The organism is Parasphingomonas halimpatiens (assembly GCF_036663795.1).
GTDB lineage: Bacteria > Pseudomonadota > Alphaproteobacteria > Sphingomonadales > Sphingomonadaceae > Sphingomonas.
Genome location: NZ_JAXOJP010000012.1, coordinates 1 through 112,885, shown reverse-complemented (window position 1 = coordinate 112,885; position 112,885 = coordinate 1). Strand labels below are relative to the sequence as shown.

The 112,885-nt window shown below is 66.2% G+C and carries 108 protein-coding genes and 4 pseudogenes (1 of these 112 cut by a window edge); 60 read left to right on the top strand and 52 right to left on the bottom strand.

Features of this window, described 5'->3' with window-relative positions:
• The 9 genes from U1839_RS14120 to acnA form a co-directional block, all read left to right on the top strand.
• Positions 1-266 carry the end of an amidohydrolase family protein gene (locus tag U1839_RS14120; RefSeq protein WP_332804245.1) on the top strand. 1,771 nt of this gene lie to the left of the window's left edge, so only the last 266 of its 2,037 coding nucleotides appear in the window; its start codon lies off the left edge, out of view; its stop codon occupies positions 264-266.
• Between the two features lie 26 nt (positions 267-292).
• Positions 293-1,198 (top strand): LysR family transcriptional regulator, encoded by a 906-nt coding sequence (locus U1839_RS14115; protein WP_332804244.1) that lies wholly within the window; start codon positions 293-295, stop codon positions 1,196-1,198.
• Positions 1,199-1,271: 73 nt separating this feature from the next.
• Positions 1,272-1,775 (top strand): NAD(P)H-dependent oxidoreductase subunit E, encoded by a 504-nt coding sequence (locus tag U1839_RS14110; protein WP_332804243.1) that lies wholly within the window; start codon positions 1,272-1,274, stop codon positions 1,773-1,775.
• Positions 1,772-3,259, top strand: coding sequence for an NADH-ubiquinone oxidoreductase-F iron-sulfur binding region domain-containing protein (locus U1839_RS14105; protein ID WP_332804242.1), 1,488 nt, complete (start codon positions 1,772-1,774; stop codon positions 3,257-3,259). The genes U1839_RS14110 and U1839_RS14105 overlap by 4 nt, the downstream gene beginning before the upstream one ends.
• Positions 3,260-3,263: 4 nt before the next feature.
• Positions 3,264-6,101, top strand: a complete 2,838-nt coding sequence (gene fdhF / locus U1839_RS14100) for a formate dehydrogenase subunit alpha (protein ID WP_332804241.1) — start codon at positions 3,264-3,266, stop codon at positions 6,099-6,101.
• Positions 6,098-6,325, top strand: coding sequence for a formate dehydrogenase subunit delta (locus U1839_RS14095; RefSeq protein WP_332804240.1), 228 nt, complete (start codon positions 6,098-6,100; stop codon positions 6,323-6,325). Before fdhF ends, U1839_RS14095 begins: the two co-directional genes overlap by 4 nt.
• Positions 6,322-7,113 (top strand): formate dehydrogenase accessory sulfurtransferase FdhD, encoded by a 792-nt coding sequence (gene fdhD / locus U1839_RS14090; protein WP_332804239.1) that lies wholly within the window; start codon positions 6,322-6,324, stop codon positions 7,111-7,113. The genes U1839_RS14095 and fdhD overlap by 4 nt, the downstream gene beginning before the upstream one ends.
• Positions 7,110-7,649 carry a molybdenum cofactor guanylyltransferase gene (gene mobA / locus U1839_RS14085; RefSeq protein ID WP_332804238.1) on the top strand — a complete coding sequence of 180 codons (540 nt, stop codon included), beginning with the start codon at positions 7,110-7,112 and terminating at the stop codon, positions 7,647-7,649. The genes fdhD and mobA overlap by 4 nt, the downstream gene beginning before the upstream one ends.
• Positions 7,650-7,793: 144 nt before the next feature.
• Positions 7,794-10,469, top strand: a complete 2,676-nt coding sequence (gene acnA, locus U1839_RS14080; protein ID WP_332804237.1) for an aconitate hydratase AcnA — start codon at positions 7,794-7,796, stop codon at positions 10,467-10,469.
• Between the two features lie 84 nt (positions 10,470-10,553).
• On the opposite strand, the gene U1839_RS14075 is transcribed toward acnA, so the two are convergent.
• The 3 genes from U1839_RS14075 to aceA form a co-directional block, all read right to left on the bottom strand.
• On the bottom strand, positions 10,554-10,955 hold the full coding sequence (locus tag U1839_RS14075; RefSeq protein WP_332804236.1) for a nuclear transport factor 2 family protein: 402 nt from the start codon (positions 10,953-10,955) through the stop codon (positions 10,554-10,556).
• A 117-nt stretch (positions 10,956-11,072) separates the two neighbouring features.
• Positions 11,073-11,231, bottom strand: a complete 159-nt coding sequence (locus tag U1839_RS14070) for a hypothetical protein (RefSeq protein WP_332804235.1) — start codon at positions 11,229-11,231, stop codon at positions 11,073-11,075.
• Positions 11,231-12,508 (bottom strand): isocitrate lyase, encoded by a 1,278-nt coding sequence (aceA, locus tag U1839_RS14065; protein WP_332804234.1) that lies wholly within the window; start codon positions 12,506-12,508, stop codon positions 11,231-11,233. The genes U1839_RS14070 and aceA overlap by 1 nt, the downstream gene beginning before the upstream one ends.
• A 175-nt stretch (positions 12,509-12,683) precedes the next feature.
• On the opposite strand from aceA, the gene U1839_RS14060 reads away from it, so the two are divergent.
• On the top strand, positions 12,684-14,066 hold the full coding sequence (locus U1839_RS14060; protein ID WP_332804264.1) for a helix-turn-helix domain-containing protein: 1,383 nt from the start codon (positions 12,684-12,686) through the stop codon (positions 14,064-14,066).
• Positions 14,063-15,589, top strand: a complete 1,527-nt coding sequence (locus tag U1839_RS14055; RefSeq protein WP_332804233.1) for an ArnT family glycosyltransferase — start codon at positions 14,063-14,065, stop codon at positions 15,587-15,589. Before U1839_RS14060 ends, U1839_RS14055 begins: the two co-directional genes overlap by 4 nt.
• Here U1839_RS14055 and U1839_RS14050 read toward each other — a convergent pair whose 3' ends face one another.
• Genes U1839_RS14050 through U1839_RS14040 form a run of 3 tightly spaced genes read right to left on the bottom strand, consistent with a single transcriptional unit; the run spans position 15,590 to position 17,041 of the window.
• On the bottom strand, positions 15,590-16,540 hold the full coding sequence (locus tag U1839_RS14050; protein WP_332804232.1) for an aldo/keto reductase: 951 nt from the start codon (positions 16,538-16,540) through the stop codon (positions 15,590-15,592). It abuts the gene before it with no gap.
• Positions 16,537-16,749 carry a hypothetical protein gene (locus tag U1839_RS14045; RefSeq protein ID WP_332804231.1) on the bottom strand — a complete coding sequence of 71 codons (213 nt, stop codon included), beginning with the start codon at positions 16,747-16,749 and terminating at the stop codon, positions 16,537-16,539. The genes U1839_RS14050 and U1839_RS14045 overlap by 4 nt, the downstream gene beginning before the upstream one ends.
• 1 nt (position 16,750) lies before the next feature.
• Positions 16,751-17,041: a hypothetical protein gene (locus U1839_RS14040; RefSeq protein WP_332804230.1), complete on the bottom strand. Its 291-nt coding sequence runs from the start codon at positions 17,039-17,041 to the stop codon at positions 16,751-16,753.
• Between the two features lie 142 nt (positions 17,042-17,183).
• Here U1839_RS14040 and U1839_RS14035 point away from each other — a divergent pair, with 142 nt between their 5' ends.
• The 4 genes from U1839_RS14035 to metH all read left to right on the top strand — a co-directional run bounded on the left by U1839_RS14035 (position 17,184) and on the right by metH (position 22,833).
• Positions 17,184-18,143: an ArsR/SmtB family transcription factor gene (locus U1839_RS14035; RefSeq protein WP_332804229.1), complete on the top strand. Its 960-nt coding sequence runs from the start codon at positions 17,184-17,186 to the stop codon at positions 18,141-18,143.
• Positions 18,140-19,081, top strand: a complete 942-nt coding sequence (gene metF / locus U1839_RS14030) for a methylenetetrahydrofolate reductase [NAD(P)H] (protein ID WP_332804228.1) — start codon at positions 18,140-18,142, stop codon at positions 19,079-19,081. Before U1839_RS14035 ends, metF begins: the two co-directional genes overlap by 4 nt.
• Positions 19,078-20,124: a homocysteine S-methyltransferase family protein gene (locus tag U1839_RS14025; RefSeq protein WP_332804227.1), complete on the top strand. Its 1,047-nt coding sequence runs from the start codon at positions 19,078-19,080 to the stop codon at positions 20,122-20,124. The genes metF and U1839_RS14025 overlap by 4 nt, the downstream gene beginning before the upstream one ends.
• Positions 20,125-20,244: 120 nt before the next feature.
• On the top strand, positions 20,245-22,833 hold the full coding sequence (metH, locus tag U1839_RS14020; RefSeq protein WP_332804226.1) for a methionine synthase: 2,589 nt from the start codon (positions 20,245-20,247) through the stop codon (positions 22,831-22,833).
• Positions 22,834-23,311: 478 nt separating this feature from the next.
• Here the strand turns inward: metH and U1839_RS14015 are convergent, their stop codons facing one another.
• Together U1839_RS14015 and U1839_RS14010 are read right to left on the bottom strand one after the other, a co-directional pair.
• Positions 23,312-23,656, bottom strand: coding sequence for a transcriptional regulator (locus U1839_RS14015; RefSeq protein WP_332804225.1), 345 nt, complete (start codon positions 23,654-23,656; stop codon positions 23,312-23,314).
• A complete protein-coding gene (locus U1839_RS14010) occupies positions 23,653-24,102 on the bottom strand; it encodes a hypothetical protein (RefSeq protein ID WP_332804224.1) in 450 nt (149 codons plus the stop codon). Before U1839_RS14010 ends, U1839_RS14015 begins: the two co-directional genes overlap by 4 nt.
• 242 nt (positions 24,103-24,344) lie before the next feature.
• Here U1839_RS14010 and U1839_RS14005 point away from each other — a divergent pair, with 242 nt between their 5' ends.
• Positions 24,345-25,277: a right-handed parallel beta-helix repeat-containing protein gene (locus U1839_RS14005; protein WP_332804223.1), complete on the top strand. Its 933-nt coding sequence runs from the start codon at positions 24,345-24,347 to the stop codon at positions 25,275-25,277.
• Between the two features lie 18 nt (positions 25,278-25,295).
• Here the strand turns inward: U1839_RS14005 and U1839_RS14000 are convergent, their stop codons facing one another.
• Positions 25,296-25,460, bottom strand: a complete 165-nt coding sequence (locus U1839_RS14000) for a hypothetical protein (RefSeq protein ID WP_332804222.1) — start codon at positions 25,458-25,460, stop codon at positions 25,296-25,298.
• Between the two features lie 93 nt (positions 25,461-25,553).
• Complete coding sequence (locus tag U1839_RS13995; protein WP_332804221.1) at positions 25,554-27,185, bottom strand: alkaline phosphatase family protein; 1,632 nt, start codon at positions 27,183-27,185, stop codon at positions 25,554-25,556.
• An 80-nt stretch (positions 27,186-27,265) separates the two neighbouring features.
• On the opposite strand from U1839_RS13995, the gene U1839_RS13990 reads away from it, so the two are divergent.
• The 8 genes from U1839_RS13990 to U1839_RS13955 all read left to right on the top strand — a co-directional run bounded on the left by U1839_RS13990 (position 27,266) and on the right by U1839_RS13955 (position 37,729).
• Positions 27,266-29,326, top strand: coding sequence for a protein-disulfide reductase DsbD family protein (locus tag U1839_RS13990; protein WP_332804220.1), 2,061 nt, complete (start codon positions 27,266-27,268; stop codon positions 29,324-29,326).
• A 133-nt stretch (positions 29,327-29,459) separates the two neighbouring features.
• A complete protein-coding gene (locus U1839_RS13985) occupies positions 29,460-30,566 on the top strand; it encodes an NADH:flavin oxidoreductase/NADH oxidase (RefSeq protein ID WP_332804219.1) in 1,107 nt (368 codons plus the stop codon).
• Between the two features lie 237 nt (positions 30,567-30,803).
• On the top strand, positions 30,804-31,898 hold the full coding sequence (locus tag U1839_RS13980) for a heme-binding protein (protein ID WP_332804218.1): 1,095 nt from the start codon (positions 30,804-30,806) through the stop codon (positions 31,896-31,898).
• 161 nt (positions 31,899-32,059) lie between these two features.
• Positions 32,060-33,610: an FAD-binding oxidoreductase gene (locus U1839_RS13975; protein ID WP_332804217.1), complete on the top strand. Its 1,551-nt coding sequence runs from the start codon at positions 32,060-32,062 to the stop codon at positions 33,608-33,610.
• Positions 33,611-33,743: 133 nt separating this feature from the next.
• Positions 33,744-34,451, top strand: a complete 708-nt coding sequence (locus U1839_RS13970) for a L,D-transpeptidase (RefSeq protein WP_332804216.1) — start codon at positions 33,744-33,746, stop codon at positions 34,449-34,451.
• 148 nt (positions 34,452-34,599) lie between these two features.
• On the top strand, positions 34,600-36,000 hold the full coding sequence (locus tag U1839_RS13965) for a circularly permuted type 2 ATP-grasp protein (protein WP_281125733.1): 1,401 nt from the start codon (positions 34,600-34,602) through the stop codon (positions 35,998-36,000).
• Complete coding sequence (locus U1839_RS13960) at positions 36,000-36,935, top strand: alpha-E domain-containing protein (protein WP_332804215.1); 936 nt, start codon at positions 36,000-36,002, stop codon at positions 36,933-36,935. Before U1839_RS13965 ends, U1839_RS13960 begins: the two co-directional genes overlap by 1 nt.
• Positions 36,935-37,729, top strand: coding sequence for a transglutaminase family protein (locus U1839_RS13955; protein WP_332804214.1), 795 nt, complete (start codon positions 36,935-36,937; stop codon positions 37,727-37,729). The genes U1839_RS13960 and U1839_RS13955 overlap by 1 nt, the downstream gene beginning before the upstream one ends.
• Positions 37,730-37,775: 46 nt before the next feature.
• On the opposite strand, the gene U1839_RS13950 is transcribed toward U1839_RS13955, so the two are convergent.
• Entirely contained in the window at positions 37,776-38,567 is a 792-nt protein-coding gene (locus U1839_RS13950; protein ID WP_332804213.1) for an arginyltransferase, read from the bottom strand.
• 217 nt (positions 38,568-38,784) lie between these two features.
• Complete coding sequence (locus tag U1839_RS13945) at positions 38,785-40,023, bottom strand: threonine ammonia-lyase (protein WP_332804212.1); 1,239 nt, start codon at positions 40,021-40,023, stop codon at positions 38,785-38,787.
• Between the two features lie 55 nt (positions 40,024-40,078).
• On the opposite strand from U1839_RS13945, the gene U1839_RS13940 reads away from it, so the two are divergent.
• From U1839_RS13940 to U1839_RS13930, 3 genes are all read left to right on the top strand, one after another.
• Complete coding sequence (locus U1839_RS13940; RefSeq protein ID WP_332804211.1) at positions 40,079-40,948, top strand: NAD(P)-dependent oxidoreductase; 870 nt, start codon at positions 40,079-40,081, stop codon at positions 40,946-40,948.
• A complete protein-coding gene (locus U1839_RS13935; RefSeq protein ID WP_332804210.1) occupies positions 40,945-42,594 on the top strand; it encodes an amidohydrolase in 1,650 nt (549 codons plus the stop codon). The genes U1839_RS13940 and U1839_RS13935 overlap by 4 nt, the downstream gene beginning before the upstream one ends.
• Positions 42,595-42,656: 62 nt before the next feature.
• On the top strand, positions 42,657-42,965 hold the full coding sequence (locus tag U1839_RS13930; protein WP_332804209.1) for a GIY-YIG nuclease family protein: 309 nt from the start codon (positions 42,657-42,659) through the stop codon (positions 42,963-42,965).
• Between the two features lie 119 nt (positions 42,966-43,084).
• Here U1839_RS13930 and ctrA read toward each other — a convergent pair whose 3' ends face one another.
• Together ctrA and U1839_RS13920 are read right to left on the bottom strand one after the other, a co-directional pair.
• A complete protein-coding gene (ctrA, locus tag U1839_RS13925; RefSeq protein WP_281125644.1) occupies positions 43,085-43,786 on the bottom strand; it encodes a response regulator transcription factor CtrA in 702 nt (233 codons plus the stop codon).
• A 175-nt stretch (positions 43,787-43,961) separates the two neighbouring features.
• Positions 43,962-44,900, bottom strand: a complete 939-nt coding sequence (locus U1839_RS13920) for a LysR family transcriptional regulator (RefSeq protein ID WP_332804208.1) — start codon at positions 44,898-44,900, stop codon at positions 43,962-43,964.
• Positions 44,901-44,975: 75 nt separating this feature from the next.
• On the opposite strand from U1839_RS13920, the gene U1839_RS13915 reads away from it, so the two are divergent.
• Together U1839_RS13915 and wrbA are read left to right on the top strand one after the other, a co-directional pair.
• The gene (locus U1839_RS13915; RefSeq protein ID WP_332804207.1) at positions 44,976-45,674 is read left to right on the top strand and encodes a pirin family protein; all 699 of its coding nucleotides are present in this window, start codon (positions 44,976-44,978) and stop codon (positions 45,672-45,674) included.
• A gap of 114 nt (positions 45,675-45,788) precedes the next feature.
• Entirely contained in the window at positions 45,789-46,391 is a 603-nt protein-coding gene (gene wrbA, locus U1839_RS13910) for an NAD(P)H:quinone oxidoreductase (protein ID WP_332804206.1), read from the top strand.
• On the opposite strand, the gene U1839_RS13905 is transcribed toward wrbA, so the two are convergent.
• Entirely contained in the window at positions 46,381-47,205 is an 825-nt protein-coding gene (locus U1839_RS13905) for a M15 family metallopeptidase (RefSeq protein ID WP_332804205.1), read from the bottom strand. The genes wrbA and U1839_RS13905 overlap by 11 nt on opposite strands.
• A gap of 48 nt (positions 47,206-47,253) precedes the next feature.
• Here U1839_RS13905 and U1839_RS13900 point away from each other — a divergent pair, with 48 nt between their 5' ends.
• From U1839_RS13900 to U1839_RS13885, 4 genes are all read left to right on the top strand, one after another.
• Complete coding sequence (locus U1839_RS13900; protein ID WP_332804263.1) at positions 47,254-47,904, top strand: RluA family pseudouridine synthase; 651 nt, start codon at positions 47,254-47,256, stop codon at positions 47,902-47,904.
• Between the two features lie 12 nt (positions 47,905-47,916).
• The gene (gene arfB, locus U1839_RS13895) at positions 47,917-48,342 is read left to right on the top strand and encodes an alternative ribosome rescue aminoacyl-tRNA hydrolase ArfB (protein ID WP_332804204.1); all 426 of its coding nucleotides are present in this window, start codon (positions 47,917-47,919) and stop codon (positions 48,340-48,342) included.
• Positions 48,342-48,824 (top strand): free L-methionine (R)-S-oxide reductase MsrC, encoded by a 483-nt coding sequence (gene msrC, locus U1839_RS13890; protein WP_332804203.1) that lies wholly within the window; start codon positions 48,342-48,344, stop codon positions 48,822-48,824. Before arfB ends, msrC begins: the two co-directional genes overlap by 1 nt.
• Before the next feature lie 113 nt (positions 48,825-48,937).
• The gene (locus tag U1839_RS13885; RefSeq protein WP_332804202.1) at positions 48,938-49,828 is read left to right on the top strand and encodes an RcnB family protein; all 891 of its coding nucleotides are present in this window, start codon (positions 48,938-48,940) and stop codon (positions 49,826-49,828) included.
• A gap of 60 nt (positions 49,829-49,888) precedes the next feature.
• On the opposite strand, the gene U1839_RS13880 is transcribed toward U1839_RS13885, so the two are convergent.
• Positions 49,889-51,208, bottom strand: a complete 1,320-nt coding sequence (locus tag U1839_RS13880; protein ID WP_332804201.1) for a M20/M25/M40 family metallo-hydrolase — start codon at positions 51,206-51,208, stop codon at positions 49,889-49,891.
• A gap of 230 nt (positions 51,209-51,438) precedes the next feature.
• Between U1839_RS13880 and U1839_RS13875 the strand changes: the two genes are divergently transcribed.
• Both U1839_RS13875 and U1839_RS13870 read left to right on the top strand, forming a co-directional pair.
• On the top strand, positions 51,439-53,730 hold the full coding sequence (locus tag U1839_RS13875) for a TonB-dependent receptor (RefSeq protein WP_332804200.1): 2,292 nt from the start codon (positions 51,439-51,441) through the stop codon (positions 53,728-53,730).
• A gap of 169 nt (positions 53,731-53,899) precedes the next feature.
• A complete protein-coding gene (locus U1839_RS13870) occupies positions 53,900-54,598 on the top strand; it encodes a hypothetical protein (RefSeq protein ID WP_332804199.1) in 699 nt (232 codons plus the stop codon).
• Positions 54,599-54,617: 19 nt separating this feature from the next.
• On the opposite strand, the gene U1839_RS13865 is transcribed toward U1839_RS13870, so the two are convergent.
• Complete coding sequence (locus U1839_RS13865; protein WP_332804198.1) at positions 54,618-55,073, bottom strand: universal stress protein; 456 nt, start codon at positions 55,071-55,073, stop codon at positions 54,618-54,620.
• 126 nt (positions 55,074-55,199) lie between these two features.
• Here U1839_RS13865 and U1839_RS13860 point away from each other — a divergent pair, with 126 nt between their 5' ends.
• Genes U1839_RS13860 through lpdA form a run of 3 tightly spaced genes read left to right on the top strand, consistent with a single transcriptional unit; the run spans position 55,200 to position 58,158 of the window.
• A complete protein-coding gene (locus U1839_RS13860; RefSeq protein ID WP_332804197.1) occupies positions 55,200-56,498 on the top strand; it encodes a pyruvate dehydrogenase complex dihydrolipoamide acetyltransferase in 1,299 nt (432 codons plus the stop codon).
• Between the two features lie 7 nt (positions 56,499-56,505).
• Positions 56,506-56,718 (top strand): hypothetical protein, encoded by a 213-nt coding sequence (locus U1839_RS13855; protein WP_332804196.1) that lies wholly within the window; start codon positions 56,506-56,508, stop codon positions 56,716-56,718.
• 42 nt (positions 56,719-56,760) lie between these two features.
• Positions 56,761-58,158 carry a dihydrolipoyl dehydrogenase gene (gene lpdA / locus U1839_RS13850; RefSeq protein ID WP_332804195.1) on the top strand — a complete coding sequence of 466 codons (1,398 nt, stop codon included), beginning with the start codon at positions 56,761-56,763 and terminating at the stop codon, positions 58,156-58,158.
• 4 nt (positions 58,159-58,162) lie between these two features.
• On the opposite strand, the gene U1839_RS13845 is transcribed toward lpdA, so the two are convergent.
• Entirely contained in the window at positions 58,163-58,621 is a 459-nt protein-coding gene (locus U1839_RS13845) for a GFA family protein (protein WP_332804194.1), read from the bottom strand.
• A 57-nt stretch (positions 58,622-58,678) separates the two neighbouring features.
• Here U1839_RS13845 and U1839_RS13840 point away from each other — a divergent pair, with 57 nt between their 5' ends.
• Positions 58,679-59,164 carry an MAPEG family protein gene (locus U1839_RS13840; protein WP_332804193.1) on the top strand — a complete coding sequence of 162 codons (486 nt, stop codon included), beginning with the start codon at positions 58,679-58,681 and terminating at the stop codon, positions 59,162-59,164.
• 90 nt (positions 59,165-59,254) lie between these two features.
• Here U1839_RS13840 and U1839_RS13835 read toward each other — a convergent pair whose 3' ends face one another.
• Both U1839_RS13835 and U1839_RS13830 read right to left on the bottom strand, forming a co-directional pair.
• Entirely contained in the window at positions 59,255-59,740 is a 486-nt protein-coding gene (locus tag U1839_RS13835; protein WP_332804192.1) for a bactofilin family protein, read from the bottom strand.
• 82 nt (positions 59,741-59,822) lie between these two features.
• On the bottom strand, positions 59,823-60,983 hold the full coding sequence (locus U1839_RS13830; protein WP_332804191.1) for a putative hexosyltransferase: 1,161 nt from the start codon (positions 60,981-60,983) through the stop codon (positions 59,823-59,825).
• A 138-nt stretch (positions 60,984-61,121) separates the two neighbouring features.
• On the opposite strand from U1839_RS13830, the gene U1839_RS13825 reads away from it, so the two are divergent.
• The 3 genes from U1839_RS13825 to U1839_RS13815 all read left to right on the top strand — a co-directional run bounded on the left by U1839_RS13825 (position 61,122) and on the right by U1839_RS13815 (position 66,380).
• Positions 61,122-64,319, top strand: coding sequence for a bifunctional cytochrome P450/NADPH--P450 reductase (locus U1839_RS13825; protein ID WP_332804190.1), 3,198 nt, complete (start codon positions 61,122-61,124; stop codon positions 64,317-64,319).
• Positions 64,320-64,437: 118 nt separating this feature from the next.
• A complete protein-coding gene (locus U1839_RS13820) occupies positions 64,438-66,027 on the top strand; it encodes a WS/DGAT/MGAT family O-acyltransferase (RefSeq protein ID WP_332804189.1) in 1,590 nt (529 codons plus the stop codon).
• Positions 66,027-66,380, top strand: a complete 354-nt coding sequence (locus U1839_RS13815; RefSeq protein WP_332804188.1) for a phasin family protein — start codon at positions 66,027-66,029, stop codon at positions 66,378-66,380. Before U1839_RS13820 ends, U1839_RS13815 begins: the two co-directional genes overlap by 1 nt.
• A gap of 40 nt (positions 66,381-66,420) precedes the next feature.
• Here U1839_RS13815 and U1839_RS13810 read toward each other — a convergent pair whose 3' ends face one another.
• The 7 genes from U1839_RS13810 to U1839_RS13780 form a co-directional block, all read right to left on the bottom strand.
• Complete coding sequence (locus U1839_RS13810; protein WP_332804187.1) at positions 66,421-67,215, bottom strand: esterase/lipase family protein; 795 nt, start codon at positions 67,213-67,215, stop codon at positions 66,421-66,423.
• Positions 67,216-67,264: 49 nt separating this feature from the next.
• Positions 67,265-67,801, bottom strand: a complete 537-nt coding sequence (locus tag U1839_RS13805) for a GNAT family N-acetyltransferase (RefSeq protein ID WP_332804186.1) — start codon at positions 67,799-67,801, stop codon at positions 67,265-67,267.
• Positions 67,798-68,871, bottom strand: coding sequence for an alpha/beta fold hydrolase (locus U1839_RS13800; RefSeq protein WP_332804185.1), 1,074 nt, complete (start codon positions 68,869-68,871; stop codon positions 67,798-67,800). The genes U1839_RS13805 and U1839_RS13800 overlap by 4 nt, the downstream gene beginning before the upstream one ends.
• A complete protein-coding gene (locus U1839_RS13795) occupies positions 68,868-69,230 on the bottom strand; it encodes a poly(R)-hydroxyalkanoic acid synthase subunit PhaE (RefSeq protein WP_332804184.1) in 363 nt (120 codons plus the stop codon). Before U1839_RS13795 ends, U1839_RS13800 begins: the two co-directional genes overlap by 4 nt.
• Before the next feature lie 66 nt (positions 69,231-69,296).
• Positions 69,297-70,763, bottom strand: a complete 1,467-nt coding sequence (locus U1839_RS13790; RefSeq protein ID WP_332804183.1) for an efflux transporter outer membrane subunit — start codon at positions 70,761-70,763, stop codon at positions 69,297-69,299.
• On the bottom strand, positions 70,760-73,930 hold the full coding sequence (locus tag U1839_RS13785) for an efflux RND transporter permease subunit (RefSeq protein WP_332804182.1): 3,171 nt from the start codon (positions 73,928-73,930) through the stop codon (positions 70,760-70,762). The genes U1839_RS13790 and U1839_RS13785 overlap by 4 nt, the downstream gene beginning before the upstream one ends.
• Positions 73,931-73,936: 6 nt before the next feature.
• On the bottom strand, positions 73,937-75,142 hold the full coding sequence (locus U1839_RS13780) for an efflux RND transporter periplasmic adaptor subunit (protein WP_443030620.1): 1,206 nt from the start codon (positions 75,140-75,142) through the stop codon (positions 73,937-73,939).
• Between the two features lie 233 nt (positions 75,143-75,375).
• Here U1839_RS13780 and U1839_RS13775 point away from each other — a divergent pair, with 233 nt between their 5' ends.
• Positions 75,376-76,665 (top strand): N-succinylarginine dihydrolase, encoded by a 1,290-nt coding sequence (locus U1839_RS13775; RefSeq protein ID WP_332804181.1) that lies wholly within the window; start codon positions 75,376-75,378, stop codon positions 76,663-76,665.
• On the opposite strand, the gene U1839_RS13770 is transcribed toward U1839_RS13775, so the two are convergent.
• The 3 genes from U1839_RS13770 to U1839_RS13760 are packed head-to-tail and all read right to left on the bottom strand — an operon-like array spanning position 76,662 to position 77,794.
• Positions 76,662-76,844, bottom strand: a complete 183-nt coding sequence (locus tag U1839_RS13770; protein WP_332804180.1) for a hypothetical protein — start codon at positions 76,842-76,844, stop codon at positions 76,662-76,664. The genes U1839_RS13775 and U1839_RS13770 overlap by 4 nt on opposite strands.
• Before the next feature lie 9 nt (positions 76,845-76,853).
• Positions 76,854-77,303: a YaiI/YqxD family protein gene (locus U1839_RS13765; protein ID WP_332804261.1), complete on the bottom strand. Its 450-nt coding sequence runs from the start codon at positions 77,301-77,303 to the stop codon at positions 76,854-76,856.
• A 14-nt stretch (positions 77,304-77,317) separates the two neighbouring features.
• On the bottom strand, positions 77,318-77,794 hold the full coding sequence (locus U1839_RS13760) for a GreA/GreB family elongation factor (protein ID WP_332804179.1): 477 nt from the start codon (positions 77,792-77,794) through the stop codon (positions 77,318-77,320).
• Positions 77,795-78,076: 282 nt separating this feature from the next.
• Here U1839_RS13760 and U1839_RS13755 point away from each other — a divergent pair, with 282 nt between their 5' ends.
• Positions 78,077-78,877 carry an inositol monophosphatase family protein gene (locus U1839_RS13755; protein WP_332804178.1) on the top strand — a complete coding sequence of 267 codons (801 nt, stop codon included), beginning with the start codon at positions 78,077-78,079 and terminating at the stop codon, positions 78,875-78,877.
• 2 nt (positions 78,878-78,879) lie between these two features.
• Here U1839_RS13755 and kdsA read toward each other — a convergent pair whose 3' ends face one another.
• From kdsA to U1839_RS13700, 11 genes are all read right to left on the bottom strand, one after another.
• Entirely contained in the window at positions 78,880-79,698 is an 819-nt protein-coding gene (gene kdsA, locus U1839_RS13750; RefSeq protein ID WP_332804177.1) for a 3-deoxy-8-phosphooctulonate synthase, read from the bottom strand.
• A 12-nt stretch (positions 79,699-79,710) separates the two neighbouring features.
• Positions 79,711-81,021 (bottom strand): RraA family protein, encoded by a 1,311-nt coding sequence (locus U1839_RS13745; protein ID WP_332804176.1) that lies wholly within the window; start codon positions 81,019-81,021, stop codon positions 79,711-79,713.
• Positions 81,022-81,024: 3 nt separating this feature from the next.
• Positions 81,025-82,017: a KpsF/GutQ family sugar-phosphate isomerase gene (locus tag U1839_RS13740; protein ID WP_332804175.1), complete on the bottom strand. Its 993-nt coding sequence runs from the start codon at positions 82,015-82,017 to the stop codon at positions 81,025-81,027.
• Positions 82,018-82,232: 215 nt separating this feature from the next.
• Positions 82,233-83,159, bottom strand: a complete 927-nt coding sequence (locus tag U1839_RS13735) for a ketopantoate reductase family protein (protein ID WP_332804174.1) — start codon at positions 83,157-83,159, stop codon at positions 82,233-82,235.
• A 23-nt stretch (positions 83,160-83,182) separates the two neighbouring features.
• Positions 83,183-83,683 (bottom strand): aromatic-ring-hydroxylating dioxygenase subunit beta, encoded by a 501-nt coding sequence (locus U1839_RS13730; protein WP_332804173.1) that lies wholly within the window; start codon positions 83,681-83,683, stop codon positions 83,183-83,185.
• Positions 83,680-85,026 carry an aromatic ring-hydroxylating oxygenase subunit alpha gene (locus U1839_RS13725; RefSeq protein WP_332804172.1) on the bottom strand — a complete coding sequence of 449 codons (1,347 nt, stop codon included), beginning with the start codon at positions 85,024-85,026 and terminating at the stop codon, positions 83,680-83,682. The genes U1839_RS13730 and U1839_RS13725 overlap by 4 nt, the downstream gene beginning before the upstream one ends.
• Complete coding sequence (locus tag U1839_RS13720; protein WP_332804171.1) at positions 85,023-86,351, bottom strand: spinster family MFS transporter; 1,329 nt, start codon at positions 86,349-86,351, stop codon at positions 85,023-85,025. The genes U1839_RS13725 and U1839_RS13720 overlap by 4 nt, the downstream gene beginning before the upstream one ends.
• A complete protein-coding gene (locus U1839_RS13715) occupies positions 86,348-87,976 on the bottom strand; it encodes a thiamine pyrophosphate-requiring protein (RefSeq protein WP_332804170.1) in 1,629 nt (542 codons plus the stop codon). The genes U1839_RS13720 and U1839_RS13715 overlap by 4 nt, the downstream gene beginning before the upstream one ends.
• Positions 87,973-88,929, bottom strand: coding sequence for a TauD/TfdA dioxygenase family protein (locus U1839_RS13710; protein ID WP_332804169.1), 957 nt, complete (start codon positions 88,927-88,929; stop codon positions 87,973-87,975). Before U1839_RS13710 ends, U1839_RS13715 begins: the two co-directional genes overlap by 4 nt.
• 82 nt (positions 88,930-89,011) lie before the next feature.
• Entirely contained in the window at positions 89,012-91,462 is a 2,451-nt protein-coding gene (locus U1839_RS13705; protein ID WP_332804168.1) for a TonB-dependent receptor, read from the bottom strand.
• A 158-nt stretch (positions 91,463-91,620) separates the two neighbouring features.
• A complete protein-coding gene (locus U1839_RS13700) occupies positions 91,621-92,388 on the bottom strand; it encodes an IclR family transcriptional regulator (RefSeq protein ID WP_332804167.1) in 768 nt (255 codons plus the stop codon).
• 85 nt (positions 92,389-92,473) lie between these two features.
• Here U1839_RS13700 and U1839_RS13695 point away from each other — a divergent pair, with 85 nt between their 5' ends.
• Both U1839_RS13695 and U1839_RS13690 read left to right on the top strand, forming a co-directional pair.
• On the top strand, positions 92,474-92,878 hold the full coding sequence (locus tag U1839_RS13695; protein WP_332804166.1) for a nuclear transport factor 2 family protein: 405 nt from the start codon (positions 92,474-92,476) through the stop codon (positions 92,876-92,878).
• Entirely contained in the window at positions 92,875-94,281 is a 1,407-nt protein-coding gene (locus U1839_RS13690; protein WP_332804165.1) for a spinster family MFS transporter, read from the top strand. The genes U1839_RS13695 and U1839_RS13690 overlap by 4 nt, the downstream gene beginning before the upstream one ends.
• Here the strand turns inward: U1839_RS13690 and U1839_RS13685 are convergent.
• Genes U1839_RS13685 through U1839_RS13675 form a run of 3 tightly spaced genes read right to left on the bottom strand, consistent with a single transcriptional unit; the run spans position 94,266 to position 96,870 of the window.
• Positions 94,266-94,715, bottom strand: a complete 450-nt coding sequence (locus tag U1839_RS13685; RefSeq protein WP_332804164.1) for a DUF3237 domain-containing protein — start codon at positions 94,713-94,715, stop codon at positions 94,266-94,268. The genes U1839_RS13690 and U1839_RS13685 overlap by 16 nt on opposite strands.
• Entirely contained in the window at positions 94,712-96,391 is a 1,680-nt protein-coding gene (locus U1839_RS13680) for a CocE/NonD family hydrolase (RefSeq protein ID WP_332804163.1), read from the bottom strand. The genes U1839_RS13685 and U1839_RS13680 overlap by 4 nt, the downstream gene beginning before the upstream one ends.
• Positions 96,388-96,870, bottom strand: coding sequence for a DUF3237 family protein (locus U1839_RS13675; RefSeq protein WP_332804162.1), 483 nt, complete (start codon positions 96,868-96,870; stop codon positions 96,388-96,390). The genes U1839_RS13680 and U1839_RS13675 overlap by 4 nt, the downstream gene beginning before the upstream one ends.
• Positions 96,871-96,953: 83 nt before the next feature.
• Here U1839_RS13675 and U1839_RS13670 point away from each other — a divergent pair, with 83 nt between their 5' ends.
• From U1839_RS13670 to U1839_RS13625, 10 genes and pseudogenes are all read left to right on the top strand, one after another.
• Positions 96,954-97,412 carry a MarR family winged helix-turn-helix transcriptional regulator gene (locus U1839_RS13670; RefSeq protein ID WP_332804161.1) on the top strand — a complete coding sequence of 153 codons (459 nt, stop codon included), beginning with the start codon at positions 96,954-96,956 and terminating at the stop codon, positions 97,410-97,412.
• A 27-nt stretch (positions 97,413-97,439) separates the two neighbouring features.
• Positions 97,440-97,757, top strand: coding sequence for a hypothetical protein (locus tag U1839_RS13665; RefSeq protein WP_332804160.1), 318 nt, complete (start codon positions 97,440-97,442; stop codon positions 97,755-97,757).
• Positions 97,758-97,919: a hypothetical protein gene (locus tag U1839_RS13660; protein WP_332804159.1), complete on the top strand. Its 162-nt coding sequence runs from the start codon at positions 97,758-97,760 to the stop codon at positions 97,917-97,919.
• On the top strand, positions 97,909-98,733 hold the full coding sequence (locus U1839_RS13655) for an HTD2 family dehydratase (RefSeq protein ID WP_332804158.1): 825 nt from the start codon (positions 97,909-97,911) through the stop codon (positions 98,731-98,733). Before U1839_RS13660 ends, U1839_RS13655 begins: the two co-directional genes overlap by 11 nt.
• Before the next feature lie 58 nt (positions 98,734-98,791).
• Entirely contained in the window at positions 98,792-100,003 is a 1,212-nt protein-coding gene (locus U1839_RS13650) for an acetyl-CoA C-acetyltransferase (RefSeq protein WP_332804260.1), read from the top strand.
• The gene (locus tag U1839_RS13645) at positions 100,003-101,247 is read left to right on the top strand and encodes a CaiB/BaiF CoA transferase family protein (protein WP_332804157.1); all 1,245 of its coding nucleotides are present in this window, start codon (positions 100,003-100,005) and stop codon (positions 101,245-101,247) included. The genes U1839_RS13650 and U1839_RS13645 overlap by 1 nt, the downstream gene beginning before the upstream one ends.
• A complete protein-coding gene (locus tag U1839_RS13640; RefSeq protein ID WP_332804156.1) occupies positions 101,244-102,902 on the top strand; it encodes an acyl-CoA dehydrogenase family protein in 1,659 nt (552 codons plus the stop codon). The genes U1839_RS13645 and U1839_RS13640 overlap by 4 nt, the downstream gene beginning before the upstream one ends.
• A gap of 2 nt (positions 102,903-102,904) precedes the next feature.
• Complete coding sequence (locus U1839_RS13635) at positions 102,905-103,534, top strand: ankyrin repeat domain-containing protein (protein WP_332804155.1); 630 nt, start codon at positions 102,905-102,907, stop codon at positions 103,532-103,534.
• 396 nt (positions 103,535-103,930) lie between these two features.
• Positions 103,931-104,455 (top strand): annotated as a pseudogene (locus U1839_RS26795) (tyrosine-type recombinase/integrase); the annotation flags it as partial.
• 72 nt (positions 104,456-104,527) lie between these two features.
• The gene (locus U1839_RS13625; protein ID WP_443030622.1) at positions 104,528-105,139 is read left to right on the top strand and encodes a tyrosine-type recombinase/integrase; all 612 of its coding nucleotides are present in this window, start codon (positions 104,528-104,530) and stop codon (positions 105,137-105,139) included.
• On the opposite strand, the gene U1839_RS13620 is transcribed toward U1839_RS13625, so the two are convergent.
• The 4 genes from U1839_RS13620 to U1839_RS13605 form a co-directional block, all read right to left on the bottom strand.
• Positions 105,114-105,308: a helix-turn-helix domain-containing protein gene (locus U1839_RS13620; protein WP_332804154.1), complete on the bottom strand. Its 195-nt coding sequence runs from the start codon at positions 105,306-105,308 to the stop codon at positions 105,114-105,116. The two genes, U1839_RS13625 and U1839_RS13620, sit on opposite strands and share 26 nt — an antisense overlap.
• Entirely contained in the window at positions 105,305-105,520 is a 216-nt protein-coding gene (locus U1839_RS13615; protein WP_332804153.1) for a helix-turn-helix transcriptional regulator, read from the bottom strand. The genes U1839_RS13620 and U1839_RS13615 overlap by 4 nt, the downstream gene beginning before the upstream one ends.
• A 383-nt stretch (positions 105,521-105,903) precedes the next feature.
• Positions 105,904-107,424: a hypothetical protein gene (locus tag U1839_RS13610; RefSeq protein ID WP_332804152.1), complete on the bottom strand. Its 1,521-nt coding sequence runs from the start codon at positions 107,422-107,424 to the stop codon at positions 105,904-105,906.
• Between the two features lie 390 nt (positions 107,425-107,814).
• A complete protein-coding gene (locus tag U1839_RS13605) occupies positions 107,815-108,021 on the bottom strand; it encodes a hypothetical protein (protein ID WP_332804151.1) in 207 nt (68 codons plus the stop codon).
• Between the two features lie 220 nt (positions 108,022-108,241).
• Here U1839_RS13605 and U1839_RS13600 point away from each other — a divergent pair.
• Together U1839_RS13600 and U1839_RS13595 are read left to right on the top strand one after the other, a co-directional pair.
• Positions 108,242-108,580, top strand: a pseudogene (locus U1839_RS13600) (IS110 family transposase); the annotation flags it as partial.
• A gap of 60 nt (positions 108,581-108,640) precedes the next feature.
• Positions 108,641-108,799 (top strand): annotated as a pseudogene (locus U1839_RS13595) (IS256-like element ISSpwi2 family transposase); the annotation flags it as partial.
• Between the two features lie 63 nt (positions 108,800-108,862).
• Here the strand turns inward: U1839_RS13595 and U1839_RS13590 are convergent.
• The gene (locus tag U1839_RS13590) at positions 108,863-109,084 is read right to left on the bottom strand and encodes a conjugal transfer protein TraD (protein ID WP_332804150.1); all 222 of its coding nucleotides are present in this window, start codon (positions 109,082-109,084) and stop codon (positions 108,863-108,865) included.
• Between the two features lie 204 nt (positions 109,085-109,288).
• Between U1839_RS13590 and U1839_RS13585 the strand changes: the two are divergent.
• Positions 109,289-109,758 (top strand): annotated as a pseudogene (locus tag U1839_RS13585) (transposase); the annotation flags it as partial.
• 212 nt (positions 109,759-109,970) lie between these two features.
• Here the strand turns inward: U1839_RS13585 and U1839_RS13580 are convergent.
• From U1839_RS13580 to U1839_RS13570, 3 genes are all read right to left on the bottom strand, one after another.
• Positions 109,971-110,513, bottom strand: coding sequence for a hypothetical protein (locus tag U1839_RS13580; protein WP_332804149.1), 543 nt, complete (start codon positions 110,511-110,513; stop codon positions 109,971-109,973).
• Between the two features lie 840 nt (positions 110,514-111,353).
• A complete protein-coding gene (locus U1839_RS13575; RefSeq protein ID WP_332804148.1) occupies positions 111,354-111,557 on the bottom strand; it encodes a helix-turn-helix transcriptional regulator in 204 nt (67 codons plus the stop codon).
• Positions 111,558-111,821: 264 nt separating this feature from the next.
• Positions 111,822-111,980 carry a YlcI/YnfO family protein gene (locus U1839_RS13570; RefSeq protein ID WP_332804147.1) on the bottom strand — a complete coding sequence of 53 codons (159 nt, stop codon included), beginning with the start codon at positions 111,978-111,980 and terminating at the stop codon, positions 111,822-111,824.
• A 205-nt stretch (positions 111,981-112,185) separates the two neighbouring features.
• On the opposite strand from U1839_RS13570, the gene U1839_RS13565 reads away from it, so the two are divergent.
• The gene (locus U1839_RS13565) at positions 112,186-112,770 is read left to right on the top strand and encodes a hypothetical protein (protein WP_332804146.1); all 585 of its coding nucleotides are present in this window, start codon (positions 112,186-112,188) and stop codon (positions 112,768-112,770) included.
• Positions 112,771-112,885 lie beyond the last annotated feature (115 nt).

Genomic DNA, 112,885 nt, shown 5'->3' with positions numbered 1-112,885 from the left:
ACGAGCTCGAAATCTATCGCGACGCGGGCTTCTCCGCGGCCGAGGCGCTCGCCGCCGCGACGATCGTGCCGGCGCGTCTCGTCGGGCAGGATCACCACACCGGTTCGATCAAGGTCGGCAAGACGGCCGATCTCGTCCTCGTGCAGGGCGATCCGTCGCAGCGCATCGGCGACCTCCGCCAGACGCGGCTCGTGATGCTCGACGGTAAGCTCCTCGACGCCGATGCACTGCGCCGCGCGGCGGGCTTTTCGGGACGGCCGAAATAACGCGTCCGGCGAGAGGCTAGGCAAAGGTGCAACTGCGCCTGCTCGAATATTTCGTCGCACTGGCGCGCGAGGGTCACTTCGCGCGCGCTGCCGAGGCCTGCCATGTCACCCAGCCGACGCTGTCAGCGGGCATCGCCGCGCTCGAGCAGCAACTCGGCAAGCGGCTGGTCGAGCGCGACCGGCGCTATATCGGGCTGACGCCGGAAGGGCGCGCCGCGCTGCCCTGGGCGCAGCAGGCGATCGCGATGATCGACGGCGTCCATCACGCCACCGAAACCGCGCGGGGTCCATTGCACGGCACCTTGCGGCTCGGCGCGATCCCCGCCGCGATGCCGGCGGTGGGGCATTTCGCACGCGCGTTCAGCGCGGCGAATCCGGCGCTGACTCTCTCGGTGCGGTCGCTGACCTCGCGCGAGATCGAGCGCGCGCTCGGTGCCTTCGAACTCGATGCCGGGCTGACCTATCTCGACCATGAGCCGCCCGCGCAGGTCATCGCCGTGCCGCTTTATGCCGAGCGGGCGATGTTCGTCGCGCGCGTCGGCAAGGGCTTTGACTCGCACAGCGCGGTGGGGTGGGACGAGGTGCTGGCGCAGCCACTGTGCCTGCTGCACGAAGGCATGCAGAACCGGCGGATCTTCGACGCCAATCTCGCGGCGCGCGGGCTTGCGGTGCATCCCGTCGCAACGGCGGATTCCTATGTCGCCTTGCTGGCGATGGTCGAGGCCGGCGGCTTCGCGACGATCGTGCCGCAAGGCTATGCCGCGCTGATCCCCGGCGACAGCTGGGCGCGGATCCTGCCCTTTGCCGAGCCCTTTGCGGCGAGCCGGGTCGGGCTCGTCGTGCTCGATCGTCGCCCGTCCAGCCCGCTCGCGCAGGTGGCATTGGCGGCGGCCCATCGCATCGAACTGCCGGGCACTTTCTCCCCACTTTGATAGACATTGTCTATCAAGCATTGCGATTGTCGATTTGACCTTGTTGCGGGCGGCTGGCCTAGCATGACGCCCGATGAGCACGACGACACAAGAACGCGTGCCTTTGCCGGCGGGTGAGGAGCCCGCTTATGCCGAGGCAATCAGCCGCCACCTTTCCGGCGGCGACACACGCGGCGCGTTGCTGCCGTTGCTTCATGCGCTGCAGGAGGAGTTCGGGCATCTCGACGACGCGATGGTCCCGCACGTCGCTGAGGTGCTTAACCTCAGCCGCGCCGATGTGCACGGCGTCATCACCTTCTATCATGATTTTCGCCGCCAGCCGGCCGGGCGCCATGTCGTGCGGCTGTGCCGCGCCGAGAGTTGCCAGGCACGCGGCGGCGCGGCGATCGAGCGCGCGGCGGTCGATCGGCTGGGCGTGGCGATGGGCGCGACGCGCGGCGACGGGCAGGTGAGCCTCGAACCAGTCTATTGTCTGGGCCTGTGCGCCACCGGCCCCAATGCGCTGGTCGATGGTGTGCCGGTGTCGCGCATCGACGGAGCTGCGCTCGACCGCATCGTGACGCAGGTCGGCGCATGACGCGGGTCTATGTCAGCCGCGATATGGCCTCGGTCGCACTCGGCGCCGACGCGGTGGCAGCAACACTGGCGGCGGCGGGTGCGGATGTGGTGCGGACCGGCAGCCACGGCCTGTTTCGCATCGAGCCGCTGGTCGAGGTCGAGACCGCCGAGGGACGGATCGCCTATGGCCCGGTCGCGGCGGACGAGGTCGGCGCGGTGCTGGACGGCAGCCACCCGAACCAGCTCGGCCGCATCGCCGATTTGCCGTTCTTCGCCAGCCAGCAGCGCTTCACCTTCGCGCGCTGCGGCGTGATCGATCCGCTTGATCTCGACGACTACGCTACGCACGGCGGCTGGGTCGGGCTTGACGCCGCGCGCGCGCTGACGCCAGCCGAGGTCGTGGCGCAAGTCAGGGACAGCGGCTTGCGCGGGCGTGGTGGCGCGGGCTTCCCGACCGGAATCAAATGGCAGACCGTGCTCGATGCGGCGGGCGCCGAGAAGTTCATTGTCTGCAATGCCGACGAAGGCGACAGCGGCACCTTTGCCGATCGGCTGTTGATGGAAGGCGACCCCTATTGCCTGATCGAGGGCATGGCGATCGCCGCGCATGCCGTCGGCGCCGGGCATGGTTATATCTATATCCGCTCCGAATATCCCTTTGCGGTTACGACGATGCGCGCGGCGATCGAAGGTGCGGCGACGCGGATCGCGCCCTTCACGCTCGAGGTGCGCGTCGGCGCGGGCGCCTATGTCTGCGGCGAGGAAACCGCCTTGCTCGAATCGATCGAGGGCAAGCGCGGCCAGGTCCGCGCCAAGCCGCCACTGCCGGCGATCGCCGGGCTGTTCGGCCGCCCGACGGTGATCAACAACGCGCTCAGCCTCGCAGCGGTCCCCTTCATTCTCGCCGAGGGCGCTGAAGCCTATGCGGGGGTCGGTTTCGGTCGGTCGCGCGGGACGATCCCGGTCCAACTCGCCGGCAATGTCCGCAATGGTGGGCTGTACGAGATCGGCTTCGGCATCACGCTCGGCGAACTGGTCGAGACGATCGGCGGCGGCACCGAAAGCGGTCGTCCGGTGCGCGCGGTGCAGGTCGGCGGCCCGCTCGGCGCCTATTTCCCGCCATCGATGTTCCACCTGCCGTTCGACTATGAGGCGTTCACCGCGGCCGGCGGGCTGATCGGCCATGCCGGGATCACGGTGTTCGACGACAGCGTCGACATGGCGCACATGGCGCGCTTCGCGATGGAATTCTGCGCGGTCGAGAGCTGTGGCAAATGCACGCCGTGCCGTATCGGTTCGACCCGCGGCGTCGAGACGGTCGACCGCATCATTGCGGGCCAGGACGTTGCGGGGGAAGTCGAGATCCTGCGCGATCTCTGCGAAACGATGAAATATGGCTCGCTCTGCGCCCTGGGCGGTTTCACGCCCTATCCGGTGCTCAGCGCGCTCGATCATTTCCCCGAGGATTTTGGCGGGGCGCCGGTCGCCCTCGCGGCGGAGTAGCGACATGGCGTGGCGCGGCGAGATCGATCTGGGGACGCGACCGGCGACGAGCGAGACGCAGGTCACGCTCAGCATCGACGGGCGGGACATCACCGTTCCCGCAGGAACCTCGCTGATCCGCGCCGCCGCGTTGCTCGGCACCAACATCCCCAAGTTGTGTGCGACCGATAGCCTCGAAGCCTTCGGTTCGTGCCGGCTGTGCCTGGTCGAGATCGACGGCAGGGCGGGTTACCCCGCCTCCTGCACCACCCCGGTCGCACCGGCGATGGTCGTGCGGACCCAGACCGAAAAGCTCAAGAAGCTGCGCCGCGGGGTGATGGAGCTCTACATCTCGGACCATCCGCTCGATTGCCTGACCTGCGCAGCCAATGGCGATTGCGAATTGCAGGACCAGGCTGGCGCGGTCGGGCTGCGCGAGGTGCGCTATGGCGCCGGTGCCAACCATCTCGGCAAGCCCAAGGACACGTCCAACCCCTATTTCGATTTCGATCCGTCGAAATGCATCGTCTGCTCGCGCTGCGTGCGCGCCTGTGACGAGGTGCAGGGCACCTTCGCGCTGACGATCGACGGCATGGGCTTCGCCAGCAAGGTCGCGGCGAGCCAGGCGGAGGATTTTTTCTCCAGCGAATGCGTCTCGTGCGGCGCCTGCGTCCAGGCCTGCCCGACCGCGACATTGGTCGAGAAGAAGGTCGCCGAGATCGGCACGCCCGATCGCGCGATCGTCACCACCTGCGCCTATTGCGGTGTTGGCTGCACCTTCCGCGCCGAGATGCGCGGCGAGGAACTGGTACGGATGGTGCCATGGAAGGAAGGCAAGGCCAATCGCGGTCACAGTTGCGTCAAGGGCCGTTTCGCCTGGGGTTATGCCCAGCACAAGGAACGCATCCTCTCGCCGATGATCCGTGCGTCGATCGACCAGCCATGGCGCGAAGTGAGCTGGGGCGAGGCGATCGCGTACACCGCGTCCGAGTTCCGCCGCATCCAGGACAAGTACGGCAAGCATTCGGTCGGCGGGATCACCTCGAGCCGTTGCACCAATGAGGAGACCTTCCTCGTCCAGAAGCTGGTCCGCGCCGGCTTCGGCAACAACAATGTCGATACCTGCGCGCGCGTCTGCCACTCGCCGACCGGATACGGCCTCAAGACCACCTTTGGCACGTCGGCGGGCACGCAGGATTTCGACAGCGTCGAGCATAGCGATGTCGTGCTGATCATCGGCGCCAACCCGACCGACGGGCACCCGGTGTTCGCCAGCCGGCTGAAGCGCCGCCTGCGTCAGGGCGCCAAGCTGATCGTCGTCGATCCGCGCCGCACCGACATCGTGCGCAGCCCGCATGTCGCCGCCGAACATCATCTCGCGCTGCAGCCCGGCACCAATGTCGCGGTGCTGACCGCGATGGCGCATGTCATCGTCACCGAGGGGCTCGCCGACGAGGCGTTCATTCGCGAGCGCTGCGACTGGTCCGAATATGAGGATTGGGCCGCGTTCGTCGCCGATCCGCGCCACGCGCCCGAGGCGGTCGCGCCGCTGACCGGCGTGCCGGCCGAGACGTTGCGCGAGGCGGCGCGGCTGTTCGCCACCGGCGGCAATGGCGCGATCTATTACGGCCTCGGCGTGACCGAGCACAGCCAGGGCTCGACCACGGTGATGGCGATCGCCAACCTCGCAATGGTCACCGGCAATATCGGCCGACCCGGCGTCGGGGTGAACCCGCTGCGTGGCCAGAACAACGTCCAGGGCGCCTGCGACATGGGCAGCTTCCCGCACGAACTGTCGGGCTATCGCCATGTCTCCGACGATGCCGCACGCGAGATGTTCCGCGACCTGTGGGGCGTGGCGATCGATCACGAGCCCGGCCTGCGTATTCCCAACATGCTCGACGCCGCGGTCGATGGCAGCTTCAAGGGGATCTATATCCAGGGCGAGGACATCCTCCAGTCCGATCCCGACACGCGCCACGTCTCGGCCGGCCTCGCGGCGATGGAATGTGTCGTGGTCCACGACCTGTTCCTCAACGAGACCGCCAACTACGCGCACGTCTTCCTGCCCGGCTCGACCTTTCTCGAAAAGAACGGCACCTTCACCAATGCCGAGCGGCGCATCCAGCGCGTGCGCAAGGTGATGACGCCGTTGAACGGCTATGAGGACTGGGAGATCACCCAGTTGCTCGCCCAGGCGCTCGGCTACGACATGGCCTATGACCATCCGTCGCAGATCATGGACGAGATCGCCGCGCTGACGCCGTCCTTCGCCGGCGTTTCCTTCGCGCGGCTCGACGAGCTCGGCTCGGTGCAATGGCCTTGCAACGCCGAGGCGCCCGCGGGCACGCCGATCATGCATATCGACGGCTTCGTGCGCGGGCGCGGCAAGTTCGTGCGCACCGAATATGTCGCGACCGAGGAGCGCACCGGTCCGCGCTTCCCGCTGCTGCTCACCACCGGGCGCATCCTCAGCCAGTATAATGTCGGCGCGCAGACCCGGCGCACCGAAAACAGCCGCTGGCACGAGGAAGACCGGCTCGAAATCCATCCGCACGATGCCGAGCAGCGCGGCATCGTCGAGGGCGACTGGGTGCGCGTCGCCAGCCGCGCCGGCGACACCTCGCTGCGTGCGCTGGTCACCGATCGCGTCGCGCCGGGGGTGGTCTACACCACCTTCCACCACCCCTCGACCCAGGCCAATGTCGTCACCACCGACAATAGCGACTGGGCGACCAACTGCCCGGAGTACAAGGTCACCGCGGTGCAGGTCGGCAAGTCGAACGGCCCGACCGACTGGCAGGAAGGTTATGACGCGCTCGGCCGGCGGTCGCGGCGGATCGACGCGGTGGCGGCCGAATGAGCCGGACGCTGGACAAGCTGGTCCACATGGCCAATCAGATCGCGGTGGAATTCGGCTATCAGCAACCCGGCGACGCGGTCGAGGCGACCTATGATCACCTCTGGCATTACTGGGATCCGGCGATGCGCGCGTCGATCGTCGCGCATCTCGACCAGGGCGGCGCCGGGCTCGATCCGGTGGCGCGCGAGGCCGTGGCACGGCTGGCGACGCGCGACGCGGCATGAGTGACGGCGCGGTCGGCACGCGCTTCCGCCAGGTTCTTGCTGATGGTGGCGAGCATCGCCTGACCCGCGCGGTCGCGCTCGAGCGGCCCGTCGCGGTCGAGTTCAACGGCATCGGCTATGCGGTGATGATGGCGACGCCCGCCGACCTGATCGATTTCGCTTATGGTTTCGCGCTTGCCGAGCGGCTCGTCGACAGTGCTGCCGAGATCGTCGCGGCGGAAACGCATGATACCGATCGCGGCACCGTGCTGCGCATCACGCTGGTCGCCGCGCGCGGCGAGCGCATTCTCGACCGTGTGCGCCACCGCGTCTCGGAATCGTCCTGCGGCCTGTGCGGGATCGAAAATCTCGCTGCGGCGCTGCGGCCGATACCCGTGGTGACGGCACGAGCGATGGCCCCGCGCGAAGCGATCTTCGCCGCGCTCGCCGCGATGCGCGCGCATCAGCCGCTCAACGCAGCGACCGGCGCGGTGCATGCCGCCATGGCCTGCGACAGCGTGGGGGCGATCCGCCTGGCACGCGAAGATGTCGGGCGGCACAATTCCTTCGACAAGCTGATCGGCGCGATGGCGCGCGCCGGGCAGGGGTGGGACGGGGGCTTCGCTTTGCTGTCGTCGCGCTGCTCCTATGAACTGGTCGAGAAAGCGGCGATCGCCGGCTGCCCGATGCTGGTCACCGTCTCGGCGCCGACCAGCCTTGCCATCGCGCGTGCCGCCGAGGCCGGACTCACGCTCGTCTCGCTGGCGCGCTCCGACGCCTACCTCACCGACGCGGAGCCCGCGACGTGACCCGCGTGCTCGGCGCAGTGCTTGCCGGCGGGCAATCGCGGCGCTTCGGCAGCGACAAGGCGCTTGCCGAACTCGATGACCGTCCGCTCATCGCGCATGCCGCGTCAGCGCTCGAACCTTTTGTCGCCCAGGCCGTCATCTGCGGCCGGGCCTTCGGCGATTATGTGGCGCTGGCGGATAGGCCCGGAACCGGCCTCGGGCCACTCGGCGGCCTCGCGGCGGCGCTGCGCCATGCCGCGGATCACGGCTTCGATGCGGTGCTGTCGATCGGCTGCGACATGCCGCTACTCCCGGCCGACCTCGTCTCAACACTGCTTGCGATCGGCCCACCCGTCGCGGTTCGCGCGCTGCCAATCTGCGGCCTGTGGCGCGCGGAAGACGCCGATCGGCTCGACCGTCATCTCGTTGAGCGCGACGATCGCTCGATGCGCGGCTGGCTGGCGGCTTGTGGCGGTCAGTGGTTCGAGGGCGATATGGCCCTTGCGAATATCAACACGCCGGCGGACCTCGCGGCGCTGATCTTGCGCCGCGACTGACGCCGCCCTTTCACAAGCCCGGTCCCCTTGCTAAGGCCGCCGCGACTCTCGCATTCGCCATCACCTGGCGCGCCCGTACGGCTTGATCGCCGTCTCCCCGCCGCGTCCGGCCCGAGGCCCCATTTGGGAAGGACCCATCGCACCATGACCGCCATTGGACAGGACACGCTAAAGTCTCGCGCGACGCTCACCGCAGGTGGCAAGTCCTACGACTATTTCGCGCTTACCAAGGCGGCCGAGGCCTATGGCGACATTTCGCGGCTGCCCTTCTCGATGAAGGTGCTGCTCGAGAACATGCTGCGCTTCGAGGACGGCGTCACCGTCACCACCGAGGACGTCAAGGCGATCATCGACTGGCAGAACAACCCCGTCGCGCCCGATCGCGAGATCCAGTATCGCCCGGCGCGCGTGCTGATGCAGGATTTCACCGGCGTGCCGTGCGTCGTCGATCTCGCCGCGATGCGCGATGCGATCACCAAGCTCGGCGGCGACGCGGCCAAGATCAATCCGCTGGTCCCGGTTCATCTCGTCATCGATCACTCGGTGATGGTCGACGAATTCGGTACGCCCAAGGCGTTCGCCGACAATGTCGATCTCGAATATCAGCGCAACATGGAGCGCTATGAGTTCCTCAAATGGGGCTCCAAGGCGCTCGACAATTTCTCGGTCGTGCCGCCGGGCACCGGCATCTGCCACCAGGTCAATCTCGAATATATCGGCCAGGCCGTATGGTCGTCCAAGGGGACCGACGGCGCCACGATGGCCTATCCCGACACGCTCGTCGGTACCGACAGCCACACCACGATGGTCAACGGTCTCGGCGTGCTCGGCTGGGGCGTCGGCGGGATCGAGGCCGAGGCCGCGATGCTCGGCCAGCCGGTCTCGATGCTCATCCCCGAGGTCGTTGGTTTCAAGCTGACCGGTGCGCTCAAGGAAGGCATCACCGCCACCGATCTGGTGCTGACCGTCACGCAGATGCTGCGCGCCAAGGGCGTGGTCGGCCGCTTCGTCGAATTCTACGGCCCCGGCCTTGCCGCGATGACGCTCGCCGATCGCGCGACGATCGCCAACATGGCGCCGGAATATGGCGCGACCTGCGGCTTCTTCCCGATCGACGAACGCACGATGGAATATATGCGGCTGACCGGCCGCCCCGACGAAACTGTCGCGCTGACCGAGGCCTATGCCAAGGCGCAGGGTTTCTGGCGTTACGCCGACAGCCCCGATCCCATCTTCACCGACACGCTCGAACTCGACATGAGCAGCGTCGTCGCCAGCCTTGCCGGCCCCAAGCGCCCGCAGGACCGCGTCAGCCTCAACAAGGTCGACGAAGTGTTCAACGGCGACCTGTTCAAGGTCTACAAGAAGGAAGCGCCGGTCCGCGCCGCGGTCGCCGGGCGCGACCATGATCTCGGCGACGGCGACGTCGTCATCGCCGCGATCACCAGCTGCACCAACACCTCGAACCCCTCGGTGCTGGTCGCCGCCGGCCTCGTCGCGCGCAAGGCGCGTGCCTTCGGCCTGACCCCCAAGTCCTGGGTCAAGACCAGCCTTGCACCTGGCTCGCAGGTCGTCACCGACTATCTCGACAAGGCCGGGCTGACCGACGATCTCAACGCGATGGGCTTCAACCTCGTCGGTTATGGCTGCACCACCTGCATCGGCAACAGCGGCCCGCTCGCGCCGGAGCTTTCGGCGGCGATCGCCGATAACGATCTCGTCGCCGCCTCGGTGCTGTCGGGCAACCGCAACTTCGAGGGCCGCGTGTCGCCCGACGTGCGCGCCAACTTCCTCGCCTCGCCGCCGCTGGTCGTCGCCTATGCGCTCAAGGGCACGGTGACCGAGGACATGGTCGAGACGCCGATCGGCCAGGGCAGCGACGGGCAGGACGTCTATCTCAAGGACATCTGGCCGACCAACCAGGAGGTCGCCGAGACGATGGCGGCGAACATCGACGACACGATGTTCCGCAACCGCTACGGCAATGTCTATGCCGGCGACGCGAAATGGCGCGGCATCGAGATCGAAGGCTCGGCCACCTATACCTGGCGCGCCGGCTCGACCTATGTCGCCAACCCGCCCTATTTCGACGGCATGACGATGACCCCGGCGCCGGTGATGGACATCATCGAGGCGCGACCGCTCGCCATTCTCGGCGATTCGATCACCACCGACCACATCAGCCCGGCCGGCAGCATCAAGGCGGATTCACCCGCCGGCGTGTTCCTGCAGGAGCATCAGGTCAGCCGCGCCGACTTCAACTCCTATGGCGCGCGGCGCGGCAACCATGACGTGATGATGCGCGGCACCTTCGCCAACATCCGCATCAAGAACGAGATGGTACCCGGCGTCGAGGGCGGCATGACGCATTATCATGGCGAGGTGATGCCGATCTACGACGCGGCGATGCGCTTCAAGGCGGACGGCGTGCCGCTCGTCATCGTCGCGGGCAAGGAATATGGCACCGGCTCGTCGCGCGACTGGGCGGCCAAGGGCACCAATTTGCTCGGCGTGCGCGCGGTCATCACCGAGAGCTTCGAGCGCATCCACCGCTCGAACCTCGTCGGCATGGGCGTGCTGCCGCTGCAGTTCGCCGAAGGCGTCAGCCGCGAGACGCTGAAGCTCGACGGTTCGGAGAGCTTCACCATCCAGCATGTCGCCGACATCCGCCCGCGTCAGGTCGTCGACGTCATCCTGACCCGCGCCGACGGCGCCACGGAAACCTTCAAGACGCGCTGCCGGATCGATACCGTCAACGAGCTCGAATATTTCCTCAATGGCGGAATCCTCCAATACGTGCTGCGCAAGCTCGCCGCATAGGAAGTTCGATCGGGGAAGGCGTTCGCTGCTGCCGCACGGCTCACGCGGCGCCGGGAGTGGCGCTTTCCCCGACGCCTGTCGCGATCAGCGGCAGGGCTGACCGGGATTGAAGATCGTCACGTCGCGGACGATCTTGCCGTTCCTCACGGTAAGGAAATCCGCCAGCGTCATCGTGCCGCCGGATCCCAACGCCTTGCTGTGCGCGGTGAACAGGACTGCGACACGCTCGCCCTCGACGACCCAGTCGGTCGCCTCGACCGTCAGATCGGGCATCGCCTTGATCAGCGCTTCATGGCCACGCCGCACGGGTTCGGGGCCGATCGACGGCTTGCAGCTGTCCGACGCAATCACCACGGCATCGTCGGCGTAGAGGCTTGCCAGCCCTCCAGCATCGTGGCGATTGATTGCGGCCAGCGTCGCCTCGGCGACGGCGCGCGGGCCGGTATCGACGGCAGCCGCCATCATTGCGAGCGGTAGCAGGATCATCGATCTCTCCTTCGCGTCGCATGCTGCGTCGATCGTGCCGGCCGGTCAACGCCCACGAAAATGCCCGCCGGGATCACTCCCGACGGGCATCCTTTCCTCCCCAGGAAACTCTCCCGTTCAGCCGCCGACCCGGCCGAGCCGGTGATACAGCGCGCTGATCCGCGACATCCGAACATCATCCTCGCCGACCTTGGCGATCAGCGTGGCGAGCGCCTCCTTCATCAAGGCGAAGTCCTCGGTCGAGAAAACCGCACGGGCACGATGGGGTTCGGTCATCACGCAGCCTCCTTGCTGAATTGCGCCGCCTCGGTCGATTCGCCGAGCGCGGTGGTCGAGCTCGCGCCGCCGGCAACCGCCTGGGCGACGAGATCGAAATAGCCCGTGCCGACCTCGCGCTGGTGGCGCGTGGCGGTGTAGCCATTGGCTTCGCTGGCGAACTCGGCCTGCTGCAGCTCGGAATAGGCCGCCATGCCGCGATCCTTGTAGCCGCGCGCCAGCTCGAACATGCCGTGGTTGAGGCTGTGGAAGCCGGCCAGCGTGACGAACTGGAACTTGTAGCCCATCGCGCCGATCTCGCGCTGGAACTTGGCGATCGTCTCCTTGTCGAGCTTGGCCTCCCAGTTGAAGCTGGGCGAGCAGTTATAGGCCAGCATCTTGTTGGGATATTGCTTCTTGATCGCCTCGGCGAAGCGGCGCGCATCGTCGAGATTGGGGTAGGAGGTTTCCCACCACAACAGATCGGCATGCTCGGCGAACGCCAGCCCGCGCTTGATGCAATGGTCGACGCCGGTCCCGTCCTTGAGGCGGAAAAAGCCTTCGGCCGTCCGCTCGCCGGTCAGGAACTCGTGATCGCGCTCGTCGATGTCCGACGTGATCAGCTTGGCGCTCTCCGCATCGGTGCGTGCGCAGATGATCGTCGGCACGCCCGACACATCGGCGGCGAGCCGCGCGGAATCGAGGTTGCGGATATGCGCCTGGGTCGGGATCAGCACCTTGCCGCCGAGATGGCCGCACTTCTTCTCGCTGGCGAGCTGGTCCTCATAATGCACCCCCGCGACGCCGGCGGCGATATAGGCCTTCATGATCTCGAAGCAGTTGAGCGGCCCGCCAAAGCCGGCCTCGGCATCGGCGACGATCGGCGCGAACCAGTCGCGCGAGGCGCCGCCTTCCGAATGCTCGATCTGGTCGGCACGCTGGAGGGCGTTGTTGATCCGCCGCGCCAGGTCCGGGCCGGCATTGGCCGGGTAGAGCGACTGGTCGGGATACATCGCACCGGCGGTGTTGGCATCGGCGGCGACCTGCCAGCCCGACAGATAGATTGCCTTGAGGCCCGCGCGGACCTGCTGCATCGCCTGGTTGCCGCTCATCGCGCCGAGCGCGTTGATGTAATCCTCGCTCTTGAGCAGTTCCCACAGCCGGTTGGCACCGCGCCGGGCCAGCGTGTGCTCGATCGCGACCGATCCGCGCAGCTTCGCCACGTCGGCCGGGGTATAGGGACGGGTGATCCCGTCGAAACGGCCGGTGGGGGCGGGGACCAGATCCTCGAAAGTCATTGTCGCGTCCTTTACACTGCGATGCGTTTGCTGACGCTCGGATCGACGAAATTCCGCGCATGAGCCAGCCTTATCGCCCACAATCCGGGTCGGGCTGTCGGCTCACGATGGCCGGTTGATGCAATGCTGTAACTAATTTACAAGTTTGGGCTAGATCCACGGCACGAGCATGACGATGGCGGAAGGCAAGATACTGGCGGGGCATGCGGTCAGGCGGCTGCGGCGTCAGGCCGGGCTGACCCAGGCGGCGATGGCCGAGATACTGGCGATCTCGCCAAGCTATCTCAACCTCGTCGAACGCAACCAGCGGCCGGTTTCGGCGACCTTGCTGGTGCGCCTCGCCGAGCGCTTCGACTTCGACCCGCGCAGCCTCGCGGCCGGCGAGCCCGGCGGTGGTGCGGCGGCGATCCGGCGGCGCCTCGCCGACCCGATGTTCGCCGACCTCGAAATCGATCGCAACGAGGTCGAGGACTGGCTCGCCGCGGCGCCCGGCGGCGCTGAGGCCTTTGCGCGGGTGTTCGATCGGGCCGGGGCAGGGACGGTGGTCGACGCGGTCGCCGACCCGGTGGCACTGGTGCGGCGCGAGATCGAGCGCTGGCGCGGCCATTTCGCCGATCTCGACGCGGCCGCCGAGGCGCTGGCCGACGAATTGCGGCTCGGCGCGGGCGATTTGTACGGCGCGATCGCCGAGCGGTTGCGCGTCAAGCACAGCCTCGCGATCCGCGTCCTGCCGGTCGACGTCATGCCCGACATGCTGCAACGGCTCGATCTTCACGCGCGGCAACTCCAATTATCCGAGACGCTCGACCCGGCATCGCGCACCTTCGCGGTGGCGACGCAGCTCGCGCTGATCGAGGTGCGCGGCGAGATCGAAGCGTTGGCGCGCGGCGCGGGTTTTGCCGAGCGCGCGACCGAGCGGCTGTTCCGTCGCCATCTCGCCAGCTATTTCGCGGCCGCGCTGATGATGCCCTATGCCCGTTTCCTGCGCGCCTGCGAGAGCACGGGTTACGACATCGAGCTGCTCCAGCGCCGTTTCGGCGCCGGCTTCGAGCAGGTCGCGCATCGCCTGACCACGCTGCAGCGCGTCGGTGCGCGCGGGCTGGCCTTCTTCATGGTGCGGATCGATCGCGCCAGCCAGGCCTCCAAGCGCTTCTCCGGCGCGAGCGGCGCGGCGCTCGCCGAGGCCGAGGGGCGGTGCCCGCTCTGGCGCCTGCACGCGGCGTTCGACCGGCCCGGCAGCCTCGTCGTCCAGCTCGTCGAGCTCGAGGATGGCGCGCGCTGGCTGACCATGGCGCGCACCGTCACCCCGCAGGGGCGGCGCTATGGCGGCGTGCCGGCGGAGTTCGCCGTCGGGCTCGGGGTCGCGGCCGACCAGGCGCGCACGCTCGCCGTGGCGCGCGGGGTCGATCTGGCGGGCGAGGCGATGCCGGTCGGGCTTGGCTGCCGGGCCTGTTTCCGCGGCGAATGCCCACAGCGGTCGGTGGCGCCCGCCGGCCGCGCGCTGACCGTCAGCGATCGCGAGCGGCGGCTGTCGGCCCTGACCTTCGCCGGGGATTGATCGGGCGGCGCGGCCCGCTACAGCGGCGCTCCGGGCCGAGCACAGGGGCGCAGATCATCGACCGCGACATCGCCACGACGACGTTTCTTCGGCTGGGCGATTTCGCCGTGCCACGCTGGGTGATCCTGACGCTGGTCGCGCTCGCCGCGCGGGCGGTGACCTTCGGCAATCCGGTGCTGCATGTCGACGAGCAATTCTATTTTGCCGTCGCCGACGCGATGCGCCACGGCGCGCTGCCCTTCGTCGATGTGTGGGACCGCAAGCCCGTCGGCCTGTTCCTGGTCTATCTGCCCGCTGCGATGCTCGGGCCCGTCATCGGCATCTGGGCCTATCAGGCGCTCGCGCTGCTGTGCGTCGTGCTCACCGCCGTGATGATCGCCCGACTGGCCGAGCGCGCCGGCTGGGGACGCGGCGCGCTGGTCGCGGCGATCCTCTATATCCTGTGGCTGAACGTCGCCGACGGGCAGGGCGGGCAGTCGCCGGTCTTCTACAACCCGCTCGTCGCCGGGGCGATGCTGCTCGTGCTGCCGCGCCCGGGCGAACCCTGTCGCCCGCGTGCGATCGGGCTCGCGGCGATGGCGCTGATCGGCCTGTCGCTGCAGATCAAATATTCGACCGTGTTCGAGGGGATCTGGATCGGCCTGATCCTGTTGTGGCGTGAGTGGCGCGCCGGTCGCGCGCTCGCCGCGGTGCTCGGCTACGGCGTCGCACTCGTGCTCGTCGCGCTCCTGCCGACCCTCGCCGCGGCGGGGGTCTATGCCGCGCTCGGCCAGGAACAGGCGTTTCTCTACGCCAATTTCATCTCGGTGCTGCAACGCCGCCCCGACAGCTGGCAGGAAAGCGGCAGCAATTTCGTCCTGCTCGTGCTCAGCATCCTGCCCTTGATGGCGGCGGCATGGGCCGGGCGCCGGATCGGCGCGCAAGATACCGCACGCAACGAGGTCCGTCGCTTCCTGCATGGCTGGCTGATCGCGGCAATCGTCGGTGTGCTGTTGTTCGGGTCGTACTTCAATCACTACGCCCTGCCGCTGCTGGTCCCGGGCTGCGTCTGCGCGGCCGCGTGGTTCGGGGAGGGCCGGCGCGGTCAACGCATCGGCTGGGCGCTGGCCGCGATCGTCGCTCTGGTCGGCCAGGCGATCGTGATCGACGACATCCACAAGCGTGGCAGTACGGCCGAGCTGCGTGCGCTCGCAGCGACGGTGGGTAGCGGGCCGGGCTGCCTCTACATCTTCTCGGGCGACACGATGCTCTATCCCGCGACCGGCCGATGCAGCGAGACGCCCTATCTCTTCCCCAGCCATCTCGATCGCGAGCGCGAGCAGGGCGCGATCGGCGTCGATCAGGTCGCCGAGGTGCGCCGCATCTTCGCCCGTCGCCCGGCGGTCGTGGTGATGCGCCCGCCCTATAAGGGCGAGCGCTCGGAGATGCGCGCGCTCGCGGTCCGCCTGCTCGCCGAAGGCGGTTACCGCCGGACTGCGACCCGCCCGCTCGGTAGCCAGCGGATCGAAATCTTCACCCGCTGATCAGGCGCCCGCGACGTCGAGCCGCTCGAGCTGCCCGGCATCGAGCACCAGTCCCCTCGCCGGCAGCAGCTCTTCGAGCTGCGCCACACTCGTCGCGCTGGCGATCGGCGCGGTGATCCCCGGCTGTCCGGCGAGCCAGGCGAGCGCGATCTGCGCCAGCGTCGCGCCGGTCTCCTCGGCGATGGCGTCCATTGCCGCCAGCACGCGCGTGCCGCGTTCGTCGAGATACTCGCTGACCCGGCTGCCGCGCACGCTCTTGCCGAAATCGTCGGGACTGCGATATTTCCCGGTCAGGAAACCGGCCGCGAGCCCGAAATAGGGCACCACGCCGATATTATGCTCGACGCAATAGTCCTGCAGTTCGCCCTCGAAGCTGTGCCGTCGGATGAGGTTATATTCGGGCTGCAACGCCTGATAATGCGGCAGTCCGGCCGCGCGTGCCGCCTCGTTGGCGGACTTGAGCCGCGCGGCGTGGAAGTTCGACGCGCCGAGAACACGTACCTTGCCCGCCGCCACCAGCTTGCCGAACGCCTCCAGCGCCGCTTCCTGCGGCGTGTCGTCATCGTCCTGATGCGCGAAATACAGGTCGATGCATTCGACGCCGAGCCGCCTCAGCGACGCCTCGCACGCCGCCGCGATCCGTGCCGGCGCAAGCTTCTCGCCGCCCTCGCCGGGTAGCATCCCAACCTTGGTCGCGATCAACACCTTGTCGCGCTTGCCCGAGGCCTTGAGCCATTCGCCGATCATGCTCTCGGACTCGCCGCCCCGATGGCCCGGCGCCCAGGCCGAATAGACGTCGGCGGTGTCAATCATCGTCCCGCCGCCGGCGACGAACGCGTCGAGCACGGCAAAGCTCGCCGCCCGGTCGGCGGTCCAGCCGAAGACGTTGCCGCCCAGCACCAGCGGGGCGATGTGGAGGTCGGACGATCCGAGCCGGCGGAGCATGGTCACTGGTTGTTCCCGTCACTGTCTTCATCGCCGTCATCGGCGCTGTTGCTGTCGACCGCGTTGACCTCCATGCTGTTGGCATCGAGCATCGCCGCGGCGTCGCTGAGTTGCTTGTCTTCGCTCGCCGTCGTCGCGCCCGGCTGGCGCTCGCCATGGCAGGCGGCGAGCAGCACCAGCGGCACGGTCAGCACGGCCAGTACCGTACGGCGCATGCTATTCCTCGATCTCATTGCCCATGTCGCGCATTGCCTGGCCGGTCTTCTGCTTGGCCTTGCCGGTGGCATTCTGGACAGCTGCCGCGCCGTTGTCGATCATCGCCTCGCCCGAGCCGAAGGCACGGTCGGAAGCCGCCTCGGTATCGTTGGCGGCCTCGACCATCGTCGCGTTTGCGTCGGCGGCGATCGTGTCGGCCGCCTGGGCGGTCTCGTTCTGCGCCTTGGGGCTGCAGCCGGCGATGGCGATCAGGGCAAGGCCGACGAGCGGCAGGGTGAAGATCGTGCGCATGGGGGAGTACTCCGTGGCTGGGGTGGGCGCGCCGTTTCGGTGGCGGCAACGCTATCGAACCCGCCAAACGCGCGCAATCGCCTTCGGGTCCGCCGATCCGACATTGACCTCATATAAAGATATCTTTATATCGTGATGTGACATGGCAATCGCACTCGATATCTTTCGCGCCCTCGCCGATGCGACACGGCTTCGCATCATGGCGCTGTTGCGCTCGATGGAGCTGTCGGTCGGCGAACTCGCGCAGGTGCTGGGGCAAAGCCAGCCGCGCGTCTCGCGCCACGTGAAAATTCTTTGCGACGCCGGCCTGGCCGAGCGGCGCAAGGAAGGCAGCTGGGTGTTCGTCGCGCTCGGCGCCGCCGCGCGGGTCGAGCCTGTGCTTGCGGCGCTCGACAGTTGGGCGGTGCAGGAGCCCGATCATTGGCGTCTCGCCGACGCCGCACGGCTCGCTGCGGTGCGTGCCGATCGTGCCTCGGCGGCGGCGGGCTGGTTCGAGGCCAATGCCGGCCAATGGGACGCGATCCGCTCGCTCCACATCGCCGAGAGCGAGGTCGAGCAGGCGATGGGCGCCGTGCTGGGCGACGACAAGGTCGGCCAGCTGATCGACATCGGCACCGGCACCGGGCGCATGCTCGAACTGTTCGCCGGCCGTGCCGAGCGCGCGCTCGGCATCGACCGCAGCTCCGAAATGCTCCGCCTTGCCCGCGCCAAGTTGAGCGAGCGCGGCCTCGCCAATGCCGAGCTGCGCCAGGCCGATCTCTACGCTTTGCCGCTCGCCGATGGCGCGGCCGATGTCGCGATCATCCACCATGTGCTGCACTTCGCGCAGCAGCCCGGCGCGGCGATCGCCGAGGCGGCGCGCGTCCTCGCGCCCGGCGGGCGCCTGCTGATCGTCGATTTCGCGCCGCATGAGCGCGAGGAACTGCGCACGCGCGACGCACATGCCCGGCTCGGCTTTTCGGACGATCAGATCTCGGGCTGGTTCAGTGTCGCCGGGCTGGTCGCGGCGCGGACCGAGACGCTCAAGGGCAGCGAATTGACGGTGAAATTGTGGCTCGGGCGCAAGCTTGGGCCAGCGTTGCGTGAGGTGAAGGCGGCATGAGCATTTCGATCCCCCAGCTCGAGGAAGCGCGCCGCGCGCTCGATGCGCCGCTCTACGCCGATGTCGGCGGCGACATCGCGCTGAGCTTCGAATTCTTCCCCCCCAAGACCGACCGGATGGAAGAGCAATTGTGGGAGGCGATCGGCGCGCTTGCGCCGCTCGCGCCGCGTTTTGTTTCGGTGACCTATGGCGCGGGCGGCTCGACCCGGGAGCGCACCCACGCCACCGTCGCGCGCATTGCGCGCGAGACCGGGCTAGCTGCGGCAGCGCACCTGACTTGTGTCGAGGCGACGCGCGAGGAAATCGACGCTGTCGCACGTGAGTATTGGGACGCCGGCGTCCGTCACATCGTCGCGCTGCGTGGCGATCCGCCCGTGGCGGGCACCCGCTACGCCCCGCATCCGGGCGGCTATGAGAATGCCGCCGCGCTCGTCGCGGGTCTCCGCAAGCTGCACCCTTTCGAAATTTCGGTCGCGGCCTATCCCGAGGCGCACCCCGATGCCGCGAACAAGGCGGCCGATCTCGACAATCTCAGGCGCAAGCTCGATGCAGGGGCGAGCCGGGCGATCACGCAGTTCTTCTTCGAGCCCGAGACCTTCTTCCGCTTCCGCGACGATGTCGCGGCTGCCGGCATCAAGGCCGAGATCGTGCCCGGCATCATGCCGGTGACCAATTTCGCCGCGATAAAGCGCATGTCGGCGATGTGCGGCACGGCGGTGCCGAGCTGGCTCGGCCGGCTGTTCGACGGACTCGACGACCATCCAGGCGCGCGCCAGCTGGTCGCCGCGACGATCGCCGCTGAACTGTGCCGCAGGCTCTATGCCGGCGGCGTGCGGCATTTCCACTTCTACACCCTCAACCGTGCCGAGCTGAGTTATGCCATCGCGCATCTGCTCGGCGTGCGCGGCCAGGGTCTGGCACAAGAGGCAGCGGCATGACGCCACGTGAACGATTGATCGCGGAAAGCGCGAAACGCATCCTGATCACCGACGGCGCGTTCGGCACCGAGATCCAGAACTGGAAGCTCGCCGAGGCCGATTATGCCGGCGATCTCGGCCTGACGCACGACCAGAAGGGCAATAACGACATCCTCGCGCTGACCCGGCCCGACGTGCCCGAGTCGATCACGCGTGCCTATTTCGACGCCGGGGCCGACATCGTCTCGACCAACACCTTCTCGGCCAACATCATCAGCCAGGCCGATTATGGGGCGGAGGCGCTGGTCCGCGACATCAACCTCGCCTCGGCGCAGATCGCGCGCGGCCTTGCCGACCACTATGCCGCGAAGGACGGCCGCCCGCGCTTTGTCGCCGGTGCGATCGGCCCGACCAACAAGACGCTGTCGCTCAGCCCCGACGTCAACGATCCCGGCTATCGCGAGATCGACTTCGACCATCTGAAGGGCGTCTATCGCGAGCAGATCGATGCGCTGGTCGAGGGCGGGGTGGATTTCATCCTGATCGAAACGGTGTTCGATACGCTCAACGCCAAGGCCGGCATCATGGCCGCGATCGAGGCGGGCGAGGCGCTCGGCCGCGACCTGCCGATCATGCTGTCGATGACGCTCACCGACCTGTCGGGCCGCAACTTGTCGGGCCATACCGTCGAGGCCTTCTGGCATGCCGTCCGGCATGCGCGACCGGTGACGATCGGGCTCAATTGTTCCTTTGGTGCCGAGCAGTTGCGCCCGCATGTCAAGACACTGTCGCAGATCGCCGACACGCTGATCATGGTCTATCCCAATGCCGGGCTGCCCAACGAGCTCGGCGCCTATGACGAGATGCCCGAAACCACCGCCGCGCTGGTGCGCGACTGGGCCGATGCCGGCCAGGTCAACATCCTCGGCGGTTGCTGCGGCTCGACCCCGGCGCACATCAAGGCGATCGTCGATACAGTCAAGGGTGTCGCACCGCGCAAGCCGGTCACGCCGGAGGTGCGCACACGCCTCGCCGGCCTCGAGCCGATGACCATGGCGGCGTAACTTCTTCTCCCTCTCCCCTCCGGGGAGAGGGTTGGGGAGAGGGGCCGCCGCATACGCTCCGCTCCCTTACTGCCCCTCTCCCCGACCCTCTCCCCGTCGGGGAGAGGGGGAAAGAACAAGATGACCACCGCCAACACCTCCTCCTTCGTCAATATCGGCGAGCGCACCAACGTCACCGGCTCGGCGGCGTTCAAGAAGCTTATCATGGCCGGCGACTATCCCAAGGCGGTCGAGGTCGCGCGCCAGCAGGTCGAGAACGGCGCGCAGGTCCTCGACGTCAACATGGACGAGGGGCTGCTCGACTCGCAGGAAGCGATGGTCACCTTCCTCAAGCTGATCGCTGCCGAGCCCGATATCGCGCGCATCCCGTTCATGATCGACAGCTCGAAATGGTCGGTGATCGAGGCCGGGCTGAAATGCGTCTCCGGAAAGCCAATCGTGAACTCGATCAGCATGAAGGAAGGCGAAGCTCAGTTTCTGTCTCAGGCACGCAAGTGCATGGCCTATGGCGCCGCGGTGGTCGTCATGGCGTTCGACGAGGTCGGCCAGGCCGATACCAGGGAACGCAAGGTCGAAATCTGCGAACGTGCCTACAAGCTGTTGACAGGTATCGGTTTTCCGCCCGAGGACATCATCTTTGATCCCAACATCTTTGCCGTAGCGACCGGAATCGAGGAGCATAACAACTACGCCGTCGACTTCATCGAGGCGTGCAAGGAGATCAAGGCGCGCTGCCCGCATGTCCACCTTTCGGGCGGCCTGTCGAACCTGTCGTTCAGCTTCCGCGGTAACGAGCCGGTGCGCCGCGCGATGCACTCGATCTTCCTCTACCATGCGATCCCCGCCGGGCTCGACATGGCGATCGTCAATGCCGGTCAGCTCGACGTCTACGACACGATCGACCCCGAGCTGCGCGTTGCGTGCGAGGATGTCGTGCTCAACCGCGATCCCGAGGCCGGCGAGCGGCTCGTCACGCTGGCTGAGCGTTATCGCGGCACCGATGCCGTGGCCGAGAAGGCGGTGCAGGAATGGCGCGGCTGGGAGGTCAACAAGCGGCTCGAATATGCCCTGGTCAGGGGCATCGACGCGCATGTCGTCGAGGACACCGAAGAGGCCCGGCTCGGCTTCAAGCGCCCGATCGAGGTCATCGAGGGGCCGTTGATGGACGGCATGAACGTGGTCGGCGACCTGTTCGGATCGGGCAAGATGTTCCTGCCGCAAGTCGTTAAAAGCGCACGCGTTATGAAGAAGGCGGTGGCGCATCTGCTGCCCTTCATCGAGGCCGAGAAGCTGCCCGGCGCGCGCGGCAAGGGCAAGATCGTCATGGCCACCGTCAAGGGCGACGTCCACGACATCGGCAAGAACATCGTCGGCGTCGTCCTGCAGTGCAACGGCTTCGACGTGGTCGATCTTGGCGTCATGGTGCCATGGTCGAAGATCATCGCCGCGGCCAACGAGAACGACGCCGACATGATCGGCCTGTCGGGCCTGATCACACCGTCGCTCGACGAGATGGTCACCGTCGCCGAGGAAATGAAGCGGCTCGGCATGACCATGCCGCTGCTGATCGGCGGCGCGACCACCTCCAAGGTCCATACCGCGCTGCGCATCGCACCGGCCTATGATGGCCCGGTCGTGCATGTGCTCGACGCCAGCCGTGCCGTCGGCGTCGCCTCGACCTTGGTCAGCGATACGCAGCGTGACGCGTTCGTGCTCAAGACCGCCGACGAATATGAGGCGGTCCGCAAGGCGCGCGAGGGCAACAAGCAGAACGACCTGCTGCCGCTCGCCGCCGCACGCGCCAACGGCTTCAAAACTGATATGGCATTGAAGGCACCGACGCCGCTGCGCCCGGGCGTCCACCGCTTCAACGCCTGGGATATCGCCGACCTGCGCGATTACATTGATTGGACGCCGTTCTTCCGCGCTTGGGAACTGGCCGGCAACTACCCCGCGATCCTCGAGGACAAGGTCGTCGGCGAGAGCGCGCGCGGCCTGTTCGCCGACGCGCAGGCGATGTTGGACCGCCTCATCGCGGAGGGCTGGCTCACCGCGCGCGGCGTCGCTGCGCTTTGGCCATGCCGCCGTGACGGCGATGATATCGTGCTCGACGATGGCGTGCGCTTGCCCTTCCTGCGCCAGCAGATCGCCAAGCGCGAGGGCCGCCCCAATATGAGCCTCGCCGACTTCGTCGATCCCGCCGGCGACTGGATCGGCGGCTTCGCGGTCGGCATTCACGGCATCGATCCGCACATCGCGCGCTTCAAGGCCGACAATGACGATTATTCCGACATCCTCTTGAAGGCATTGGCCGATCGCCTCGCCGAGGCCTTTGCCGAGCGCCTCCACCTCCACGTCCGCACCGATCTATGGGGCTATGCCCCCGATGAGCAGCTGACCAACGAGGCGCTGGTCAAGGAGCAATATCGCGGCATCCGCCCCGCGCCGGGATACCCCGCGTGCCCCGAGCACAGCCTCAAGGGCGTGCTGTTCGACCTGCTCGACGCCGGCGAGAATGCCGGCCTCGAACTGACCGAGAGCTTCGCCATGCTGCCGACCGCGGCGGTGTCGGGCTTCTATTTCGGCCACGCCGAGGCGAGTTATTTCGGCGTCGCGCGCATCGGCCGCGACCAGGTCGAGGATTACGCCACACGGCGCGGGGTCGATCTGTCGACGGCAGAACGCTGGCTGCGACCCAATCTCGACTGAGCTTCGCCCCGCGCGACCTGACCCGCCCCTATCCGTCATGCCGGACTTGTTCCGGCATCCACCGTGCCTCGCGCGCTATCGCCACTGTTTGCGCGCATCCCAGCCTCGAAGGCTGAGCCCTTCGTCGCGCCAGGCAGCCAGAGCCACGGATCGGCGATCACTGCGTGATTCAACCTGATGGCGCGCGCCCCCAAAGTCGCCGCCGCCGCGCGCCGTGCGCCCGGTTGTTTCTCATCGTTGGACTATTGTGCGCCGCGCGAACCCCTGTTCCGCGCCTGTTATCGCGGAGCATTCGCTTGTTATGGGTCTTGTTACCGCACTTGTTATCTCCAACACGGACCTCTCGATAGTGTCTTGAAATAACAAGATTAATGGTCACTGGCGCGATCGATTCCGCCGCAAAAAGTGTTTTACAGGGAATAACAGGGCGTATCAGGGCCGATCGGTTGGAGCTTTCCGCGAGTCCGCAGCGTCGCATTCAGGCGCTTCCCACCGCCAGATCGCCCGACACGGCAGCGTCATCGACCGTGTCGACAACCCGCGCCAGTGCGGTCAGCGCCGCGACATGGTCGCGAAACGCCGTCCGCCCGGCGCGGGTCAGCGAGACCCAGGTGCGCTGGCGTCCGTCCAGCGCCGCCTTGCGCAGCCGGACATATCCCGCCTCGTTCAGCGCCGCGAGGTGCTTCGACAGCACCGAATCGCTGACGTCGGCGGTCGTGCGCAACATCGCGAACTCGGCGTCCTGCACCCCGGCGAGCACCGCCATGATCTGCAGCCGGGCAGGGGCGTGGATCACCGGATCGAAGGTCAGTCGCGCTGTCACGCGGTCAGTCCCATCTCGCGGCGAAAAACGCGCTGCCACAGGATGCTGGCATAATAGCCGATGATCGTGGCGACCGCGCCGGTCGCCAGTGGCCCCCACCACAGGCCGCGATACCGCACCAGCATCACGCCGCCGAAATAGAGCGCGAGAATGATCGCCAGCATCAGGAAGGTGAGCGGGCGCGTCCGTCCGGCGCGATAGCCGTTGATGAACATCCCCGTCCGCCGCCGATCCCAGCGCACCACGAGCGCAACGCCGATCAGCAAGACGCCTTCCGCCAGCAAGGCATAGAAGGACGGCAGCGCCGGTGTCGCGACGAGCCCGCCCATCAGCACGGCGAAGGCGAAATGGTGCTGCGGTGGGCAATCGGCGGCGAGTGCGAGCCGCGCCTGCGACGCGCGCATCGCGGCCAGCGCTTCGGCGGCTTCGGTGGAAGAGGGCTGCATGACGATTCTCCAGTTTCCAATATGGAAAGTAATGCCGGTCACTTTCCGAATCGTCAAGTGATTATTTTCCATTGTGGAAAGTGATCGTCCGGGCGGCCTGTTAAAGCGGCGCTCACGCGCACCGGAACGGGACATCCGGCGCCACGGCTAAGCCCCTGACGTGTCGGATCGCGCGATTAACCGTCTTCGCGGCTTCCCCTCCGTCACCTCCCGGAGGCAGGCAGGGGCAAAGGAACCGTCTTATGCGCCGTACCCTCCCGCTCATCGCCCTCGCGCTCGCCGCCCCCGCCGCCGGCCAGCAGCAACGCGCGCCCTTCACCATCGCCGAGACCGGCGAGGGCTTCGCGACGGTCAACGACGCGGTGCAGTCGGTGCGCATGGGCAAGGCGACGATCATGATCGCGCCCGGCGTCTACCATCAGTGCACCGTGCAGCAGGGCGGCGACATCACCTTCAAGGCGGTGACGCCCGGCACGGCGATCTTTGAGGGCACAGCGTGCGAGGGCAAGGCGGCGTTCGTGCTCCGCGGGCAGCGCGCGACGATCGACGGGCTGGTGTTCCGCGGCATCCAGGTGGCGGACGGCAATGGCGCGGGCATTCGCACCGAGATGGGCGAACTGTTGGTGCGCAACGCGATGTTCCTCGACAGCCAAGAGGGCATCCTTGGCGGCGAGCCGACCGGCCAGCGCATCACGATCGACCATTCGACCTTTTCGGGGCTCGGCCAGTGCGACCAGACGCCCGACTGCGCGCACGCCATCTACCTCGCCAATCAGGGCTCGGTGACGATCACCAATTCGCGTTTCGAGCGCGGCACCGGTGGCCACTATGTCAAGCTGCGCGTGCCGCACGTCACCATCGTCGACAACAGCTTCGATGATACCGCCGGGCGCAAGACCAATTACATGGTCGATCTGCCCGAGGGCGGCACCGGCTCGATCACCGCCAATACCTTCGTCCAGGGTCGCAACAAGGAGAACTGGACCGGCTTCATCGTGATCGCGGCCGAGCATCAGAACTATTCTGCGGCCGGTCTGCGGGTCGGGGGCAATGTCGCCAGCCTCGCGCCGGGCGAGACGCGCAGCCCGGCGTTCGTCGCCGACTATAGCCACGAGAAGCTGGCGCTCGGCAACAACCGCCTCGGTGCCGGCATCCGCCCCTTCGAGACGCGCTGAGGCAGCGCCCCGCGGGCGCTACCCGAGCATCCCCGAGAACAACCACCGCCGCGTCGCGCGCGTGCGCAGCAGATCCGACCCGCAATCGCGACAGATGGCGCGCTCCACCTCGGGCGCGCCGAGCTCACGGGTCACGCGATAGGGGCGATGGTGCCCGATCGCGCATCCTGCTTGTCCGGTCACGGGTAATCGCTTCGCTCGCATGGCGCGTCCTTTCGCGACGCGGCGATCGGACGCGCGCGTTACCGCACGATGTCGAAATGTTGCAGCCGTCGCTCAGCGGCAGGGCGCGCCCTGGCCGGCGCCGAGATCGCGGCAGGTGCCGTCGAGTTTGGGCAGGGTCAGCCCGATCTGCGCGGCGAGGGTCGGGGCGATATCGACCGTCTCGATCCCGGCGGAATGCTCGAAGCCGGCCATGCCCTTGCGCCAGAACAGGATCGGCACGCGGCGGTCATACTCCCATGGGCTGCCATGCGTCGCGACATAGCCGTGCAGCGCATCGGGGATCGCGGTGACGCGCGGCTTGAGGAAGACGAGCAGGTCGCCCGAGCGCTCGGCATCGAACGAGGCGCGCGCCTTTTGCAGCAGCGTCCAGCCTTCCGGCGGGCCGCTCGGCTCGGCTGAAGCGCGGATCTGCGCGGCGGTGAACACCGCGGTGACCTGCGGGTGCGCGCTATAGGCCGCGATGGCCGCTTCGAGCACCTCGCCGCGCTGCCCCGGGGTCAGCGCGGCGTCGAGCCAGACATCGCCATTGGGGATGTCGCCGCGCAGTGTCGCGCCGGTGATGCCGAGCTTGGCGGCGATCGCCTTGCCCATCACCGCCGGCGCCAGTGCGAGATCGACGCGCTGCGCCTCGGGGATGCCGCTGGTCACCTCGCGCTCGGGCAGGTCGTTGCCGCCATGGTCGGCGGTCAGCACCACCTCATAATCGACCCCGGTCCGGTCGAGCACGCCGAAGAACTTACCCAGCGTCGTGTCGAGTTGCGACAGCTGGATGCACATCTCGGCGCCCTCGGTGCCGTAGCTGTGCCCGACATAGTCGGTCGCCGAGGCGCCGATCGAGATGATGTCGGTGGTCTTGCCCTGGCCGAGCTTCATGTCCTGGACGAGCCCGGCCGCCAGCGCGACGATAGCGGCGTCGAACGCCGGCGAGGCGCGGAAGGCCTTGGCGTCGCCGGGCGTCCGCTCGAAATGGCCCGTGCCGACCGACTTGCCATCGGCCAAGGGCACCGCCTTGTCGTGCGAAAGGCACCAGGCCGGGGTGTCGAGGGCGGGCTGGGCCTGCGCGATCAGCGCCGCGGTCGCGGCATTCGCGCGCGTCACCACGGGCGGCGTGTTCCGGCCGGCATAGGAGACGAAGGCCTTGCCGTCCCACCACCACAGCTCGTCGACCTTGTGGCCGCCCATCATCACCGCCGCGCGGTCCTTGCCGGCGACCGAGACGACGCGTGTCGCGGCGTTGGCCGTCTTCATGCGCTCGCCGAGCGTCGGCACGCGCAGATGCTTGTCGGACACGGTGTAGTTCTGCGAGGTCATGCCGGGCACGCTCTCGTCCTCGGCGCAATAGACCGTCTTGTCGGCACGCGCGACGCGCTGGTCGACCCAGTTGTTGGCGATGATTCCGGTATGCTCGGGGCGCAGCCCGGTCAGGATCGTCGAATGGCCGGGGCAGGTCTCGGTCGCGGCATGGCTCTGATAGCCGTGCGGGAACACCGCGCCCTTCAGCAGCCGCGCGAAGCCGCCGGTGGCATGGTCGCGATATTCCGCGAACAGGTCGGCCGAGAACTGGTCGACCGACACGACCACGATCAGCTTCGGCGCGGCGGCGGGCGGCGGTGCCGTCTCGGCCCCAACGGGTGCGGAAACCAGCGCGACAGCAAGGGCGGCGAGCGAAGCCAGACGTTTCATCTTATGTCCTCGGGTGACTGGGTGCATTGGCGGCGATCGCCCGCTATGGGCAAGCCTGTTTGTTGCGGCAAGGATCAGCGATGCGCGCCTTCGGTTACGTGGTCATGACGATGCTGGGCCTGCTGGCCTGGGCCGCCGCGGCGCGCGCCGACACGCCCTCGCCCAACGATCCCGGCCCGCATCTCGCGATCCGCCTCGTCGCCGAGACCACGCAGCCCGCCGCCGGCAGCGAGGTGACGCTCGCGCTCGACACCACGCCGCAGCCCGGCTGGCACGGCTATTGGGAAAACCCCGGCGACGCCGGCTTCCCGGCGAAGCTCGACTGGAAACTCCCGGCGGGCGCGACCGTTTCGGCACCGCGCTATCCGATGCCCGGCACTCTGCTGATCGCCGGATTGATGAACTATGTGTTCGAAACGCCCTATGCACCGCTCATTACGCTCAAGATTCCCGCCGGTCTGGCGCCGGGCACCGCGCTCCCGATCAAGCTCCACGCGCAATATCTCGTCTGCACGCGCGAAGTCTGCGTGCCCGAACAGGCCGATCTGGCGCTCGCGCTGACGATCGGCGATGGCGCGATCGATCCGGCGACGCGGACGCGCTTCGACGGCTGGCGCCGCGCGCTGCCGCGTCCGCTCGGCGGCACCGCGACTTTCCAGGCGAGCGGCGGCAAGCTGCGCATCGCCATTCCCTATCCGGCCTCGGCGCCGTTCGATCAGGGCTATTTCTTCCCCGTGACCACCGGCCTCATCGACTATGCCGCGCCGCAGACGGTGACGCGGGACGGCGACCGGCTGGTGGTCGAGACCAAGGCCGGCGGTGCCGGTGCGGGCGGGCCTCTCGCCGGCGTGTTGCGCGTCGGGGCAGGGCAGGCGCTGGCAGTCAGCGCGTCCGCCGGCACGGTTGCGGCGTCGGCGGCATCCGCTGCGGCATCGCCCGCCGGCGGGGTATGGTCCGCGACGCTGATCGCGCTGGCGGGCGCGCTGCTCGGCGGGCTGATCCTCAACATCATGCCGTGCGTCTTCCCGATCCTCAGCCTCAAGGCGCTGAGCCTCGCGCGCGGCCATCTCGATGAGCGCCAGGCGCGGCACGAGGCGCTGGCCTATACCGCCGGGGTCGTCGCGGTCTGCCTCGCGCTGGGCGGCGCGATCCTCGGCCTGCGCGCCGGCGGCAGTGCGGTCGGCTGGGCGTTCCAGCTACAGGACGCGCGCGTCGTCATCGTGCTGCTGCTGCTGACGGTGGCGCTGTCGCTCAACCTCGGCGGGCTGTTCGAGATCCCGACCCCGGGCTTCGTCAACAGCAAGGGCGGGGCAGGCGGGGCGTTCGCCACCGGCGCACTCGCTGCCTTCATCGCGACGCCGTGCACCGGCCCGTTCATGGGCGCGGCGCTCGGCGCGGCGCTGGTCCTGCCATGGCCGGCCGCGCTGGCGGTGTTCGCCGGGCTCGGCATCGGGCTGGCGCTGCCGTTCCTCGCCATCGGTTTCGTGCCCGCCTTGCGCAAGCGCCTGCCCCGGCCCGGCGCGTGGATGGAGCATTTCCGCCGCTGGCTCTCGATCCCGATGTGGCTCACCGCACTGGCACTCGCCTGGGTGCTCGGCCGCCAGACCGGCGTCGATGGGATGACGCTCGGCCTCTTTGCTGCGCTCGGCCTGGCGCTGGTGCTGTGGGCGGCAGGGCGTCGGCAGAAGTGCGGCCTCGGTTTCGGCACGGTCACGCTGGTGCTGCTCATCGCCATCACCGCAACCGGGGTGTGGCTGATGGCTCGCACGCATCGACCGGTCGCGACTGCCGCAGCGGCGCAGGCGGGCGACGCCGAACCCTTTAGCGAGGCACGCCTCGCCGCGCTGCGCGCGCAGGGGCGGCCGGTCTTCGCCTATTTCACCGCCGACTGGTGCCTGACCTGCAAGGTCAACGAAAAGGCCGCGATCGAGACCGACGCGACCCGCGCGGCCTTTGCCCGGCACAAAGTCGCGGTGCTGGTCGGCGACTGGACCAATGGCGATGCCGCGCTCGGTCGCTTCATCGAGGCGCACAACCGCGCCGGCGTGCCGCTCTACCTCTATTACGCGCCGGGCGCGGTCGAACCGCAGGTGTTGCCGCAGGTGCTCACCCCCGGGATGCTGGCGGGGCTGGGTGGGTAGGTAGGTAGCCCCGGTCAGCGAGCAGCCGGCCGGGGCGACGCTGTCCGGTCGGGTACGCCGACCATCAGCCCGTCGCCAACCGGTCGCGGCCCGATCCCGCGCTACGATTGAGCCGAAACACAGGAGCACCATGATGAGCGGACCCCAGCTTTTCGAGCCGATCACGGTCGGTGGCCTCGCCTTGGCCAATCGCATCGTCATTGCGCCGATGTGCCAATATTCGGCGGTCGATGGCTGCATGAATGACTGGCACGTCATCCATCTCGGCCACCTGGCCTTGTCCGGCGCCGCGCTGCTGACGATCGAAGCGACCGCCATCGTGCCGGAGGGCCGCATCAGCCATGGCGATGTCGGGCTGTACGACGATGCCACCGAAGCCGCGATGGGCGCCGTCATCGCCAGCGTCAGGCGTCATTCGGACATGCCGATCGCGCTCCAGCTCGGCCATGCCGGCCGCAAGGCATCGACCGATCTGCCCTGGCTGGGCGGCGCGCAGTTTGCGCCCGGCGAGGAGCATGGTTGGCAGACGGTCGCGCCGTCGCCGCTCGGCTTTGCGGCAATCGACCACGCGCCGCGTGCGCTCGACCGCGACGACCTTGCCGGCCTGTGTGAAGCGTTCGCGGCGGCAGCACGACGTGCCGCACGGCTCGGGATCGACGCGGTGCAGATCCATGGCGCGCACGGTTACCTGCTCCACCAGTTTCTCTCGCCGCTCTCCAACCGGCGCGAGGATGAGTATGGCGGCAGTCTGGAGAACCGCATGCGCTTCCCGCTCGAGGTCTTCGACGCCGTGCGCGCGGCGTTTCCGCCGGAAAAGCCGGTGACGATGCGAGTGTCGGGCACCGATTGGGTCGGGGGTGGGTGGGACGTCGAGCAGACGATCGCCTTCGCGCAAGCGTTGGAACGTCGCGGTTGCGCCGCCATTCACGTCTCGAGCGGCGGGCTCGATCCGCGCCAGAATATCCCTATCGGGCCGAACTACCAGGTGCCGCTGGCGCGCGCGGTCAAGCAGGCGACGACGATGCCGGTCGTCGCGGTCGGGCTGATCACCGAGCCCGAACAGGCCGAGGCGATCATCGGCACCGGCGACGCCGATCTCGTCGCGCTCGCCCGGACCATGCTCTACGACCCGCGCTGGCCATGGCATGCCGCTGCGGCGCTCGGCGCACAGGTGACGGCGCCCAACCAGTATCTCCGCTCGCAACCGCGACGCTTTCGCGACCTGCTGCGCGGACCTTGAGCTTGCGATCAATCGCGCGCGCCACGCCGGTGGGCAAGTAAGAAAGAAGTGAGGGATGGCTTAGGTGCCAAAAATAAGACCAGATCGCATCCGTTATGGATGTTGATTTGTCTAAAATGCCAACGGTATAATATTGCGCATCCTTTTGAATGGGAGCAGAATTGCTGACGACTCGCTGATATGTGAAGAATAAAGCAACATTCCGTGCGAGTTTTTCATGAATGATGGAGGGCGCGCATGGCAATGATCGCAGCATCGGACCGCGTGGGCGGCGGGCAACAGGGGCAGATCGTCGATCCCTCGGGCGCGGTGCCGCCCGATCTTACCCTGCCGCTGATCAACGAACCGGCCCAGGCCTCGCCCGGCGTCCAGCCGGTCGGGCCGCTCAGCCATCTCATCGGCACCTGGACCAATCGCGATCTCGGCAGTTCGGGTCGCGGTGGCCCGGCGAGTCCCTTTTCCTACAATCTGATGGTCCTGCCGCAATCGCCCGGCGCCGACCCGGCGTCGCCTTATGGCTATATCCTCAAAAGCATGGCCTATTATGAGGAGATTACCTTCAGCCAGATTCACGGCGCGGCGGCGAACCGTGGCGGCGCGGGAACGCAGGTCTCGAACGCGCTGCTGTACGAACAGCGCGTCTACATTGCCGATGGCCCCGCCCAGGACGATCTGGTGCATTTCGAGAACGGGATCTGGGGATATCTCGAGCCGATGGCACAGGCGCTCGGACCTTATGGTGACGGCAATGGACCCTTCATCGGATCGGAGACGTTCGGCGATGTCCCGCCGCCCCTGACCTACAATATCTTCAAGCAGATCTCCGTGCCCCACGGCAATTCCGTGCTGGCGTGCGGCGCCATCGCAGTGGACGCGAATGGCAACCCGATCCCGCGGCAGGGCGCACCGACCATCAACCCGCCGGCGCAGGTGCTGCCGGTCACGACGCCGCAAATCGACACATCCATCTACGCGCCGCCGGCGACGGTACAGAATATCTTGCCGGCCTATGCGCTGAACCCCAACCAGGCGCTGACCGACGCGCTGGCGGTCAGCCCGGTGACCCAGTTCATCGAACTCACGGTCGACTCGACGCTCGGCGGCGGCATGGTCGGCAATATCGATTACGAGCAGCAGCGCGCCGATGTGACGGAATATCAGGCGACCTACTGGATCGAAGACACCGGCGACGGGTCGTTCAACCAGCTGCAATATTCCCAGACCATCAAGCTGCGCTTTCCGATCGTCCTGCCGGGAACGAGCACGCCGACCGAAGTCTTCTTCCCGCACATCACGACCAACACGCTGACCAGGGTTTCCGGCGGGACCTGATCCCGCAGGGAGCAAGCAGCGTGTTTCCCGTACATGGCGCACGCCAATGAAGAACGGATGATGGGTGGCCGGTGCGACCGGCGAGGGGGAGAAGGATGACAGCGGAAAGCGCAAGCGAGGTTATCCAGGCGCCGACCCGGGGCGGCCCGTCGGCGCTGCTCATGAGCGATCGGCAGGGCTTTGATCGGCGCTGGTATGCTCCCCATCTGGCGGCGGTCTATGTCCCGACCGCGCTCGATCAGGTCGCCCCTTGCGTCGAGGCCGCGCTGTGCGCCTTTGGCCGTGACGTGAAGGTCGCCTCGGGCCGTCATTGCTATGAGGACTTCGTCTACAATGGCGGGGCGCGGGCGGTGATCGACATGTCGGCGCTCAACCAGGTCGGCGATGACACCGCACGCAAAGCCTTTTTCGTCGATGCCGGATGCGAGAACTGGACGGTCTATCGCACCCTGCTCAACGGCTATGGCAAGACGCTGCCGGCGGGGTCGTGCTATTCGGTCGGTGCCGGCGGGCACATCACCGGCGGTGGTTATGGCCTGTTGTCGCGGCTGCACGGGCTGACCATCGACCATCTCAGCGCCGTCGATATCGTCACCTGGGACGCGGCCAGCCGGCAAGCGCGGCTGCGCCATGTCTCGGAAGCGAGCAGCGACAGCGCCGAGCGCGATCTCTTCTGGGCCTTGTGCGGCGCCGGGTGCGGCAATTTCGGCGTGATCGCACGCTATTATTTCGCCGACCTGCCCGACGCGCCCGACCATGCGTCGCTATGGACTTTGGCGTGGAACTGGACGGACCTCGACGAGGACAGCTTCGCCGCCTTGCTGCGCGAATATGCCGACATCGTCGCGACGATGCCGGAAACCGACTTCGCGCTGCTGAAGCTCAACCATGTTGCCGCCGAACAGATCGGCCTGATCTATCAGAGCGTTTCGTCGCCGGGCGCGAGCGCAGCGCAGCACCGGTTGCGGGTCGCCGATACCGTCCGCGAGCTGGGGCTACGGCTGAACCGGATCGCGCCGTCGAGTCCGCTCCGCCGCCCGCTCGGTGGCCATCCCGGCATGATGAGCACGCTGCCGAGCAGCGACAGCGTCAATCACCTGACCTATCTCGAGGCGCTGCAGACGCTCAACGGCTCGGGGCCGAACCAGTTCGGCAAATACAAGTCGGCCTATATGAAGAAGGGCTTTCCCGAGAAGCAGATCGGCGCGATCTACCATTGGCTCCATATCGTGCCCGAAGGCCTTGCCGCGGCCGACATGGCCCAGACCCTGTTGCAGGTCGACAGCTATGGCGGGGCGATCAACCGGGTGAGCCCGACGGCGACATGCGTGCCGCAGCGTAGTTCGATCCTGAAGCTGCAATATCAGACCTATTGGAACAATGACTGCCCGGCGGGCGGGCCGCCGTCACCGGAGAACGAGGCGCAGGCGCAGGCGCATCTCGACTGGATGGAAGGCTTCTACACCGCCGTTTATGCCGATAGCGGCGGCACGCCCGACCCGGCCCGCGACCCGTCGGGGACCGTGGACGGCTGCTATTTCAACTACCCCGATGTCGACCTTGGTTCGCACGCGTGTGGCGATGTCGATGATGCGCTCTGGCTCTATTTTCTCGAAAATTTCCGCGATGCACCGCGCAATCTCGTCGCCATCAAGCGACATTGGGACCCGATGAATTACTTTCACCACGCCCAGTCGCTGCCGGTGTTCTGACACGTCTTGCGGGGTGTCGGCAGGAGCGGTGAAGCGAGTGTTGACGAACATCGTTAACGTCTCCTTCCGGTGTCTTCTCCGGTAACCATTTGTTTACCCTGTCAGACGCCGATCCGCTGATCTAGCGTCGGGGATGATATCGACACATTGCACCGCAACTTTCGCGTTCATTGCACTCGTTGCGGCGGCCGCTTGCGCGACACCGGCGGCGGCGGCGGAGCGGACGCCGCCCGAGCGCGCGTCATTTGCGGAGGATTCAGCCTCGGCTCCGGCAAGCGCGCTCGCCAGCTGGGCCGTCGCAACCGGCGACAATCACGCGCTACCGTTCGTCATCGTCGACAAGGTGGCGGCCAAACTGTTCCTTTTCGATCGCCACGGCACGTTGCGCGCGGCGACTGCCGTCCTTGTCGGGCTGGCGCGCGGTGACATTTCACCGCCGGGTATCGGGAATCGCAAACTGTCGCAGATTGCGCCGGCTGATCGCATCACGCCTGCCGGGCGCTTCATCGGGGAAAAGGGGATTAACCTTGCCGGGCGTGGCATCGTCTGGGTCGACTATGACACGGCGATCGCGATCCACCGTGTCACCGACGTAAAACCGGGCATGACCTCGCGCGATCGCCTGTCCCGCCTGTCCAGCGTCTCCCCCAGCGACCGGCGCATCTCGCTGGGCTGCATCAACGTCTCCGAGGCGTTTTACGATGCCTATATCCGTCCGACCTTCGATGCGTCGAGCGCGGTCGTCTACATTCTTCCCGAAGCCAAGGCTTTGAACGACGTGTTTGCGATACCTGCCGCCTTCACCGTGACGACGCCAACAGCGATGCCAGCGCGCGGTTGACGATGCCGACGACGCCTTGCGCGCGACGAACGGGCGGTTCTTGCGGTCGATCAATGGCCACCCCCTTGTGCGGCGCAGCAATCCGTCGCAGCATGTGTGCCGGCACGAGGAGCGACGATTGGCGAAACGGCGGGCGTTCGACGAGATCATGGGGCAAGCGGATTCGACGGTCGCGCGTCCCGAACTCGCCGCGCTCGGTCGCTGGATCGATGAGACGCCCAATTCCGAGCTGCGCCGGCGCCAGCAATCGGCCGAGGCGACCTTCCGCCAGCTCGGCATCACCTTCGCGGTTTATGGCGACAGCGACGCGTCGGAACGGATCATCCCGTTCGACATCGTGCCGCGCGTCTTCCTGGCCAGCGAATGGGCGCGGCTGTCGGAAGGACTGGTCCAGCGCGTCGAGGCGATCAACGCCTTTCTCGACGACATCTATGGTGCGCGCCGCATTCTCGACGAGGGCGTGCTGCCGCCCGACCTGATCTTCGGCAATGCGCAGTTCCGCCCCGAAATTGCCGGCATCCGCCCACCGCATGGCATCTGGGCGCATATCTGCGGCATCGACCTGGTGCGCACCGGGCCGAATGATTTCTTCGTGCTCGAAGACAATGCCCGCACCCCGTCGGGCGTCAGCTACATGCTCGAAAATCGCGAGGCGATGCTGCGGCTGTGCCCCGAGCTGTTCCGCGAGTTCCGCATCGCTGCGGTCGACAGCTATCCCGATCGCCTGCTGCAGACGATGCAATCGGTCGCGCCGGAAGGTGTCGCCGCGCCGGTCTGCGTCGTGCTCACCCCGGGGCATTACAACTCGGCCTATTATGAGCACAGCTTCCTCGCCGATTCGATGGGCATCGAGTTGGTCGAGGCCGCCGACCTGTTCGTCGCCGACGACATCGTGTGGATGCGCACCATCTCCGGCCCGGTGAAGGTCGACGTGATCTATCGCCGCATCGACGACGACTATCTCGATCCGATGGTGTTCCGGCCGGATTCGATGCTCGGCGTGCCCGGGCTGATCGCCGCCTATGCCGCGGGCAATGTCGCGCTGATCAACGCGCCGGGCAACGGCATCGCCGACGACAAGGCGATCTACAGCTACATGCCCGAGATCGTGCGCTTCTATTCGGGCGGCGAGCCCAAGCTGCCCAATGTCGAGACGTTCCGCTGCCGCGAGCCGCAGGCGCTCAAATATGTCCTCGATCATCTGCCCGAGCTGGTCGTCAAGCTGGTCGACGGGTCGGGCGGCTATGGCATGCTGGTCGGTCCGACCGCGAGCAAGAAGGAGATCGAGGCGTTCCGCGCCGCGCTGATCGCTGAGCCGCAACGCTATATCGCCCAGCCGACGCTGGCGCTGTCGACCGTGCCGACGCTCGCCGACAAGGGGCTGGCGCCGCGCCATGTCGATTTCCGGCCCTTCGTGCTGACCGGCGCCAAGGGCGTGCAGGTCGTACCGGGCGGGTTGACCCGGGTCGCGCTCAAGGCCGGCTCGCTGGTGGTCAATTCGTCGCAGGGCGGCGGTACCAAGGACAGCTTCGTGCTGATGGACGGCTGATGCTCTCACGGACCGCCTCCTCGCTTTATTGGCTCGGTCGTTATGTCGAGCGCGCCGATTTCGTTGCACGCCTCGTCGAGGCGACCGTGCGGCTCGATGCGCTGTCGCCGCGCCCGGCGGGCGAGATCGCCTGGTCGAGCGCGCTGACCGTGACCGAAACCGACGAGGATTTCGCGCGGACCGGCGAGACCGTGACGCAGACGCACGTCGCGCGTTTCCTGACGCTCGATGCGAACAATCCCGGCTCGATCGTGCGGTGCCTCGATCGCGCGCGCGACAATGCCCGCGCGGTGCGCACCGCGCTGACGCGCGACGCCTGGACCGGCATCAACCGCGCCTGGCTGCTGTTCCAGAGCCGATCGAGCACCGGCGGGGCGACCGCCACGCTCAACCTGCTCGAGGCGGTGAAGACCGAGACTCGCGGTTTCGAGGGCGCGATCCACCGCATGCTGCGCAACCAGACGACGTGGTTCATCCGCCTCGGTCAAGCGGTGGAGCGCGCCGACAACACCGCGCGGCTGCTCGACGTCAAATATCATATCCTGCTGCCCGAGGGCGAGAAGGTCGGCGGCGTGGTCGATCGCGACCAGTGGACGACGATCCTCCAGACCGTCTCGGCGGTGACCGCCTATCGCTGGCTCTATTCGGAAGGATTGAAGCCCGCCAACGTCATCGACCTGTTGATCGCGCGCGCCGAGATGCCGCGCAGCCTCGCCGCCTCGGCCGAGGAAACGGTCGAGATCCTCGGCCTGCTCGCCAAGCGCACCGGCCTGCACGGCGAAGCCGACCGCATGGCGCGGATGCGCCAGGCACGGATGCTCAAGACGCGCTCCGGCGCGGTCATCGCCGGCGGGCTCCACCAATATCTGCGCGACTTCATCGACGAGAATGCCGAGCTGCATTTCGCGATCGGCCGGCAGTTCAAGTTCAGCTGATGCGGCTGACGGTCGACCACCGCACGCACTACCGCTTCGGCCGACCACGCAGCCGCCTCGTTCAGCTGTTGCGTCTGAGCCCTGACGACAATGACGATCAGGCGATCGCCAACTGGGATGTCCATGTCGACTGCGATGCGCGGCTGCGTGCCGGCCGCGACGGCTTCGGCAACCGCACGATCATGCTCTACATCGAAGGTCCGAGCAGCTCGATCGAACTCTCGGTGTCGGGCGAGGTGCTGACCAACCCGGCGGGCGGGATGGTGCGCGGATCGGTCGAACCGCTGCCGCCGGCGCTATTTCTGCGCGCCACCGAGCTGACCCCGGCCGAGCCGCTGATCGCGGCCTTCGCGCTCGGCGCGGTCGGTGGCAGCGACGACGTGTCGGCGCGCCTCGGACTGCTCAACGCCGCGCTGCACCGGCGCTGCGGCTGGCAGGCCAATGCCGCGCTGCGCGGCGTGTCGCAGGCCTTTGGTCATGAATCGGCCGCTGCCGCGGACCTCGCGCAGATGTTCATCGTCGCCGCCCGGTCGCTCGGCGTGCCGGCGCGTTACGTGTCGGGCTATCGAGCTGTCGATGGCGATGTCGCCGTGCCGCATGCCTGGGCCGAGGCGCATGTCGCGGGCGCAGGGTGGATGACCTTCGATCCCGCGACCGGCGGCGCGGCTGACGAAAGCTATATCCGCGCCGCCGTCGCGCTCGACGCTGCCGGTGCGGCGCCGTTGGCGGGAGCGGGGCTGGGTGCGCCGGTCATGGCAGGCGATGACGCAGGCGCGGGTGCGGCGCAGGACTGACGATGTTTGACAAAAGCCCCGGTGTGGCGCCGGGGCGTTTTGTCATTCAGGCGTCCGCCGCCATCACGGCATATTTCTCGGCCGGCGGATGGTAGCTCGCCTCTTCGTCGACCAGCAGTGACCAACCCGATGGCCCGAGCACCTCGATCGGCTTGTAGCGGGTCTTGTAGGCCATGCGGTCCGACCCCTTCACCCAATAGCCGAGATAGACATAGGGCAGGCCAGCGGCGCGGGCGCGGGCAATGTGATCGAGGATGATGAGATTGCCGAGGCCGGGGCGCTCGGCATTGTCGGCGTCGAAGAAGCTGTAGATCAGCGACAGGCCGTCGGCCTGCTGATCGGTCAGGCAGGCGCCGATCAGCTTGCCGAGTTCGCCATGGCGCGACGGCTCGCGATATTCGATGATGAAGGAATTGACCGGCGAATGCTCGACCATGTCGGCATAATCGCCCTCGTCCATGCCCGTCATCCCGCCGCCGGGGTGGCGCGCGGCGAGATAGCGGCGGAGCAGCTGATATTGCTCGTCGGTCGCCCAGGGGCGGCAGGCGGAAATGTCGAGATCGGCATTGCGGCGCTGTTGCTTGCGCTGGGTCGCGTTGGCGACGAAATCCGCCGCGACGACGCGCACCGAGACGCAGGCGGTGCAACCCGCGCAGCTCGGGCGATAGGCGACCGACTGGCTGCGGCGAAAGCCGATCCGACCGAGCGCATCGTTGAGTTCGGGGGCACCCGGCCCGCGCAACTCGGTGAACACCTTGCGCTCCTGCCGGCCCGGCAAATAGGGGCAGGGGGCGGGGCTGGTGACGAAGAAACGTGGAAAGCGAAATGGCGCCGTCACTACCCGTGGTCCCCCTGTGTCTGGGCGCCGAATGCCGGCGCGAGGACGTTATGAATCGTCGCGCGCATGATGAAAAGCGGCTTTACCATGATTGAGGGTTAACGCGCCGCTTTCGATGACGAAAGACCCGGCTTGGGGCGCGCCGGTCATCATAGCGCAAGAAGCGGTGCGGCCGAAGGGCGCGCGACTCGGTTCGTCGCGCGCTGGATTCCTTTCGTCACGCCAGCTCGACGGGACTCGCTTCATAGCCCGCCTTGCGGAGCGCCGACATCAGGCGGTCGAGGTGGGCGCGATCGCGGGTTTCGCACTCGATGTCGGTGATCAGGCCCTTGGCCGGCAGCGTCGTGAAGACGCGCTGGTGATAGACCTCGATGATGTTGACGCGTTCCTGGTCGAAGATCCGCGCGACGTTGAACAGTGCGCCGGGCTGATCCTGCAGGCGGATGCGCAGGCGCGCTAGACGGCCCGAGCGTGCCAGGTCGCGCAGCAGCACGTTGGCGAGCAGCCGCGTGTCGATGTTGCCGCCGCACAGCACCACGCCGACGGTCTTGCCCTTGAAGCGCTCGGGATAGGCGAGCAGCGCGGCGAGACCGGCCGCGCCGGCGCCCTCGACCACGGTCTTCTCGATCTGCAGCAACAGGCTGACCGCCTGTTCGAGGCTGCGCTCGCTGACCAGCACGATGTCGTCGACCAGCTCGCGGACCATGCCGGCGGTGATGACGCCCGGTTCCTTGACCGCGATACCCTCGGCCAGCGTGTCGCCGGCGCACGGCATGTTCAGCCCGTTGATGCGGTTGTACATCGAGGGGAACAGTTCCGCCTCGACGCCGATGACCTCGATCTGCTTGTCCCAGGCGCGCGCGACCGTCGCCATGCCCGAGATCAGCCCGCCGCCGCCGATCGGCGTGACGAAGGTGTCGATCGTCGGCACGTCCTCGAGCATCTCGATCGCCACCGTGCCCTGGCCGGCGATGACGCGGATGTCGTCGAACGGATGGACGAAGGTCAGGCCGCGCTCCTTTTCGAGCAGCCGGGCATGGGCATAGGCGGCGTCGAAGGTATCGCCCTCGAGCACGACGGTGGCGCCGTGCCCTTCAGTCTGGGTGATCTTCACCGTCGGGGTATTGGTCGGCATGACGATCGTTGCCGGGATGCCGAGGCGGTTCGCATGATAGGCCAAACCCTGCGCATGGTTGCCGGCCGAGGCGGCGATCACGCCCGCCGTACCTGCCGGCAGTTGCAGCAGCGTATTGAGCGCGCCGCGCTCCTTATAGGCGGCGGTGAACTGCAGGTTTTCGAACTTGAGATAGACCGTCGCGCCGGTCAGCTCCGACAGCGTGCGGCTGATCAGCGTCGGGGTGCGGACGATGGCATCGCGGATTCGCGCATGCGCGGCGCGGATATCGTCGATCGAGACGGGCAGGGGGGCGGTGACGGGGAGCGGGTCGGTAGCCATGCGCGGCGCCTAGACCATCTGGCGCGGGGAAGAAACACGCCTTATCGCGGAGGCCATGAGCAACATCGCATTTGTCGGCACCGGCGTCATGGGCGCACCCATGGCCGGCCATCTCGTCACCGCCGGCCACCAGGTCACGGTCTACAATCGCAGTCCGGCCAAGGCGAGCGCCTGGGCGAAGCAATATGGCGGGCAGGCGGCGCCAAGCGCGCTCGATGCGGTGCAGGGCGCCGATGTGCTGATCACCTGCGTGGGCAACGATGCCGATCTCGATGCGCTGCTGCTGCGCGACGACGCGGTGATCCGCGCGCTGGGGCGCGGCGCGATGATTATCGACCACACGACGGTGTCGGCGCGCATTTCGCGGAGCCTTGCCGAGGCAGCGGGGCAGTTCGACGTCGAGTTCGTCGATGCGCCGGTCTCGGGCGGGCAGGCCGGCGCGGAGAAGGGGGCGTTGTCGATCATGTGCGGTGCGCGCTCGCCGGCGGCGTTCGCTCGCGCCGAGGCGATCGTGAAAGCCTATGCCGCGCGGACGGTTCATGTCGGTGGGCCGGGCGCCGGGCAGCAGGCCAAGATGGTCAACCAGATCGCCATCGCCGGGGTGTTGCAGGGGCTAAGCGAGGCGCTGCGCTTCGCCCAGGCGAGCCAGCTCGATCTCGACAAGGTGTTCGAGGCGATCTCTGGCGGCGCGGCGCAGAGCTGGCAGATGGTCAATCGCTGGCAATCGATGAGCGAGGACCGCTTCGATTTCGGCTTCGCGGTCGACTGGATGCGCAAGGATCTCGGGCTTGCGCTCGACGAGGCCAAGCAGAATGGCGCGGTGCTGCCGGTCGCGGCGCTGGTCGATCAATTCTACGCCGAGGTGCAGAAGATGGGCGGATCGCGCCAGGACACGAGTTCGCTGGTGCGGAGACTGCCGAAATGAAGCGCCTCTTGTTCGCCACGGTCGCGGCGCTCGCGTTGGTCCCGGCGCCCGCGCTCGCCGATGCGCTGGTCGACAATGTCAACGGCATGACGCTCGATCAGGAGGGCCGGGTGGTGCATTTCACCGGCCTGCTGATGACACTCGACGGGCATGTCACGCGGCTGCTCGGTTCGGGCGACAAGCGGCCCGAGAAGCTCGACTGGCGCGCCGACATGCACGGCAAGGTGCTGTTGCCCGGCTTCGTCGATGCGCACGGCCATGTCATGGAACTGGGCTTCCGCGCGCTCGAACTCGATCTGCACGACACGAATTCGCTCGAAGAGGCCAAGGCGCGGATCGCCGCCTATGCCGCCGCCAACCCCGATCGCAAATGGATCGTCGGCGGCGGCTGGAACCAGGAGAAATGGGGGCTTGGCCGCTTCCCGACCGCGGCCGATCTCGACGCCGTGGTCAGCGATCGCCCGGTCTGGCTGAGCCGCGCCGACGGCCATGCCAGCTGGGCCAACAGCGCGGCGATGGCGGCGGCCGGCGTCAACGCCAGGAGCGCGGCGCCGCCGGGCGGGCGGATCGAGAAGACCGGCATCGCGCCCAGCGGCGTGTTTGTCGATTCAGCGCAGCAACTCGTCAACAGGGTCGTGCCGCAACCGCTGCCCAAGGAGCGCGACGTCGCCTTTCTCAAGGCGCAGGCGATCCTGCTGTCGTTCGGCATCACCGCGACCTCGGACATGGGCACCTCGCTCGACGACTGGCTGAGTTATCGCCGCGCCGGCGATCTCGGCTCGCTGCGGGTACGGATCATGAGTTATGCTTACGGCGTCGACACCGCGGTCCAGATCGGCGGCACCGGGCCGACGCCGTGGCTCTATGGCGACCGGCTGCACATGGGCGGGGTCAAGCTTTATGCCGATGGCGCGCTTGGCTCGCGCGGGGCATGGCTCAAGGCGCCGTATAGCGACGCACCCGGGCAAACCGGCGCGGGTTTCCTGACCGACACCGTGCTGCAGAACCTGATGAGCCGCGCGGCGATGGATCATTACCAGGTCGCGGTCCATGCGATCGGTGATCGCGCCAATGCGCAGGTACTCGGCGCGATCGACGAGATGGCGCAGACCTATAAGGGCGACCGGCGCTGGCGGATCGAGCACGCCCAGATCGTCGACCCGGCCGACCTGCCGCGCTTCGGCCAGAACGGCACGATCGCCTCGATGCAGCCGACGCACCAGACCAGCGACATGCATATGGCCGAGGCGCGGCTCGGGCCGGCGCGGCTCGGCGGCGCCTATGCCTGGGCGTCGATGCTCAAAAATGGCAGCAAGCTGGCGTTCGGTACCGATTTTCCGGTCGAGAGCCCCGATCCCTTTGCCGGCTGGGCCGCCGCCTTCACGCGACAGGACGCCAAGGGCGAGCCCTATGGCGGCTGGCGCCCCGAGGAACGCGTGACGCGCGAACAGGCATGGCGCGCCTATACGATCGATGCGGCCTATGCCGGCTTTGCGGAAGACAAGTTCGGCCGTCTGGCGCCGGGGCAGCGCGCCGACTTCATCATCGTCGATCGCGACCCGACCTTGGCCTCGCCGAGCGACCTGCGCGCGACCAAGGTGGAGCAGACCTGGGTCGGGGGTGAGAAGGTGTGGGAGGCGCGGTGAGCTCTTCTGCCTTCGTCACCCCGGCCTTGTGCCGGGGTCCAACGAGCCGCGAAAGTTAACGCATGCGAGAGTTGGCGCCGTGCGTCTATTTGCTGTCCAACGGCCGCTTCGGTGCGGTCAATACCGGCGTCACGTCGAACCTTATCGGTCGGGTGATGCAGCATCGCGATGGCACGTTCGACGGCTTTACGAAAAGGCTCAACATCAAGCAGCTGATGTGGTTCGACATTGCCGACACGATGGATGCGGCGATCGCCCGCGAAAAGACGATGAAGAAGTGGCGGCGCGAGTGGAAGTGCAACCTGATCGAGCGGCTTAACCCTGAATGGAACGATCTCGCGGTGGGGTTGGGTTTGCCACCGTTGGGGTAGCGCACGTGGGCCGTTGGACCCCGGAACAAGTCCGGGGTGACGGATACGGTCCAAAAAAACAAAGCGGCCGCGGCGCCCCCCGGTGCCGCGGCCCTTCAAGTGTCGGAGGCAGAAAGAAATCAGGCGACTTCGGTGATCATCACGTCGTCGGGTTCGCGCAGCACATAGCCGCGGCCCCACACGGTCTCGATATAATTCTCGCCGTCGCAGGCGAGGCTGAGCTTCTTGCGCAGCTTGCAGATGAACACGTCGATGATCTTGAGTTCGGGCTCGTCCATCCCACCATAGAGGTGGTTGAGGAACATTTCCTTGGTCAGCGTGGTGCCCTTGCGCAAGCTCAGCAGCTCGAGCATCGCATATTCCTTGCCGGTCAGGTGGACGCGGCTGCCATCGACCTCGACCGTCTTGGCATCGAGATTGACCGCCAGCTTGCCGGTGCGGATGACCGACTGGCTGTGGCCCTTGGAGCGGCGCACCACGGCATGGATGCGGGCGGTGAGTTCCTCGCGGTGGAACGGCTTGGTGACGTAATCGTCGGCGCCGAAGCCGAAGCTGCGCACCTTGGAATCCATCTCGTTGATACCCGACAGGATCAGCACCGGCGTCTGCACACGAGCGACGCGGAGCTTCTTGAGCACGTCATAGCCGTGCATGTCGGGCAGGTTGAGGTCGAGCAGGATGATGTCGTAATCATACAGCTTGCCGAGATCGAGGCCTTCCTCGCCCAGATCGGTGGTGTAGACGTTGAAACCTTCTGTGGTCAGCATGAGCTCGATCGCCTTGGCGGTGGTCGGCTCGTCCTCGATCAGCAGCACGCGCATCTGGCAGTATCCCTCTGTCGTTTTGCGGTGCCTGAATGCCCCCACGGCCCCAGCACCTAAGCATGATCTATTAACCTCATGAGTGATGAACGCAAAAGGTTAATTCTTCGCTAACCGGCCTCAATCCACGAGTCGCAGGGAATCTACGTATAAGGAATTACACGACCTGAGCGGGTCAGCGCGGCAATTCGGACCGTTTGGCGCACAGATTGCGGAGCCGCTCGGCGAGAAAGTCGATCAGCGCCTCGACGCGCGCCGGACGCAATGTGCCGGGCGGGGTCATCAAATGCAGCGCGCCCGATGGCGGCGACCAGTCGGTCAGGATCGCCTCGAGCGTGCCCGCGGCGAGATCGGCGCCGACGAGGAATTCGGGCAGGATGGCGATGCCGAGGCCGGCACGCAGCGCGGGGAGCATCGCGTCGCCGCTGTTGGTCGAAAGGGGCCCGCGCGGGCGCACCGACACCTCCGCGCCGCCCGGACCGAAGAAGCGCCATGGGCCGGTGACATTGGTATAATCGAGGCAGCGATGCTCGCCGAGCTGTGCCGGGTGGGTCGGACGGCCATGCGCGGCGAAATAGGCCGGGGCGGCGACGATATGCATCGGCATGTCGGCGAGCTTGCGGGCGCGCAGCGAACTGTCGGGCAATGCGGCGATGCGCAGGGCAACGTCATAGCCCTCGGCGACGATATCGACGCGTGCATCGGACAGATGCAGGTCGATCTCGATCCCGGGATGGTCGGCGAGGAAGGCGGCGATTGCCGGGGCGACCGCGAGCAACCCGAGCGACATCGGCGCGGCGACGCGGATCATGCCAGCGGGCGCGCTTGCCGCGTCATGCGCCGCTTCCTCGGCGGCTTGCGCCTCGGCGAGCATGCGCGCGGCGCGCTCGGCCAACCCCTTGCCGCTCTCGGTCAGCGCGAGACGACGCGAGGTACGATGGAACAGCGACTGGCCGAGATGGGCCTCGAGCCTGGTGATCGCCTTGGAGACGGTCGCCTTGGACAGGCCGATCGCCTCGGCCGCGCCGGAAAAGGAGCGGTGTTCGGCGACGCTGGCGAAAATCGCCCAGGCTTCGAGATCGGGTAGACGGGCCATGCCGCGACGATAGATCATGAAACAATCAGTTTCTACTGTTTCCATTTACGCGATGTCGGGAATGCCTATCTTGGCGACAACAAGGAGGTTCCCATGATCGAGAAACGCAGCTTTGCGAGCCTGGGCCATGCCGACCATGGCTGGCTCAATGCCCGCCATCATTTCAGCTTCGCCGATTATCACGACCCGGCCCGTACCGGCTGGGGCAGCATCCGCGTGTGGAACGACGACGAGATCGGCCCGAAATCGGGCTTTCCGCCGCATCCCCATCGCGACATGGAGATCATCACCTATGTCCGCTCGGGCGCGATTACCCATCAGGATTCGATGGGCAATCAGGGTCGCACCGGCGCGGGCGACGTGCAGGTGATGAGCGCCGGCACGGGCGTGCGCCACGCCGAATATAATCTCGAGGGCGAGACCACGACGCTGTTCCAGATATGGATCGAGCCCAAGCGGATCGGCGGGTCGCCGAGCTGGGGCGCTAAGCCCTTTCCCAAGGACGAGCGAACCGGTCGGTTCGTGACGCTGGCGTCGGGTTTCGCCGACGACGAAGGCGCCTTGCCGATCCGCGCCGACGCGCGCGTGCTCGGTGCGACGGTCAAGGCCGGCGATACGCTGGAACACGTCGTCGGCGCAGGGCGGCACGCCTATCTCGTGCCGGCGACGGGCGCGATCGAGATTGACGGCGTGCGCTTCGATGCGCGCGACGGCGCGGCGCTGGATGGTGGCCAGACGGTGACCATCACGGCGCTGGAGGATGCGGAGATCGTGCTGGTCGACGCCGAATGACCCGTTCGGGGAGAGTGCTTGCTCTCCCCTGACCTTACCGCCCGCGACGAGCGGGCGCCCACCCCCAGCCCCTCCCGCACGCGGGAGGGGAGTCAAAAAGAGAAGGATTTTACGATGACCAAGGTTCTGGTGCTCTATTATTCGTCCTACGGCCATATCGAGCAGATGGCGGATGCCGTTGCCGAGGGTGCGCGCTCGGCGGGTGCCGAGGTCGACATCCGCCGCGTTCCCGAGACCGCGCCGCCGGCGGTGGTCGCTGCCGCGCATTTCAAGACCGACGCGGCGCATCCGCTGATCGAAGGCCCCGACGCGCTCAAGCACTATGACGCGATCATCGTCGGCACGCCGACGCGTTTCGGCCGCATGTCGAGCCAGATGGCATCCTTCTGGGATACCGCCGGCGGGCTGTGGGCGACGGGTGCGCTGCACGGCAAGGTCGGCGGTGCCTTCACATCGACCGCGACGCAGCATGGCGGGCAGGAAACCACCCTGTTCTCGGTCATCACCAACCTGCTCCATTTCGGGCTGACGATCGTCGGGCTCGACTATGGCCACCAGGGCCAGATGAACAATGACGAGATCGTCGGTGGCGCTCCCTATGGCGCGACCACGGTGGCGGGCGGCGACGGCAGCCGTCAGCCCAGCGAGATCGACCTCAACGGCGCGCGCTATCAGGGGCGTCGTATCGCAGAAGTCGCGGCCAAGCTCAGCGCCTGAGCGAGGACGCGCCGAAGCCCGGGCTCACCGTGCCGCCAACGGCGGTCGGTGGGGCTGGTGCGGCGGCCACGGGGCGTGGCTGGATCAGCCAATAGTCCCACACATCGTTGACCCCCGGCCTTGCCGGGAAAAAGGAGCGGGCGCGGGTGAAATTCACCCGCGCCCGCTCCGCGCCGGGCATCTGGATCGACGCCCCGACCCAGCGCCAGTGCCACGGCTCCCATGTCACGCCCTGGGCGTTGCCGGCCGGGAAGGACAGTTCGAAGCCATATTCGGCCGCGTGCGCCAGCAACCACAACCCCGCCGCAGTGGAGGCGATGCACGGATCGACATCGTGGCAGCGCGGCGAAGGTCGCACCGCGAAGTCGATCGCATAGCCCGTGGCGTGTTCGCTATAGCCGGGCGGCGCGACGCTCAGCGCGCGCTCGCCGGCGTTGCGGCAAGGCCTGTTGGCGCCGATCTCGCGGCAGAACACCGCGCGCTGCTGGGCGATGCCGCGGAAGCACGATATGCCGCGCAGCCGGTCCCCGACGCCGGGGGCCTGTTCGGCGGCGGCGAGCAGCCGCGTCAGGTCGGGTAACATGTCGCGCTGGACGTAGCAGGGATGGTCGATACCGAAGCCGGCCGGCGCGGCGACGAGATCGCTCGCCGCAGCCTCGGCATAGGGGATATGCCCGAACACGCGGCCGTCCAGCCCGGCCCAGGCGATCTGGTCGGGGCAGGGGAACTGCGGATCGGCCGCCAGCGTCAGCGCCGGCAACAGGCCGAACGACACCACGGCGATCCTGACGATGCGGCGCAGTTTGCGTGTCATGTGTCGAAACTCTGGCATGAGCGTGCGCGCGGTGGCAAGAGCGCGAGCATGCTCGCCAATCATGTTCTCTTTATAGACGGCGAGGCGCTCGTCATCGACAAGCCCGCCGGTCTTCCCGTCGACCCGCCGCGCGACGGCTCGCTCAGCCTCGAAAACCATCTCGACGGTCTGACCTTCGGCTTCAAGCGCTGGCCGCAGGCGGTGCACCGGCTCGATCGCGACACATCGGGTTGCCTGTTGCTGTCGCGCAACCCCAAGGCGCACGCCCGATTGCAACAGGCGTTCGAACAGGGGCTGGTCGAGAAACGCTATCTCGCGGTGCTGGAAGGCGTGCCCAAGGGCGAGGAAGGCATGATCGACCTCGCGCTGGCCAAGACCAGCACGCGCGAGGAGGGCTGGCGGATGCGCGGCGACCCGGCCGGCAAGGCGGCGCGGACGGCGTGGCGCCTGTTGTCGGTCAAGGACGGCCGCGCGCTGGTCGAGTTCCGGCCCGAGACCGGTCGGACGCACCAGATTCGCGTCCATGCCGCGGAGGCGCTGGGCGTCGCGGTGGTCGGCGACCCGGTCTATGGTCAGGGCGGCACGCCGATGCTGCTCCACGCAGCGTCGTTGACGGTGCCGCGCGTGGGCAAGGATCCGGTCATCGCCGAGGCGCCGATCCCGGCGCATTTCAATGCCGCAGGGTTCGGCGCGGACTGAACGGCGTCGGTCATGGTCGCCATCCCCATCTCGCGCTCGATTTCGATCGACAGCGACGAAATTGACGAGAGCTTCACGCGTTCGAGCGGTCCGGGCGGGCAACATGTCAACACCACCGACAGCGCGGTTCTGCTGCGCTTCGACGTGGCGAACTCACCGGGCCTGCCCGACGCGGTGAAGCAACGGCTCGTCGAACTGGCAGGCTCGCGGATGACGCGCGACGGCGTGCTGGTGCTGCGCAGCGAGGGCGCCCGATCGCAATTGCTTAATCGACAGGATGTGCGCGATCGGCTGATCGCGCTGATCCGCGAAGCGCTGATCGTGCCCAAGAAGCGCCGGCCGACCAAGCCGAGCAGGACGGCCAAGGCGAAGCGGGTCGATGAGAAAAAAGGCCGCGCCTCGATCAAGGCTGGCCGCGGCAAGATAAGGATCGATTGATGTACGCGTTCGACGTTTCCGCCGGCTCGAAGGACGAGCTTTATCGCGATGTGCACGCAGCGCTCGACGCGCTGACCGCCGACGAGCCCGATGCGGTCGCCAACATGGCCAATGCCGCGGCGCTGTTGTGGCAATATCTGCCCGATCTCAACTGGGCGGGTTTCTACCGGCTGGTGGATGGCGAGCTGGTGCTCGGGCCGTTTCAGGGCAAGCCGGCGTGCATCCGGATTGCGCTGGGCGTCGGCGTGTGTGGCACCGCCGCGGCGACGCGCGCGACGCAGGTCGTGGCCGATGTCCACGCCTTTCTCGGCCACATTGCCTGCGATGCGGCGAGCCGGTCGGAGCTGGTCGTGCCGATCGTCATCGGTGAGCGGCTGATCGGCGTGCTCGATCTCGACAGCCCGAGTGCGGAACGGTTCGACGCGATCGATGCCGCCGCGTGCGAGGCGCTGGTGGCGATGCTGGCGCCAAGGATCGCCTGATCCGATTCGGGACAGCCCGGCGACTCGTCGCGAAGCGTCCGAAATGGTAAGGAAATTCTTAAGTATCCGGCGGGCGCACGAGGCTCGTTCGGATCGGTTGAGGAGCGTTTACCATGAAGACCCTGATGATTGCTGGCCTCGCGATGGTTACCGTCGGCGCCGCCTTGCCCGCGCAGGCGCAGCGACTCGTGCCGGCGCCGATGAGCAATGGCCAGGTCGTGATGGGTGGCGGTCAGATGACGGGCGGATGGCAGAGCGGTGGCGGTCAGACCATGCCGCGCCACTATCCGGGCGCTAACTACCCCGCGCCGCAGCCACGACCGCCGGTGATGTCGCCGCCGTCGCATGGCGGCGGTCAATGGTCGGGGGGCCATTGGTCGGGTGGTGGCCAATGGTCGGGCGGCAGCAACGCGCCGGGTGGCTGGAACGCCTATCGGCGCCCGACGCGCGGCTGGACGCTGCCGCGCTACTGGGTCGCGCCGACCTTCTATATCAGCGACTATGCCAGCTTCGGCCTGGCTGTACCGCCGGCGGGTTATGGGTGGTCGCGCTATTATGACGATGCAGTGCTGATCGACGGGCGCGGCCGGGTGTGGGACTCGGTCAACGGCGTCGATTGGGACGGCGCGGGTTACGCCCAGGGCGGACAGGGCGGCTATGCTGAGGCGGATGACGGCTATGCCTATGCCGAGGGCGGTCAGGGTGGCTATGGCGCCGGGTACGCGCCGCCGCCGCCACCGCCGCCGGCTCAGGTCGTTTATGGCGAGCAGGGCGGCGGCTATACCAGCCGCAGCTATTCGAGCGGCGCGGGCTATGCGGCGGGCGGTTTTTACTATCCCCCGGCGACCACCACGGTGGTGACGATCCAGTCGGCGCCGGTGGTGACCACCACGACGACCGAATATGTCGAGACCTACGTCGCAAGGCGCCGCGTGGCGCGGCCGGTGCATCGCTGGCGTGCGCCGGTGCGACGGAGCTGCACCTGCGTATGCGGGTGCCGCTGAGATAGCGCGGCAAGAATGATCGAGCCGGCGTCCCGCGCATCGCGGGGCGCCGGTTTTGCGTCAGGGCTGGCGCGGTTCGGGGCCGGCGAAGGTCGCGAGGCTTTCCGACCCGTCGGCCGCGACCGCCGCGACGCCGACGAAGTTGTCGTCCACCGGCGTGTTGACGAGCACCGTGCTCGTCGCCGGTGCTGCCACGTCGACCGAACGCTGCCAGTCCTGCGCGTCGTTACGGCGCCAGTGCACGCGGTAGCTGGCCGCGCCGTCGACCGGCTGCCATTTGACCGTGGTGTCGAAGCTCAACGCGCCGGCGATCGTCACGCCTGACGGCGCTGCGGGTGCCGCGGCGAGGCGGCGGATCGTCGCGACGTTGATCGCGGTGACCCTGGCGAGATAGGCGAAGTCCATCTTGTCGACGGTGTCGCCGTACGTGATGCCATTCTCGACGCGCAGATCCTGGTGCTGCTGCGTCCAGTTTTCCGCCGCGACCGAGAAGCGCACCGCGGGGAAGCCGAGCTTGAGAAACGGTTCATGGTCGCCGCCGCGGCCGAAGCGATCGGGCCGGCGATCGACGAACACGTCGATGCCGCCGGGGATGCCGCGCGCGACCTCATCGGCGGTCTTGGCCAAGGTACGCGATGGCCCGTCATCCTCGCCGCCATTGCCGCGGCGCGCGAGTTGTTGCGGCATCTCCTCGGAGGCGCGGATGCCTTCGGAAAAGACCCGCACGCGATCGGCGACGCGGATGCCGTTCTGACCCATGGTATTGCCGACAATGTCGTTGTTGAGCATCGCCGTGACAGTCCAGTTCTTCTGCTTCGCGGTCTCGGCCAGCAGCTGCCCGCCATAGAGGCCCTGCTCCTCGCCGGAGAAGATCGCGTAGACGATCGTCGCGCGGAATTTCTCCTTCGACAGGATGCGCGCCGCCTCGAGCACCAGCGCGACACCCGAGCCGTCGTCGTTGGCGCCGGGCGCATCGTGCGTTGCGTCCATCGCGTCCGACACGCGGCTGTCGATATGCGCGCCGACGATGACCACGCGCTTGGGGTCGAGCCCCTGCTGGAAACCGAGCACGTCGACGATTTCGACGCCGTTGGGCGCGCGCGGCCCGGTGAAGGTGCGGGCGATATTGGCGACGGTGATGCAGCCGTTACACGCATCGGCGAGGCGGGTCAGTTCGCCCGCCGCCCAGCGCCGCGCCGCGCCGATGCCGCGCACCGGATCGTCGGGCGACGAGAGCGTGTGACGCGTGCCGAACGAGACGAGCTTTTCGACCGTCGCCTTGAGGTGCGCCGGATCGGGTGTCGGGGCCGCTGGCTGCTCCTTGGCGAGCGCCGGCGGGGTGAGGGTGGCGAACAGGGCGAGCGGGAGCAGGATACGCATGCTCGCATCGTGACCGGAGCGTGCAGCGCGTTCAAGTCCGCGCGTCCTCGGTTGGTCCGATTTCGGCCAAATTGTCACAGAGGGGACATAATTCGCGCCTAGCCGCCTGCGCATCCGGTCGGAGGCCGGCGACGTTGCGACAACAGGCGATAGCCGGCGCGACGTTTCATTCGTCGGCGATTTGGGAGTGCGCCGGCGGCAAACAAAAAACATTTCCTCAGGGGTTTATCTTGACCAAGTCCATTTTTAGCCGGTCGCTGCTGCTGACCGGTGCCTTCACCGCCATGTCGATCGCGAGCGTCGCTCACGCCAGCGAGGCCGCGCCTGCCGCGCCCGCCGCTGTTCCTGCAAGCGAAGAGGGCGAGATCGTCGTGACCGCGCAGCGTCGCTCCGAGAATCTTTCCAAGGTGCCGCTGTCGGTCGCCGTGGTAAGCGGCGACCAGCTGCGCAATCTGACCAGCGGCGGCGGTGACATTCTCGAACTGTCGGGTCGCATTCCCGGCCTTTATGCCGAGACGACCACCGGCCGGATCTTCCCGCGCTTCTACATTCGCGGTCTCGGCAATATCGATTTCTATCTCGGCGCGTCGCAGCCGGTGTCGATCATCCAGGACGATGTCGTGCTCGAGCATGTCGTGCTCAAGTCGAACCCGGTGTTCGACGTGAGCCAGGTCGAGGTGCTGCGCGGCCCGCAGGGTTCGCTGTTCGGCCGCAACACCACCGCCGGTATCATCAAGTTCGACACCAACAAGCCAACCCAGGAATTCGAAGGTCGCGCCTCGGCGTCACTCGGCACCTATGACACGGTCAGCATCGACGCGGCCGTAGGTGGCCCGATCATCAAGGACGTGCTCGCCTTCCGCGTCTCGGCGCTCTATCAGCACCGCGACAACTGGGTGTCCAACACCTATGTCGGCCCGAGCGCCGACGGCACGGTGAGCCCGGCCGAGAATGTCATGGGCGGCTATAACGAGCGCGATGTGCGCGCGCAGTTGCTGTTCACCCCGAGTGCGCCGCTGTCGATCCTGCTGTCGGGCCATGCGCGCGACTATTCGGGCACCTCGACGCTGTTCCATCGCGGCGCGCTGATCAAGGGTTCGAACGTCATCACCGCCGCGACCGATCGCGACCGCGTCGCGCTCGACGAGGGCCGCAACAATCCGCAGGCCTACAAGACCTATGGCGGCTCGGCGAAGATCGCCTATGATTTCGGCGGCGCGACGCTGACCTCGATCAGCGCGCTCGAATCGAGTCATGGCTATAGCCGTGGCGACACCGATGGCGGCGCCGCGGCCAATTTCGGCGGTACGGGCTTCGGCCAGTCGCAAGGTTCGCTGCGTCACCTCTCCCAGTTCAGCGAGGAACTGCGGCTTGCCAGCGCCGATACCGGTGCCTTCAAGTGGCAGATCGGCGGCATGTATTTCGACTCGCGCGACGTAACCGATTTCTACCAGCGCGCCTATTTCACCGGCACGAACCTCAACAACTGGGTGCGGCTCCACAACGTCAACACGTCATGGGCGGCGTTCGGTCAGCTCAGCTATGCGGTGACCCCGGAACTGACGATCACCGCCGGCGGTCGCATCACCAACGACACCAAGACGACCACCTTGCTCAAGACCGCCAACACGGCAGCGAACGTTGTGACCTATACCGGGCGCACCAATGTCCGCCTGTCCGACACGCAGCCGAGTTGGGACGTCAGCGCGCTGTACCAGGTTACGCCCGAGGTGAGCCTTTACGCCCGCGTCGCGCGCGGCTTCCGCGGACCGACCATTCAGGGTCGCTCGGCGGTATTCAACAGCGACTTCACCACGGCCAATTCGGAAACGATCGTGTCGTATGAAGGTGGCATCAAGACCAACCTGCTCGACCACACGCTGCGCTTCAACCTGACGGGCTTTGCCTACAAGGTGAAGAACATCCAGCTGAACGGCAACGACTCGAACGGCAATGGCGTGCTGTTCAATGCGGACAAGGCGACCGCATACGGTCTGGAGGCCGAGCTCGACTGGCATCCGACGTCGCGCCTGGCGATCACCGCCGGTCTCAGCCTGCTGCACAGCGAGATCAAGGACAGCCGCGTTTACGCGCAGGTCTGCGCTCTCAACGGGGCGGTGGTGTGCACGGTGCAGAACCCGACGATCACGATCGGCACCAACGTGTTCGCCCAGATCAACGGCAACCCGCTGCCTAATGCGCCGAAGTACAATGCCGACGTCACGGCGCGCTACGACCTGCCGGTCAGCGACCATGGCAAGCTGTTCTTCGCGGGCGACTGGAACATGCAGGGCTATACCAGCTTCGTGCTCTACAAGAGCAAGGAGTTCACCGCGGACGGCAATTTCGAGCTCGGTCTCAAGCTCGGCTACACGCCGAACGACAAGAGCTTCGAGGTCGCGATCTTCGGTCGCAACGTCACCGGCGAGCGCAACCTGAAGGGCGTGATCGAAAACTATATGGCGGCCGTGTTCAACGAGCCGCGCATCATCGGCGTGTCGTTCAGCACCAAGTTCCGCTGAGGCGGGAGCGCGCCGGACAACGTCTCCGGCGCGCAGCTCGGTCGATAATGAGGGAGGGCTCGTGCGGGATACCGCGCGAGCCCTTTTTCCATGGTCGGCAAGGTGACCCTGCCGAGCCATTTCCCTGCCGCAATCCTGTTAAAGACAGGCGCGAAATCGGGAGCAGGCCATGGTGATTTTCAAGTACGTCCTTATTTCTGTCGCGCTTGCGGCCGGCAGCGTCGCCGGAGCGGCCGATGCCGACACGTTGCAGGATCAGGTCCTGGCGATGGCACGGAACACGCGATCGGACGCTTTCAGTTTTCGCCGCACGATGGTGATGGAAAGCACCGGATCGGCACGCAAGGTCGTGATCGAGCAGTTCGACCCGCGCCGCCCGGCCGGCGCGCAATGGTCGTTGATTAGCGTGGACGGAGCCGCGCCTACGGCGAAGCAAGTCGAGCAGTCGCGCAAGGCGAAACGCGGACCGGTGCCATCCTATGCGCAGATCGCCGAGTGGTTCGGTGCGCCGGCGACACGGAGCGACCATGCGCCGGGTTATGTCCTCTACCGCTTCGCGCGGCTTCCGCAGGGCGCGCTCAAGATCGGGTCGCATGACGCATCCGCCGACACCCAGGCCGAAGCGCTGGTCAACACCAGGGGCGGGGTGCCGTTTGTCGAGCAGGTTCGTCTGACGTCGACCAAGGGGTTTCGGATGATGCTGGTCGCGTTGCTACAGAGCATGACGATCAGCGGCCATTATCGCCTGCTGCCCGACGGCCACGCGGTGCCGGCCGATTCCGCCAGCAATCTCACCGGCTCGCTGCTGGGCAAGGCCGGGCAGATCAAGACCACCGTGACCTATACGGATTTCCAGAAGGTTCGCTGATCGGGGCTGGTGACGGCGTTCAGCTTAGCCGGTCGATCGCATCGCGGTCGAGGCTGCCGGGGATGATCATCAACGGGATCTTCAGGATGCCGGCATCGGTGCCGGCAAAATGGCTGACCAGCGGCCCCGGCGCCCCGATCGCCGCCGCGCCGAGCACCAGCGCGGCAATGTCGGGGTTGGCATCGATCATCTCGCGGATGATCTTCGGGCCATCGCCCTGGCGAACGGTGATCGACGGATGCAGCCCCGATTCCTCAAGCAGGGTGCCGGCCGCGCCCGCGACCAGTGCCTCGGCGTGCATCCGCGCCTCCTCCTCGATCGTCGCCTGGACGCCGGCAAAGGCGACGAACTCCGATGGCGGGATCAGCGTGAGGATATCCACGCCGCCACCGGTCTTGACCGCGCGACGCGCGGCGAAGCGGAGCGCGATCTGCGATTCCGGGCTTTCGTCGACGACGACGAGATAGATGCGCATGGCGGCCCCTCCTGTTTGGTGTGAAGGTGGCGCGCCGCCGCGTTCGGCGCAAGGCTTGACCGGGACGGGATCGGGCGCGAAGGAAAGCGCCGCTACGGACTCGCGCAAAAGACAAGGACGCCGTTGATGCCGATCGAGATCAAGATGCCCGCACTTTCCCCGACGATGGAGGAAGGTACGCTGGCCAAATGGCTCGTGAAGGAAGGCGACCGCGTGAAGTCGGGCGACCTGCTCGCCGAGATCGAGACCGACAAGGCGACGATGGAGTTCGAGGCGGTCGATGAGGGCGTGATTGCCAGCATCGCGGTCGCCGAGGGTACCGACAATGTTAAGGTCGGCACCGTGATCGCGACGCTGACCGGCGATGACGAGGCGGCGCCGGCAACCAAGGCTGCGCCGCCCAAGGCCGAAGCAGCACCGATCGCTGTACCGGCGCCGGCGCCCGTTTCAGCCCCTGTCGATGCAAAGCCGACTGCCGCAGCGGCGCCCGTGCCGGTCGCCGTGGCGCCGGTTGCGACAGGGGATCGCGTCAAGGCGAGTCCGTTGGCGCGCCGCATCGCCGCCGAAAAGAGCATCGACCTCGCAACGCTGCACGGCTCCGGGCCGAACGGGCGGATCGTGCGCGCCGATCTCGAGGGCGCCAAGAACGGGAGCGCGCCGGCACCCGCGCCCGTCGCGGGAGCGCAGGCGGCACCTACCCCCGTGGTCGCGCCGAAGCCCGCCACCGTGCCCGACATTCCGCACGAAGCGACCAAATTGTCCAACGTGCGCAAGACGATCGCGCGCCGCCTGACCGAATCCAAGCAGCAGGTGCCGCATATCTACCTGACGGTCGACATTCGGCTTGACGCGCTGCTGCGGCTGCGCGGCGACCTCAACAAGGCGCTAGAGGCGCGCGGCGTGAAGCTGTCGGTCAACGACCTGATCATCAAGGCGCTCGCCGCCAGCCTGATCCAGGTGCCGAAGTGCAACGTGATGTTCACGCCCGACCAGCTGATCAGCTTCAGCCGCGCCGACATCTCGGTCGCGGTGTCGACCCCGAGCGGGCTGATCACCCCGATCATCGTCGATGCGGCGAACAAGGGGCTCGCGGCGATCTCGACCGAGATGAAGGACCTCGCGGTGCGCGCGCGCGACGGCAAGCTCAAGCCCGAGGAATATCAGGGTGGTACCGCCAGCCTTTCGAACATGGGGATGTACGGCATCAAGCAGTTCGAGGCGGTGATCAATCCGCCGCAGGGCATGATCATGGCGATCGGCGCGGGCGAGAAGCGCCCCTATATCGTCGACGACGCGCTCGGTATTGCCACGGTCATGTCGGCGACCGGCAGTTTCGACCATCGTGCGATCGACGGTGCCGATGGCGCCGAGCTGATGCAGGCGTTCAAGACGATGATCGAGAACCCGCTCGGCATGCTGGCTTGAGGCGAAGGTGACGCGCACGATCACGGAATTGTTGCACCTGCTGATCGGCGTCGTCGGGACGCTCGCGATCGGCGCCATTTGCGCGCGCGCCGTGCCGCAAGCGGTCAATGAGATCTGGCAAGTGACCGGCGGCGTCACCATCATCGTGATTTTCATGGGCATTCGCCCGCTGCGCCTGGCGTGGCGTGACGATCGCCCCGCGGCCGATCCGCGCGACTGACGAAATGAGCCCCGAAAGCGTGGCTGAACGAGGATTTATATCGTGGCTGAGACCTTTGACCTGATCGTGCTCGGTTCCGGCCCGGGCGGCTACGTCGCGGCGATCCGTGCCGCGCAGCTCGGCCTGAAGACGGCGATCGTCGAGCGCGAAAATCTCGGCGGCATCTGCCTCAACTGGGGCTGCATCCCAACCAAGGCGTTGCTGCGCTCGGCCGAGATCTTCCACTACATGCAGCATGCCAAGGATTACGGGCTGGTCGCGGAGAAGATCAGCGCCGACCTCGAGGCGGTCGTCAGGCGCTCGCGCGGCGTGGCGAAGCAGCTCAATCAGGGCGTCACGCACCTGATGAAGAAAAACAAGATCACCGTGTTCATGGGCGACGGCAAGCTGACCGGCAAAGGCAAGCTCTCGGTCACCGCCGCCGACGGCAAGACCACCGACCTTGCGGCGAAGAACATCATCGTCGCGACCGGTGCGCGCGCCCGCGACCTGCCCTTCGCCAAAGCCGACGGCAAGCGCGTCTGGACCTATCGCCATGCGATGACCCCGCCCGAGATGCCGACCAAATTGCTGGTCATCGGCTCGGGCGCGATCGGCATCGAATTCGCCAGCTTCTACAAAGACATGGGCGCCGAGGTGACGGTGGTCGAAATGCTCGACCGCGTCGTGCCGGTCGAGGATGCCGATGTGTCCGCGTTCCTCGAAAAGGCGCTGAAGAAGCAGGGCATGACGATCATGACCGGCGCCGGGGTCGACAAGCTCGACGTCACCGCGTCAGGCGTGAAGGCGGCGATCAAGGGGAAGGACGGCAAGGTCGTCACTTCCGAGTTCAGCCATGTCATCGTCGCGATCGGCATCGTGCCGAACACGGAGAGTATCGGGCTGGAAGCGCTGGGCGTGAAGACCGAGCGCGGGCACATCGTCACCGACCCGATGTGCAAGACCAATGTCGACGGGCTCTACGCGATCGGCGACGTCACCGCGCCGCCCTGGCTGGCGCACAAGGCGAGCCATGAGGGCGTCATCGCGGTCGAGGCGATCGCCGGCAAGCATCCGCATGCGATGGACGTGCGCAACATCCCCGGCTGCACCTATTGCCACCCGCAGATCGCCAGCGTCGGCCTGACCGAGGCCAAGGCGAAGGAAGCGGGCCATGAGGTCAAGGTCGGCAACTTCCCGTTCATCGGCAACGGCAAGGCGATCGCGCTCGGTGAAGCAGAAGGCTTCATCAAGACGGTGTTCGACGCCAAGACCGGCGAACTGCTCGGCGCGCACATGATCGGTGCCGAGGTAACCGAGCTGATCCAGGGTTACACGATCGGCAAGACGCTCGAGACGACCGAGGCGGAACTGATCGAAACGGTCTTCCCGCACCCGACGCTCAGCGAGATGATGCATGAGAGCGTGCTCGCCGCCTATGGGCGCACGCTCCACATGTGACGGATCAGCCCTTCTCTGCGGCGAAGGCGGCGATCAGCGGCTGATACTCTTCCATCGCGGGAAACTGTGCAAAACTGTGCGGCGCGCCAGTTTTCGCCCAGGGGAAGGCTTCGCTGGTAAAGGTCTCGATGAACGGCGTGAACCAGCCGGTTTCGTCGAGCATCACGGCGCGGACGTTGACGAAGCCCAGGTCGGGCTCGATCCGCGTGAACAGCCAACTCTTGCACCAGTCGCAATGATGGTGCTGCTGCTGATCGCCATGCAGCCCGCCAATCACCGTTTCGCCGGTGGTCACGGCGAAACCGTTTTCGGGCACCGCGACGCTGATCGAATAGGCGCTCGCCGTCATGCGCTGGCAGCCGGTGCAGTGGCACGCCATGGTCAGCAGCGGCGCCGCGGTGATGGTAAAGCGGACCTTGCCGCAGCGGCAGCCGCCCGACATCGGCAATGGTGCATTGGCCATGGCTTGCGTTCCTTCGTTCTTGCGGCAGGATAGCCAGCACTATCACAGGGAGGTTTCATGCCGTTCGGGATTTTGTGGCCGACCTTGGCCATGGTCGGGCTGATCTTCGTCGTGTGGGTGACGCTGTTCGTGCAGCGCGTCGCGCATATGCGCCGCAACCCGCCACAGGCGAGCGACTTTGCCGATGGCGAGGCGGCGACGCGCTATTTCCTGCCGGTCGAGATGCCGGCCAACAACCTGCGCAACCTGTTCGAGATGCCGGTGCTGTTCTTCGCGCTGGTGCCGGTGCTGTTCTTCGCGCTGGTCCCGCTGCTGTTGATCACACGCCACGCCGACCAGGTGCAGGTGCTGCTCGCCTGGGCCTTTGTCGTCCTGCGCGCCGCGCACAGCGTCATTCACATCGGTCGCAACAAAGTGACCGTGCGCTTTTTCGTCTATCTCGCGGCGTGCGCGGTGCTGTCGGCGATGTGGATCGGCTTCGCGGTCGACATGGTACAGGCCGCCGGGAGCTACCACGCCGCGATGAGCGACATGCAGGGCTGAGCCGCGCGCGCAGATTCGCCCTCCGCATGACGATCCAAAGCCCCGGGCGTGACGGGCCCGGGGTTTTATCGATCTAACCTGTCGTGGAGATCAGGCGGCTTCGCCGGCGGCCGATGTCGGGAACTGCGTGACGCTGCTTTCCGGCTTGCTCGTCGGCGTCGGCGCCACGGCACGCACCGCGTCGGCGGCGAGATGCTTGAGCCGGCCGTCGATCGACGCGCCGTTCTCGATCGCGATCGTCTCATATTCGACGTCGCCCGTGATCCGGGCGGCGCGCTCGATGGTCAGCTGGCGCACCGCGACCGAACCTTCGATAGCGCCGGCTAGCCGGGCTACTTCCGCCCTGACGACGCCCTTGATGATGCTGTCGGCGCCCTGGACGAGGCTGCCGCAGGTAACGTCGCCATCGACCCGGCCATCGATGTGCAGGTCGGCGGTCGCCGCGACATTGCCGGTGATGATCATGTCCGGTCCGACGACCGAGAACATGCCGCGCTTCTGGCCATTCGGCTGCGGCTGCGGGGCGGGCGGAAGCCCTGATGACGTTTCCCGGCCACGGCTGTTATTGTTGAACATCGATCGAATCCCCGCTCTCGACTGAACGAATCAGTGCGTCAGCCTAGCATAAAAGCCATTTTGGACATATTCGCGAACAACATTACGCCCGTGCCAATAAGGGATTGTCGTTGGCGAAGGGACGGAGCAGCGGGCGTGCGACGTTGACGGTGGCGGCGATCATCGGAATCGCACCGAGCATCGCCATCGCATCGAGCCCGCTGAGATAGCCGAACAGGCCGAGCAACGAGCCGATCTGGATCATGGCGGCAGTCTGCCAGCTCGCACGATCTCGAAACGTCAGGGCCATCGTCAGCGCCACGACATCTGCGAGGAAGAAATAACGCTCGTGCATGTGCGGCAGCAGCCCGGCGGTGATGAGCGGCGCGAGCAGCGCCGGGGCGAGCAGCGCGCGTCCGTCGAGCGACCGCGTCGACAACCAGGCGATATAGGCGGCGGTCGCGCCGAGCGCCGACGCCAGCGCGAGGCCGCTCAGCGGCAGCGCGCCGATCAGTGGGAGCGATTCGACGATCTGCCAGAGATTGGGTGCGTTCATCGCCAGCGCCGGATAGGTGCCGGCCTGACGCAGATAGATCGTGGCCAGGTCGCTCGCAGGCCAGCCGGCGGCCCAGGCCGGCAACATCGTCGCTGCAGCGACGAGCGGCGCGATCACCCACAGCCGCAGCGCCACGCGGCGATTGATCAGCAGCGCGATGAAGAACGGCGCGATGAGTAGCGCCTGCACCTTGATACCCAACGCCAGCCCGCACCAGGCGAGCATTGCGATGTGCTTGCGCTCGACCGCCGCGGCGAGCGCCATGATGCACGGCGCCGCCCACAGCGCGTCGCACTGGCCGAGCAGCCCGGCATTGACCATCGCGCTGGGCAGGATGAACAGCAGGGCGGCGGCGCGGTTGGGCTGCGGCGCGTCGAGACGGATCAGCAAATGGCGCACGGCCAGCGCCAGCGCGCCGGTGCCCGCGAGCGAGACGAATTTCACCAGCAGCGGCACCGCTACCGACCCGGCGAAGGGTGAAACGGCGGCGAGCAGATAAAGATAGGCCGGCGCGTAATTGCCGAACGGCGTAGCGAAGGCGGCGACCGGCCCGGTCGCGACGATATGGTCGAGCCAGGGCGCGAGGAACTCGGTCATGTCGAGCGTCACGACCGGCAGCGCGAGCCACAGCATGACGCAGGCCAGCGCCAGCGTCGCGGCGATCGGCGGCAGCGGCCTGACACGGGGCCGGGGAAGGGGGATCGTCATCATCGCGCGGTTCGCGCCCATCATGCCCGCGGCATGTTGAGACGACGTTAAGCTTGCCGCCGATCGAGGTTGCGCGCGAGGCCGGGCTGTGATGAAGTGCGCCCAAGCCGTCGAACAAGGCGGCACGGGGAGATGCGGATGGCGACGGTTCTGGCCGAGAACGCGGTGATTCCCTCGCCGCCCGGCCTGCCGGTCGTCGGCCACCTCCACCAGATCGCCCGATATGGCCTGATCTCGCATCTGCTGTGCGTCGCGCGCGATTTTCCGGACGGTATTTTCAAGCTGCGCTTCGGCAGCCGCGTCGGGCTGTTCGTCACCGGTGCCGATCTCGTCGCCGAGCTGAGCGACGAGACGCGCTTCCGCAAGATGCCGGGACCGGGCCTGCGCGTGGTGCGGCGTTTCGCGGGCGACGGCCTGTTCACCGCGTTCAGCGACGAGCCCAATTGGGGCAAGGCGCACCGTATCCTGCTGCCGGCGTTCAGCCAGCGCGCGATGCGCGGTTATTTCGACATGATCCTCGAGGTCTGCGATCAGCTCGTGGCGAAATGGACGCGGCTGTCGGGCACCGATGTGCTGGTCGCCGACGACATGACGCGGCTGACGCTCGATTCGATCGCGATCGCCGGTTTCGGCCACCGTTTCGACAGTTTCGAGAAGGACGAGCTCGACAGCTTCCTCGTCGCGCTGGGCAGCGCGCTGGGCGAATCACTCAACATGATCACGCGAATGCCGCTGCAGAACCGTTTCGCCAAGCGCGCCCAGCGGCGCTTCGACGCCGACATCGCCGAGATGAATGCGCTGGTCGACGGCATCATCGCCGATCGCCGCAAGAACCCGACCGACGGCAAGGACCTGCTCAAGCTGATGATCGCGGCGGTCGACCCCGAAACGGGCGAGAAGCTCGACGACGTCAATATCCGCTACCAGGTGCTGACCTTCCTGATCGCCGGGCACGAAACGACGTCGGGCATGCTGACCTTCGCCTTCCATCATCTGCTGCGCACGCCGCATGTGCTGGCGCAGGCCTATGCCGAGGTCGATCGCGTGCTGCCGGGCGATACGCGCCCCGATTACGCGCATGTCGCGCAGCTCGAGGTGATCGAGCGCATTCTCAAGGAAGCGCTGCGGCTGTGGCCGACCGCCCCGGCGTTCAGCGTCGCGCCGTTCGAGGATACGGTGATCGGCGGCAAATGGGCGATGCGCAAGGATCGCCCGATCAACATCTTCTCGCCGGGCCTGCACCGCGACCCGCATGTCTGGGACGATCCGGAAGAATTCGACATCGACCGCTGGTTGCCCGAAGCCGAAGCGGCGCGGCACCCGCACGCCTATAAGCCGTTCGGCAATGGCGCGCGCGCCTGTATCGGGCGCCAGTTCGCGATGGTCGAGGCCAAGATCGCCATGGCGATGATGCTGCGCGCCTTCGCCGTGTCCGACCCGCATCACTACCGACTGCGGATCAAGGAGACGCTGTCGATCAAGCCCGACGATTTCCACATGCGCATCCGCCTGCGCAGCCCGCACGAGCGGCTGAGCGTGGGGGGCGTGAGCGAAGCGATCAACGAGGCGCCGGTGGCGGCGGTGTCGGGCACCGGCCAGCGCTTTGCGGTCATCTACGGGTCCAGCCTCGGCACCGCGCGCGACATTGCCGAGGAGATCGCCGAGCGCGCGACCGTCGATGGATTCGAGACGGTGGTCCGGTCAATGGACGAGAGCTTCAAGGGCGGTGCGCAGCCCGAGGACAAGATCGTCGTCATCGTCACCGCGACCTATAATGGCCGCGCACCGGACAGCGCCGTCGAGGTAGAGCGCGCGCTCGACGCCGGGCTGTTCGAGGATGCCGACTGGGGCGGCGCGCGCGTTGCCGTGCTCGGGATCGGCAATTCGCAATGGCCGAACTATCAGGTCTTTCCCAAGCGGATCGAGGCGGCGATTCAGGCGGCCGGGGCGACGCAGCTGCTACCGCGCGCCGAAGCCGATGGGCAGGGCGATTTCGACGGCGCGGTGGCCGGCTTCGTCCGCGAACTGTGGAAGGCGCTGGGCAGCGAAGCCGCGCCGAGCGAGGCGGCATCGTCGCTGATGTTGCGGCCGGTCGACGCCGATGCGACGCGGGCGCAGGCCTTGCCCGAACATGCCCAGCGGCTCGAGATCGTCAGCAACGACGAACTGGTGAAGCCGGCCGACGGCCTGTGGGATTTCGCGCTCGAGCCGCCACGGCCCTCGACGCGACTGATCCGCATCCGCTTGCCCGAGGGACAGCGTTATCACAGCGGCGACCATATCGCCGTCTATGCGCGCAACCGCCCCGATCTGGTCGATCGTGTCATGGCGCGGCTCGATCTCAAGGGCGCGACGCAGTTGCGCGTCGACGGGCAGGGCGGCCGCTTCAAGCATCTGCCGCTGGGCCAGACGGTGACGGTGCGGCAGTTGCTGACCGATTTCGTCGAATTGTCCGACACCTTGCCGCGCCGCGCGCTGACGGTGATCGCGGCGCAGACGCGCTGCCCGAACACCAAAGCCGAACTCGCCCGGCTCGCGGGGGAGGCGTTCGAGGCGGAAGTTGTCGACAAGCGATTGAGCGTGCTCGAACTGCTCGAACGCCACCCGGCGGCCGAGCTGTCGCTCGACAGCTTCGTCGAGCTGTCGGCGGCGATCGCGCCGCGCTTTTATTCGATCGCGTCGAGCCCGCTGGCCGATCCGCATATCGCCGACCTGATTGTCGGCACGATGGCGGCGCCTGCCTGGTCTGGGCTGGGTGAGCATCGCGGCTTCGCCTCGGGCTATATGCAGAGCGTTGCCGCGGGCGATCATGTCTTCGGCTATGTCCGCCGCCCGAACCCACCCTTTGCGCCGCCGTCGGACCCGGCGGTGCCGATGATCCTGATCGGCCCCGGCACGGGTTTCGCGCCGCTGCGCGGCTTCATCCAGGAACGTGCCGCGCAGGCGGCGGCGGGGCAGGACGTTGCACGGAACCTGTTGTTCTTCGGCTGTCGCCATCCGGATCACGACTGGTTCTGTCGTGTAGAGGTCGAGGGGTGGGCGGCGCAGGGTGTGATCGAACCGTATCTCGCCTTCTCGGCATTGGCGTCGCATCCGTGGAAATTCGTCCAGGACGCGCTGTGGGCGGAGCAGGAAAAGGTGTGGGCGGCGATCGAGGCTGGAGCGCACATCTTCGTCTGCGGCGACGGCAAGTTCATGGCCCCGGCGGTGCGCGACACGCTGATCCGCATCCAGATGCAGCAGGTTGGCGACGAACATGCGCAAGGCTCGGAATGGCTCGAAACGATGATGGCCGAGGGACGGTTTCACCAGGACGTGTTCGGGTTCGGGAAGTGAAAAAAAGCCCTCTCCCCTTCAGGGGAGAGGGTTGGGAGAGGGGCTGGTCAGGACGAGACGGCGGTGGTCCCACTGCCCCTCTCCCCAGCCCTCTCCCCTGAAGGGGAGAGGGAGCAAGATGCTGCAACTTAGCGGGCAGGACGCGTCGTTCGTCTATCTCGAAACGCCGCACACGCCGATGCATATCGGCTCGGTCGGCATCTATGATCCCTCGACCGCGCCCGGCGGGTTCGTGCGCTTCAAGGACATTCTTGCCTTCATCGCCTCGCGGCTCGGCAGCGCGCGCAGTTTTCGGCAGCGGCTGGTGCGCGTGCCGTTCGATCTCGACCATCCCTATTGGATCGAGGATCCCGAGTTCGACATCGAGTTTCATGTCCGCCACATCGCCTTGCCCAGGCCCGGCGACTGGCGGCAATTGTGCATCCAGGTCGCGCGGCTCCACGCGCGGCCGATGGATATCTCCAAACCTTTGTGGGAATTCACCATCGTCGAGGGGCTCGACAATATCGCGGGGCTGCCGCCGGGCTGTTTCGCGCTGGTCTCGAAGGTCCATCACGCCGCGATCGACGGCATGTCGGGGGTCGAGATGTCGGCGGCGGTGCATGATCTCGACGCCACCATGACCCCGCCCAAGGCGCAGGAGGAATGGCGGCCCGAACATATGCCCAATGTCGCCGACCTGCTGGTGCGCAGCTATCTCAATTCGCTGACCCAGCCGATGCGCATCATGGAGACGATCGGCCGCTCGCTGCCCGGCATGGCCAAACTGACCGCGCAGGTCGGCAAGGGCGACGTGTCGATCCGCAACGCGCGCCCCGCGCCCAAGACGCGCTTCAACGGCAAGGTGTCGGCGCACCGCGTGTTCGATGCCGTGCCGCTGCCGCTCGCCGATGTGCGCGCGATCAAGGACGCGGTGCCCGGGGCGACAGTCAACGACGTGATCCTGGCGATCGTCGGCGGCGGCTTGCGCAGCTATCTCGCGAGCAAGGATGATCTCCCTAAGGAAACGCTGACCGCGATGGCACCGATCTCGGTACGCGGCGAGGGCGAGAAGGCCGCGCTCGGCAATCTCGTCTCGGCGATGGTTGTCGGGCTGGGCACGCAGATTGAGGATCCGCTCGAACGCCTGCGCTTCGTCCATGGCGAAACGGTCAATTCCAAGGCGCTGACCAATGCCGTCGGGGCGCTGACGCTGACCGACTACAGCCAGTTGATTCCTTCGGGCCTCGCGGGTCTCGCGGCGCGGCTCTACACCCGCGTCGGCGCCGCCAACGCCCATGCGCCGGTCTTCAACTGCGTGGTGACCAACGTGCCCGGCAGCCGCGTGCCGCTCTATTTCTGCGGCGCGAAGATGGTGGCGATGTACGGCACCGGGCCGGTGTTCGACGGTATGGGGCTGATCAACCCGATCTACAGCTATGGCGACACGATCGCGATCTCCTTCACCTCCGACCGCAACATGATGCCCGACCCGGAAAATTACGCCGCTGCATTGCGCACATCGTTCGAGGCGCTGAAGGCGGCGACGCTCGACAAGGCGCCGGCGACCGCCACCCCGGTGGCGAAAAAGGCGACGCAACCCGCGGCGCCCAAGACCGTTGTCGCGGCGAAGCCGAAAGCGAAAGCCCCAGCCAAACCCACACCGGCCGCGAAGAAGCCGGCCGCCGCCGGCCGGAAGCCGGCTCCGCAGCAGAAGGAAGCCAAATGATGGCCGACAAGAAGAGCACCGCCGACAAGGCCCGCGAAACGATCAACGAACGCATCATCGACCCGGCAAAGAAGGCCGGCGAGGCGATGCGTGCCAGCGGCAGCAAGATCGCCGAGGGTGGCTCGACGATCGGCGCGCGGATGATCGATCAGGCCGAAGCCAATGCCCGTGAAGCGTTTGCCGCGATGCGCGCGGCGGCGCAGGCCAAGGACTTGTCCGAGGTGATGAAGATCCAGGGCGATTTCCTGCGCGACCAGGGCTCGCGTTCGATGGGCCAGGCGCGCGAGATCGGCGAGTTGATCATGCAGTTCGGCCGCGATGCCGTGGCGCCGTTGCGCGGCGACAAGGAATAAGCCTTAGTCCCCCCTCCCGCGCGCGGGAGGGGGACGCTCCTCACGCGTGGCCGGCGAAAGGGTAGACCAACGAGCGCAACCCGCGGCGCTCGAATGGGTGCCAGTCGCCATCGGCCTGCGCCAGCCGGTCGGCGATCGCGTACAGCACGGCGGGATTGACGCCCAACCCGCAATGGCTGCCATGGACTTCGATATTGTCGGTCTCGGGGCCCTGCGGTTCGATGCAGTTCTGCCAAGCCACGACGCCGTCCTCTCGGCTGTAGATCGCGGTCGACGGCACGGGCGGCGGCAGCGCGCTTTCGCGCAACTGGAAGCGCGTATCGGGGTCGTCGAGGCGCTGGCCGGTCAGAACCTGATAGGTGCGCCAGACATTGGTCGCGTGGGGGTGGCCGGTGAAGGGCGAGCCGAGCGAAATGACCTGGCGCACGGCCTCGGGCGCGCGGCGCGATAGCTGTCGCGCCATCACGCCGCCAAGGCTCCAGCCGATCAGGCTGACCTTCTGGCCCGTCGTGTCATGGATCTCGCGCAGCCGCGCGATGAGCTTCTCGCCCTCGCGGCCGATCGCCTTGGGGCCGAGATTGCGGCCGAGCTGCCAGGCATGCGCATCATAGCCGAGATCGCGCAGATAGCGCCGCAACGGCGCGGTCGAGATGTCGGTGGTGACGAAACCGGGCAGGACCATGACGGGATGACCGTCGCCACGCGGCGCGGTGGCCAAGATCGGTGCGGCGAGCCCGAGGCTGCCCAGTTCGACCAGCGCGCGCGGCAATTCTGTCAGCGCGAGCAGCGCAGAGGGTGGCTTTATCTCAGCGTGTTGGGCAGTCGCGTGGGCCAAGGCAATTCTCCTGCGGGTCCGGCATCAACGCACCGGTTATCTTCTGGGTTCACGCGTCGAGCCCGAAGGCACGATGTTGCGCGGTAACGCGCGCCACGTCCTGGCTGAGCAACGCGAGATCGAACATGTTGCCCGCGCGATCGCGGACATGGTCCTTGAGCAGCGCCTCAGCGCGGAAGCCGAGGCTTTCGAACAGCATGACCGAGCCGACCTGATCGGGGGTCATTTGCGCGGTGAGCTTGGTCAGGCCGCGCTCCATGGCGATGGAATAGATCCCCTCGAGCAGATCCCGACCGAGCCCGGCACCACGCTTGTCGGCGGCAACGAGCAGGCGGATCTCGCCGACATGCGCGCTCCAGCCGAGCGGATCGCGCACCAGCGCCGCGCTGGCGACGAGCTTGTCGTTGTCGATCGCGACGAGGCTGTCGATCCAGCCCTCGTCGATCGCGGCGAGCCATGCCTCGATCACGCGTGGATGGCGCAGGTCGCGCCCGAGAAACAGCAGATCGTGCTCGGACAGGCTGTCGGCAAAGGCGAGCATCGCCTCGCGATCGGCCGGCTCGAAGCGCCGGATCTGATGACTCATATGGAACGCTCCCCCAGCCATTCGACGAGTTTCGGCCATAACCGCTTTATAGCGTTGCCCCCGGCGACAAGGCTGACATGTCCGCCTTTCATTGTCACCTGTTCCTTGTCGGCCGATCCGACCATGCCGATTAGCGGGGTCGAGGCGGCGCTCGGCACGATGTGATCATGCTCGGCGGTGACGTGCAGGAAAGGCGCGGTGATCCGCCCAAGATCGACCGGGCGTCCTGCGACCTCCATCGTGCCATGGAGCAACTGGTTGTCCCACATCAGTTTTTTCGTGGTTTCGCGGAAGTATTCGCCGGCGAGCGGCAGGATGTCGGCCGCCCATCGATCGAACATGCGGAAGGATTTGACGAACTCGTCGTTCCACATATTGTCGATCAGGCGGATATTGCCGGCAACGCGCGCGCCCGGGCGCAGCATGTCGAAGGCGGTGTAAAGATAATCGCCGGGGCAATTGCCGAATGTATCGACCAGTCGATCGACATCGAAGAAGCGCTTGTCGGCCCAGGCCTGGAACATCTCCATCTCGCTGAAATCGACCGGCGTGGTGAAGCAGACGAGATTGCGCAGCGCCGGTTCGCCCTCAAGCGCGGCCCAGAGCAGCGACAGGACCCCGCCGAAACAATAGCCGACCATCGTAACGTCGTTCTCGCCGGTCTCCTGCTGGACGCGCTCGACCGCGCTGGGGATGAAGTCGAGGACATAATCCTTGAGCGCCAACCCGCGTTCATCGGCACGCGGCGGGTTCCAGTCGATCATGAACACGTCGAAGCCGGCCTTGAGCAGATATTCAACGAGGCTCTGCCCCGGCACCATATCGAAGATGTAACCGCGATTGGTCGTCGCCATGACCAGCAGCAGCGGCACCCGGTACACTTCGTCCGACATCGGGCGGTAATGATAGAGGCTCATCGTGCCGCGTTGGATCAGCACGTCCTTGGGTGACACCCCGAGCACGGGCGCGGGCGAGGCGAAATAGTCCAGGCCCTTGAGATTGCGCTGCAGCGCGCGATCGAACTCGCGCCGCGCTGTTTCGAAAATGCCGGGCGACGTCGCTTCGCTCAAGCCGCGCTGCCCGGCGGTTTGCGTGTGCGCTTGGGTTTGGGCCGCTCGGGCGGCGCGATGCCGGCCTGCGCCATGATCAGGCTTTCGATGCGCTGAACCGCTTCCTCGATCCGCGCGAGCCGCGCGGAGATGTCCTCGACCTCGCTGCGGCTCGGCATGTTGGCGGCGGCCAGCGCGCGGTCCATCATCTGGTGCGTCGCAGCTTGCGCCTTCATTGCCGCGGCATTGGCGCCTTGCAGCGCGCGGCCGAACTCGCCGCTCTTCATCATTTCGCCGCCGAGGCTGTTGGTCATGCTCTCCCATTGGCCGAGCATGTCGCGAAAAAGTGCCGCCGGATCGGGAAGGGGTGGGACCGCCATGGCGGCATCCTTCACCGCGCGCGCGCTGGCGTCAAGCAGTGTGCGTTGCGCAACATCGGTGCAGCATCACCGCGGCGTGGCGGCCTCGACGCCAGGGCGGGGACCGTCGGGCGTCGGGTCGAGCCGGGCATCGCCGCCCAGCGTGCGGTATAGCGTGACGAGGTTCGTCGCCTTGGTCAGCTCGGTGGCCGCCAGCGTGCGCTGAGCCGAATAATAGGAGCGCTGCGCGTCGAGGCTGGCGAGGAACGTGTCGATGCCGCCGCGATAGCGCGCCTCCGACAGCTTGTAATTGTCGCCCGCCGCTGCCGTCAGCGCGCGCTGGGCGCGTTCCTGGTCGGCAATCGTGCCCCGGCGGGCCAGCGCATCGGAAACTTCGCGAAAGGCGGTCTGGATCGATTTTTCATAGGTCGCGAGCGCCGCATCGCGCTGCGCCTGTGACTGGGCGACCGTCGCCTTGCCCGCGCCGGCGCGAAAGATCGGGTAACTAACGCTCGGCGCGACCGAATAGTTGAACGCACCGCTGGTGAACAGATTGCTCAGCCCGCTGCTGGCAAAGCCGAGCAGCGCGGTCAGGCTGATACGCGGGAACAGCGCGGCACGCGCCGCACCGATCTCGGCATTGGCGGCGCGCAGCTCATATTCGGCCTGCACGACATCCGGGCGGCGCAGCAGGATGGCCGAATCCAGCCCGGCGGGAAGTTCGGCAACCGTCGGCGCCGCTTCATCGATCGATGCCGGGAGGAGTGCCGGATCGACCGGCGCGCCGACCAGCAGTTGCAAGGCGTTGATATCCTGCGCCGTCGCTGTGGTCTGCAGCGCGACGTCGGATAACGCGGTCTGCAGGATGTTGCTCGCCTGGTCGAGATCGGTGCGCGGCGCGATGCCACCGTCGAGCCGCGCCTTGGTCAACGTGACGCTGCGTTGCGCGCTCGCGGCAGTGTCTTGCGCGATCTTCAGCAGGCTCTTGTCATTAGCATAGGTGAGCCACGCGGAGGCAATGTCGCCGACCAGCGTCAGGCGCGTCGCGCGCGCTGCCGCCTCGGTGCCGAAATAGCGGTCCTGTGCCGCGCTCGTCAGCGAGCGCACGTGACCGAACAGGTCGAGTTCGAACGAGGTGATGCCGATATCGGCGCTGAAGCTGCTGCCGGTGCGGTTGGAGGTACCGGCCGTGGTCGTCGAACTCGACGTGCCGCTGGCGCTGCGCGCGTAGCGATAGCCCCCGCTCGCATCGAGCTCAGGCAGCAGTTCGGCGCGCTGGATGTGAAATTGCGCGCGCGCCGATACGATGTTGGCGGCGGCGATCCGCAGGTCGCGATTGTTCGCGAGCGCCTGCACGATGATCCGCTGCAGCCGGGCGTCGCGGAAGATGTCGGTATAGCTGATCGCCGGCAGCGCCGCCTCGCTCTGCCTGAGATAGGCATCACCGACCGGCCAGCTTGGCGGGACCGGCAGCTCGGGCCGGACATAATGCGGCGCCATCGAGCAAGCGGTGAGCGATGCCGCGGCGAGCAGCGTGACGAGCGGGCGGATCATGCGGCTGGCTCCGTGTGCGGCGGGGCGGGCGGCTCATGATGCAGCCGCTTGAGCGCATCCCGCGTCGTGCGACGCACGAGCACGAAGAACAACGGAATGTAGAAGATCGCGAGGATCGTCGCGGTCAGCATCCCGCCGATCACCGCCGTGCCGATCGCGACGCGGCTGTTGGCGCCGGCACCGGTCGCAATCGCCAGGGGCAGCACGCCGAAGATAAACGCCATGCTGGTCATCAGGATCGGGCGGAGCCGGATGCGTGCCGCCTCGAGCGCCGCCTCGATGACACGCTTGCCTTGCTTCTCGGCCTGTTCCGCGAACTCGATCATCAGGATCGCATTCTTGGCGGCAAGCCCCATCGTCGTCAGCAGGCCGATCTGGAGATAGACGTCGTTGTTGAGGCCACGCAGCGTTACCGCGAAGATCGCGCCGACCAGACCTAGCGGGATGACGAGCAGCACGGCGACCGGAATAGTCCAGCTTTCATAGAGCGCGGCAAGGCACAGGAACACCACGAGCAGCGACAGCGCGTAGAGATAGGGCGCCTGACCCGAGGACAGCCGCTCCTGATAGGACAGGCCGGCCCAGGCGACCGAGGTGCCGGGGATCTGCGCGGCGAGCTTCTCCATCTCGTCCATCGCCGTGCCCGAGCTTTCTCCGGGTGCTGCCTGGCCCTGCAATTCGTAGGACGAGATTCCCGAGAAGCGGCTGAGCGAGGTCGGTGCGGTCGACCAGGAAATCGTCGCGAAGGAGGAAAAGGGCACCATCTGGCCGCTGCTGCCGCGCACATACCATTGCGACAGGTCGACCGGTGCGGCGCGATAGGGTGCGTCGCCCTGGACATAGACACGCTTGACGCGGCCGCGGTCATTGAAGTCGTTGACGTAACGACCACCCCAGGCGGTCGAGAGCGTCGCGTTGACGTCGGCCTGGCTCAACCCGAGCACGCTCAGCTTCTGCGCGTCGATCGCCACATTGAGCGTCGGCTGATCGGGCAGATCGGTATTGCGTATCGAGGTCAGCAGCGGATCTGCCCGGGCGGCCGCAAGCAGCTTGTCGCGCGCCGCCTTGAAGTCCGCGCGGCTCAGCCCGCCGGTATTCTGCAACTCCATGGTGAAGCCGTTGGACTGGCCGAGGCCGCGCACGGCCGGCGGTTGCAGTGCGTAGAACTCGACGTCACGCAATCCGCGCAGCGCTTTCATGGCGCGCTGGGTAATCGCTGGCGCCGCATTCTCCGTGCCCTTGCGTTGGTCCCAGTCGGCCAGCGCAACGAAGCCGCGACCGGCATTCTGGCCACCGCCGCCGCCGCCCGACGTGCCGGCAACGATGAGCATCGCCGCGACGTTCTTCTTCTCCTGGACCAGGAAGTATTTTTCGATCTCGCGCTGCGCCGCCTGAGTGCGGTTGATCGTCGCGCCGGCGGGCAGATTGAACTGGATCTGCGCGATGCCCTGATCCTCGGTCGGCAGAAAGCCGGTCGGCAGGCGGATGAACATCACCGCGAGCAGCACCAGCAACACACCGTAGATTGCGAGGAACAGCCATTTGCGATCGACGACGCGCTCGACGCTGCCGGTGTAGCGCTCGACGCCTTGCGCGAAGCGCGTGTTGAACCAGGCGCGCGCCTTGGCCGTCTTGCGCTGCAGCCAGGTCTCTTCTTCCTCTTCCTTGCGCTTGAGCAAGGTCGCGGTCAGCGCCGGCGTGAGGACCAGCGCGACGACCACCGACAATATCATCGCCGAGACGATCGTAATCGAGAATTGGCGGTAGATCACCCCGGTCGATCCGCCGAAGAACGCCATCGGCAGGAACACCGCGGAGAGCACCAGCGCGATCGCGATCAGCGCGACCTGGATCTCGTCCATCGACCGGATCGTCGCCTCCCGCGGGGTCATGCCCGGATTTTCCTCCATCACGCGCTCGACATTCTCGACCACGACGATCGCGTCGTCGACCAGCAGCCCGATCGCCAGAACCAGGCCGAACAGGGTGAGCGTGTTGATGGTGAAGCCGGCGATCGCGAACACGCCGAACGTGCCGAGCAGCACCACCGGCACGGCGATCGTCGGGATCAGCGTCGCGCGCCAGCTCTGCAGGAAGACGAACATCACGATCACGACCAGCACGATCGCCTCGATCAGCGTCCACACCACGTCCTTGACCGACAGCTTGATGAAGGCGGTCGAGTCCTGCGGGAAATCGAACGCGAATCCGCTCGGCATGTCCTTTGCCTGGCGTTCGAACTCCGCCTTGACCAGTTCCGCGGTGGACAGCGCGTCGGCGCCCGGTGCGAGGCTGACCGCGAGGCCGGCGCCGGGATGGCCGTTGACGCGGCTGAGGATGCCGTAGGATTCTGCGCCGAGCTCGATCCGCGCGACATCGCCCAGCCGCACCACCGCACCGTCGCTTTGCGTCTTGACCACGATGTTGCGGAATTGCTCCGGCGTCGACAGGCGTGATTGCGCCGTGACGGTGGCGTCGAGATACTGGTTGTCGGCGTTCGGCACGCCGCCGATCTCACCTGCCGCGATCTCGGTGTTCTGCGCGGACACCGCGGTGATGATATCGTTGGGGATCAAGCCGATCGCCGCGAGCCGATCCGGATTGAGCCAGATGCGCATGGCATATTGCGAACCGAACACATTGGTGTCGCCGACGCCCTTGATGCGCCCGATCGTCTCCTGCAGGTGGGAGACCATATAGTCCGACACGTCGAGCGCGCTGCGCTGGTCGGTGGTGTCATAAATGGCGGCAATCATCAGGAAGTCCGGGTTGGACTTGGTGACCGTCAGACCCTGTTGCTGGACCTGTTGCGGCAAGCGGCTGAGCGCCTGCTGCACCTTGTTCTGGACCTGCACCTGCGCGATGTCGGGGTTGGTACCCTTGGCGAAGGTTGCGCCGATCGACACCTGGCCGCGCGACGAGGAATTGGTGGTGAAATAAAGCAGGCCGTCGATGCCGGTAAGCTGCTGTTCGATGACCTGCGCGACGCTGTTCTCTAGCGTGTCGGCCGATGCGCCGGGGTAGCTGGCGCGGATGTTGACGTTCGGCGGCGCGACGTCGGGGAACTGTTCGACCGGCAGCGACAGGATGCTGCCCAGGCCGCACAGCATGATGATGATGGCGATGACCCAGGCAAAGATCGGCCGGTCGATGAAGATTCGTGACATGCCGGGTTAGCTCCGAGTGCCGCCAGCGCGTCCCTTGTCAGCGCCGCCACCGGTGGGGTCGATCCGTTGTGGCGAGCCGGCGGGCACCGGCTTCACGGGATCGTTCGGCTTGAGACGGCCGATGCCCTCGGTGATGACCTTGTCGCCGGGGTTGAGCCCGGACGTGACGATCCAGTTGGTGCCCTGGACCCGGCTCGTCGTGACGGTGCGCGGCACGGCCTTGTTGCCCGGGCCGACAATGAAGACCGTGGCGTTGCCCTTGGGATCACGCGACACCGCGACCTGCGGCACCAGATAGGCGCTCGTGTCGAGCGATTGCGCGAAACTCGCCCGGACGAACATGCCAGGGAGCAAGAGCCCGTTGGGATTGGCGAAGCGCGCGCGCAGCGTGACCGTGCCGGTCGTGGCGTCCACCATCGCCTCAGTGAACTCAACGGTTCCGGTCACGCCATAGTCGCTGCCATCCTCGAGCTTGAGCCGGACGACGGCTGTGGTCGGCGCAGAACCGCCAGAGGCGAGCGCGCGCCGCAGCGCCAGCAGATCGGCGCTCGATTGCTGGATATCGACATAGATCGGGTCGAGCCGCTGGATGTTGGTCAACGGGTCGGCCTGGCCCGCGGTTACGAGCGCCCCCTCAGTGAACAGCGAGCGGCCGATGCGACCGGTGATCGGCGCCGGCACGCGGGTGAAATTGAGATTGATCCGCGCGGTCTGCAGGGCCGCGCGGTTTTGCGCCACGGCCGCGGCGGCCTGGCGCGCCTGCGCGGCAGCGTCGGTATAGTCCTGTTTGGCGACCGCTTCCATCTCGGCGAGCGGCTTGTAGCGCTCGGCCTTGACGCGCGTTGCCTCGGCATTGGCCTGCGCGCTGGCAAGGTTGGCGGCGGCCTGGCTGGTCGCGGCGCGGTACAGGCTGGGATCGATTTCGTAGAGCGTCTGGCCCTTCTGGACGAGCGAACCCTCGACGAACAGGCGGCGGCGGATGATGCCGCCGACCTGCGGACGGACCTCCGACGTTTGATAGGCGCTCGTCCGTCCGCTCAATTCGGTAACGACCGCGACGCTGGTTTGCTGGACGACGATGTAACCGACCTCGGTCGGCCCGCTCTCGCCTTTCCCGCCCCTTCCCTTGCCGCTGCCGGTGCCGCAACCCGCCAGCGTCGCGGCGATGAGCAACGCGGGCAGCAATGTTCCGGGCAGGCGTGACGTCATCATCTTTTCCATCGCTTCAGGCCTACCCCATTGTGCGATGGACGATCGGCACGCAACCGTCACAAACGTCACCACCCCCCGGTGGTTCCTGATCAAAATCAACCGGTCAAGCCAGCCGGGCGGCTATTCCTGTTGCAGTGCGGGATGCCAAGATTCGATTTGTCGCAAACCATGTCACGGGACGGCGGGACGGGCTGGCGGTTCACCCGCGCTGCGGGCTGTGGCATGGCGGCGCAATGATGCGCGAAATCAACTTTGACGGCCTGATCGGCCCCACCCACAATTATGCGGGATTGTCGTTCGGCAATCTGGCTGCGACCAACAATGCCGGGGCGATCGCGCGACCGCGCGCGGCGGCGCTGCAAGGGCTGGGCAAGATGCGTCGGCTGATCGGGCTGGGGCTGACGCAGGGCTTCCTGCCGCCGCACGATCGTCCCGCGGCCGGCTTTCTGCGCGCCGTCGGCTTTGCCGGTGACGACGATGCGGTCTGCGCCGCCGCGTTTCGCGCCGACCCGGTGTTGTTCGCCAATGCCTGTTCCGCTTCGGCGATGTGGACGGCGAATGCCGCGACCGTTTCGCCGGCGCCCGACAGCGGGGATGCGCGGTGCCATCTCTCGGTCGCCAACCTCGCGACGAACCTGCATCGCAGCATCGAGCAGGACGAAACGCTCCGGTTGCTGACGCTGGCTTTTGGCGATTCCCGGCACTTCGCCGTTCATCCCGCGCTGCCGGCCCGGCTTTGCGACGAAGGCGCGGCCAACCATATGCGGCTGGCGCCGCGCCATGGCGAACGCGGTGTCGAGGTGTTCGTCTACGGTGTGCAGCAACCAGGCGGTTTTCCCGCGCGCCAGTCGCGCACGGCGAGCGAGGCGATCGCGCGGCGCCACGGTCTCGACCCCGCCATGACGCTGTTCGTGCAGCAGAGCGACGCGGCGATCCAGGCTGGCGCCTTTCACAACGACGTCGTCGCTGTGGCCAATGAGACGATCCTGTTCACCCATGAGCAGGCCTTTGCCGAGCCGACCACCTTCTACGACGCGTTACGGGCGCGCGTCCCCGGACTGGCGATCGTCGAAGCACCGGCCGATCGCGTCAGCCTGTCCGACGCGGTCAGCTCGTATCTGTTCAATTCACAGCTGGTGACCCTGCCCGAGGGCGGCACGGCGCTGATCGCGCCGGGCGAGGTGCGCGACAATCCACGCGTCTGGTCGTGGCTGTCCGAGCTGGTCGGCGGCAATGGGCCAATCGCGCGGGTCGAGGTGATCGATGTCCGCGAGTCGATGCGCAACGGAGGAGGGCCTGCGTGCCTGCGCCTGCGCGTGGCGGTCGACGACGCGGCTTACTCAGTGATCGATCCACGCTTCCTGCTCGATGAGGTACGCTGCGACCTGATCGAACGGATCGTCGAGATGCAATGGCCCGAGCAGATCGCGCTCAGCGACCTCGGCTCGCCGGACCTGTGGGCGCAATGTCGCACCGCGCGCTACGCCTTGCTCGAAGGCCTTGGGCTGGACGAACTGCTTTAACGCAGCTTGGCGATCGTCAGGCTGTCCGCCTTGGCGCGATCCCGCGTCGATTCCTCGCTGCGCGTCAGTGCCTTGGCAATAGCCTTCAGCGCCATGCCCTTCTTGGCGAGGGTGTGGAGCTTCTGAATTTCGTCAGGGGTCCAGGGCTGGCGGTGGCGTTCGAAGCGTTCGTTGCTCATTGGTCGTCCTTAGGTCGCACGCTTCAGCTTCACCAGCGCTACGTCGAGCGCCGACAGGAAGCGCGAGCGATCGGTCTTGGCAAAGGGTGCGGGGCCGCCGACCGCATCGCCGCCGGCGCGCAAATCGGCCATGATCGCGCGGGTCGCGATCGCGGCGCCGATCGAACTCATCGTGAAGGGTTTGCCGGTCGGCGCGATCACGGCCGCGCCGAGCTTGAGGCAGCGGTCGGCAAGCAGGATGTCGCCGGTGACGACGATGGCGCGGGCATCGGCGCGCTCGACGATCCAGTCGTCGGCGGCGTCGAACGCATCGCTTACGATCGCGCGGGTGACCAGCGGATGCGCCGGGATGCGGATGATCGCATTGCTGACGATCGTCACCGGCACCTCGTGGCGGAACGCGACCTTGTAGATTTCGTCCTTCACCGGGCAGGCATCGGCATCGACGAGGATGCGGATCGGCGTCGCGTCGTTCAGGTTTCCTGCTCCGGGATCGCGGCGACCGCGATGATCTCGATCGCGTCTTCATTGCCGTTGAATTCGACCACGTCGCCGACCCCCGCTCCCATCATCGCCTTGGCCAGCGGGGCGGTGAAGGGAATGCGGTTCTCGGCCGGTGCCGCCTCGTCGCTGCCGACGAGATCGATGCGGCGCGGCTTGCCGTTGAGCAGAAAATCGATCCGCGCGCCAAAGGCAACCTCGCCGGGCGGCGGGGGTGGCGCGACGATCGCGGTCGAACGGCGTGTGTTCCAGTAGCGGCGTTCGCGCCGCACGAGCTTGCGTGTTTCGTCATCGGAGGCGACGGCATAGGCGGCCTCGAACTCGTCCGCGCGTGCCTCGATCTGCGCGAGCCCGCGCCGGGTGACCAGATTCGGCCCCGGCGGCAGGGGTAGTTCGAACTTAGGTTCGAGATGCTCTTCGTCACTTTCGCGGCGGAAGGCGACGCTCATCGTGGTTCTCCTCGCAGCGTCGGCAACGCCCATCGTCTCCAATAGACGCGGGGATATCAACGCCTTGATATTGTTAAAGTAAGAACTAGCAGGGGCGCGCGTTGTTCACCCGTGCCTGCAAAACCCGGCATTGCGAACAAGCTAAGCGTGCGGCAGCACAGGGTCAACAGATGCGGTGCGGCGGCCGCCAGCCAGCGCCACGGCGTAGGAAATTCGCGCGCAGCGGCGATGGCTGATAGTGCGCAGGACATGCCTGCAGAAATCCGTTCACCGCGCCGCCAGATGACGAGCCTGCCGGATGCGATCGCCACTGTTCTCCGTGATGCCGCTGCGACGGCGGTCATGCCGCGTTTCCGGAGGCTCGCCGATGCCGATATCGAGGAAAAGACGCCCGGCGACCTGGTCACGATCGCCGATCGCGAAGCTGAGGCGATCATTGCGCGCGGGCTGGCGGCGATCCGGCCTGACGCCCGCTTCATCGGCGAGGAAGCGTGCGCGCGTGATCCGTCGATGCTGCGCGACCTCGATCGCGGTGCGGTGTGGATCGTCGACCCGATCGACGGCACGGGCAACTATGCTGCCGGTCGCCGTCCCTTCGCGCTGATGGCGGCGCTGGTCGAGCATGGCGAAACGGTCGCGTCGTGCATTCTCGATCCGATCGACGATCGCCTTGCAGCAGCCGAGCAGGGCGCAGGGGCCTATGTCAACGGCGTCCGGCTGGCGCAGGTGACGGGGTCGCCGGGCTTGTCCGCGCTGTCGGGGATCGTGAGCAGTTTTGCGCAGCCGCCCGCCTTCGAAGCCCGTATTGCCCGGCTGACCGGCATGGTGGGCGAAGCGGTGGAGACCCGGCGCTGCGCCGGCGACGAATATCCGCTGGTGGCGACCGGTGCGCGTCAGTTTGCGCTCTATTGGCGAACGTTGGTGTGGGACCATGCCCCCGGCGTGCTGTTCCTGCGGGAAGCGGGCGGGGTCGCCGCGCGGCATGACGGCACGCGCTACCGGCCGGCAGACCCTAGCGGCGCCATCATCCTCGCACAGAACGCCGAGATCTGGGCCGAGGTGCGAGGCGCGCTCGGCGGCTGAGATCAGCTCTTGGCGAGCCGGTCGAAGGCCTGGAGCCGGCCGAGCAGGGCCGGCATCTCCTTCAGCGGTACCATATTCGGCCCGTCGCTCGGCGCGGTCTCGGGGTTCTCGTGAGTCTCGATGAACACCGCGGCCACGCCGACCGCGACCGCCGCGCGTGCCAGCACGGGCACGAACTCGCGCTGTCCGCCCGAGCGTTCGCCTGCGCCGCCGGGCTGCTGCACCGAATGAGTCGCGTCGAACACCACCGGAAAACCGGTTTCCGCCATGATCGGCAATGCGCGCATGTCACTGACCAGCGTGTTGTAACCGAAGCTGGCGCCACGTTCGCACAGCATCACGCGTTCGTTGCCGCTGGCGACCAGCTTGGCGAGGACGTTCTTCATGTCCCAGGGCGCCAGAAACTGGCCTTTCTTGACGTTGATCGCCCGTCCGGTGGCGGCAGCGGCGACGAGCAGGTCGGTCTGGCGACAGAGGAAGGCGGGGATCTGGAGCACGTCGACGACCTCGGCGACGGCTGCGCACTGGCTTGCCTCATGGACGTCGGTGATCACCGGGCAGCCGAACGTCTCGCGTATCTCGGCAAAAACGGCCAGCGCGCTGTCGAGCCCGATCCCGCGCGGCGACCCGATCGAGGTCCGGTTGCCCTTGTCGAACGACGATTTGTAGATCAGCCCGAGGCCCAGCCCGCCGCAAAGCTCGGTAAGGGCGGCTGCCATCTCGAGCGCGTGCGCGCGGCTCTCCATCGCGCACGGACCGGCGATCAGGACCAAGGGCCTGTTATTGGCGATCTGCAACGGGCCGACGGTGACGGTCTTCATCTCTTCATGTCCTCAGAACGTCCCGCATTCGGCGAGTATCTCATGGATGTCGCGCCCGCTCGCCGCGTACATCCGGATGCGCGCCTCGTTGCGCATTACCTCCCAGGCTGCGGCCTCGATTTCGCCCCAGCGCGTGCGGGGAATGACGACCACGCCATCCTCGTCGGCGAACACGACATCGTCATTGTGCACCGGCACGCCGCCCATAATGACCGGACGGTTCATGGCGCGCAGCGTGCCGTCATATTTGATGTCGTTGCAGTGGGTGGCGCGAGCATAGACCGGAAAGCCGAGCGCACGGACGTCGGCCGTGTCGCGCGTCGTGCCGTCGATCACCGCGCCAACCGCTCCGGAGCGGATCGCGAGATTGGCGTTGAGATCGCCGAAATAGGCGCGCTCAGGCACGTCGGTCGCGACCATGATGACGTCGCCGGGGCGGACGAATTTGTAGGATTCGAGCGCGCCGTAAATGCCCTTCCAGGCATCGGGCGCGTCGTCAGGTGCGAGCGCGCCGAGCTCGAGCGTCTTGGCCCGGCCGAGCAGCTTGCCGCCGCTGGTCGGGCGCAGGTTCGGCGGCAGGACCGTCGCCATGCCCTTTTCCTTGCAGATGTCGGCCAGCACGGTTGACGAAAGGTGCCGCAGCATCGCGCGGAAGCGCGTTACCTCGGCGGCGCGCTGACCGGCCGCGACGGTTTCGGCGATCACCAGATCCGCGCCGTGATTGATGTCGATCTGCTCGAGCGGATCGAGCTCGAACAATATCGGTCGCATGCCGAAGCGGCGCGTCGGCGTTTCGCCCGATGTCGGCCGTCTTACGATATATAGGCTCATCGCCTCGATCACCGTCGCCGGCAGGTCCACGCTGTTCGGAATGCGGCCGGCACCATAGGCTGGCACGTCGCCGTCCCAACAATATTGCTTGGCGCGCGACACCGCGACGAGACTATCGGCGTCGGGGTCGGCCAGCAACGCGTCGATCGCGCGCGAGATCGTCGCTGCGGAAACGAACGGCGCGGTACACAGGATCTGGATCCAGATATCGGCATCGGGCCGCTGGCTGCATTCCCAGGCGAACATCTCATGGCCGTCGGTCGCATTGCTGGCGAGCGCTACCGGCCGCACCAGCCGCGTCACCGCCAGATCACTCGCCAGATCGGCCAGCGCGTCGGACTCTGTGTCGAGGCAGATTTCGGTGATGGCCGGGCAGTCGAGCGCCTGGCGCAGCTTGCGCTTGAACAGATATTCGCCGTCGAGGATCGACAGATTTTTGTCGCGAACCCGCTCGCTGTGACCCTTGGCAGGAACAAAGGCGATAATCTTCATGGCTCAGCCCTGCATCAGGTCATTGGGGTGGAGCATGCCCACCAGCCGCCCGTCGTCAGCGACGACCGGGAGGACCAGCAGACCGCCCGAGACAGTGCTGCGCATCAGCAGCACGTCGCCGATCGTCACCTCGGGACGCACGACGTGCGGACTGGTTTGCATAATCGCGTCGGCGGTCATGGCGTAGACGTCGCAGCGTGCCTGGATGTGGCGGCGCACATCGCCATCGACGATCAGGCCGAGCAGACGATGGTCGGCGTCGATCACGCAAGCCGCGCCCATGCGTTTCGCCGACATCACGCCAAGCAGATCGGCCATCGACGCTGATGGCGCGACGGTCGGGAGATCGCTGCCCCGGCGCATCAGGCTGGCGACGGGGATCATCTGCCGGCCGAGCAAACCCGCGGGATGGTGGCGCAGGAAATCTTCCCGGGTGAAACCGCGCGCGCGACTGACCGCCACCGCGAGCGCGTCGCCGATCGCCAGATGCAGGGTGGTACTGGCGGTGGGCGCCATGCCGATATGGTCCGCCTCGCACGCCACTTCCGCAGCGATGAGATGATCGACCGCGCGTGCCAGCGGCGAATCCGCGCGCCCGATAATGCCCAGCAGCGGGCAGGCGCGCGCCTTGAGCAGGGGCAGGATCCGGACAATCTCATCGGTCGCGCCGCTGTTCGACAGGATGATGACGACATTGCCCGACTGGACCGCGCCGAGATCACCATGCGCCGCCTCGGCCGCGTTGACGAACAGCGCGGGAGTGCCGAGGCTGGAAAAGGTCGCGGCGAGCTTGGCGGCGATATGACCGGACTTGCCGACACCGAGCAGGACGATCGGGCGCTGCTGGCGCGCGATCAGCGCGACGATGTCGGTTATGCTGTCGGGCGTCGCGCGCAGGAAACGCGACAGGGCGTCGCGTTCGGCCGCGATGACATCGCTGAACCACTCGTTAGCGAGATCCGGTGCCGCCGGCGAAATGGCCGTCAGCGCATTCATGGGAGGCGCGCCGACGCAACGGTGCCGTGGTGCGCGGTACCGGTCGTCAGCGGTACGCTCGAAGGAACCGCATTGCGTTGCAGGGTAGGCCGGCGCGATCTCGTCATGGTTACCATCATAGGCGGCGCGGCGCCTGGTACGGGTAACATAGGCAAATTTTGCCTAGCAGGGTGTCGCTTACTCTTCCGCCACTGCCTCTGCGGCGGTTTCCGGCGCTAGCTGGCCGAGTGCTCGACGGTACCGATCAACCGGACGAGATCGGCGAGCGTGGCGTTGACGGGCGCGTCGAGGCCGAGTGCGGCAGCCTTCGCGGCGATCGCGCCGTTGATCGCGTCGATTTCGGTGGGCCTGCCGGCCAAGCGGTCCTGCAGCATCGACGCCTTATGACCGCGATGGTTGGCGAGCGCGAAATCGATCTTCGCGGCAATCGCGGCCGGGTCGACGGCAATGCCACTGGCGCGTGCCACAAGCACTGCTTCATCGACGACCGCGGCGGCGATCCGGCGTCCCTCGACGGTGTCGAGCTGACCGACCGTCGCCCCCGCGATCATCGCGGTGGCATTGAGCGCGGCGTTGAACGCGGCCTTTTCCCACACAGCGGCCTGCGCATCGGCAACAACTCGGGCATCGAAGCCGGCGAGGTTGAGCAGCGCAGAGGCGGTTCGGGGACCCGCGCCCAGGTCTCCGACGAGGCTCCCCAGCCAGACTCGCCCTTCGCCCGGAACGCTGACGTCGGTCGGCCCGTGCAGGTCGGCCGGCTGATCCGTCACGCCGAGCAGCGTGCGGTCTTCGCCAAAGGTCTCGGCAAGCAGTTCGGCATTGCCCAGCCCGTTCTGCAAGGTCAGCGCGAAGCAGCCGCTCGCCGCGAGATGCGCGACCGACGCGATGGCGGCACGACTGTGGATCGCCTTGACGAACAGCACCACCAGATCGGGACGGAGCGCGAGATCCGCCGCCTGACGAACCGGGACGCGAACGCGCCGACGCCCCTTGGCATCGCTGAGGCCGATGCCATCCGCGTTGAGCAGGTCGATGCGTTTGCGATCGACATCGACAAGCGTCACCGAAACGCCCGCTTCTGCGATCCGGGCGGCGAACAGGCAGCCCATCGCCCCGGCGCCGACGATAACGATTTCCTTCATGGTATGCTCCGGGGGCTGCGGCGTCAGACCGAATAGAAATCCACGACCGTCGGGATCGTGTCGTTGAGCAGCAGGATTGTCTTGGCGGCGATCAGCCAGCGACCGTCGCTTCGGCGCAGCTCGTGATCGTAGCGCCCGAAGAAGCTGTGGCTGCGCGCGGCGCGGACGTCGTGGAGGTGGACGATGAAATTCGACGCGACGGTGACCTTGCCCGGTTCGCTTGCCGTGATCAGGACATTGCTGATGCAATGGACGCAGCGTGGTCGGGGCAGGGACGCCACCGATTGCCCCGAGGTCGCCCGGAATACCCGGTCAGCCAGACCGGCGCGGCTGTCGTAATAGATCAGCGAGAGCTCGCGATCCGGATCGGATGTCGGCGTCATTTCGTCGCGCCAGGCGGGCATCCAGAACCGCGCATCCTCGGCATAAAGGTCGAGCCAGTCCTGCCATGCCCCGCGATCGAGGCACGCTGCTTCGAGGAAGAGCAGCTCCTCCGCGCCGGCGCGATCGAGCGTCGCAGTCATGACCGGTCGACCGCCCGCTGCATCCGACGCGCCCATTCGCGATAGTAGCCGTGATACAGCGTTTCGTCGCAGAGTTGCGAATCCGCGAGGACGCTTCGCTCCGGCGTCGCCCGCGCCGCATCGGAGAGCGCGTTGCCGCCGGGCTGGCTGGCGGTCATGCCGCGTGCATAGCCTTGCAACCACGGTTCGAGACGGGCGGGAAAGCCGCGCTGGCAGCTTTCATAGGCGACGGTGTCGTCGGGGGTGGCCATGCCCGACGGGTTGAAGAAGTCCTCATATTGGCGGATGCGCTGGCGCCGCGCCGCCGCGCTTTCGCCGCGCGGGGCGATGCACCATGTCCGCATCAGCGTGCGTCCGGCCGAGATCGGCTGGATCACGCGCAACTGGCTCGACGCGTTCTCGGCGATCTGCAAATTGGGAAAGATCGTCAGGTTGCGCATGTTGAACATCCAGTCGCGGATTTCCGCGCCATGCTCGCGCGCCAACGCTTCGGCGCGTTCGAACAAGGGGTGCGCGTCGGATACCGCGATCCGTCCCCAGTTCAGCACATGGCCATGGGCAAAGCTCATGCTGCCGCCCTGGATGCCCTCGGCGGTTTCGCTCCAGGCGCGCGATTCATCCCAGATCGAGCGCACCGCCGTCGCGCCCTCGCCGCGCTGGCGTCGCTCCATGATCCTGACATAGGACGGGTGCGCCGAGGTGAAATGATAGGCGTCGGAACAGTTTTCGAGCTGGAGTTTCCAGTTCGCATCATAGGTGAAGGACACGTTCCCCGGCACCAGTTCGACGCCGCGTTCGGGCTGGCCGACGACCAGATCGAGAAATCGCGCCGCTTCACCAAGATGCTCCTCCAGCGAGGGGACATCTGCGACGAGGCTGCCGAACAGGAAGCCGCGATAGGCCGCGAAGCGGGGCAGGGGCGCGAGGTCATGGCTCTGGCCATCGAAGGTCTGGGAATAGCAACCGGCCTTTTGCCATTTGATCCCGCGATTCCGTCCTGCGCTGTCGAAGGTCCAGCTATGATAGGGGCAGACATGGAGCCGCGCATGGCCCTGTCCCGTCTGGGCGATCTGCGCGCCCTTGTGCGGGCAGGAATTGACGAACGCGCCAAGCGTACCTTCGTGATCGCGCATGACGATGACGGGAACGCGGCCGATCGTGGTGGTAAAGAAGTCGTGGCGGTCATAGGCCTGCGCCTCGAGGCCGAGAAACACCCAGCCGGCTTCGAAGATGTGGCGCATCTCGAGGTCGAAAATCGCCGGATCGTGGAAGATGGCACGATCGACGCGGAACACGCCTTCCGCGATGCGATCATCGATCAGCGATAGCGGATCGATGGTCATGGCATCACCGTCGTGACGCTACCTTCCCCGGCGCGCGCGAAGGACGTGGCATAGAGCCGGGCGGCGCGCCAGAAACAAAGCGCAGCCAACACCGGCGTGATTGCGGCGAGCAGGAGCGAATAGCGGATAGCCTGATCGCCGAACTCCCCGGCCAGCAGGTCGTTGAGCAGCCCGACCATGCTCGGACCGACGACATTGCCGATCAGGCTGGCGCCCAGCAGCACCACCGATATCGCCAGCGCGCGGCGCCGTTCACCAACGATGTTGACCACCGCGGCGAAGATCGGCGCCTGGTGGATCAGCGAGAAGAAACTGCTCAGCGCGAAGCCGCCGACCCAGGCGGCATAGCTGTTGCCGAGCAGGAAAAGCGCCTCCGCCGGCCCGGCCAGCAGGCAGGCGATGGCGGGAATCCCGATGCGCCAGAAGATCCGGTCGCGCGGCAGGCGGTCGATCAGCGCACCGCCCAGCAGGATGCCAACCAGCCCGATCAGGCCGCGCGCGGGCCCGATGATGCTGGCGACTTCGGCGACGCCGAGCTTATGGACGCGCACGAAGAAGGTCGGCGTCCAGGCGCCCGCCGCCCAGACATTGGCGCCCATCAGTGTCACGCCGAGAAAGATCCAGGTGAAGCAGCGGTTGCCGAACAGTGCGGCCAGATCGTTGCCGAGCGAGCGGGCGATCGCCAGGCGTTGCGGGGCAGGGGACAGACGCCGCGGTTCGCGCACGGTCAATATCAGCAGCAGCGAAAGCACGAGGCCGGGAATGCCCATCGCGACGAACATCGCACGCCAGCCATGATGCTGCGCGACCCAGCCGGCGATGGGGAAGAAGACGATATAGGACAGCGAACTGGCCGTGCCGAAGATGGCGAGCGCGAGCGGACGGCGCTCGGGTTTGAACAGGTCGGCGATGATCGAGTTGGAGGGCGCCATGCCGCAGGCCTCGCCCGCGCCCATCAGCAGCCTGACCGTCGCGAGTTGCCAGATATTGGCAACCATGCCGGTGATTGCCGTCATCACGCTCCAGAAGGCGAGCCCGGCGGCGATGATGTTGCGCCGGTTGTAGCGGTCGGCGAGCCAGGCGATCGGAATGCCGAGCACCGAATAGAACAGGATGAAGGCCAGTCCGGACGCCAGCCCGAGCAGCGTGTCCGAGGCGCCCATCTCGTGCTTGATCGCCGGCAGCGCGAGGCCGAGCAGCGAGCGATCGAGATAGTTGAAGGTCGAGATCAGGGTCAGCAGCGCCAGCGGCCAGGTCGCGGACCAGGGCCAGGCGCCGCGCGTGGCGGCGGACCCAGTTTCTCTGGATGCGGCGCCGTCGCTCATAACCGCGACGCTCTGGTTTCCTGGGTGGTGATGAATTCGATCAGCGCGGGCATTCCCGCCTCGGTCGCGGCGATGCCGCGGAGCAACGCCGGTATGATCTGGTCGGGCGCGGTGACGCGCTCGCCATAACCGCCCAGCGCGCGGGCAAAGGCGGCATAATCACCGGATATGTCCGTCGCACGGTAGCGTTCGGTCGCGACCGGCATGATCGGCAGTTCGATCGCCATGGCCGAGTTGTTGAGCAGGATCGAGAGGATTGGCAAGCGCTCGCGCACCGCGGTTTCGAAATCCATGCCGGTGAAGCCGATCGCCGCATCGCCCCAGACATTGATGCAAAGCTTTGCCGGATGCGCCAGCTTCGCGCCCATCGCCAGGCCAAGGCCATAGCCGAGCTGGGTCGTCTTGCCCCAGCCGATATAGCTGAGCGGCGTCACCGACTTCCAGAACGGCGTCAGCTGGTCGCGCGGCGAGCCGGCATCATGCGTGATGATCGTCTCGGCGACATTGACGGTGCGCTGCAGGTCCCACAGCACGCGATAGGGGCTGAGCGGCGCCTCGTCGCATTCGAGCAACGGCAGCCACTGCGCCAGCCAGTCGGCCTCGACCGCCGCAATTTCGGTGGCGACCGCGTCGCTCGACCGGGGCGCGTCGATCAGCGCCCGGCAGGCTTCGGTCAGCATGGCCAGCGTCAGTCGTGCATCGCCGATCAGCGCGTCGATGCACGGAACGCCCTTGTTGAGATCGGCGGGGTCGAGCGTGGCATGGACGATCGGCACTTGCGTCGGCATCGAAACGCCGAACACGGTTTCGGAGAAACTGCAGCCGATCCCCAGGATCAAATCGGCACGATCGAGGAAATGGCGCAATTGCCCAGGGATCGCGGCGCCGCCCGAGCCGAGCGAAAGCGGATGCGTCTCGTCGAAGGCGCTCTTGCCCTCCAACGTGGTCGAGACGGGTGCGGCGAGCAGCTCGGCCAGCGTGCGCAGCTCGTCATAGGCATCGGCCCAATGCACACCCTGGCCGGCGTGGATGACAAGCCGGCGCGCATCGACCAGCAGCCGCGCAACGCGCGCCACCGCTTCAGGATCGGGTGCGCTGCGGGTGGTTATCACCGGCGTATAGTCGAGCGGGCAGGGCAGCTCTTCTTCGAGAACGTCCCATGGCAGTTCGACTAGCGCCGGACGCAGGCGACCGTTACGCAGCGCGGTGAAGGCGCGGCGCATGACCCCGGCGGTGTCTTCCGCGCGGTTGATCGGCTCCGCCGTCTTGGTGATGTCGCGCATCGAAATACAGGCGTTATAGTTGTCGGGGACATAGGCCAGCCGACGCGCATAACCTTGCGGCAGGACGAGCACGGGCACGCTTTCCGAATAGGCCTGCGCCACGCCGCCATAGGCATTCTCGGTGCCCGGGCCGTGTTGCATGGCGAAAACCCCCATGCGACGGCCGCGCGTCATGCGCGACAAGGCATCGGCCATGTGCAGGCCGGTGCGTTCCTGGCGGACGATCACCGTCCTGATCCCGGCCGCCGCCGCCTGTTCGAGGACCGCGTTACGCGGGTAGCCGAAGATGACATCGACGCCTTCGCGCCGAAGAATTTCCGCAATCGCCGTGCTGATCTTCATGATGCGAGGGCATCACCGGGGCCGAGAGGACGTTCGCCGATGACGGTCGTCCGGATCAAATGTCGACGCTCATATTTGAAATCGTGGACGCCGCGATGCAGCGTGAAGCGATTGTCCCAAACGATCAGCGTGTCCTTCCGCCATTTGACGCGGCAATGATAATGGAGTTGCTGGGCGAGCCCCTGCAGATAGTTGAGCAGGGCGCGACTTTCATCCTCGGACCAGCCGACGAAGCGCTGGAAATAGGCGCTGTTGGCGAACAGTGCCTTGCGCCCGGTTGTCGGATGGATCCGGACCGCGGGATGCACGCTTTCGAGCAGGTCTTCGGTGAAATCGTGGCTCTCGCGCAGGCGCAACCGCTTTTCGGGCGCCAGCTTTTCGTTGTTCGACCAGATATTCTTGCCCGAATAGACGATCTTGAGCCGATCGAGGAGCGCCTTCATCTCGTCCGACAGCCCCTCATAGACGAGATAGGCGTTGGAGAAGGCGGTATCACCGCCCCAGCGCGGCGCATCGATCGCGCGCATCACGATGCACTTCGGCGGCCTCGGCAGAAACGAACTGTCGGTGTGGAAATGCTCGAACGAGGGGACGACGTTAACCGATTCATAGGCCTCACGTCGCACTTCCTGCATATCGCGGTGGCCGTCATAGATCGGCGCCTGGGGCAGCTCGGTCAGCTCGCCGAAATGGCGCGAAAAGGCCTTGTGCTGCTCCGGCGTCAGGTCCTGATCGCGGAAGACGATGACGAGGAACTGCTCGAACGCCAACATGATCTCGGCAAGCGTTTCCGCGTCGAGCGGCTCGCGCAAATCGACTCCCGAAATCTCGCAGCCGCACGCGCCGGTGATTGGCTCGACCCCGATACGTTTGAATTCAGGCATGGGCAGCCCGGCGACAACGGGCGTACCGACGATGGCATTGGGTTTTTCGAGCGTCTCTAGGTTGGACACGAGGTTTCCTTTGGTCCGGGAACGGTTGAATCATTGACCCACGGGAGGCGGTACAGGCTTGCCGCCTCCCGTTGGTACGTCGTCAGAAGTGACGCTTCACCGTCAGCGACCAGGTGCGCGGCTCGCCGGGCGAACCCTGGATCGAATTGGTCGAGCCGCGATTGTCGAAGATGTCGGTCAAATAGAACTTGTTGGTGAGATTCCGGACTTCGCCGGCCAGCTCCCAGTCGCCGTCTGCGGTCTTGTAGGAGAGCCGCGCATTGACCAGCGTGCGCCCCGCGACGAGGCCGAAGATATCGACGCCGCCGGTCGTCGCATCGACGTTGTTGGCGTTGCGGTTGAAGGCGTCTTCATGGTTGATGTCGATGCGCGGTGTCAGTGTGCCGATCTTGCCGAGATCGATCTGATATTGCGCGCCGAGGTTCCACTGCCAGGGCGAGACGTAGACGCCCTTGTCCTCAAGCCCGATGCCGGCACTTGCCGCCAGCGCGCTGATCGAGGTGTATTTGAAGTTGAGATAGGCAAGCGAGGCGTCGATCGACAGCCCGTGGACCGGATGCAAGGTCAGTTCTGCCTCGAACCCCTTGACGGTGGCGGTGCCGGCGTTGAGCGGCAGCGCGCACGGCGCGGCCGGCGCGCCGGTGAGCGGGCAGTTCGACACCGATACCAGGATGTCGTTGTACTTGTTGATGAAGCCCGAGACGTTCAGCCGCACCTTGCGGTCGAGAAAGTCGCTCTTGAAGCCGACCTCATAGGCCTTGATCGTTTCCGGATTGTGCGGCAGCGCCTGCGCCGGGAAGAAGGGGCGCGGGTTGATGCCGCCGCCCTTGAAGCCGGTCGAGAACTGCCCATAGGCCATGATGTTGTCGTTGAAGCGGTATTGCGCGCCGAGACGATAATCGACGCGGTTGCCCGAGAAGTTGCCGACCAGGCCATTGAGCGAGGCCAGCGACGCCGGCACCGCGCCGCCCGTGGACGACCCCGGAACACCGAAGCGCCCATAGATGAAGCTCTTCGTCTGGTTCGTGTAGCGCAGTCCGCCAATGAAGGTCAGCGCCGGGATCGGCGAGATTTCGGCGTTGGCGAAAACCGCCTTGGTCTTGGCGGGGATCGAATCGTCCTCGATGAAGTCGAGCGTCGTGAGCGTGATCCGGGCGCTGTAACGGCTGGTCTTGTCGAAATAATAGCCGCCGACGGTGAGGTTGATGATGTCGCCGATCTTTGCCGACAGCCGCAGTTCCTGGCTGAACTGATGGTTGAAGACCTGGTTGGCCTGCTGCGTCGGCGAGAAGGGCGAACCGTCGCTGGACGAGTAGGTGCCATCGAATTTGCGGTAGGCGGTGATCGAGGTCAGCTTGAGCGAATCTGACAGATCGACGCCGATCGTGCCGGAGATGCCCCAGGTGTTGATCGCCGACTTCAGCGGTGCCTGCCACGCCGGCGTGCCGTCGCGCGGTGCCAGGTTGGTATAGGTTTCATAGTTTATGTACGGGCTGCTGCTGAAGGTGTCCTGCGCATAATTGCCATAGGGCGAATAGCTGACGAACGGTGAGCCCGTGGCAGTGCCATATAGATTGCCGTTGATGGTATAGGCCGCGGCCGCGGGCGTCGCGACACCCGTCAGTGTCGCGCCGGGATTGGCGTTGCGGCCGACATATAGAAGCGTCGTCGGGCCGACTTCGCTGCCGTCGCGCGTGATGTCGCCGACGAGATCGACGGTCACGCTCGACGAGGGTTGCCAGCGCAGTGCCAGCCGCCCCGCGACATATTGTTTGCCGCCCTCTGTACCAAGCTTGCAGCTGCTGTTGACGACCGACGTCGGGACGGTCGAGCCGGGATGGGTGCAGGCATAATCGTAGCGCGTGACGTAGCCGTCCTTGCGGACCGCAGCGCCGGAAATACGCGCGAACAGCGTGTCCTTGGCGAGCGTGATGTTGGTCGCCGCCTTGATTTCCACGTCGTTGTAGCTGCCATAGGTCACCGAGGCGAACGCGTTGGGCGATCCGTCCGGCTTCTTGGAATAGAGCTTGATCGCGCCGCCGATCGAATTCTGGCCCGACAGCGTGCCCTGCGGGCCGCGCAGGATCTCGACGCGGTCGAGATCGACCAGCGCGAGCATCGAACCGTGCAGCGTCGGCAGATAGACGTCATCGACATAGAGACCCACGCCGGGCTCGAGCGCAAAGCTCGTGTCACGTTGTCCCACGCCGCGGATGAAGGCGACCACGGCCGGACCGTAAGTGGCGGGCGCCTGACGCAGCGTCACGTTCGGGGCTGAGCCGCCGAGATCGGCGAGGTTGGTCTGACCGCGCTGCTCCAGCGCTTCGCCCGACAGCGCCGTGATGGCGATGGGAACATCCTGCAACTTCTGCTCGCGGAACTGGGCGGTCACGACGACCTCGACCGGTTCGGCGGAATCAGTGGCCGGCTTTTCAGTCTTGTCCTGCGCCATGGCGGGCGAGGCCATGCAGAGCACGCTGGCGAGCGCGATCAGCGACACGCTCGGGATGTGACGGTGGTCTTTCAGTGGCATCGTAATCCTCCCCCTCAAGAATGCCCGCCCTTGCGGCGTGACTTCGCGCTACCTGAAGGTGTTGATCAATCAACTGTCAATCGAAATTCCAAAAAATGAAAGCAATATTCCGAAATACGGAATCGTTTCGTGTGTCTGGCGAGGGTGCGGCGCCGGGGCTAGCTGTGTGAAATCGCGGCCAGTTCGCTGAGCTTCGTCGCTGCCTCGCGGACCGCGACGGAGAGGTCGTCTTCGAGATGCAATTGATAGCGGTTGGACGGCATCGTCACGCCGACGCAGCCGTAGAGTTCCCGATCCACCCCGAAGATAGGGGCGGCGATCCCGGCAATGTCATAGCGCGGATCGAAATAGCGGGCGTAACCTTCACGGCGGATGGCTGCCAGCTCCGCGACCATCTCCTGGCGGGTGGAGCGCGGGCGGCCGGTCAAGGGGCCGACCTGCGCCTCGCGAAAGATCGCTTCAGCTTCACCGGGCGGCAGATGAGCGAGGATGGCGCGCCCCAGCGAGCCCCAGGGTAGCGATATCTCGCCGCCGCGGGAAACGGCGAAACGAAGCGGGTGCGGCGTATCGGCGATGTCGGCGATGATCGCCTTGCGCTGGGTGGGGCTGTAGATGCACAGCACCGCCGTTTCGTGCCATTGCGCGACCAGAGCGTCGAGGAAGGGACGGGCGACGCGAACCAGGTCGAAATTGGCGACGAGTTGCGAGGCGAGCCGATGCAGTTCGCGACCGGGACGGTAGCTCTGCGCCAGGCCGCGTTCGACCAGGCCCGAGCGCAAGAGCGCCTGCAGCAGGCGGTGAACCGAACTTGCCGGCAGCCCGGCACGCTCCGCCAGATCGCCGAGCGAGAAGCGCGACGGTCCGCTGGCGATCAATTTGAGAAGGTAGGCGAGCCGGTCGGCGGCGCCGCGTGGAGCGTGGGACACAGGGCGTTCTCGAATTCTTTTGTTGATAAATCAACTACGCTGTTCGATGGTGCGGCAATATCCTTGGGAGAGGGTGTCCTGCCATATGCCCTTTAGCGCCATGTTCCGCCAATATGTCGACGCCTTCAACGCCGGGGACGATGTCGCCTATAGCCGCTTCTATGCGCCGGACATCGTGTTCCGCAACGGCGCCGGGGCGGCGCTGGTCGGCGCGCGGGCGGTCGTCGAATATTACGCCCGGTTCAGGCAATCGGTCGAACGGGTGATGTCGGTCGAGGCAATGCTCTGCGCCGACACCTGCCTTGCGGCCGCGCTCGCGTCGCGGTTCACGATCCTTCAGGACGGCACCTCGTTCGCGAACGAGGTGCTGAATGCCGGTGATCGCGTCGAGATCAACAGCATGGCGCTATACGAAATGGCGGAGGGGAAGTTTGCATCGATCAATGCGACCACCCTGCGCCGCACGATCATCCGCAAGGAGAATGCATGAACATGGAAAAAGCGCCGGACAGGGCGATGGAAGCTTCGCGATATCCGCGCGGCCCGATGATCTTCATGCTTTTTCTCGTCTGCGCGCTCAGCTTTGCCGACCGTGCGGTATTTTCCTCGCTCGCGCAGGTCATCAAGGCTGACCTGCGCCTGACCGATCTTCAACTAGGCCTGTTGCAAGGGCTGGTCTTTGCGGTGCTCTATGCCGTTACCGGCCTGCCGCTCGGATTGCTGGCGGAACGCTTTTCACGCAAACGGATCATCGCGGCGGCGACGATCGTCTGGTCCGCGGCAACGCTCGGCACCGGGCTGGCCGCGAATTTCGCGCAGCTGGTCGTGATGCGCCTTGTCGTCGGCATGGGCGAAGCCGGCTTTACCCCGCCGGCGGCGTCGATGGTCGCCGATGTCACGCCGCGCACCAAGCGCGCCTCGACGATGTCGCTGGTCCTGCTCGGCACGCCGGTCGGTATCTTCGCGGGCGCGATGCTCGCCGGGCAGATCGCGGCGCATTGGGGATGGCGCACGGCCTTTCTCGCCTTCGGCATTCCCGGCGTGCTGGTCGCCGTTCTGCTCCTGCTGCTCGTTCCCGAACCGACCCGCGGCATGCATGATGTGCCCGATGCCGCGTCGGGCAAGGCGCCCGGCTTCGGCGTCTTCATCAAGACGGTGCTCGCCAACCGGCCGCTGCTGTGGGTGATCGCGGGGGGCAGCATGGCGGGCTTCGGCATGACCTCGATCTCGCAGTTCATGGCCGTCTTCCTCGCGCGCAACTATCATCTCGGCGTGCGCGAAGCGGCGGGTGCGTTCGGCGCGATTTCCGGCCTGTCGATCGCGGTCGGCCTGCTGGTCGGGAGCTTCGGCACTGACTATTTGTCGCGCCGCGATCCGCGCTGGCCCGCCTGGGGCGCGGCGATCGGGCTGGGCTGCGCACCGCCGATCTACTGGTTCGCCTTTCACGCCGCTAGCCTGTCGCTCGCCATCGGCCTGCTGTTCGTCGCGGGTTCCTTCCTGCTGCTGTTCTTCGGCCCGACGGCGGGCATGATCCAGAATCTGTTGCCGACCCGGATGCGCGCCAGCGGGCTCGCGCTCTACACCTTGCTCTACACGGTGATCGGTTCGGGGCTTGGCCCGGTGTTCGTTGGCGGCATGAGCGACATCTTTGCGCGACGGGGATATGCCGGCGACTATCTCGTCGATTGTCCCAGTGGGCTCGCCCCGCACGGTGCGGCTGCGGCGGCGGTGGCGAAATGCGCGCAAGCCTCGGCCAGCGGAATCCAGCTGGCACTTTCGCTGTCGGTCCTGTCGTTCCTGATCGCCGCGGTCTGCTTCCTGTGCGCGGCGCGCGGATTGCGTACGCGGCGCGACACCGCCAGCGACGGAAGCGCGTCTCAGATCAGCGCGTAATAGCGAAACAGCGAGCGGTCGGGGTCGGTGCGGCGTTCGCCGCCGCCGACGATCACCGTGCGCGACAGCCAGTCATGCGGCCCCGCAGGCACCCGGAAATAGGGCGTCAGGCGGAAATAGGATGGCTGCGGTTCGCCCGGGGCCGGGCGAACGAGGTAGCCCCGGTTCTGGATGTAGATCGTCGTGCCGTCGTCTGCCTGGAGCAGATAATGGGCGTTGAGTTCGATCGTCCCGTCGTCGCGGACCAGCGCATAGTCGGCGCCGCTGTGCGGTATGACCTTGCCGCTCAGGCGCGGGCCGCTGATCGTGCCGCCGGTGGCCGGCGTATAGCCCTGGTGACCACCACCCGGCAGCGGACCGAAGATCGTCCGGTCGCTGCCGAACAGCACCTCGATATCGAAAACATGCTCCAGCGTGCAGTCGGCCGAACTCATAGGTCACGCTCTTGTTGGGGGATGCAGGGCAACAGGATCGACGAGTCATGGTCGCCGCCGGTGCGAATGATGTGGGTGCCGGCATTGCGCGTCTGCTCGTGCAGCGGGAAGGGGAGCATGACGCCCTCCTCCTTGTCGTAAATGTCGGCGCCCGCGACCACCACGCGCAAGGTCTCGCCTGCCGCGAACAGCGCCGAGAAGGGCCAGATCTCGATCTCGACCGGCACGCACTCGCCCTCGGTGAGGCGCTCCTCGGCGGTGTGGAGATGCACCGGCTGCTCGGGCCGCGATCGTCGCGTATCGAGCGCGCGGTGGCTGACGCGCTGCCAGCCCAGCGCAACCGGGCCGTTTTCGTAGAAGGCGTAAAAGGTGAAGCCGACATGCGCGCCCGTGGTGTCGAGCTTCTGCAGCGCCACGAACAGGTCGATATCATCGCTGCCCGCCGCTTCCACCCACAGGCGCAAACTGGCATGTCCGGTGATCTCGGTGTCTTCGGCAAAGACGAGATCGAAGGTCGCCTGGCCGGCCCGCGCATCGTAACGAACTTCCGCCGCGTCCGTGCTCGCATCGCCCAGAGTCCGCTTTTCGCCGTCGAGAAAGAGCCGGCGATATGCGGTACGCGCCGGCGGCCATGTCTGTTCGGCGCGTTCCTCGGCCACGCCGTGCCGCTCGCGGACCTCGATGCGGACCGCCGGCCATGCGCTGACGGCGGTCGGTCGATCACGCATGAAACGGTCGAAAAAGGCCAGCTGGCGCGCCCGACTCTCGGGGCGGTAATAGTGCGCCCACTTCTTCTGGCCGTGGATATCCAGCCACTTTTCGGTCGAGCGGATGCGCCGCCAGGCCTCGATCGTACCGCGCAGGTGCAAGCCCTGGTCGGACCAGCTGGCAACGACATAGGCCGGCTGGGTGATCGCTTCGAGATCGAACTCCTTCGAGTGCCAGAAGTCGTCGATCAGCGGGTGGCCGGTGACGTTCGCCCATGTGTCTTCGGTGCGGCCCAGCGAATAGCGTATATTGCCGCACGCGCGGGGCAGGAAGTTCGTTTCGAGAATGCCGCCATGATAGGCGAACTCGCGATACCAGTCGGAAAAGCCCTCCCACGGATTGAGCGCCGCAAGCGGCCCGGGCCGAAGCGGCGCCACGAGATACTGGATCCCCGCGAGGTAGGACACGCCCGTCATCCCGACCCGACCGTTCGACCATGGGCGTCGGCCGAGCCATTCGATCGCATCGGCACAGTCTTCGGCTTCCTGGATGCCGTTGTGGTGAAAATCGCCCGGCGACAGCCACGCGCCGCGCGGGTCGACCACCGCCACGGCATAGCCCTGGCGGCCCCACCAGACCGGATCGGGCGCCTCGAAGGCGGTCAGGTCGGAGAGCCAGTCGGGATCGACCCCGGAACGCGGCCAGAAGACGCGGTTCGTCAGCCAATGTTTGCCGTAGGGCCCCCATGCGAGCAGGATCGGCACCGCCGACCGCACGCCTTCCGGCCGGTAGATGTCGCAGAATATCTCGATCCCGTCACGCAGCGGGATGCGGCAATTGCGCTCGATCTCCAGCCCGCGCTCGATCCGATGGTGATACTCGACCGGCGGCAAAGGTGGCTTGGTCGGGTGGCTGTGCGGATCGAGCCCCGGCAGCATCAGCGGCTCGAAGCGGATGCTCCCGGTCACAGAACGACGAAATAATGGATGCGGTTGGCGCCGGGGATCTTCTCCGCCACGCCGACGAATACATGTTGCGAGAGCCACTCATGCGGTCCTGCCGGCGCGTCGAAACGCGGTGTGACGCGCATATAATAATCGGCGAAATCGACGGGCTCGTTGCTGCGCATTCGCGACGCGATCTCTTCGCTCCGGGCCCAGCGATAGCCGCGGTTCTCGAGGTAGATGATCGCGCCGTCATCGGCTTCGAGCAGGTAGCGCGCGTCGAAGTCGATCACGCCGTTGGGGCGCGAGAGCGGGAAATCGCCCCCCGACATCGGCACCACCGTGCCATTGAGCCGCGGGCCCTCGACCCGTCCGTCAGCCGCATAGATCGCCGCGCGCGTATCCCCGCGCGCACCGGGCTTGATCCAATAGGGCTTGGTCAGCGTGATCGAGATGGTGAACGCATGCTCGAGGCGCGGCAGAAACGGGTGCGATTGGGTCATGCCATGCGATAAACGCGCTAAGAGTTGATTTGTCAACACAGCCAGCATTGCATTCGCCGTGCGCTTTTGGCAGCGCGGTTTGCATGACATTGCCACCGACCTGGGACCTCTTTGGCGACGACCATCTGCCGCATCGGCTGCAATTGCTGGCGAAGATGATCGATCGCGAGACCGCAAAGCAACTTCAGCGCGAATTCGGCATGTCGCTCGCCGAATGGCGCGTCCTGGCCTATATCTGCGCAGCAGGGCCGGCGAGTGCGGCCGATGTCGGCGCCGCCAGCGCGATCGATCGCGCGGAGGTCAGTCGGGCGGTTGCGAAGCTGGAACGCGACGAACTGATCGCGCGCTCAGTCGATCCAAAACATCGCAAACGGCTGATCCTGGAGCCGACCAGTGCCGGGCGCGATTCCTTTGCCAGGATACGCAGTCAGCGGCGCGGTTATTTCCAGCGGATCATGAGCGACATTCCGCAAGCGACCCGGGAGCAACTGAACAGCGCGCTTCGCACCATCGCGCTTGGCGTTCAACAAGCCGTCGCATAAACCGGGTCAAGTGGGTCCGATGGATCGATGGTGCCGCCGATGTCGCACAATGGCGTCGACCCGCGCAGGCCATGCGGCGTAAATTTGCATCGACCTTGCCCGGCGGCCGCCGAACAGGTTTCACAGCTTTGCTGCGGATCACGCGGGCGGAAAGTCCATTCGGGTATCGACAACGCGCTCGCCGCGTTCGATGGGCTGATCAAAGGCACCAACCCGGACGCACGCTGGCCCGGTTGGGCCGACGGGGGCGAGGAGCGCGCTATGTACGATCTGCTGGTGAGGATGCGTGTCGTCGATGGTTCGGCGTTCGTCGCCGGGCCGTCCTGCGCGCTGCATCTTGCTTAAATGGGCGCCGAGGTCATCCGCTTCGATATGATCGGCGAGAGGCCGGTGGACACCGCGCCGCGGCTCGGCCAGCATGGCGACGAGGTGCTCGCCACAGTGCTCGGGTTCGAAAGCGGCGCGATCGCACGGCGGCACGACAGCGGGGTATGTCATGACGATTGACGCGAGCCGACTCGCTGAATGGCAGTCCTGGGTCGGCCGCAGCGAGACCCGCAGCGAGATACTCTGCGCCGAAAGCCTGCGCCGCTTCGCCGCCGCGCTGGGCGAGCCGCTCGACGTCGAGCGCGTGGCGCCGTCGCTGGCGCATTGGGCATTCTTCCTGCCCGTCGTCGCCGCGGACGAGATCGGGCCGGACGGGCATCCGCGGCGCGGTGGGTTCCTGCCGCCGATCACGCTGCCGCGCCGCATGTTCGCTGCCGCCGACATGCTTTTCCACGCGCCGTTGCACCTGGGCGCGCCGGCGACGCGCACCTCGCGGATCGACGCCATAAACCACAAGGCCGGGCGCAGCGGCGATCTGCTGCTGGTCGAGATCGTCCATGATATCGTCCAGGACGGCGCGCCGCGCGTCACCGAACGCCAGACGATCGTCTACCGTGATGCCGGCGCGTCGACCGCGCCGGTCGTCGCGGCCGATTATCCACCGGTGCCCGAGGAAGTCCTCTGGCAACCGCGCAGCATCGACCTCTTCCGTTTCTCCGCGGTCACCTTCAACAGCCACCGCATCCATTATGATGAGCTTTATGCGACGCACGAGGAGGGTTATCCCGCGCTGGTCGTGCACGGCCCCTTCACAGCGGCGCGGTTGTTCGGCCGGGCGGCGCGCGCGGGCATGCCACGTCGCTTCGCGTTTCGGGCGCTGGCGCCACTGTTCGTCGACCAGCCGGTGCGGCTGCGACCCGGTGACGCGGCCGGCAGTTTCGTCGCGATCCGCTGCGACGGCGTGGTGGCGATGCAAGCGACCGTGACAGGGTGACCCCGAATAGGGCATTGCCCCGACCAAGTGTTTCGAACCACCGCACGACAGGATGACCATGCGCAGAGCAGCCATCGTTTCGCCGATCCGTACCGCCGTCGGCAAGTTTCAGGGGAGTCTCGCCAGCATCACGGCGGGTGATCTCGGCGCGGTCGTGATCAAGGCGCTGGTCGAGCGCACCGGCATCGACCCGGCGCGGATCGACGATCTGGTCTTCGCACAGGGCTATGGCAATGGCGAGGCGCCGTGCATCGCGCGCTGGTCGGCGCTCGCCGCCGGCCTGCCGATCTCGGTGCCGGGCGTCCAGCTCGACCGGCGCTGCGGCAGCGGATTGCAGGCGGTGATCGATGCCGCGATGCGCATCCAGACCGGCGTTGCCGACGTGGTGCTCGCCGGCGGGGTCGAAAGCATGTCGAACGTCGAATATTATTCGATCGACCATCGGAGCGGCGCGCGGATGGGCTCGACCACGCTGCACGACCGGCTGACGCGCGGCCGGGTGATGTCGCAGCCGATCGCGCGTTTCGGGGTGATCAGCGGGATGATCGAGACCGCCGACAATCTCGCGCGCGACTATGAGATCAGCCGCACGGCGTGCGACGCCTATGCCGCGCGCAGCCATCAGCGCGCCACCGCCGCCTGGGCGGCGGGCAAGTTCGACGACGAGCTGGTGCCGGTCGCGGTGCCGCAAAAGCGCGGCGAGCCGCTGATCTTCGCGCGCGACGAGGGCATTCGCAGCGACGCGACCGCCGAATCGCTCGGACAGTTGCGCCCGCTCGAAAAGGACGGCGTCGTCACCGCCGGCAATGCCAGCCAGCAGAACGATGCTGGCGCGGCGTGCCTCGTCGTCGCCGAGGACAAGCTGGAAGAGCTGGGGCTTGAGCCGATCGCCTGGTTCCACAGCTGGGCGGCCGCCGGCTGCGAGCCGTCGCGCATGGGCATCGGCCCGGTGCCGGCGGTTGAGCGGTTGTTTGGGCGCAATGGCCTTGGCTGGGGCGATATCGACCTGGTCGAGCTCAACGAGGCGTTCGCGCCGCAGGTGCTCGCCTGCCTCAAGGGCTGGGGCTGGGCCGACGACGACAGCCGCCACGACATGCTCAACGTCAACGGCTCGGGCATTTCGCTTGGCCACCCGATTGGCGCGACCGGCGGGCGCATCCTCGCCAATCTGACGCGCGAATTGCAGCGCCGCGACGGCCGCTATGGGCTGGAGACGATGTGTATCGGCGGCGGGCAGGGCATCGCCGCAATCTTCGAGCGCGCCGCCTGATGCCGGAGCAGCAGGCTGCCGGCGGTGCGCCGCTGTCCGATGTGCGCGTGCTCGATCTGTCGCGCGTGCTCGCCGGGCCCTGGTCGACGCAGATCCTCGCCGATCTCGGCGCCGACGTGATCAAGATCGAGCTGCCGGGCAAGGGCGACGATACGCGCGCCTGGGGGCCGCCCTATCTGCGCGATGCCGATGGTGCGGAGGAATTCGGCGAGAGCGCATATTATCTCGCCTGCAACCGCAACAAGCGCTCGGCAGCGATCAACCTCGCCGATCCGGCCGGCGCGGCGCTCATCCGCGAACTGGCGGCGAAGGCCGATATCGTGGTCGAGAATTTCAAGGTCGGCGGGCTGGTCAAATACGGCCTCGATTACGCCAGCCTCGCGGCGATCAACCCGCGGCTGGTCTATTGCTCGATCACCGGCTTCGGCCAGACCGGTCCCTATGCCCAGCGCGGCGGCTATGATTTCGTCGCGCAGGGCATGGGCGGCTTCATGAGCATCACCGGCGAGGAAGATGGGGGTCCGCTGCGCGCCGGCGTGGCGATGGCTGATCTGTCGACCGGCATGTACGCCACCGTCAGCATCCTCGCCGCACTGCGCCATGCCGAGCGGACCGGGGTCGGGCAGCAGATCGACATTTCGTTGCTCGACACGCAGATCGCGATGCTCGCCAACCAGGGGATGAACTGGCTGGTCGGCGGGGTCGTGCCGGGCCGGCTCGGCAACCGCCACCCGACGGTGGTGCCGTACAAGACCTTTGAGGTCGCCGACGGCATCATCATCATCGCGGTCGGCAATGACGGCCAGTTCCGCCAGCTCTGCACCGAACTCGGCGTGCCCGAACTGGGCAGCGATCCGCGCTTCGTCACCAGCCGTGCCCGGCTCGCCAATCGCGACGCGATCGAGGCGATCGTGCAGGATCTGGTGCGCGGCGAGCAGGGCGCGGCGCTGATCGAACGCTTCGCGGCGTGCGGCGTGCCGGCCGGGCCGGTCAACAATATCAAGCAGGTGTTCGAGGACCCGTTCGTCGCCGCGCGCGGCACCGTCCACCGTTTCGAGCGCGAGGATGGCGTCGCGATCCCCTCCATTGCCTATCCTGGAAAGTTCTCGGCCACGCCGGTGCAATATCGCCGCGCGCCGCCGCACGTGGGCGAGCACAGCCGCGAAATTCTCGGCGAATGGCTCGACCTCGACGACGCGCGCTTCGACGCGCTGCGGCGCGATGGCGTGATCGGCAAGGAATGACGCCGCCGGACCTGCCTGCCTTGCTGGCCGAGGCAGCGGAGGCGGCGCAGGCGTTCGTCGCGGCGATCCGTCCGGTGGTGCGCGCGCGCATCATCGGTGCCGACGGCGCGTCCGACCGCGCGCTCGCCGATCGCGAGCAGCATGTCGTTCACGGTTTCGGCTGGTACGCCACCTACGCCGCGGTGCTGCGCGAGGTCGCGCTCTGGGCGGCGCGGCTCGCCGACGAAGGCGCACTCGGCGAGGTCGAGGCGTTGCTCGCGCAACTGCTGTTTGCCGAATATGGCGCGCAGATTTCTTGTGGCATCGCGATGAACCAGGGTGAGGTCATCCGTCCCGGCGACCTCACCGACGATCCGCAAATCCTCGCGCTCGCCACCGCGCCCGCGCTGCAGCGGCTCGTGCGCAGCGGCGCAACGCAAGCGGTGAAAAGCGCAATCGCCGCGCATCTCGCTGCCGCGCGCGGCCGGGCTACGCTCGAAAATCCCGGGCTTGACGCCACGCTCGATATGGTGCGCGACCAGTTCTTCGCCTTCTCCCAGGACAAGGTCGCGCCGTTCGCGCAAGGGTGGCATCTGCGCGACGAGCTGATTCCGCTACCGCTGGTCGAGGAACTCGGCGCGCTGGGCGTGTTTGGCATGACCATCCCCGAGGAACATGGCGGGCTCGGCATGGGCAAGACCGCGATGTGCGTCGTCTCGGAAGAATTGTCGCGCGGCTGGATCGGCGTCGGCTCGCTCGCGACGCGTTCGGAGATCGCTGCCGAGCTGATCCTCAGCGGCGGGACCGCGGCGCAAAAGGCCGAGTGGCTGCCGCGCATCGCCAGCGCGGCGATCCTGCCGACGGCGGTGTTCACAGAACCCGATACCGGCTCTGATCTCGGCGCGCTGCGCTCGCGCGCGACGCGGGTCGGCGACGACTATCTCGTCAACGGCAACAAGACCTGGATCACCCATGCCGCGCGCGCCGACGTGATGACGCTGCTGGTCCGCACCGATCCGGCGACCACCGACTATCGCGGCCTGTCGATGCTGATCGCGCCCAAGCAGCGCGGCAGCGGCGCCGATGCCTTCCCGACTCCGGGCATGACCGGCGGCGAGATCGGCGTGATCGGCTATCGTGGTATGAAGGAATATGAGCTCGGCTTCGACGATTTCCGCGTGCCGGCGACCAACCTGCTCGGTGCGGTCGAGGGCCAGGGCTTCAAGCAGCTGATGGCGACCTTCGAAAGCGCGCGCATCCAGACCGCCGCGCGCGCCGTCGGCGTGGCGCAGGCGGCGCTCGATGTCGCGCTGGGTTATGCGCTCGACCGCAGGCAGTTCGGCCGCGCGATCATCGACTTTCCGCGCGTCGCCAACAAGCTGGCGATGATGGCGGCCGAGATCATGGCCGCGCGCCAGCTGACCTATCATGCCGCGCGGCAGAAGGACGAAGGCAAGCGCTGCGACCTCGAGGCCGGCATGGCCAAGCTGATCGGCGCGCGTATCGCCTGGGCGGCGGCCGACAATGCGCTGCAGATTCATGGCGGCAACGGCTTCGCCACCGAATATCAGGTCAGTCGCCTGCTCGCCGACGCGCGCATCCTCAACATCTTCGAGGGCGCAGGCGAGATCCAGGCGCAGGTCGTCGCGCGCCGGCTTCTCGATGAGGTGAACTGACGATGCGTGACGACACCGCGCTCAGGCGCTTGATGGATGCGATCGCGACCGGCGACGAGGCGGCGATCCACCAGGCGCTCGCGCCCGCGCCAGGGCTGGCCACGGCAACGCTCGGCCAGGGCGCGACGCGCGAGGCGGCGAGCGAAAACTTCCTCACCGCGATCGGGCACCATGTCTATGCCGGTGACACCGCGCTGCATGTCGCGGCGGCGGCGCACCGGCCGGGGATCGCGCGCATGCTGCTCGCGCTGGGCGCCGATGTCGCCGCGCGCAACCGGCGCGGCGCGACGCCGCTTCATTATGCCGCCGACGGCAGCCCGGGTGAACCACGCTGGGATCCGGTCGGCCAGGTCGCGACCATCGGTGCGTTGCTCGCCGGCGGGGCGGAGCCTGACGCGCTTGACCGTAGCGGCGTCGCGCCGCTCCATCGCGCTGTCCGGACCCGCAGCGCGGCGGCGGTGGCCGCACTGCTCGACGCCGGCGCCGACCCGCGACGCCCTAACGGCAGCGGCTCGACCCCGATCATGCTGGCAACACTGACGACCGGTCGCAGCGGCAGCGGCGCGCCCGAAGCGAAAGCGCAGGAAGCGGAGATCATCGCGCTATTCGCGCGTCACGGCATCACGGCCTGAGGCTGCGGCGCGACCCGCACGTCGCCGACCGCTGGTGACGTTCTCGCAGAACGCGCTCCCGACCATTGCATTGCCTGTCAGCGGCCGGTTGGTCCCGTCTGGGTTTCTCATGTCAGGCCGACATGCCCTGCACTATCGTCAGGCAGGCGCGAAGGTCGCGAGTGAAAGCGGGACATATCCGGGTCGCTGACCGGGATAAATACGGATGCTCCGATGAGTTGGTGACCCCTACGAGAGTAGAACTTTATTCTCAACAATATCAGGGCGTCCCTAAATCCTCTGTAAAATCATCTATTTGTCTTGTAACGTGTTCGCGGTCGGTCGCCCTGATTTGCCTGAATTCCCATCAAAAGGTGGGAACGATTGTGGGATCATTTCAGGCAGGGAATAGAACCGATGGCCCTTACAGCGTTGAAGGTGAAGAACGCCAAGCCCGGCCGCCATACCGATGGCCGGGGGCTGTGCCTGCTGGTCAAGGACAGTGGGGCGAGAACGTGGGTACTGCGGATGCAGCGCAAGGGCCGGCGCCGCGACTAAGGCCTTGGTTCGGCGCTGGACGTGTCGCTGGCCGAGGCGCGCGACGCGGCGGCGGCGCTGCGCCGTCAGGTGCGCGAGGGCGTCGATCCGGTCGCCGAGCGGCGCAATTCGCGCAAGGTCGTACCGAGCTTCGAGACTGCGGCGCGGACCTGTTACGAAGCGATGAAGGAGGGCTGGAAGGACCAGCGCCATCCAAGCTGGATATCGAGTCTCGAGAACCATGTCTTTCCGCTGATCGGCACGAAACCTGTAAACGAGGTGGACAGCGCGTGCGTGGTCGAGGTGCTGTCTCCCATCTGGCTCGACATTGCTGACACCGCACGACGCATCTTACATCGCATCGGCGCGGTGCTGGATTTCGCCCACATCAAGGGATGGCGGAAGGAAGAAAACTCGCTGCGTTCTGTCCGCAAAGGGCTCCCCCGGCAGGTGGACAAGGGCGGGCATCTCGAAGCCATGCCCTATGCTGAGGTGCCGGCGCTGATGGCGAAGCTGGCCGCAGCCTCGCCGACCACCGGGCGGGACGCGTTGCGCTTCACAATCTACAACGCCGTACGCTCCAACGAGACGCGCTTTGCCGTCTGGACCGAGTTCGACCTGGACAAAGCCATCTGGACGATCCCCGGCGAGCGGATGAAAGCGGGCGAAACCCATGTTGTGCCCCTGTCCGCGCCGGCCGTGGCGTTGCTGCGCAAACGGTGGAAGGAGCGCGCCAGCGATACGGGCCTCGTCTTCTCCGCCGATGGCGAAAAGGCGATCAGCGACATGACCATGACCAAACTGCTGCGCGATGACGGGATCAAGGGCGTGACCGTCCATGGCTTCCGCTCCGCCTTCACCGACTGGTCATCGGAGAGAACCCGCTTTCCCAAGGAGGTCGCGGACAAGGCGCTGGCGCATAAGCTGCCCAACAAGGTGGAAGCAGCCTATCGCCGGACGGACTTCTTCGAGAAGAGGCGCAGCCTCATGGCGCGCTGGGCAGAGTATCTGGACCGGGTGCCGACCAAAGTAAGCAAGGACGCTGCCGCCACGGCGTCCGAGCCTATGACGCTCTGCGCTGCCGCCTGATGAGATCATGCAGGCTGGCGGTGGTGATGCGAGTGGATTTGCCGAGCTTCACCGTTTCGATCTCGCCGGCCGCGATCAGCTCGTAGAGCTTGGTGCGGCCGACGCCGATCGTGCGGGCAGCGTCATTCACACGCACGCATATCGGCTCGGGCGAAGGTGAGGCGGTCATTGCCCCGCGCTCCCGGGGCGTTCCTCGCCGTAGCCGGCCGGATTGGCGATCCAGCGATTGCCGGCTGACTCGTGCCAGCCAGCGCCATGGATGCTGATCCGCACCTTATCGGGAAATGTGCCATCAGCCATTTTGCGATAAAGGGTCGAGCGAGAAAGGCCTGTGCGGTCGAGAACGGTCTTCAGACGAATTATGCGATCAGGGTCGGACATGGGCAGTGTCTCAAGCGATGGTGTTCACAGCGCCCCCCACAGACAAGCATCGGATGTCAGTTCGCCCCGGACAAGACCCGCTCCGGGGCATTCAAATACCGAGCGCATGATCTTTGGCGGGGCTTGGCCGCCTCTGGCGTCGAGCGGCGACGAACAGCGGAAAGGAGCGTAGAAAAATCGCGCAGGACGATTGCCTGAAAATTTTTCTCACCAGGTCCCGATCAGGTCGGAGCGGCGTGGGCGAGTTCGGAGCGCCAATGCGGCTATGCCGCTGGCCAGCGCGCCACGCTCGTCCGCCGACGGCGCCAGCGCGGCACGATCATAAACCGGCGGCATGCCGCAGCCCACCGCCCCCCAGCCCTACCGCCGCTCAGCCCTACCGCTCAGAAATTAAACCACGCGCTCGCCGCCAGCGGCAGCATCGTACCCGGGAAATCGGCCGCCACGATCGGGCGGCATTGATCGAGCAGGGTCTGGGTGTGCGGCAGGTTGGCCATTGCCTGGCCGTGCATCGGCCCAACCAGCCCGCCCGCCGCATGCGCGCCGGTGCCCGAATTGATTTCCGAGGTCAGCAGGTTGAGGCAATATTTGGAAAGATGATCGCGCGCGGCCATCCCGACCATCCCGGTAACATCGGGCAGACGCCCGGCATAGCTGGGGGTGTGGCAGCTTGCACAAAGCGCAGTGTTGAGGCCATTGCCATTATTGTATGATCCGGCAGGCTCAGGGTTGTGCGGCCAAGTGGTTTTCAGCATCGGCATATACCAGTTGTTGCCGGTGGTGAAATTGACCGCATGGGTACTGTTGTATTCGTCCTTGGCCTTCTCGACCGCCTCGGTCGAAGGGAAGGCTGACGAGTGGTGTGTGATGAAAGCGTTTTCCCCGGCGTGGCAATCGCTGCAGCGGTTGTCATCGGGCAGCGGCGAATCCGGTGACAGGAAGGTCGGCCCGCTGATCGGGTAAGTTACACCGGGCACCATCGTCGTCGCGCCGTTGTTGTCCCAGAAACAGGCCTTGCTGGTGCTGACGGCGTTGTTCGGAACCTTGCTGATCCCTTGGCAGATGATCCCCAGCGCATTGTAGGTTTGCACCCGGATGAAGTGCGGGTGCGGTCCGGGCACGAATTTCCAGGTGAAGTCGCTGATCGGCAGCGCCATGCACACCCCTTGATTGCCAGTGGCCGAGGTCGGGGACCAGGTGTAAAGTTCGTTAAGATTGGCCGGCTCCAGAATCCGGAAATTCAGCGTGCCCGATTTCTTCCAGCCGGTGCTTTGGTTGGAATTGAACGCGGGTGGCACCGGCACCCCGGCTTTCGCGCAGCGGGCGGCATAGCTGTAAAGCCCCGGCCTGAAGCCGCCAAATTGCCCGCCATTGAACGTATTTAAGGTATCGCGCAGTTGCACCGCCCGCATCAGCGAACGTGGGGTTGCGGCGTCATCGGCCATCATCCCGGCGTTGGTGCCGGCGACATTGGCGCTGCGGCCGATCAGTATTTGCAACACCGCAAAATTGCGCCGGGCCAGATCGCCACTGCCAGGGCGGGCCTTGACCAGATCGCCGATCCGCGCGGCATTGGTCACCACTTTGCCCATCGGATCCTCGCCCGATGTCCCCGCCGACGCCCCCGCAAATTTCTGCGCAAATGCAATGGCGCTGCGCATTTCCAGCGGCGTGCTTGTTGCCCCCAGCTTGCGCAACGTCGCGGCCTGCAATCCGGCGACCACTTCGGGGGTCAACTGGATCGGCTTCATCGCGTGGTCGAACACTTTGCCATGAATAATCATAATGCTGTCGAGCGATTCCGCCCCGTCTATAGGCTGGCTCTTTGCCTGACCGTGCAGCAGCGCCGCCGCTCCGGCGAATGTCAGGGCACACGCTGCAAAAATTCCGATTGACTTACGCATGGCCAATACTCCCTCCGGCCCGACCTGCAGCCAAGCTTGAATGAATATAATTTTTAGAGCACCCTTATTGTGCGAAGGTCTGCTATATCTGGCAAAGAGTCAATGCCCAATTCGACCGCAGTTTCGTAGCCTGCAATATCCCGCTTCCCCGGCCCGACAACCCACAGGGTACCTTGAACTAACAGCGGCCAGACCCCTTTCTACCAATTATTTGCCATTCTGCCCTTATGTAGGCAGCCCAATTGTGAGCTCGTGGCCGAGCTCGAATATTTGTCACGCATATTCGGTTTCGCAATCGTCAACCGAATATAACATCGGGTTGCGCATCCAGGCATTGACGGCCGATTCGCGCCAGCCTGCGCAGCGGGTGGCCGCTAGCCTGTTTGACCGCTATTGGGGCGACTGCCGTCGGGCCGCTTTTTGCGCCGATTCCTGCCGGTCGGCTTTCAGGCGGGTAGCGTCGATCAACGCCGCCGGAACGGGGAAAAGTGGTGGAGAGCAGTCGTTCGGCACCTCAAGATAACGGCGATCGGTGTAGCCGATAAACTTCGTTACCCGCATCGTCGGCGACCAGCAGCGTGCGCCCATTAAGGTCATCGAGTAGGGTCGTGCCGCTAGCGATGGCGGCCTCAGGAGTTCCGGCAAAGCGCTCCGACAGGAGAAGAGCGCCTTTGAATATCTCGATGACAAATGGAGGTTCAGGCCAGCGCATAGGAGGAAGCATGTCGCCTTTGCGGCATGTCTGCAACTGATGACGTGGACGGCTCTCCGCCCCTTCCGCAGGATGATCTGCGGATGAGCCGGAAGGAGAGCCACGATGGGGAACGTCACGACGATAGGTTTGGACCTCGCGAAGAGCGTGTTCCAGGTGCACGGTGTTGATGCGGATGGCGCGGCGGTGCTTCGCCAGCGACTGACACGTGGGCGTATGTTGAAGTTCTTCGCAAAGCTGCCGCGGTGTCTGGTTGGCATGGGGGCGTGCGCATCGTCGCATTACTGGGCGCGTGAGTTGATCGCGCTGGGTCACGATGTGAAGCTGATGCCGGCGCGGTATGTGAAGCCGTACGTCAAGCGCGGCAAGAACGATGCCGCCGATGCCGAGGCGATCTGCGAGGCGGTGACGCGACCGACCATGCGCTTCGTCGGGATCAAGTCGCCCGGGATTGTCAGGATTTCCGTGTGTGGGCGGGCATAATGGGTAAAAAGGAGCCCCAGTATGTCCCGACGCAAAGAGCCTGCGATACCGAACGAGCTTCTCGACCAGTTGCTGGCGGGAGGCGCGGCGAGTGCCGCGTTTGAGCAGGGCGGCCTGCTTGATTCTCTGAAGAAGGCGCTGACCGAACGCGCCTTGAACGCAGAGATGGATTGTCGTCTTCGAATACTGTCGCGCGCGCTACCGCCAAAATGGTTGTTTTGCCAAATCTGGCCGGAGGCGGGCCTATTTTGATGGTGCCGGCTGTCCAGTTTCGAACCCGCGCTTGCCGCGCCGGCGCCACAGCAACAGGCTGCGTTCGCGTTCGTCGCCGCGCAATATCGCCGCCGCCTCCAGCAGCGATCCAAAGATCACGGCGCGATCGTCGTCGGTCAGTTCGATCAGGCCGGACTTGGCGACGAGACCGCCCAGTTCGATCAATTGTCGCGTGCGTTCGCGGCGCTTCATGACCCAGGCGCGCGTGTCAGTTCTGGCGCGGCTCGCTTCCAAGCGGCAGCGTGCCGCTCTCGCTCTTGGCAGTGCCAGCATTGTCGCGGCGAGTGCTGTCCGCAGTGTTCTTTGTCCTCTGCTGAAAGAACTCGGTGCCGCGCTTGCGCCAGTTCTCCTTTCTTGTCGCATCGGCGCGCTCAACGCTGGCGAGCAGCAGGCCGGTCAGGCGCCAAGGCGGAGGGGCGCTTTGGCAAGCCGGACTTCCGCTATCAGGCTGAGAGCGACACCTATCGCTGCCCGGCCGGTGAGACGCTGATCAAACGCATGACCACCGTCGAAAACGGACTGGTGCTGAACCGTTACTGGTCGAGCAACTGCGGGCGCTGTGCGCTTAAACCGGGGCGCACGCCCGGCACGGAGCGTCGCGTCACCCGCTGGGAACATGAAGAGGTCATCGAGGCCATGCAAGCAAGGCTCGACCGCATGCCCGACGCCATGCGCATCCGAAGACGAACGGTCGAACACGTCTTCGGCACGATCAAGGACTGGATGGGCCGAAATCACTTCAAGACGCGCACGCTTCAACGGGTCAAAACCGAGATGGGGCTCCACATCCTAGACTAGCCTATAACATCAAGCGCGCCATCGCCCTGATCGGGACGACAGGGCTGATCGCCGCAATGCAGGCATGATCATGCGCACACGCCGATCCACCCCGCCGCGCAGGATCGCGTTCTCACACAGCCTCCACCAGGTCGAGCCGTTCCGGGCCTGTCGATCGACACGATCCGCCTGAAAGCCGACCGGCAGGTATCGGGATGAAAAGCAGCCGGGCGGAAGCCGCCCCAATTCCGGACATCGAGATTTCGCGCGCTCAAGGCTTGTGGCCGAAACCACCGTTGTCCTACTTTCCCGCCAAGCTGGATTTCTTGGTAAATGCTTTCGAGGCATCTGCACCCACAACCGAGCCATACACGGTTGAGACGATGGTGCTATCGATTGGCACTCCGGACAGCCAGGCGAGGAGGTGCATGATGCCGAATGTCATCGCGGGCGCGACCATTGTAAGTTTTGCGCCCTGCTTGACATAGTCGGTGAGTCTCTCCCGGTTCGCTTCGATCGCCTCAACCGCAGCGCGGGTCATGTTGCCACGATCGATCGCGTCTATGAGGTCGCCCAATTGCTGGTGAAGGTCGCGCAAGCATTGCACGGCGTCAGCAGTGACGGGATCGTTGAACCGCTTGCTCTCGATAAGGTCGGCAAGGGCATCAATCTCGCCGAGCGCCACGGGAGCGAGGCCACGGACGATGGCAACCTGTTCACGCATCGTTCGGATGCCGGTCCAAGAGCTGGCAGCATATGTGTTATCAGCATCCGCGACCTGCTCCTCGAGGTTTCGAACGATATTCTCGTAGGAATCTCGCCACTCGTCATCGAGTAAGTCCACTCGGTCGTCGCGGCCGGGGCTGTCTCGCCAGCAGCGAGCGACGGGAGAACACGCCGTAACCGTTTAGTCTAGCTTTTGATCCGCCATCTTCGGAGAAGCGCGGAGCCGTTGCGTCAATCCCGACCTCGTGGGCGATGAACTCGTCAAAGGTTCGGTCGCTGAAATCCAGCACATAGCCGCCCTTCATATTGAGCACGCGCTCAACGACCCGCATGTCATCCGGGCTTATTTGTGGCTTGGGGGCGGGATCAGCGGACAAGATCAACGAGGCTTACTATGAAAGCCCATCCTGAGACAGTGCGTTGTCACCTCGCCGATCGCTAGGGCTTACCAATCTTGGATGTGTTGGGGTCCCCGTGAATGCCAAGTTGACCTCAGAAGCTCCGCCTAAGGGTTCCGCGGCGAACGACCATCCCAGGACCGCCTAATTCCACGAGTCGCCTGATGCCGGCCCCGACCAGCGTCTCGGCAGGGTCCGATTAGTACCAGCACGCCCCACGCAAAATGTGGGAACACCTGTGGTATCAATTTGCGCGAATTTTCAAATTATCTCGCAAAAACAATGCGATAAAACGCTTGCTTGGTGACCCCTACGGTAACCGCATATGGGTAATAAGATATTGAAATTGCAAGAAAAGGTTTCAATATCGCTTAATCTATACCATCAAAGGTACCATCGCGTAGCTTGAATTTTTATGGGACGATTGGTGCTGAAAGCCCGAAGCGGACCAGACCAGATATCGCCCCAAATAGCCGCGCCGAGGGCATGGGCTTCGGTGGGGCGATTCCTGAACCTTTGAGATTGAATTCGGGCGACGGCTGCCCGCGTCCGCGCCCAGATCATCTGTCCTCGACGTTGTAGAACATCGGATCGCGTATCCAGGCATTGACCGCTGACTCGCGCCAGCCTGCGCACCGCGCCGCGATCTTGACCCGATCGGGAAAGGTGCCGGCCTCCATTTTCCGATAGAGAGTCGATCGACTCAGGCCGGTTCGGTCGAGAACTGTTTTGAGGCGGAGGATGCGGTCGGGAGTGTCGCTCATGGCACGGTCCTGCTTGCGTTACTCTGGCTCCCCGCGAATAGGTTTGAGGTTCTTGTAGAAAGCGCAAGAGGTGCCAGTCCCGATGGCACCGGATGGCGCGCTGTGGCGCCGAAAAAGACATGCCGGCGTAGACCCGAATTTGCGGCCGGAATCCCGAAGCGCCTCGCGCCTGAGTCCATCGGGGCAAAATCAAGCCGTTGCTGGGCTGATTCGGTGATCGTTACAGCGTCATCGCCAATCGGCGCGCTATCGGCCGCGACAGCGCTATTTGTCAGGGGTCTCGCGACGCTGGAGTTCGTTTTCGATCGCTTCACGAATGAAGACGGCGAGCCGCCGATTACCCACCAGCGTCTCGATCCGCTGGATCGTCTGGACCGGCAGTCGCACCGTCGTCGGCTTCATTCCAAGAGGCGGGCGTCCCATCGCCTCACCCCTATCCACGACAGGAGCGATCTCCAACACTATCATCATTGACGCTACCGTTTATTAAATATACGACATCGTTTATTGGATAAACGATGTCGTATTTCGCTGCAATGCCCTTTCTCCCAAAAGAGACCGGCGAGCTGGGGCGGTTGATCTGACCAGGTAAGCGGTGATTCGCGACTCATGCGGCACGGAGGCGAACTTGGCCGAAATCGATCTCACCACATCGCGGCGCGCTCTGTTGGGCTCGCTCGCCGCAACGTCGATCGTCGCGGTGCAGAGTCTTGCCAGTCCTTGGGATGCCGCGACTGCGATGGTTCCTCGCGAAGCGCCCGTCATTCTGCGGCGGAGCCGGGAAGGGCGGAGCGCTAGCCGGTTCCGCTACCACAATGCTGAAAGGTTCTTCGCAAGCGTCGAGTGTGAAATCTGGCCGGACCGAAGCGACGAGCTTTACCGCATCGGCATCGTTGTCCAATTGGCGCTGAGTTCGCATCTTCTCGACGTCGGGTTTGTGGATAAATGGTGCGCGCGTCATCTCGCATTGGATCTCGCCAAATCGCTCAAATGCGCCAACGCGACCGGACTCGGCCATGACTGCCCAGAACTCGCAGATCTCGCGGCGCGCCTTTCGCCCTATGGGCAGTTTCGGAACCCGGACTCTCGCATGCGATGCAATTGTCCGTTTTCTACCGTCGAAACACTTCGGCTTACGCGCGCGCTGCTTGATCGGGTCCGTGATGTGACAGGTCATCCCCGTCCGCGTGGTTGGTCCGGATCTCTATCGTGACTGAACCGCGCCGGGTTTGTCGGAGGCTCCAACTCCTGAGAAGGTGGAGCCATGACGAGCAAGACAACGAACAAGTTTGCGCCCGAGGTCCGCGAGCGAGCGGTGCGGATGGTTT

What these genes read in the sequence shown, in the direction of transcription:
- U1839_RS13745 (WP_332804176.1), bottom strand. Translation starts at nt 81,021, where the DNA reads ATGAAGATTATCGCCTTTGTTCCTGCCAAGGGTCACAGCGAGCGGGTT.
- U1839_RS13990 (WP_332804220.1), top strand. Translation starts at nt 27,266, where the DNA reads ATGCGCGCCTTCGGTTACGTGGTCATGACGATGCTGGGCCTGCTGGCC.
- U1839_RS14035 (WP_332804229.1), top strand. Translation starts at nt 17,184, where the DNA reads ATGGCAATCGCACTCGATATCTTTCGCGCCCTCGCCGATGCGACACGG.
- U1839_RS13695 (WP_332804166.1), top strand. Translation starts at nt 92,474, where the DNA reads ATGCCCTTTAGCGCCATGTTCCGCCAATATGTCGACGCCTTCAACGCC.
- msrC (WP_332804203.1), top strand. Translation starts at nt 48,342, where the DNA reads ATGTACGCGTTCGACGTTTCCGCCGGCTCGAAGGACGAGCTTTATCGC.
- U1839_RS13920 (WP_332804208.1), bottom strand. Translation starts at nt 44,900, where the DNA reads ATGATCTATCGTCGCGGCATGGCCCGTCTACCCGATCTCGAAGCCTGG.
- U1839_RS13730 (WP_332804173.1), bottom strand. Translation starts at nt 83,683, where the DNA reads ATGACTGCGACGCTCGATCGCGCCGGCGCGGAGGAGCTGCTCTTCCTC.
- U1839_RS13860 (WP_332804197.1), top strand. Translation starts at nt 55,200, where the DNA reads ATGCCGATCGAGATCAAGATGCCCGCACTTTCCCCGACGATGGAGGAA.
- U1839_RS13770 (WP_332804180.1), bottom strand. Translation starts at nt 76,844, where the DNA reads ATGAGCAACGAACGCTTCGAACGCCACCGCCAGCCCTGGACCCCTGAC.
- U1839_RS14105 (WP_332804242.1), top strand. Translation starts at nt 1,772, where the DNA reads ATGACGCGGGTCTATGTCAGCCGCGATATGGCCTCGGTCGCACTCGGC.
- U1839_RS13685 (WP_332804164.1), bottom strand. Translation starts at nt 94,715, where the DNA reads ATGAGTTCGGCCGACTGCACGCTGGAGCATGTTTTCGATATCGAGGTG.
- U1839_RS13955 (WP_332804214.1), top strand. Translation starts at nt 36,935, where the DNA reads ATGCGGCTGACGGTCGACCACCGCACGCACTACCGCTTCGGCCGACCA.
- U1839_RS13825 (WP_332804190.1), top strand. Translation starts at nt 61,122, where the DNA reads ATGGCGACGGTTCTGGCCGAGAACGCGGTGATTCCCTCGCCGCCCGGC.
- U1839_RS13625 (WP_443030622.1), top strand. Translation starts at nt 104,528, where the DNA reads ATGCCCTATGCTGAGGTGCCGGCGCTGATGGCGAAGCTGGCCGCAGCC.
- U1839_RS13930 (WP_332804209.1), top strand. Translation starts at nt 42,657, where the DNA reads ATGCGAGAGTTGGCGCCGTGCGTCTATTTGCTGTCCAACGGCCGCTTC.
- U1839_RS13705 (WP_332804168.1), bottom strand. Translation starts at nt 91,462, where the DNA reads ATGCCACTGAAAGACCACCGTCACATCCCGAGCGTGTCGCTGATCGCG.
- U1839_RS13615 (WP_332804153.1), bottom strand. Translation starts at nt 105,520, where the DNA reads ATGTCCGACCCTGATCGCATAATTCGTCTGAAGACCGTTCTCGACCGC.
- U1839_RS13805 (WP_332804186.1), bottom strand. Translation starts at nt 67,801, where the DNA reads ATGAGTCATCAGATCCGGCGCTTCGAGCCGGCCGATCGCGAGGCGATG.
- U1839_RS13785 (WP_332804182.1), bottom strand. Translation starts at nt 73,930, where the DNA reads ATGTCACGAATCTTCATCGACCGGCCGATCTTTGCCTGGGTCATCGCC.
- U1839_RS13575 (WP_332804148.1), bottom strand. Translation starts at nt 111,557, where the DNA reads ATGAGCGACACTCCCGACCGCATCCTCCGCCTCAAAACAGTTCTCGAC.
- U1839_RS13835 (WP_332804192.1), bottom strand. Translation starts at nt 59,740, where the DNA reads ATGTTCAACAATAACAGCCGTGGCCGGGAAACGTCATCAGGGCTTCCG.
- U1839_RS13775 (WP_332804181.1), top strand. Translation starts at nt 75,376, where the DNA reads ATGATGCGCGAAATCAACTTTGACGGCCTGATCGGCCCCACCCACAAT.
- U1839_RS13620 (WP_332804154.1), bottom strand. Translation starts at nt 105,308, where the DNA reads ATGACCGCCTCACCTTCGCCCGAGCCGATATGCGTGCGTGTGAATGAC.
- U1839_RS13640 (WP_332804156.1), top strand. Translation starts at nt 101,244, where the DNA reads ATGACGCCGCCGGACCTGCCTGCCTTGCTGGCCGAGGCAGCGGAGGCG.
- fdhF (WP_332804241.1), top strand. Translation starts at nt 3,264, where the DNA reads ATGGCGTGGCGCGGCGAGATCGATCTGGGGACGCGACCGGCGACGAGC.
- U1839_RS13815 (WP_332804188.1), top strand. Translation starts at nt 66,027, where the DNA reads ATGGCCGACAAGAAGAGCACCGCCGACAAGGCCCGCGAAACGATCAAC.
- U1839_RS13980 (WP_332804218.1), top strand. Translation starts at nt 30,804, where the DNA reads ATGGCAATGATCGCAGCATCGGACCGCGTGGGCGGCGGGCAACAGGGG.
- U1839_RS13915 (WP_332804207.1), top strand. Translation starts at nt 44,976, where the DNA reads ATGATCGAGAAACGCAGCTTTGCGAGCCTGGGCCATGCCGACCATGGC.
- U1839_RS13650 (WP_332804260.1), top strand. Translation starts at nt 98,792, where the DNA reads ATGCGCAGAGCAGCCATCGTTTCGCCGATCCGTACCGCCGTCGGCAAG.
- U1839_RS14110 (WP_332804243.1), top strand. Translation starts at nt 1,272, where the DNA reads ATGAGCACGACGACACAAGAACGCGTGCCTTTGCCGGCGGGTGAGGAG.
- U1839_RS14095 (WP_332804240.1), top strand. Translation starts at nt 6,098, where the DNA reads ATGAGCCGGACGCTGGACAAGCTGGTCCACATGGCCAATCAGATCGCG.
- U1839_RS13870 (WP_332804199.1), top strand. Translation starts at nt 53,900, where the DNA reads ATGGTGATTTTCAAGTACGTCCTTATTTCTGTCGCGCTTGCGGCCGGC.
- aceA (WP_332804234.1), bottom strand. Translation starts at nt 12,508, where the DNA reads ATGACTTTCGAGGATCTGGTCCCCGCCCCCACCGGCCGTTTCGACGGG.
- U1839_RS13945 (WP_332804212.1), bottom strand. Translation starts at nt 40,023, where the DNA reads ATGGCTACCGACCCGCTCCCCGTCACCGCCCCCCTGCCCGTCTCGATC.
- U1839_RS13590 (WP_332804150.1), bottom strand. Translation starts at nt 109,084, where the DNA reads ATGAAGCGCCGCGAACGCACGCGACAATTGATCGAACTGGGCGGTCTC.
- U1839_RS13970 (WP_332804216.1), top strand. Translation starts at nt 33,744, where the DNA reads ATGATATCGACACATTGCACCGCAACTTTCGCGTTCATTGCACTCGTT.
- U1839_RS13905 (WP_332804205.1), bottom strand. Translation starts at nt 47,205, where the DNA reads ATGACACGCAAACTGCGCCGCATCGTCAGGATCGCCGTGGTGTCGTTC.
- U1839_RS14045 (WP_332804231.1), bottom strand. Translation starts at nt 16,749, where the DNA reads ATGCGCCGTACGGTACTGGCCGTGCTGACCGTGCCGCTGGTGCTGCTC.
- U1839_RS14070 (WP_332804235.1), bottom strand. Translation starts at nt 11,231, where the DNA reads ATGACCGAACCCCATCGTGCCCGTGCGGTTTTCTCGACCGAGGACTTC.
- fdhD (WP_332804239.1), top strand. Translation starts at nt 6,322, where the DNA reads ATGAGTGACGGCGCGGTCGGCACGCGCTTCCGCCAGGTTCTTGCTGAT.
- U1839_RS13760 (WP_332804179.1), bottom strand. Translation starts at nt 77,794, where the DNA reads ATGAGCGTCGCCTTCCGCCGCGAAAGTGACGAAGAGCATCTCGAACCT.
- U1839_RS13665 (WP_332804160.1), top strand. Translation starts at nt 97,440, where the DNA reads ATGGTGCCGCCGATGTCGCACAATGGCGTCGACCCGCGCAGGCCATGC.
- ctrA (WP_281125644.1), bottom strand. Translation starts at nt 43,786, where the DNA reads ATGCGCGTGCTGCTGATCGAGGACGAGCCGACCACCGCCAAGGCGATC.
- U1839_RS13985 (WP_332804219.1), top strand. Translation starts at nt 29,460, where the DNA reads ATGAGCGGACCCCAGCTTTTCGAGCCGATCACGGTCGGTGGCCTCGCC.
- U1839_RS13845 (WP_332804194.1), bottom strand. Translation starts at nt 58,621, where the DNA reads ATGGCCAATGCACCATTGCCGATGTCGGGCGGCTGCCGCTGCGGCAAG.
- U1839_RS13900 (WP_332804263.1), top strand. Translation starts at nt 47,254, where the DNA reads ATGCTCGCCAATCATGTTCTCTTTATAGACGGCGAGGCGCTCGTCATC.
- metF (WP_332804228.1), top strand. Translation starts at nt 18,140, where the DNA reads ATGAGCATTTCGATCCCCCAGCTCGAGGAAGCGCGCCGCGCGCTCGAT.
- U1839_RS13720 (WP_332804171.1), bottom strand. Translation starts at nt 86,351, where the DNA reads ATGAGCGACGGCGCCGCATCCAGAGAAACTGGGTCCGCCGCCACGCGC.
- U1839_RS13995 (WP_332804221.1), bottom strand. Translation starts at nt 27,185, where the DNA reads ATGAAACGTCTGGCTTCGCTCGCCGCCCTTGCTGTCGCGCTGGTTTCC.
- U1839_RS14005 (WP_332804223.1), top strand. Translation starts at nt 24,345, where the DNA reads ATGCGCCGTACCCTCCCGCTCATCGCCCTCGCGCTCGCCGCCCCCGCC.
- U1839_RS14040 (WP_332804230.1), bottom strand. Translation starts at nt 17,041, where the DNA reads ATGCGCACGATCTTCACCCTGCCGCTCGTCGGCCTTGCCCTGATCGCC.
- U1839_RS13660 (WP_332804159.1), top strand. Translation starts at nt 97,758, where the DNA reads ATGGGCGCCGAGGTCATCCGCTTCGATATGATCGGCGAGAGGCCGGTG.
- metH (WP_332804226.1), top strand. Translation starts at nt 20,245, where the DNA reads ATGACCACCGCCAACACCTCCTCCTTCGTCAATATCGGCGAGCGCACC.
- U1839_RS14060 (WP_332804264.1), top strand. Translation starts at nt 12,684, where the DNA reads ATGGCGGAAGGCAAGATACTGGCGGGGCATGCGGTCAGGCGGCTGCGG.
- U1839_RS13725 (WP_332804172.1), bottom strand. Translation starts at nt 85,026, where the DNA reads ATGACCATCGATCCGCTATCGCTGATCGATGATCGCATCGCGGAAGGC.
- U1839_RS13975 (WP_332804217.1), top strand. Translation starts at nt 32,060, where the DNA reads ATGAGCGATCGGCAGGGCTTTGATCGGCGCTGGTATGCTCCCCATCTG.
- U1839_RS14025 (WP_332804227.1), top strand. Translation starts at nt 19,078, where the DNA reads ATGACGCCACGTGAACGATTGATCGCGGAAAGCGCGAAACGCATCCTG.
- U1839_RS13965 (WP_281125733.1), top strand. Translation starts at nt 34,600, where the DNA reads ATGGGGCAAGCGGATTCGACGGTCGCGCGTCCCGAACTCGCCGCGCTC.
- U1839_RS13790 (WP_332804183.1), bottom strand. Translation starts at nt 70,763, where the DNA reads ATGATCCGCCCGCTCGTCACGCTGCTCGCCGCGGCATCGCTCACCGCT.
- U1839_RS13605 (WP_332804151.1), bottom strand. Translation starts at nt 108,021, where the DNA reads ATGACCTTAATGGGCGCACGCTGCTGGTCGCCGACGATGCGGGTAACG.
- U1839_RS13935 (WP_332804210.1), top strand. Translation starts at nt 40,945, where the DNA reads ATGAAGCGCCTCTTGTTCGCCACGGTCGCGGCGCTCGCGTTGGTCCCG.
- arfB (WP_332804204.1), top strand. Translation starts at nt 47,917, where the DNA reads ATGGTCGCCATCCCCATCTCGCGCTCGATTTCGATCGACAGCGACGAA.
- U1839_RS14010 (WP_332804224.1), bottom strand. Translation starts at nt 24,102, where the DNA reads ATGCAGCCCTCTTCCACCGAAGCCGCCGAAGCGCTGGCCGCGATGCGC.
- U1839_RS13715 (WP_332804170.1), bottom strand. Translation starts at nt 87,976, where the DNA reads ATGAAGATCAGCACGGCGATTGCGGAAATTCTTCGGCGCGAAGGCGTC.
- U1839_RS13655 (WP_332804158.1), top strand. Translation starts at nt 97,909, where the DNA reads ATGACGATTGACGCGAGCCGACTCGCTGAATGGCAGTCCTGGGTCGGC.
- U1839_RS13740 (WP_332804175.1), bottom strand. Translation starts at nt 82,017, where the DNA reads ATGAATGCGCTGACGGCCATTTCGCCGGCGGCACCGGATCTCGCTAAC.
- U1839_RS13840 (WP_332804193.1), top strand. Translation starts at nt 58,679, where the DNA reads ATGCCGTTCGGGATTTTGTGGCCGACCTTGGCCATGGTCGGGCTGATC.
- U1839_RS13830 (WP_332804191.1), bottom strand. Translation starts at nt 60,983, where the DNA reads ATGACGATCCCCCTTCCCCGGCCCCGTGTCAGGCCGCTGCCGCCGATC.
- U1839_RS13610 (WP_332804152.1), bottom strand. Translation starts at nt 107,424, where the DNA reads ATGCGTAAGTCAATCGGAATTTTTGCAGCGTGTGCCCTGACATTCGCC.
- kdsA (WP_332804177.1), bottom strand. Translation starts at nt 79,698, where the DNA reads ATGAAGACCGTCACCGTCGGCCCGTTGCAGATCGCCAATAACAGGCCC.
- U1839_RS13570 (WP_332804147.1), bottom strand. Translation starts at nt 111,980, where the DNA reads ATGGGACGCCCGCCTCTTGGAATGAAGCCGACGACGGTGCGACTGCCG.
- U1839_RS13940 (WP_332804211.1), top strand. Translation starts at nt 40,079, where the DNA reads ATGAGCAACATCGCATTTGTCGGCACCGGCGTCATGGGCGCACCCATG.
- acnA (WP_332804237.1), top strand. Translation starts at nt 7,794, where the DNA reads ATGACCGCCATTGGACAGGACACGCTAAAGTCTCGCGCGACGCTCACC.
- U1839_RS13960 (WP_332804215.1), top strand. Translation starts at nt 36,000, where the DNA reads ATGCTCTCACGGACCGCCTCCTCGCTTTATTGGCTCGGTCGTTATGTC.
- U1839_RS13780 (WP_443030620.1), bottom strand. Translation starts at nt 75,142, where the DNA reads ATGATGACGTCACGCCTGCCCGGAACATTGCTGCCCGCGTTGCTCATC.
- U1839_RS13675 (WP_332804162.1), bottom strand. Translation starts at nt 96,870, where the DNA reads ATGACCCAATCGCACCCGTTTCTGCCGCGCCTCGAGCATGCGTTCACC.
- wrbA (WP_332804206.1), top strand. Translation starts at nt 45,789, where the DNA reads ATGACCAAGGTTCTGGTGCTCTATTATTCGTCCTACGGCCATATCGAG.
- U1839_RS13670 (WP_332804161.1), top strand. Translation starts at nt 96,954, where the DNA reads ATGACATTGCCACCGACCTGGGACCTCTTTGGCGACGACCATCTGCCG.
- U1839_RS14075 (WP_332804236.1), bottom strand. Translation starts at nt 10,955, where the DNA reads ATGATCCTGCTACCGCTCGCAATGATGGCGGCTGCCGTCGATACCGGC.
- U1839_RS13880 (WP_332804201.1), bottom strand. Translation starts at nt 51,208, where the DNA reads ATGCGTATCCTGCTCCCGCTCGCCCTGTTCGCCACCCTCACCCCGCCG.
- U1839_RS13755 (WP_332804178.1), top strand. Translation starts at nt 78,077, where the DNA reads ATGACGAGCCTGCCGGATGCGATCGCCACTGTTCTCCGTGATGCCGCT.
- U1839_RS13635 (WP_332804155.1), top strand. Translation starts at nt 102,905, where the DNA reads ATGCGTGACGACACCGCGCTCAGGCGCTTGATGGATGCGATCGCGACC.
- U1839_RS13820 (WP_332804189.1), top strand. Translation starts at nt 64,438, where the DNA reads ATGCTGCAACTTAGCGGGCAGGACGCGTCGTTCGTCTATCTCGAAACG.
- U1839_RS13795 (WP_332804184.1), bottom strand. Translation starts at nt 69,230, where the DNA reads ATGGCGGTCCCACCCCTTCCCGATCCGGCGGCACTTTTTCGCGACATG.
- U1839_RS13865 (WP_332804198.1), bottom strand. Translation starts at nt 55,073, where the DNA reads ATGCGCATCTATCTCGTCGTCGTCGACGAAAGCCCGGAATCGCAGATC.
- U1839_RS13645 (WP_332804157.1), top strand. Translation starts at nt 100,003, where the DNA reads ATGCCGGAGCAGCAGGCTGCCGGCGGTGCGCCGCTGTCCGATGTGCGC.
- U1839_RS13690 (WP_332804165.1), top strand. Translation starts at nt 92,875, where the DNA reads ATGAACATGGAAAAAGCGCCGGACAGGGCGATGGAAGCTTCGCGATAT.
- U1839_RS13885 (WP_332804202.1), top strand. Translation starts at nt 48,938, where the DNA reads ATGAAGACCCTGATGATTGCTGGCCTCGCGATGGTTACCGTCGGCGCC.
- U1839_RS13735 (WP_332804174.1), bottom strand. Translation starts at nt 83,159, where the DNA reads ATGAAGGAAATCGTTATCGTCGGCGCCGGGGCGATGGGCTGCCTGTTC.